We start from the raw sequence: 107,749 nt of genomic DNA on the forward strand, positions 1-107,749 counted from the left end.
GGGGGGGGACCGGCCCAGCGGCTGCGCCGGGTGGACGGTCCTCGACCTCACCCAGCACCTGCTCGACGACGCCCGCCGGGGCCTGGTCGCCCTGGCCACCCCGGCGGGCGGCCCGGTCACGTCCGACGCCGTCGCGTACTGGCGGTCCTGGCAGCCGACGCCGGACGAGGACGACGGCACCGCCTGGCGCACCCGCGTGCGGGCGAGCACGACCGGGGGCCTGGCGAACCTGGCGCCGCTGTACGCCGGGACGGCGGCTGCCGTGGGCGTGGCGGCGAGCCGGGTCGACGCCGGCGAACGGGTGGGCACCCAGGGCTGGGTGCTGACCGCCGCCGAGCTGTGCTCGACGCTCGCGGTCGAGGCCGCCGTCCACCACCTCGACCTGGTGGTGGACCTGGACCGCCCGGGTCCGGGACCCGCGGCCCTGGCCGAGGTCCGCCGCGTGCTCGAGGGGCTCCACGGCGGCCCGCTGCCCGCCGGCTGGGACGACGCGACGGCGGCCCGCCGCGGCACCGGCCGTGAACCGCTGACCGACGCCGACCGGGCGGAGCTGGGGACGGCGGCGGACCGGTTCCCGCTGTTCGGCTGAGCGCCTGCGCCGACCAGGGACACTGGGGGCGTGCCAGCAGCTGCCGCCGTCCCGTCCGCGACCGACGTCCTCGTGGTGGGCGCCGGCCCCGCGGGGTCGGCCGCGGCGGCCTGGGCGGCCCGCGCCGGGCACGACGTCGTGCTGGCCGACGCCGCCGTCTTCCCGCGCGACAAGACCTGCGGCGACGGGCTGACCCCTCGCGCGGTCGCCGAGCTGGACCACCTCGGCCTCGGCGACTGGGTGCGCGGGCACGCCCGCAACCAGGGCCTGCGCGCCGCCGGGTTCGGCCGCACCTGGGAGCTGCCCTGGCCCGGCGGGCAGTTCCCCGACCACGGCAGCGCCGTGCCGCGCACCGAGCTCGACGCGCGCATCCGGGAGGTGGCGGTCGGCTCGGGCGCGACGGCGTTCGACGGCGCGCGGGCGGTCGACGTCGAGCGCGACGGCGACCGGGTCGCCGCGGTGGTGTTCGGGCTCGCCGACGACAGCCGGGTGAGCGTCGCCTGCCGCCGGCTCGTCGTCGCCGACGGCGTGCGCTCGCCGCTGGGCCGGGTGCTCGGCCGCGAGTGGCACCGCGACACCGCCTACGGCGTCGCCGCGCGCAGCTACGTCCGCTCGGGCCGCAGCGAAGACGAGTGGATCTCCTCGCACCTCGAGTTGCGCGGCGAGGAGGGCGAGCTGCTGTCCGGCTACGGCTGGGTCTTCCCGCTGGGGGCGGCGGCCGGCGAGGTGAACCTCGGCGTCGGCACCCTGGCGACGGCGCGGCGCCCGGCCGGTGTGCAGCTCAAGGCGCTGCTGGAGTTCTACGCGGAGTCGCGGCGCGAGGAGTGGCAGCTCGACGGGCCGGTGCGCGACGTCGCGTCGGCGCTGCTGCCGATGGGCGGTGCCGTCTCCGGGGTCGCCGGGCGGAACTGGGCGCTGGTCGGCGACGCCGCCGGGTGCGTCAACCCGCTCAACGGCGAGGGCATCGACTACGGGCTGGAGACCGGGCGGGCCGTCGTCGACCTGTTCGGCGAGGACGACTGGTCCCGCGCCTGGCCGGCGACGCTGCGCCGCCACTACGGGGAGGCGTTCTCGATCGCCCGGCGGCTGGCCGGCCTGCTGACGGTGCCCCGCTTCCTGCCCACGGCGGGCCCGGTCGGCATGCGCTCGCGGTCCCTGATGACGGTGGCGCTGCGGGTGATGGGCAACCTGGTGGGCGAGGAGGACCGCGACGTCGTCGCCCGGGCCTGGCGCACCGCCGGCCGCGCCTCGACCCGCTGGGACGACCGCCCTCCGTTCAGCTGAGCGGGGCCCGGAGGGCCCCCGGAGCTGGACGGGACGCAGGACGGGGACGCTGGGACGCGACCCGCCCCGCGAGGCGCGGGCCCGGAGGGGGGCCGGAGGCTCCCCGACGGACCCGCGGCAGCGGCTCCACGCACCGGGGGAACGGCACCTGGCCGCGGTGCGGTCCGGAGGACCGCCATGTCACAGCTCAGACGAAAGGACTGTTGTACATCGCGAAGTACACGGCGATGTAGTGGCAGATCGCCGCCACGATGGTCATCGCGTGGAAGACCTCGTGGTAGCCGAAGGTGCCCGGCCAGGGGTTCGGCTTCTTGATCGCGTAGGCGATGCCGCCGACGGTGTAGAGCACGCCGCCGACCGCCAGCAGCACCAGCGACGTCACCCCGGCGATGTGCAGGATGTCGGTGAGGATGAAGACGGCGACCCAGCCCAGGCCGATGTAGAGCGGCACGCCGACCCAGCGCGGCGCCGTCGGCCAGGTGAGCTTGAGGCAGACGCCGGCCAGCGCGCCGGCCCAGACGCCGGCCAGCACCCACCAGCCCAGCGGCTGGTCGACGGCGAGCAGGGCGAACGGCGTGTAGGTGCCCGCGATGAACAGGAAGATCATCGAGTGGTCGAGCCGCTTCATGATCTTCCAGCCGCGCGGTGACCAGCGGCGGCGGTGGTAGAGCGCGCTGATGCCGAACAGCCCGCAGATCGTCAGGCAGTAGACGGCGACGGAGAACCCCGAGCGGGCGCCGAGGACGGACGCCAGCGGGATGAGCACGGCGCCGGCGACGATCGCGCCGAAGAACGCGAACAGGTGCAGCCAGCCGCGCATCCGCGGCCGGGTGTCGGGGTGGTCCCAGTCGTCGTCGTCGAAGTCGGCGGCGGTCCAGGTGTCCTCGACCCGCTGCCCCTCCTCGAGGACGGCGGCGACGGCGGGGCCGCGGGGCGCCTCGATCTCGGCCCCGTCGTCGGCCCGCACCCGGACTGGCTGGCGGTCCTCGGGAGCGGTCACGACTCCGAGGTTACGGAGGCGTAGGTCCGGCCGCACCGGGACGCGGCTGTGACGTCCCCGGCAACGCCGCAGGCCGGACGGGCCTGCGGAACGGCGGCGTCCCGGGGGCCTACTGTGTGCGCCGTGGGGGCGCGTCAGTGGGTCCGCGACGTCCTGACGCAGATGTACGAGCGTCGCCTGGCCCGGCAGCTGGTGGGTGCCGACGTCCCCCGCCACGTGGGCGCGATCATCGACGGCAACCGCCGCTGGGCGAAGGCCACCGGGCTCCTCGACCCGAACGCCGGGCACCGCCGCGGCGCCGACCGGATCGCCTCCTTCCTCGGCTGGTGCGACGAGGCCGGCGTCGAGGTGGTCACGCTGTTCCTGCTCTCCACGGACAACCTGTCGCGGCCGGAGCCGGAGCTGACGCCGCTGCTGCGGATCATCGAGGGCGTCGCCCAGGACCTGTCCGCGCCCGACCGCCGCTGGCAGCTGCGCCCGGTCGGCGCGCTGGGCCTGCTCCCGGCGGAGACCGTCGCCGTCCTCAAGGAGGCCGAGGAGACGACGCGCGGCCGCCCGGGCGCGCACGTGAACCTCGCCGTCGGGTACGGCGGACGGCGGGAGATCGCCGACGCCGTCCGCTCGCTGCTGGCCGAGCACGCGAGCCGGGGGACGTCGCTGGACGAGCTGGTCGAGGTGCTCGACGTCGAGCACATCGCCGAGCACCTCTACACCCGCGGGCAGCCCGACCCGGACCTGGTCATCCGCACCAGCGGCGAGCAGCGCCTGTCGGGGTTCCTGCTCTGGCAGACGGCGCACTCGGAGTTCTACTTCACCGACGTCTACTGGCCCGACTTCCGCCGGGTCGACCTCCTGCGCGCGCTGCGGGCCTACGCGGCGCGGCACCGCCGCTTCGGTGGGTGACAGACTCGGGCGCATGGCACCCGGCACGGTCGACGTCCCTCTCGAGTACGTGCGCCTGGGGCTGCGGTTCGACCGGCTGGAGGCCGGCTTCGTCGACGCCTACACCGGTGAGAAGCGGATCCGCGCGGAGGTGGAGAGCGAGCCGGCGCCCACGCCGCAGGGGCTGCGCGACCAGGCCCGGGGGCTGCTGCGCGAGCTCGACGCCGCCGGGCTGCCGGAGGACCGCGCCGCGTTCCTGCGCGGCCAGCTCACCGGGCTCGAGTGCACCGCCCGGAAGATGAGCGGCGAGCCGGTCGGCTTCCTCGACGAGGTGCGCAGCTACTTCCAGGTCGACCTGACCCTCGGCGACCCCGCCGCCTACGCCGCGGCGCACGCCGAGCTCGAGACCCTGCTGCCGGGCGACGGCACGCTCGCCGAGCGGTACGCCGCGCACCGCCGTCGCGAGGAGTGCCCGCCGCAGCGGCTCGACGCGGCGGTGCACGCCCTGTCCAGCGCGCTGCGCGACCGGGTGCGCGGCCGCTACGGGCTGCCCGAGGCCGAGACGGTGCGCTACGAGGTGGTCACCGACAAGCCGTGGTCGGGCTTCAACTACTACGAGGGCGACTACCGCTCGCGGGTGGCGATCAACGCCGACCTGCCGCACCGGCTCAGCCAGCTGGTGCACCTGGTGGCGCACGAGTCCTACCCCGGCCACCACACCGAGCACTGCCGCAAGGAGCGCGGGCTGGTCGAGCGCGCCGGGCACCTCGAGCACACGGTGTTCCTGGTCAACACCCCGGAGTGCCTGATGGCCGAGGGGCTGGCCGACCTCGGCGTCGACGCCGCCGTCGGCGACGGGTGGGGGACCTGGTCGGCGGAGGTGCTCGGCGACCTCGGGCTGCGCTTCGACGGGCACCTGGCCGAGCGGATCGCCGCCGCGAGCGCGCCGCTCAACCGGGTGCGCCAGGACGCCGCCGTCCTGCTGCACGACCGCGGCGCCGACGCCGACGAGGTCGCCGCCTACATCCAGCGGTGGTCGCTGGTCAGCCCCGACCGGGCCCGCCAGCAGCTGCGGTTCCTGACCCACCCGCTGTGGCGCGCCTACATCACCACCTACGTCGAGGGCTACGACCTGCTGCACCGCTGGCTGGCCGCCCGGCCGGAGGAGCAGGACGTCGCCGACCGCTTCGTGCGCCTGCTCGACGAGCCGCTGACCCCCGCCCTCGTCGCCGCCGAGCTGTCGGCCGCCTGAGCCGTGCCGCGCCGCGATCCCCGGGAGGCCCGCGCACTGGGGCTGTGGACCGCCGGCTGGCTGTTCGGGCTGCTGCTCGCCGGCCTGCTGTGGATCGGCGACCTGTCGGTGCAGTGGCCGGTGCTGCTCGTGCCGGCGCTGTGGGCGCTGGTGGCGCTGCGCCCCCGCCGTCGCCCTCCCCGGGCGCCGCAGCGCGAGGACGACCGCTGGGACGTGCCGTACGAGGGCGGCCCGCCGCCGACCTGGGAGCTGCCGGCGTCGCGGCCGCTGCCCCGCCCGCCGGACGCCCGGGACCGCGGTACCTGGTGACCCGCCGTCCGCCGTCGCCCGGCGCCGTCCCCGGGACGGCCGGACCCCTGGGACGGCTGGGACGGGAGGTACCCCTCCGGGTGAACAGTGCGTTTCCGGAGGGTGGGACACCGCGCTCCTGTCGGTGAGTGGCCTTAGCGTCCGCAGTGGACGACGGGCCCGCCCCGCCGTCCGCGGGAGGCCCGGTTGGTGCTGACGATCTCGTCGACCAGGGGGGCCGCGACCCGGCCCCTGTGCCGGGTCCCGGCCACCTCGGAGCCGGGGCGCGCCGTGCGCCCCAGGGGAGACGACTCGTGACTCTGCGCCGCACGTACGTCCTCGACACCTCGGTCCTGCTGTCCGACCCGCGCGCGCTGCTGCGCTTCGGCGACGCCGACGTGGTGCTGCCGCTGGTCGTCATCGGGGAGCTCGAGGACAAGCGGCACCACCCCGAGCTGGGCTGGTTCGCCCGGCAGGCGCTGCGGATGCTCGACGACCTGCGGGTCACCCACGGCCGGCTCGACGCGCCGGTCCCGGTGGGCGAGGCCGGCGGCACGCTGCACGTGGAGCTCAACCACAGCGACGCCTCGGTGCTCCCGGCGGGCTTCCGGAACGACAGCAACGACAGCCGGATCATGGTCGTCGCGCTGAACCTGCGCGCCGAGGGCCGCGACGTCTGCCTGATCACCAAGGACGTGCCGCTGCGCGTGAAGGCGGCCGCCGTCGGCCTGGACACCGACGAGTACCGCGCGCTGGACGCCGTCGACGCCGGCTGGACCGGGATGGCCGAGCTGTCGCTGGACGACGCCGAGCTGACCGCGCTGTACGACACCGGCGAGGCGTTCGTGCCCGCCGCGGCGGACCTGCCGGCGCACACCGGGCTGGTGCTGCTGAGTTCGCGCGGGTCGGCGCTGGGCCGGGTGACGCCGGACAAGCAGGTGCGGCTGGTGCGCGGCGACCGCGAGGCGTTCGGGCTGCACGGGCGCTCGGCGGAGCAGCGGGTGGCGCTGGACCTGCTGCTCGACCCCGACGTCGGGATCGTCTCCCTCGGCGGGCGCGCGGGCACCGGCAAGTCGGCGCTGGCGCTGTGCGCGGGCCTGGAGTCGGTGATGGAGCGGCGGGCGCACAAGAAGGTCGTGATCTTCCGGCCGCTCTACGCCGTCGGCGGCCAGGAGCTCGGGTACCTGCCGGGCGGCGAGGGCGAGAAGATGTCGCCCTGGGCGCAGGCCGTCTACGACACGCTCGGCGCGTTGGTGTCCAAGGAGGTCCTGGAGGAGATCGCCGCCCGCGACCTCATCGAGGTGCTGCCGCTGACGCACATCCGCGGGCGGTCGCTGCACGACTCGTTCGTGATCGTCGACGAGGCGCAGTCGCTGGAGCGCGGCGTGCTGCTGACCGTGCTGTCGCGGCTGGGCTCGGGCTCGCGGGTGGTGCTCACCCACGACGTGGCGCAGCGGGACAACCTGCGGGTCGGCCGGCACGACGGCATCGCCGCGGTGGTCGAGCAGCTCAAGGGGCACCCGCTGTTCGCGCACGTGACGCTGACCCGCTCGGAGCGCTCGGCGATCGCCGCCCTGGTCACCGAGATGCTGGAGGACCTCCCGCTCTGACGCTGGGGCTGCCCGCCGCGCCCCACTCCTGGGGCGTCTCCGGTTCTCCGGGGGTCCTGCAGGACCCCCGGAGAACGAGGAACGCCCAGGAGCGGTCACCGTCCGCCGCGCGCGAGGGCGCGCCGCACCCGCTCGCCCAGGCGCACCGGGTTGCCGAGCTCACCCCAGGTCCACCGGACCACGCCCCAGCCCTCGTCGCGGATGGCGTCCTCGCGCCGCTTCTCCTCGAAGACGGCGTCGCCAGGGTCCTGCCCGGGCCGCAGCAGCCGGCCGTACTTCACCCGTCCGTCGAACTCCCCGACGACGCGGCGGTGCTCCCACACGAAGTCCGTCCGCCCGATCCGGACGCCGTCCGTCGTGTGCACGGTGTGCTGGAGCCCGGTGGGCTGCAGCCCGAGGCGGTCGAGCAGGACGCGGCTGCGGCTCTCACCCACGCTCTCGCTGCGTCTGTCGGCGAAGGACACGGCGCGCGCCGCCGAGCGGACACCCGGCCGGCCGTGGGACCTGTCGAGCGCCTCGGCCAGCTCTCCGGCTGTGCACCTTCCGGCAGCCAGCGCGGCGTCGAGGAGCACGACGGCCTGCTCGAAGGAGAGGGCGCGCGCCAGGTCGACCGCCGTCCGCGCCGGCGAGGTCACCGCAAATCCCCGGACGTGGACCACCTCGTCCTCGTCGAGGCGGCCGGTGTGCACGGACAGCGACCGACTCGAGTCGTTCCACGCCGGTGGTGACCGGGTGAGGTGCACCCGGTCGAGCGGCACGCTCCAGAGCGGCATGCCCAGCAGCACCGCCGCCGACTGGTGGCTCACCACTGCTGGCCTGCGGAGCATCCCGAGGGTCGCGGTCACCAGCAGGCGGTGCCTCGCGGCCGCACCGTCCGGCGCTCCGCCGTCGAGGTAGGCGCCTCGGCGGAGGCGGGTCCACTCGCGGCGACCCGTGAGGCGCGCGATCTCGTCGTCGGAGTACCCCTCCTCGAGCGCGTCGCGACGGACGAGGAGACGAGGCGGCACGTCGGTCATCCCGCGACGGTCGCCCGTCCGACGCCGTGTCCGGGCCCGCCCGGACGTCCGGTGGACGGCGCCCGACCTGTGGACGGCCCACTCCTGGAGCGTTGCTCGCCCTACGGGGGCGCTGCAGGACCCCGGAGGACCGCACGGCACCCCAGCGGTGGCCGGCCGGCGGATGGTCAGGGGGTGGGGGCGTCCTCGGGGTCGGGGGCGCCCGCGCGGCGGCGGGCGGGCGCCGGGCGGGGCGGTGTCGCCGCCCAGCGCAGCAGCGCCACCGCACCCCACCCGGCCAGGAGGCACCAGGGCAGCCGGACGGCGACCTCGTCGGCCGAGAAGTCGCCGCGCATCCCCATCGCGAGCACCGGCAGGGCCAGCACGAGCCCCACCGCGAGCACGTCCCAGCGCAGCGGGCTCATGCCTCAGCGCTCTCCAGCCGCTCGCACAGCAGCGACGCCCAGCGGTGCGCGGTGGCGCGGACGCCGTCGAGCAGCGCGACCGGCGCGGTGGTGCGGCCCAGCACGGCGGCGGGGTCGGCGGTCAGGTCGGTGTCCTGGACGACGAGCGCGTCGACGCGGGGGAGACCGTCGAGCCACGGGCCGACGTCCTCCGGCTTGCGGGTCGCGTCGACGACGGCCCAGACGGCGGCCGGCGAGAAGATCGCCATGACCTGCTCGAGCCAGGTGCGTCCGGCGGCCCGCATCGGGGCGTCCACCGCGACGACGGTCGGCGTCCCGGCCCGGGCGGCGTCCTGCTTGCGCTCGAGCGCGGTGTCCACGGAGGTGATCCGGCTGCCCTCGGGCGCCAGCGCGGCGAGGTCGCCGCGGGTGGCCCACTGCAGGCGGTCGGGGTCCAGGCGCATCGAGACCGACAGCGACCGGGCCGCGGCGAGCGTCTCCACGCCGGGGCCGACCACCAGCAGCACCTCGCCGGCGCCTGCGGGGGCCGACGGCGCGGCCGGCAGGCCCCGCAGCGCCCGGGTCAGCGCCGCGTAGGTGCCGCCCGCGGCGACGTCGGCGGCGAAGGTGCCGGCGAGCAGGTCCTCGGGGACGCCGAGGGCGCGCAGCCGGGCGACGATCCCGGCGGCCTCGACCATCCGCGGGTCGACCAGCTCGCGGCCGGCGGTGCCGCGCTCGCGCACCGACGGGACGAGCACCCGGCCGGCGCGCGCGTCGACGGGCAGCCGCGTGACCGTGGCCAGCCCGGCGGGACGGCCCGGCGCCGCGACGCGGGCGACCGCCTGGCCGGGCACCGGCGGCAGACCGCGGCGCGCCGGCGGGACCGGCGGGCGGCCGAGCAGGCGCGGCACGGCGAGCTCCGTGCCCGGGGTGGGCGGCGGCAGCAGGGACAGCGGGGGCAGGACGGCGGTGGAGTCCAGCGGCAGGGGCGCCGGGTCGCTGGCGGTCGCGGCCAGCGCGAGCACCTCGGTGGCGGCCTCGATCGCGGGCTGCTCGACCGCCTCGACCTCCCACTCGTCGCTCTCGGCCGAGGCCTCGACCCACGCCGGCTCGCGGTCCATCCGCTGGGCGGTGGCCGGCACCGGCGGGCGGCCGCGGTGCACGCGGCCCTGGGTGGAGGCGCTCGCGAGCACGCCGCGCAGGATGTCGGTGAGCGCGTCGTCGGGGGTGTCGTGCGCCAGCGCGGCGCGCAGCACCTCGGCGATGGCCTCCTCGCGGCCGGTGACCGGGCCGGTGAGGTCCGCGTCGGACCAGGTCGCCACGGGCTGCGGCGCCGGGACCTCGATGGGCAGGGCGACGACGGCGGGGAGGACGTCGGTGGCGTAGTCGTCGGCCGGGGCGACCTCGAGGGCGGCCACCTCGGCCACGGGCTGCTCGACGGGGAACTCCTCGACGGGGTCCTCCTCGACCGGGTCCTGCTCGACGGCGGGCTCCTCGAGCGGGACCTCCGCGACCGGGAGCTCGTCGGCCGGGCGGTCACCGAGCAGCTCGGCGACGAGGGACTCGTCGTCGGACGCGTCCGCGACGATCGGCTCCTCGACCTCCGCGACCTCGACCTCTGCGACGGCGACCTCCGCGACGGCGGGTTCAGCGACCGGGGTGGCGGCGACCGGGACGACCGGGGTCGCGACGGCGGTTCGGGCGGGCGCGGGGTCGGCCCACATGTCCAGGTCGGCGACGGACCGCTCGACGTCGACGTCCTCGACCGCGACGTCCTCGACCGCGACGTCCTCGACGGCCGGGACCGCGGGCTCCTCGACGACCGGGGTGGGCGCCTCGGCCACGGGCTCCTCGACGGCGACCGCAGCCAGCTCCTCGACGACCGGAGCGACCGGGGCCTGCACGGGAGCGGCCACCGGGGCGACCGGCGCGGCAGCCCGAGCGGGAGCAGCGACCGGCGTGGGAGCAGCGACCGGGGCAGGGGCGGGGGCGGCGGCACGCGGGGCGGCCATCGCGGCGGCGAGGGCGGCGGCCAGCGGCATCGCCGGCGCCGGGGCGGGCGCGGACGCCGGCGTGCGCAGCACCGAGGCCGGGGCGGGGGCAGGCTCCGGCTCGACCACCGGGTCGGGCTCGGCGGCGAGCGCGGCGGCGGTGGCGTGCAGCGCGCGCAGCGCCTCGGCGGCGGACGCGGCGGCGGTGGCGGCCACGGCGTCGTCGACGGCCTCGCGGACCTCGCGGTCACCGGCGACCACCTGGGCGAGCGCGGCGGTGAACGGCGACGGGCCCGCGGGCTCGGCCGGCGTCGCCGGCGGGCGCACCGCGGTGCGGGCCGGGCGCCGGGCGGCGGCCGGGGCGGCGGCGGGTGCCGCCTGGAACGCGGCGGTGCCCGAGGAGGGGCGCGCAGCGGCAGGAGCGGCGGCGGTGCGGGGAGCGGTGCGGGCAGCCGGCCGGGCCGCGGGACGCCGGGCGGCGCCGACCGAGGACCGGGAGTACAGGTCGACGTCGGGACCGCCGGTCGCCGCGCCGAGCAGGCCGGCGACCTCGTCGACCGGGTCGGGCAGGGCGGCCGGGCGCGCGGTGGGCCGGGCCGCCGCGGGGCGGGACCGGTGCATCTCGGTGGCGCGCAGGAAGGCGCCGGTGTCGGCGAGCGGGCCGGGGTCGCGGCTCAGCGCGGCCTCGATCCGGCGGGCCGACTCCGACCGCGACGCGGGGGTGCGGCGCGGCGGCTCGACGTCCTCCACCTCGGCGACGAAGCGCTCGGTGGCGAAGAAGCCCAGGACCCCGCCGGACCGGATGCGGCGGACGCCGACGATCCGGACGGCGTTGCCGTAGCGCTCGCGCGCCGCGGCGACCGCGGCCTCGGGGGTCGCCGCCTCAACGGATGGCAACGGCACCGCTCACCACTCCCAGGGACTCGATCTGGGCCGTCCGGGAGACCTCCGTGTAGGAGATCACCGGCAGCCGGGGCAGGACCTGGCGGACCAGGCGGGACAGGGCGGCGCGGACCTGGGGCGAGCACACGAGGACCGGCGCGAGGCCGAGGCTCTCGGCCTGCTCCAGGAGCCCGGTGCACCCGGTGACCAGCGCGTCGACGGAGCCGGCGTCGAGGGCCAGCACCTGGCCGCCGTCGCTGTGCCGGACCGCCTCGAGCAGCCGCTGCTCGAACGCGGGCTCGAGGGTGAGCACGTGCAGCCGCTCGTCGGGGGTGACGTAGGGGTGGCTGATCGCGGGGCCGAGCGCGGAGCGCACGGCCTCGACGAGGCCGTCGAGGTCGGTCGACGTCTTCGCCCGCAGCGACAGCGCCTCGAAGATGCGCACCAGGTCGCGGATGGAGACGTTCTCGGTGAGCAGCGCGTGCAGCACCCGCTGCACCTCGCCGAGGGTGAGCAGCGCGGGGGTGAGCTCCTCGACGACGACCGGGTGGGTGCGGCGGACCATCTCCACGAGCACCCGGACGTCCTCGCGGCCGAGCAGGTCGGCGGAGTGCTGGCGGACGACCTCGGCCAGGTGGGTGGTGATGACCGAGGAGCGGTCGACGACGGTGGCGCCGGCCATCTCCGCCTGCCGCTGCAGCTCGACGGGCACCCACTTGGCGGGCAGGCCGAACACCGGCTCGCGGGTGGGACGGCCGGGCAGGCCGTCGAGCGCGTCGCCGATCGCCAGCACGGTGCCGGCGGGCGAGGTGCCCTTGGCCGCGGGGACGCCGTTGAGCCAGATGACGTACTGCGAGGCCGGCAGGTCGAGGTTGTCGCGGGTGCGCACGAGCGGGATGACCAGGCCGGTCTCCATCGCGACCTTCCGGCGCAGCGCCTTGACGCGGTCGAGCAGGTCGCCGCCGCGGGCGGTGTCGACCAGGTCGACGAGGTCGAAGGCCACCTCGAGCTCGAGCGGGTCGACCCGCATCCGCTCCGCGATCGCCTCGGGGGAGTCGGGCTTCGGCTCGTCGTCGGCCGCAGGGGCCTGCGCCTCGTCGTCCTCGACAGGAGCCTCCTGCATGCGGGCGGCCATCAGCAGGAAGGCGCCGCCGACCAGCAGGAACGGGAGCTTGGGCAGACCGGGGATCAGGCACAGGGCGAGCGCGGCGCCGCCGGCGATGCGCACCGGCTGCTTGAAGCGGCCGAGCTGGGCCAGCAGGTCGCTGCCCATGTCGCCCTCGGTCGCCGAGCGGGTGACGATGATGCCGGTGGCGGTCGACATGAGCAGGGCCGGGATCATCGACACCAGGCCGTCGCCCACGGTCAGCAGCGAGTAGGTCGAGACGGCCTCGCCGACCTCCAGGCCCCGCTGCATGACGCCGATGGCCATGCCGCCGATCAGGTTGACCAGCGTGACGATGATGCCGGCGATCGCGTCGCCCTTGACGAACTTCGAGGCACCGTCCATCGAGCCGTAGAAGTCCGCCTCGGCGGTGACCTCGCCGCGCCGCTTGCGGGCCTGCGTCTCGTTGATCAGCCCGGCGTTGAGGTCGGCGTCGATGGCCATCTGCTTGCCGGGCATCGCGTCGAGGGTGAAGCGGGCGCCGACCTCGGCGACGCGCCCGGCACCGTTCGTGATGACCACGAACTGGACGATCGTGAGGATCAGGAAGATGACCAGGCCGACGATCAGCGAGCCGCCGATGACGATGTGCCCGAACGCCTCGATCACCTTGCCGGCGTAGCCGTCGGTGAGCACCAGTCGGGTCGACGAGACGTTGAGGGCCAGCCGGAACAGCGTGGCGATCAGCAGCAGGGACGGGAAGACGGCGAAGTCCAGCGGCCGCTTGATCTGCATCGCCACCAGCAGGATGAGCAGCGAGATGGCGAGGTTGAGGCCGATCAGGAGGTCCATCAACGCGGCCGGCAGGGGCACGACCAGCATGAGGACGATGGCCACGACGCCGATCGGAACGGCGGCCTTCATCATCCCTCGCACGGACTCCCCATCGGCAGCCCTCGCGGGGAGACCGACCGCGGTCGGCCCACGAGTCACAGCCGCCCCACGGCCGGGCAGGCCTGAGGAGCGATCCGCACGTCAGGGGAGTGGACGCGTGCGGACCGCTTGCGGGTACCGGGAGGTCAGGAGGCGATCGGGGTCCTCCGACGGCCGGCGCGGGGCAGGTTGGTGACGTCGGGCGCCTGGAAACCGGGCCGGTGGAACCCGCCGCGCACGCCGCGCGAGCCCAGCTGCATGACGAAGGCGAGCACCCGGGCCACGGCCGTGAAGAGCTGCGGCGGGACCTCCTGGCCCACCTCGCACGAGCCGTGCAGGGCCCGGGCCAGCGGGATGTCCTGCACCATCGGCACCCGCGCCTCGGCGGCCCGCTCGCGCAGCTTCGCGGCGATCTCGTCGGCGCCCTTGGCCACCACCCGCGGGGCGCCCTTCGCCGGGTCGTACTTCAGTGCCACCGCCACGTGGGTGGGGTTGACCAGCAGGACGTCGGCCTCGGCGACCTCGGCCATCATCCGGTTGCGCGACATCGCCAGCGCCATCGAGCGGCGCTGGCCCTTCACGTGCGGGTCGCCCTCGGCGTTCTTGTGCTCCTGCTGGATCTCGTACCGGCTCATCTTGAGCTTCTTCATGATCTGGACGCGGACGACCACGTAGTCGGCGACGGCGATGACCAGCCCCGTGACGGCGACGACGCGGAACAGCAGCACGGCCGAGTCGGTGAACGTGGCGACGACTGCCGACAGCGGCAGCGCGCCGGCCGCGGACACCAGCGCCTTGGCGTCGGCGCTGGTCACGATGACGACGCTGGCGAGCGCCACGGTCTTGATGACGGCCTTGGCCGCCTCCCAGATGCCGTGGGTGCCGAACATCCGCTTCATGCCGGGGAAGGGGTTCAGCTTCTTGAGTGTGGGCTTCATGCCCTTGCCCGAGACGGTGATCCCGCCCTGGGCGGCCGATGCGATGAACCCGACCAGCATCAGGCACAGGGCCAGCGGCAGCACGGCCTCCAGGAAGGCCGTGAGCGCCTGGCCGAGCAGGGCCGACAGCGCGGCCTCCTCGGGTCGGCGCGCCACCACGCCGATCTGCACGAAGAGCGCGCCGACCGAGTCGAAGGCGTTGCCCACGAGCATCGGCAGCAGCGCGCTGGCCGTCGCCACCCCCGCCCAGGTGCCCAGCTCCTGGGTCCGGGGGATCTGCCCTTCCTTGCGCGCCTCCTTGAGGCGCTTCGGAGTCGGCTTCTCGGTCTTCTCACCACCCGGGCCGTCCTTGGCCATCAGCCGCTCCGGAGTCCGACCACCGCGCGGGTGGCCTGCTCGAGCAGCGCGTCGAGGGCGGACGGCAGCAGCGGGAAGGTGAGCCCCAGCAGAGCCAGTGTGAGCATGATCTTCACCGGGAAGCCGAAGGCGAAGATGTTGAGCGCCGGCGCCGCCCGCGACAGCAGGGCCAGCGCGACGTCGGCCAGCAGCAGCACCGCGACCATCGGCCCGGCGATCTGCAGTGCGGCGAGGAACATCGCGGAGAAGGCCGTCAGCACGACCTCGCCGATGGAGTCGGACGGGAAGCCGCCGCTCACCGGCAGTCCCTCGTAGGAGGTGGCGAACCCGCGCACCAGCAGCAGGTGGCCGCCGCTGGTGAAGAGCAGCGTGGTGGCCAGCAGGGAGTGCAGCTTGCCCATGACCGAGTTCGTCGTCATCGACAGCGGGTCGTAGGCCGGCGCCAGCGTGAAGCCGCCGGTGACGTCGATGAGCTCACCGGCGAACTGGACCGCGGTGAAGAAGAGCTGGACGACGAAGCCGAGGGCCGCGCCGATGGCGACCTCGCTGACGGCGGTGACGACGAGGAACCCGGTGGTGGGCTCGGGCAGCCCAGGCGCCACGCGGTCGAGCAGCGCAACGGAGAGCACTAGAGCGAGAGCGCCCTTCACCGGGGCCGGGATGATGCGGGTGTTGAACGGCGGGGCCAGCAGGACGAACCCGGCCGCCCGGGCGGTGGCCAGCAGCAGGGCCGCGAGGGTGACCGCCGGGACCTCGAGGTCCATGGCGCTCAGGTCCTGCCGAGGAGGTGGGGCAGCGAGTCGAAGAGGTGCTCGGTGAAGCTGACCATCTCGGCGAGCACCCAGTTGCCGGTGACCAGCAGCGCGATGGAGACCGCGATCATCTTCGGCACGAACGACAGGGTCGGTTCCTGGATCTGGGTCGCGGCCTGGAACAGCGAGATGAGGAACCCGACCAGCAGCGCGGTGAGCAGGACCGGGGCGGCGACCTTGGCGCCCACGGTCATCGTCTGCACCGCGATCTCGGTGACGTCCGCGTCGGTCACGAATAGCTCCCGACCAGCGCCGTGGTGATCAGCGCCCACCCGTCGACGACGACGAAGAGCAGCAGCTTGAACGGCAGCGACACGATCGACGGCGGCACCATCATCATGCCCATCGCCATCAGCGAGGCGCTGACCAGCATGTCGAGCACCAGGAACGGGATGAACACGACGATCCCGATGATGAAGGCGCTCTTGAGCTCGGAGAGGACGAACGCCGGCACGAGCGTGGTCATGCTGACCGACGCGGCGTCCTCGGGCTGCTCCTCGCCGGACAGGCCGACCATGAGCTCGAGCTCGTCGTCGCGGGTGTTGGCGAGCAGGAACTCCCGCAGCGGCACGACGCCGGCGTCGTAGGCCTGCGAGACGGTCATCGCCCCGTCCATGTAGGGCTGGATCGCGACCTCGTTGACGTCGGAGAACACCGGGCCCATCACGAACAGCGTGAGGAACAGGGCGATGCCGGTGAGCACCGAGTTCGGCGGCGACTGCTGCAGGCCCAGCGCGTTGCGGGTCAGCGACAGGACGATCACGATCTTGGTGAACGAGGTGCACAGCAGCAGCACCGACGGCGCCACCGACAGCACGGTGATCGCCAGGATCAGCGTGATCGAGGTGCTGGGGCTGCCGTTGCCGACGGAGATGTCCACGCCGCCGTCGACGGCGGGGACGACGGGGGCGGTGGGGGCCGTGGGCGCGGTCGGCGCCGCGGCGGCGGGACCGGCCAGCAGCACGCCGGCGACGGCGCAGCCGAACAGGGCGGCCAGCACGACGGCGACCCGGCGTGCCGGGCCCCGCGCGGGTGCGGTGCGGTCCATCAGCGACGGACCGTCCGCTCGCGGAGCTGCGAGACCAGGCCCGACCAGGCGCCGCGGTCGAGCACCGAGCCGGACAGCGCCCCGCCGGCGGCCGGCAGCGCGACCGCGGGCCGGCCCTCGGCGGGCGCCGCGGCGGCCCGCTCGGCCAGCGTCGCCTCGACGGCCTCGCCGTCGAGCTCGGCCAGCAGCGTCACCTGCTGCTCGGTCGCGCCGACCACCAGCACGCGGTCGCCGATGCGCAGCACGTTCACCGTGCTGGCCCGGCCCATCCGCTGGTGGGCGACGACCTCGACCAGGCCGCCGGAGGAGCCCAGTCCGCGCTTCTTGGCCAGGCGCGCGGCGAACCAGAGCACGCCGCCGACGAACGCCAGCGACAGCACCAGCCGGATGACCATCCACGTCACGGGTGGGCCTGCCCGAGCTCCGCGGCGGCGTCGGTGACGATCTCGCTGATCCGCAGGCCGAAGTCCTCGTCGACGACGACGACCTCGCCCCGGGCGATCAGCGTGCCGTTGACCAGCAGGTCGGCCGGGGCGCTGGCCGCGCGGTCGAGCTCGATCACCTCGCCGGGGTGCAGCGAGAGCAGCTCCCCGACGGTCATGCGGGTGCGGCCGATCTCCACCGTGACCTCCATGGCCACGTGACGCAGCAGGTCGAGGCTGCCGCGACGCGGGCGGGGCGCGGTCGGGAGCGTGACCTGCAGGGCCAGCGTCGCGACGTGCTCGGTGCCGGCGACCAGCGGGACCGCCACGAACATGCCCTTGTCGCGCAGGCCGTCCAGGGCGGTGACCGGGTCCTCGGTGCGCTCGGAGTCCACGCGCACCCGGCCGAGGGTGGCCGCGGCCGCCTCGAGCGCCGGGCGCAGCGCGGTGGCGACGTCCATCGGGCCGACGGGGGAGTTGTCCAGCGCCTCGACCACCTCGGCCGACAGCACCAGGACGACGTCGCCGGTGATCTCGCCGGAGAGCCGGGCGCTGACGGCCGCGGTGGCGGCCGGGGGCACCGGGACGGCGTCGGGGTCGGTGACCGCCGGGGCGGGCACCAGCTCGGTGCCGGCCGGGACGAGGGCGGCCGCGGCGGTGGCGGCCGCCACGACGACGGCGGTGATGGTCTCCGACGCCTGCTGGGCCTGGGAGTCGAGCGTGGCGGTCATGCGGGGTCCTTCCCTCCGGCCGGGGCGGGCACGATGGCGGCGGCCAGCCGGCGGCGGTGGTTGCTGGCGATGGCGTGGGCGAAGACGGCGTCGTTGGTGGTGACCTCCAGCGGCGCGTCGCGCGGGTGGCGCAGCAGCAGGACGTCGCCGACGGCGAGGGAGAGCAGGTCCTCCGAGGACACCTCGAGCGGGGAGAACCGGACGCTGACGTCGACCGGCACGAGCTCGAGGCGGGCGGAGAGCAGCTCGGCGGCGCGCTGGCGGGTGCGCTGTGCGGACTCCGACAGCTGCGGCGAGGCCGCGTCGTCGAGGACCTGGTGGAAGGAGCTGAACGGCAGCACCAGCGAGGCCGCGCCGTCGCGGGCGCCGATCGACAGGGTGTAGCGGGCCACCATCACGGTGTCGGAGCCCGCGGCGGCCTGGGCCAGGGCCGGGTTGTACTCGATGCCGTCGATGACCGGCTGCAGCTCGCTGACGTGGGTGAAGGACCCCGCGAACTCCTGCAGCAGCCTGCCGAGCAGCGAGTGGATGATCGTCGTCTCCATCGCCGTCATCGGCCGCTCGGGCTGGTGCGCCGCGCCCGACCCGCCGAGCATGTGGTCGACGGTGGCCATCGCGATGTCGAGCGGGTAGGCCAGCAGGCCCTTGCCGGCGAGCGGCTCGATGGTGAACGTCGTCAGGAACGACGGATCGGGCAGCGTGGCGACGTAGTCGTCGTAGGAGTGCTGCTCGATGCCCACGAGCTCCATGCGCGCACCGGTGCGCAGCATCGTCGTGAGCACCGTCGTCGCCTGGCGGGCGAACGCCTCCTGCGCGATCTGCAGCACGCGCACGTGCTCGCGGGAGAGCTTGGTCGGGCGGCGGAAGTCGTAGGTGCGGGGTGCACCGCGCCGGCTGCGGCCGCCCACGGCCGGCGACTGCGGCCCGTGCCCGGCGGGCACGGTCGCGTTCTCGGGGCGGGTCACGGTCCCCTCATCGGCGGGCCCGGAACGCGAACTGACCGGCGGCGCGGGGCGCCGCCGGTCAGCCGGGGAGGGTGTGGCGCGTGGGGCGCCGGGGGATCGCTGGGACGGGACGGGTGGGGTCAGCGCGTCACTGGGTGACGTACTCGGTCAGGTAGACGTGCATGACCATCGGGACGCCCTCCTCGGTGTAGGCCTCGATGATCTGGTGCTCCAGCGACTCCTTGAGCGCCTCGCGGGCGCCCACCACGTCGGCCGGCTGGGCCTGCGAGTAGGTGGAGATGATGAGGTCGAGGGCCTTCGAGCCGTCGACGCCGCCGCCGCCGTGCCCGCCGGCGGCCGCGTCCGCGGTGTACTCCAGCGTGATGCCGATCTTGAGGTAGCCGCCGCCGGCCAGGTTGACCGCGATGGGCTCCAGGGCGGTGTAGCCGCCGTGCACGGGCTCCGCCGCCTCGGCCTCGCCGCTGCCGGCGAAGAGGAAGAAGTAGGCGGCGGCGCCGAGGCCCACCAGCAGGACCGCGACGACGGCGAGCAGCTTCTTCTTGCCGCCGCCCTTCGCCTCCTCGCCGTCCTCGGCGGCCTTGTCCTTGGCGGCCTTGTCCTTGGTCTTGGTGCTCACTCGTGCGTGCCTTCCTGTGCGGCCGGGGCGGCCGGGGCGATCGGTGCGGGGGCGATCGGTGCGGGGGCGGTCGGTGCCGGGGCGTCGTCGAGGCCGGGGAGGAGCTCGGCGGCCTCCGCGGAGGCGTCGGACAGCACGACGATGTCGACGCGGCGGTTCAGGGACAGGGCGTCCGGGTCCGACGCCGGGACCATCGGCCGGGTGTCGGAGTAGCCGGTGCCCGACAGCCGGCCCTGCGGCACGCCCTCGGCGGCCAGGTACCGGACGACGGTCGTGGCGCGGTAGGCCGACAGCTCCCAGTTCGACGGCCACGGCCCGCCCGGGGTGACCGGGAGCGAGTTGGCGTGGCCCTCGACGGCGAGGGAGTTGGGCAGTGCCGCCAGGGTCGGGGCGATCGCGTCGAGGATCTCGCGGCCGGCGGGCTGCAGCGTCGCCTCCTCGGGGCCGAACAGCACCGGGTCGGAGACGATGTGCACGACCAGGCCGCGCTCGTCGATCTCGTACTGCGCGGTGCCGGCCCGCCCGGCGGCGGCCAGCGCCGCGTCGATGGCGTCACGGGCCGCGGCCAGCTCGTCGTACTCGGCCCGGGCCTCCGCGGCGACGCGGGCGGCCTCCTGCGCGGCGGCCTCCGCGGCCGCGGTGTCGACGTCGGACTCCGCGGCCGGGGCCGGCGGGATCTGCACGTCGACGGCGGCGTCGAGGGCGTCGAGGACCTGCGCGTCGGAGTTGGTGCCGGCGCTGCTGAGCGCGCTGACCGGGGCGCCGAACGCCTCGGACAGGCCGCTGGCCAGCGCGGCGAACTTGTCCTTGTCCACCTGGCTCATCGCGAAGAGGACGACGAAGAGGACCAGGAGCAGGGTCATCATGTCCGCGTAGGACACGAGCCACCGCTCGTGGTTCTCGTGCTCCTCGTGCTCGGGGTGCTTCTTGCGGCGCTTGCCGCCGTGGCCGTGGCCGCCGGCGCTCACGCCGACGCCCCGGGGGAGGTCACGCCGCCTCCTTGGCGGCCTCGCTCGGCGGGATGAGGGCGCTGAGCTTGAGCCGGACGGCGCGCGGGCTGGTGCCGGCCTGGATCTCGGCGATGCCCTCGACGAGCAGCTCCATCTGGGCGGCCTGCAGCTCGCTGACGCGGAGGATCTTCGCGCCCATCGGCAGGAACCAGAAGTTGGCGGCCATGACGCCCCAGAGGGTCGCGACGAACGCGGCAGCGATCATCGGGCCGAGGGCCTCGGGGTCGCTCAGGCTGCCCATGACGTTCATCAGGCCGACGATGCAGCCGACGATGCCGATGGTCGGGGCGTAGCCGCCCATGGTGGTCATGAACTTGGCGGCGACCTTGTCCTCCGCCTTCTTGGCGGCGATCTCGCTCTCCAGGACGGCGCGCAGCTCCTCGGGGTCGGTGCCGTCGATGCCCATCTGCAGGCCGCGCTTGAGGAACGGGTCCTCGATGTCCTTGACCTTGGCCTCCAGCGCGAGCAGGCCCTCCTTGCGGGCCTTCTCGGCGAGGCTGACCAGGGTCTGGATCTGCTCGGCGGCCGCCGGGACCTTGGCCGGCATGAGGGCGAGCTTGAACCAGCCGCCCATCTTCCCGAGGTCGGACATGGTCTGGCCGGACATGGCCGCGCCGAAGGTGGCGACGATGACCAGGATGATCGCCGGGAGGAAGATCAGGGAGGTCGGGTCGGCGCCCTCCATGACCATGAAGACCAGCAGCGCGACCATCGAGATGACGAAGCCGATCAGGGTGGACGGGTCCATGGGTCAGCGCTCCTCGCGGGCCGGGAAGGGGACGACGGAGGCACGCGGGGCGTCGTCGGCCGGGTGCGCGGGGGAGACCGGGGAGGGCCCGGAGGTCGTGCGGTAGGTGCCGCGGTCCATCGCGTAGGCGGTGGCGAGGATGCTGGCCCGGTACTCGCGGATCTCGTCGAGCACCTCGTCCACGCCCTCCCGGACGATGTACTTGGTGCCGTCCACGAGGAACACGACGGTGTCGGGGTGCCCCTCGACCCGCTCGACGAGGTCGGGGTTGAGCGCGAAGTGCTCCCCGTTCAGGCGCGTCACACGGATCACGGGTCGGTCCTTCTGCTCGTTCGGGGGAGGGGAGAGCAGCCGCGGCGGTGCGGACTGCCGGCTGCAGGGACCATCGGTCCCGCGCGGGGACTGCTTGAGCCGAACCCGGCCCGCCGCATCACCCCGGAGGGTGACCCGGCACCGCGTCCCCGCACGTCACAGGCGTCCCGCCGCCGTCCGGCGTCGGGGAGGGCCGACAGCGCGACGAGGGCCCTCAGGGCCGCCGTCCGCGCGCGGGAGGCGAGGCGGGTCAGGACGGGAGCGGCCCGGCACCCCGGGGAACGGGTGCCGGGCCGCGGGTCCCGTCGTCAGCGCTTGAGGTTGACCAGGTCCTGGAGGATCTCGTCGGAGCTGGTGATGACGCGGCTGTTCGCCTGGAAGCCGCGCTGGGCGACGATCAGGCCGGTGAACTCCTCGGCGAGGTCGACGTTCGACATCTCGAGCGCGCCCGCCGTCAGGGATCCACGGCTGCCCGTCCCGGCCTCGCCGACCACCGGCTGGCCGGAGTTGTCGCCCACCCGGTAGCTGGTGTTACCGGCCTTCGAGAGGCCGCTCGGGTTGGCGAAGGTCGCCAGGGCCAGCTTGCCGATCGGCTCGCGAAGACTGTTGGAGTAGACACCCATGATGGTGCCGTCGCCGCTGAGGGAGATCGACTGCAGCGTGCCCATGGCATTGCCGTCGACGCCGCCCGGCGTCAGTGAGGTCTTCCCGCCGAACTCCGTCATCCCCGACAGGTCGATGCGGGGCTGGATCAGCGCACCGCGCGCGTCGAGCCAGTTGGGGCCGGCCACCGCGAGCTCGAAGCCCGTGTCACCGGTCGCCAGGCCGGTGGAGGGACTGAAGGTCAGCGTCTGGGCAGTCCCGATCGGCGAGCCGTTCTCGCTGGCGACCACCGACCAGGTGTTGGCGTCCGTCTTGGTGAAGGTGAGCGCGATCGGGTGGGCGGTGCCGAGCGAGTCGTAGGCGGTGACCTGCGTCTGGACCGCGGTCGCCTCGACGGCCGGCGGACCATCGACGGCGACGACGGACGCCGTCGACAGGTTGCCCGTGATCGCGCCCGCACGGGTCGCCGTCGGGGGCATCACCTCACCGAAGGGGATCGTGAGCGGGACGAGGGGACCGTTGGCGCTCACCGTCCCGTCGGGACCGGCCATCCAGCCCTGCAGCTGTGCGCCGTCGGGGGTGACGAGATTGCCGGCGCCGTCGTAGTCGAATGAGCCGGCGCGGGTGTAGAGGTTCTCGTTGCCCGCCCGCGTGACGAAGAAGCCGTCGCCGCTGATCATGAAGTCGGTCGAGCGGCCGGTGTTCTGCGTGGAGCCCTGGCCGAAGTTCGTGGTGATGCCGGCGACCTTGACGCCGAGACCCACCTGGGCCGGGTTGGTTCCGCCGGTCTCCCCGGCGACGGGTGCCGACCCGTTGCGGATGACCTGGGACAGGGTGTCCTCGAAGACGGTCTGGGAGCTCTTGAAGCCGACCGTGTTGACGTTGGCGATGTTGTTGCCGGTCACGTCGAGCTTGGTCTGGTGGGCGCGGAGGCCGGAGATGGCCGAGAACATCGAGCGCAGCACGGGGGGTCCTCTCGGGAGGGGGGAGAGCGGGGAAGGGGCCGGTCAGGCCGGCACGGAGATCTCGGTGAGGCGGCCGAAGGGGACCTCCTGGTCCCCGACGACGGCGGTGGGCTCGTCGCCGCCGAAGCGGACCGAGGAGACCGTCCCGGTCTGCGTGGTGCCGTCCTCGGCGGTCCAGCTGACCGCGTGGCCGACCAGCGCGCCGGCCGACAGCGAGCGCTGCAGGGACAGCAGCGAGGCGTTCTGGCTCGCGATCTCCGAGAGCTTCTCGACCTGGGTGAACGTCGCCGTCTGCGACATGAACTCGGTCGTGCTCGTCGGGTTGCTCGGGTCCTGGTAGCGCATCTGCGCGACCAGCAGCTGGAGGAACGTGTCCTTGCCCATCTGGTCCTTGCGGTCCACGGACGTCGCCGCGGTGAACGTGGCGGGGGTCGAGCCCACGCCGCCCACGGGATCGGTCATCGTCGGCTCCTCTCAGGCCCGGACGTCGAGGGAGCTCGACGTGGGGGAGTCGGTGGCGGCAGCCGGTCGGCTCCCGTCGGGGTCGGTGCGCAGCCAGGGCCGGCCGGTGTCCTCGCCGGCCTCGCGGCCCTGCCGGGCCCCGCGCTCCTGCGCCTGCTGCTGGGCCTGCTGCCAGCCGGCCTGGGCCTGCGACTGGCCCGAGCCCGCCTGCTCGCGGTCGACCTGCACCTTCGAGCAGGTGAGCCCGGAGGCCTCGAGGTCGCGGCGCAGGTCGGGCAGGGCGTCGAGCAGCGCGGCGCGGCCGGCGTCGGAGGCCCCGCGCAGGCTGAGGTCGACCGTGCCGTTGTGCACGGTCACCCGGACCTCGACCGGCCCGAGCGTCTCGGGCGTGAGCACCAGCGTCATCGTGTGCGCGCCGTCGGGCCGGGCGGCCAGCGTGGCGACGGTCGGGGCGAGCTGGGCGGCGACCGGCGGGGCGGGCGCCTCGGCGCGGGCGACCGCGACCGGGGCGACGACGGCCGGCGCCGGCGCGGGTGCGGCCGCCGGGGCGGTGGCCGGCGCGGCGGAGGCCGTCTCGCCCGGGCGGGCCTGCGGATCGCCGGCACCCGGTCCGGTGCCGGCGTCCTGCCCGGCCGGCGCGACCGGGAGGGCCGTCGCGCCGGGGGCCGGGGACAGCGGGGTGGACGGCGCGGCGTCGGCCGGGGCGGGATCGGCCGCCACGACGACGACGCCCGCGGGCAGCGCGGCGGCGAGGGCGGCCGGCACGTGAGCGGCGACGGGCGCGGGCGCCGCGGCGGCGGGCGCGGCGGGCGCCGGCGCGGGCGGCAGGTCGGCGACCGGGCCGGCGGGGACCTCGGCCGGGACGGCTCCCGGCACGACGCCGGCGACCGCGTCACCGGGCAGGCCGGCACCGGCGAGCGCGGCACCGGGGACGCCGGCACCGGGGACGGCGCCGGGCAGCGCGGCGGCCGGGGTGCCGGCGGGGGTCTCGCCGGGGGCGGTCGCCGGCACGGGGGTGCCCAGCGCGAGCGCCAGCGCCCAGCCGGCCGGCAGGCCCGCCACCGGGGCGGGCGTCGCCGGGTCGCCGGTGGGGGCCGCGTCGGCGGCGTCGCCCGCAGCCTCCTCCGCGGGCGTGCCGTCGGCGGGCTCGCGGTCGGGCCGGCCCCGGTCGACGGGCCCGCGGCGCACCGGGCCGCGGTCCTCACCCCGGTCGACCGGCCCGCGGCCGCCGACCGCGCTGTCGAGCGCGGAGGCGAAGTCCGCGCCCGACGACGGGTCGGCGGAGGGGACGGAGGGCGAGGGCGCCGCCGCGGGCAGGGCGGCGCTCAGGGCGGGAGCGGTCATGAGTAGGCCTCCGCGGCGCTGGTGACCTTGCGGACGTAGGACTGGGTCTCCGCGTAGGGCGGGATGCCGCCGTACCGGCTCACCGTCCCGGGGCCGGCGTTGTAGGCGGCCAGCGCGAGGTCAGTGGAGCCGAAGCGGTCGGTGAGCTGGCGCAGGTAGCGGGCCGCGCCGTCGATCGAGGACGCCGGGTCCGTCGCGGTGACGCCGAGGCCCGCGGCGGTGGCCGGCATGAACTGCATGAGGCCGGTCGCGCCGGCGGGGGAGACGGCGGAGGAGTCGAAGCCGGACTCCACCTTCGCCACCCCGGCCAGCAGCGCCGGGTCGACGCCGTGGCGGGCGCCGGCGGCGGTGAACAGGTCGGCGTACGGGACGCCGCCGAGGCCGGCCCCCGAGGACGGAGCGGCGGGGGCGGCGGCCGACGCGGGCAGCACCCGGCGGATGACCGACGGCGAGCCGACGTCCTGCACCTGCACGACCTGGCCGGCCTGCGGCGCGGCGATCATCTTCCCGTTGCCGACGTAGATGCCGACGTGGTCGATGCCCGGCCGCGACGAGGAGTTGTCGAAGAAGACGAGGTCACCGGGCCGTGCCTCGGCGAGGCTCGCGACCGCGGTGCCCGCGGTCGCCTGCTGGGAGCTGGTGCGGGGCAGGTCGATGCCGAGGTCGGCGTAGACCCGCTGCACGAGGCCCGAGCAGTCCAGGCCCACAGACGGGTCGGTGCCGCCCCACGCGTAGGGGACGCCGAGGTAGCGCTGCGCGGCGGCGACGGCCCGCGACTCCAGGCCGCTGCCGGCGGTCGCCGCCGTCCCGGTCGCCGCGGCGGCGGAGGTGCCGGTGAGCCCGGCGGCCGACGCGGCCGAGGCCCACTGCGAGGACAGCGCGGCCGACGTCGACGTCGAGGACGCCGAGGCCATGGTGAGGATCCGGTTCTGGATCTCGGCGATGCGGCTGTGCACCGCGGTCAGGCCCTCCACGGCTCCTCCTCCCCGTCGTCGGTGGCGCGCACCGAGTGGCGGCGCGTCACCAGGTCGTCGACCGCGCGCTCCTCGGCGGCGGCCTCGGCGGCCCGCAGCGCCAGGAGGTGCCGCTCGCGCAGCTTCTCCAGCGCCCGGGTCTCCTGGGCGGCGGCGGTCCAGCGCTGCCGCAGCAGCTCCGCCTGCTCGGCCGAGGCCTGCGCCGTCGACCGTGCAGCAGCTACATCGGCAGCCGCGGCGGCCGATGCGACCATCGCGGCGAGGAAGACCTGGGCGGGCGCCGAGGCGGGCGGCACCCGGCCGGCGAGCGCGGCCGCCTGCTCCTCGGCGCGGCGGGCGGCCTCGTGGGCCGCGGCGCCGGCCTCGGCGGCCGCGCGGGAGGCCGCCTCCTCGGCAGCGGCGCGCACCCGCAGGACCGGCTCGAGGCGGAAGGTCGCGCGCTTGCCCACGTCAGGCCGCGGTCACGAGCCGGTGCAGCATCGCCCAGGCGTCGTCGGGGGAGGTGCTGTCCTCCAGCGCCTGGCGCAGGAAGGCGTCGATGGCGGGGGAGAGCAGCCGGGCGCGGTCGACCAGCGGGTCGCTGCCGGCCTGGTAGGCGCCGATCTCCACGAGCTCCTTGACGTCCCGCAGCGCGCCCATGAGGCGGCGCATCTCGCGGGCGTCGGCCATCCGCGCCGGCGCGGTGACCGCCCCGGCGACGCGGGAGATCGACTCGAGCACGTCGACGGCGGGGAAGTGGCCGGCGGTGGCGAGCCTGCGGGTGAGCACGACGTGCCCGTCGAGGATCGAGCGGGCTGTGTCGGCGATCGGCTCGTTGTGGTCGTCGCCCTCGACGAGCACGGTGTAGAGGCCGGTGATCGACCCGGTCGCGCCGGGGCCGGCCTTCTCCAGCAGCCGCGGCATCATCGCGAACACGCTCGGCGGGTAGCCGCGGGTGGCCGGGGGCTCGCCCGCCGACAGGCCGACCTCGCGCTGGGCCATGGCGGTGCGGGTGATCGAGTCCATGAGCAGCAGGACGTCGCGGCCCTGGTCGCGGAAGCCCTCGGCGATGCGGGTGGCCACGAAGGCGGCCTTGAGGCGCACCAGCGGCGGCTCGTCGGAGGTGGCCACGACGACGACGGTGCGCGCCATGCCCTCCTCGCCGAGGTTCTCCTCGAGGAACTCCTTCACCTCGCGGCCGCGCTCGCCGATCAGCCCGATGACCCGGACGTCGGCCTCGGTGCCGCGGGTGATCTGCGCGAGCAGCGTGGACTTCCCGACGCCGGAGCCGGCGAAGATGCCCAGGCGCTGGCCCTTGCCGACCGGCACGAGGGTGTCCAGCGCGCGGACGCCGACCGGCAGCGGCTCCTCGACCCGCCGGCGCGACAGCGCGTGCGGCGTCTCGCTGGCGAGGTCGACCCAGTCGATGCCCCCGCCGCTGCCGGCGCCGAGCGGGCCGTGCCCGTCGACCGGGCGGCCGAGGCCGTCGAGCACCCGGCCGAGCAGGGCCTGGCCGACGGGCACCTGCAGCGGCCGGCCGGTGTTGCGCACCGGGGCGCCGGCGTGCACGCCGGAGATCTCGCCGAGCGGCATGCAGGTCAGCCGGTCCCGGGAGACGGCGACGACCTCGGCGAGCAGGCCGGAGCCGACCTCCACCAGGTCTCCGACGGCCCCGATGACGCCCTCGACGGTGAGCGTGAGCCCCATGGCGCCGACGACGGAGCCGGTCAGCTGGGGGCGGGCGGCCAGGCGGGCCCTCTCGAACAGCGCGGCGGCGCTCACGCGGGACCGCCGCCGGAGAGGACCGCCCGCACCCGGGCCAGCGCCGTGGACAGCTGGGCGTCGACCCGGCGCGGCCCGCACTCGGCGACCGCGCCGGCGCGCTCGACGGCGTCGTCGCCGAGGACGGTGACCGACGGCGGCAGGGTGGCCAGCGCGTGCGGCGGGACGTCGGCGAGGTCGTCGGGGTGCAGCCGGACCACGGCGGGGGCGTCGGCGGGCACGAGGGTGAGGGCGCGGCGCAGGGCGTCGACGCCGGCGGTGGTGGTCGCCGAGAGCTCGCGGCCGAGCAGCTCCTCGACGAGGGTCAGCACGCCGTCGACGACCGTGTCGCGGACGTCGTCGGCGGTGGGCACCGCCGCGGCGTCGAGGGCGGCGACGGCGGCACCGAGCGCCGCCGTCGCCGAGGCCATCCGGCGCTCCCAGCGGGCCTGGACGTCGGCCAGCCGCGCGGCGGCCTCGGCCTCGGCCTGCGCGATGACGTCGGCGGCCGCGGCGACGCCGGCGGCGTGCCCGGCGCTGTAGCCCTCGTCGTGCGCGAAGGCGCGCAGCCGGGCGAGCTCCTCGGCGTAGACGTCGCCGAGCCGCAGGACGCCGCGGCCGTTGGGCACCGGGACGTCGGCGGCGCGGCGCGGCGCCTGCCGCCGCTCGACCACGACCTCGGGGGCCGTGGCGATGACGGGGGAGGGGCCGGCCGGCTGCGGGGGCGCGGGGCGGGGACGCGGGGGGACCGTCGTCCCCGCGACCGACCGGTAGGGGGCCGCCGCGCTGGCCGAGGCCCCGCGCAGCAGCACCGACTCCCGGCGGCCGTCAGGCGACGAACTCATCGTCCCCACCGCGCGAGATGGTCAGGACGCCCTGCTCCTCGAGCGTGCGGATGACCGCGACGATCTTGCCCTGCGACTCCTCGACCGTGCGGGCGCGGACCGGGCCGAGCAGCTCGATCTCCTCGGCGAGGTTCTCGGCGGCGCGCTCGGAGAGGTTCCGCACGACCTTGTCCCGCACGTCGGGGCGCACGCCCTTGAGCGCGGTGGCCAGGTCGTTGGCCTCGACCTCGCGCAGCACCAGCTGCATCGAGCGGTCGTCGATGGTGGTGATGTCCTCGAAGACGAACATCTGCGCGCGCACCTGCTCGGCCAGCTCCGGGTCGGAGCTGTCGAGCCACTCGAGGATCGAGCGCTCGGTGGGCCGCGGCGAGCGGTTGATGATCTCGACGAGGGTCTCGACGCCGCCGACGGTGGACATGTCCTGGTGGGCGAGCAGCGAGCCCATGCGCCGGCCCAGCTCCTCCTCGACCAGGCGCACCATCTCCGGGGAGGTGCGGTCCATCGTGGCGATGCGGTGGGCCACCTCGGCCTGCTGCTCGGGCGAGAAGCCCGAGAGCACCTCGGCCGACTGCGCGGCCGAGAGGTGGGCGAGCACCAGCGCGATGACCTGCGGGTGCTCGTCCTTGAGGAAGGTGACCAGCTGGCGGACGTCGGCGTTGCGCAGCGAGGCGAACGGGACCTCGGTGTAGACGACGTTGAGGCGGGCGAGGATGCCCTCGGCCTTGTCCTCGCCGAGGCCCGCCGCGAGGATCTCGCGGGCGAAGTCGACGCCGCCGCGGCCGACGAAGCGCTGGGCGTTCATCAGCTGGTGGAACTCGCCGAGGACGCCGTCGACGTCCTCGGGCTCCACCGAGCCGAGCTTCATGATCTCGCGGGTGAGTGCCTCGACCTCGCGCGGGCGCAGCTTCGACAGCAGCAGCCCGGCCTCCTCCTTGCTCATCTGGGCGAGGAAGACGGCGGCCTTGCGCAGGCCCGGCAGCTCCGGGCGCGGGGGCCTGGCCGGCAGGGCGGGCAGGTTGGTCCCGCCCGCGCCCACCAGCGGCTCGACACTGGCGAGCGTCACAGCTCCTCCTCGCTGGCGCTCGTCGGACCTGCTCCGCAGGTCGCGGTACCCATGAGTGACCTCGCGAGCTCGGTCACTTCACATCACTGAGCCAACCGCGCAGCATCTGCGCCACCTCGTCGGGTCGTTCGCTGACCATGGTCGAGATCTCCCCTCGCACGCGCTGGCGCTCGGCGGCCTCCAGCTCCAGGGCCCGGTTGTCCAGGACGGCGGTGTCGTCGCGGGAGCTGGCCACGCGCAGCCGCTCCAGCTCGGCCAGCAGGCCGTCGTCGAGGTCGAGCGGCTCGTCGTCCTCGTCTTCCTCGTCGTCGCGGCCGCGGCGGGACCGCAGCCAGACGACGAGCACCAGCAGGGCGATGCCGAGCGCGATGCCGCCGGTCTTGATGAGCGACCACATCTGCGCCTGCTGCTCGGCCTCGCGGGCCGCCGTCATCTCCGCGGCCGCGGCGTCGGCGGCGCTGGTGTCGAACTGCAGCGAGGCGACGCTGATCGCGTCCCCGCGGGCCTGGTCGAGGCCGACGGCGTTGCTGACGAGGTTCTGCACCTGCGCGGTGTTGAGGCCGCCGGCCACGGTGTCGTTCATGACGACCGCGACGGTGAGCCGGTTGACCTCGCCGGGCGCGGTCACGGTGTTCTCGACGGTCTGGCCGACGGCGTTGTTCGCCGTCGTGCTCTCGGTCGAGTAGGTGGAGTTGCCGCCGCCGGTGCCGTTCGCGGCGTCGGCGGTGTTCTCCGGGCCCAGGACGCCCCCGACCGCGGAACCGTCGCCGGTGTACTGCTCGGTGGAGGTCTGCTCGCTGATCGGCGGCGTGCCCTCGGTGTACTGGTAGCTGGTCGCGGTGCTGTCGCGCTGCGACATGTCCAGGTCGGCGCGCACGGAGACGCGCGCGTTGCCGGGGCCGAGGACGGTGTCGAGGATCGACTGGGCGTTGGCGGCCAGCCGGGTCTCGTAGTCGGTCTCCATCTGCGAGCGGGCGTCGCCCGAGGCTGCCGAGGCGGTCTGGCCGGCGGCGGACAGGAGCTGGCCGGTCGAGTCGCTGACGGTGACCTGCTCGGGCTCCATCCCCTCGATGCTCGAGGAGACCAGGTTGGTGATCGACTGGATCTGCTCGCCGGAGAGTTCGGTGCCCGGCGTCAGGTCCAGGAGCACCGAGGCGGTGGGCTCGCCCTCGTCGGAGGCGAAGACCTCGTCCTCGGGCAGCGCGACGTGCACGACCGCCTGCGAGACGCCGTCGAGCGCCTCGAGGGTGTTGGCGAGCTCGCCCTCGATGGCGCGCTGGTACTGCACCTGCTGCTGGAACTCGCTGGTGGTGATGCCCTGCTCGTCGAGCAGCGCGTACCCGGTGTCGGAGCCGGCGGGCAGGCCCTGGCCGCTCATCTGCAGGCGCAGGTCGTAGACCGCGTCGTTGGCGACCATGATCGTCCCGCCGCCGTCGGCGAGCTCGTAGGCGACGCCGGAGGCGTTGAGCTCGTCGACGATCGCCGAGGCGTCGGTCGAGGCCAGGTTGGAGAACAGCGGCGCCATGGTCGGCGTCGTGATCCAGCGGTAGAAGAAGAAGCCGCCGAGCGCCAGCCCGGCCACCAGCAGGCCGATGACGACCTTCTGGCCCAGGCTGATCGTGGCGAGGGTGCTGCGCACCTTCGCCAGCGGCCCAGCCAGTGCGGCGGGCATCAGACCGGCATCCTCATGATCTCGGTGAAGGCCTCGACGGCCTTGTTCTTGATCGTCACGACCATCTCGGTGGCCACGGAGGACTCCTGGGCGGCGATCATGTAGTCGTGCACGTCACGCAGGTCGCCGGTGGCCGCCTGGACGGCGAGGGCGTCCTTGCTGGACTGCAGGCTGCCGAGCTCGTCGAGCGCGCCGGTGAGGGCGGCGGCGAAACCGTCGGCCGAGGCCTGGGTCGCGGCCTGCGGGGCCTGCGCCGCCTGGGTGGCCCGCGCGGCGTCGATGCCGCCGAGCGCGCCGAACGCGGGGAACGTGGGCAGCGAGACGCCGCCGACGGGGGAGGTCATGCTGGTCAGCCCTTCCCGAGCTGGAGCGCGGCCTGGTAGGCGTTCGTCGCCCGCTCGAGGGCCGCGATGTTCGCCTGGTAGCCGCGCTGGGCCATGATCATCTGGGTCATCTGCTCGCCGAGGTCGATGTCCGGGTAGCGGACGTAGCCCTCGTCGTCGGCCAGCGGGTGGTCGGGCTCGTACACGAGCCGGCCCTCGGCGCTGCCGAACTCGGCGCGCGCGACGCGCACGCCGCCCTCGCCGGAGCCGTAGTCGACGGCCTGGGCGACGACCATGCGCTCGCGGAAGGCCTCGCCGTCGGTCGAGCTGACCGTGTTGATGTTCGCGATGTTGTCCGAGACGGCGTCCAGCCAGCGGCGGTGGACCGACAGGCCGGACCCGGAGATGTCGAGGCCGTCGAACACGTCAGGCCGTCCGGAGGGCCGTGCGCAGGCCGTTGTACTTGCCCTCGAGGGCGGTCAGCGCGAACTGGTAGCGCAGGCCGGTCTCGGTGGCGATGACGGTCTCGCTGTCGAGGTTCACGTTGTTGCCGTCCTCGCGGGTGGGCTCGAGCGAGCGGGCGATGGAGCCGCCGGAGACGGTCGGCGTCCGGCCCTGGCGCAGCTCGTTGCGCAGCGAGGACTCGAAGTCCGTGCGGCCGGCGAGGAAGCCGGGGGTCTGCACGTTCGCGATGTTGTCCGCGGTCACGCGCTGGCGCTGCGCCAGGCCGGTCAGCGCCGAGTGCAGCGTGGTCATGGTGACGTCGCTGATCATCGGGCGGACCGCCGGCGGGCAGGGCGGCAGGACACGAGGTGCCTCCGGGTACGTCGGGGGAGCCCGCGCGCGCGAGCGCGAGGGCGGGGCCGCCGATCCGTGGCGAGAGCAGTGCTGTCCGTGCAGGGGCGACATCGGCAGCGGACCCCTGCACCTTGACCGCCGTCCGTGGCGCGGGTGACGGGTGTGACGCGGGGAGCGGACGGGCCGGACGGGCCCCGTGTCGCCTCCGGGGTCGCCTCCCGCCCGCGGGAGGCACTCCTGCCCCGGGGACGACGACGGCCGGGCCCGCCGTGAGGCGGACCCGGCCGGGTCGTGTGCTGGAGGGTGTCGCTACAGGGCGCGGTCCACGAAGGCGGCCACCGGGCGGGGCCGGTAGGCCATCCGCGCGGCGACGTCGCGCTGGCGCTGGGACTGGGTGATTCGCTCGACGAGCTCCTCGGCGACGGCGAGCTGGTGCTGCAGCAGCCGGGCCGCGCGCTCGCGCAGGTCCAGGGGCAGCGGCCCGAGCATGGTGGGCGGCGTCCAGTCCTCCATGCGCCGGCCCCAGGCGGCGATCTCCTCGGCGCGGTTGCCGCGGATGGAGCGCTCGGCGTCGAGGACCTCGCCCTCCATCTCCTCGAGGACCTCGGCCCACTCGGCGCGCCGGGCCTCGTCCGAGGAGTGCGCGGCGGTCATGCGGTGCCCGCCAGGCTCGCGGCCGCCTGGCGCCAGGCGTCGCGCAGCGGCTCGACGACCTTCAGGCAGTTGCCGACGCGGTTCGCGTCGCGCTTGACGTTGGCGTTGACCATCTCGGTCAGCAGCCACGTGTAGAGGGCCGAGAGTCGCGGGCCGCCCTCCCACACGTCCACCCGGAGACTGGCGTGCAGCTCCGCGACGATGTCCTGGGCGTGCAGCAGCTGGCGGGAGGCCTCGCCGTGATCGCCGGCTCCCAACGCGTTCTGCGCGCGCTCGAGGTCGAGGGCGAGCCGGTCGTACAGCATGACGAGAAGCTGCTGAGGCGAAGCGGTGGCGACGGTGTCGCCCATGTAGCGGGCACGCAGGGCGGCAGCACTCATGGGGGAGGACTCCTCGGGGACGCGACGTCGGACGTCGACGGCGGTGTGCGGGTGGATCGGTCCGACGTCAGTCGGACGACGAGGACTTCGACCAGCTGGGCAGCGCCGACAGCTGGGAGGACAGCCAGGTCGACTGGTTCTTCAACTTGCCCAGGGCCGACTCCATGGCGGTGAACTGCGCGGTCAGTGTCTTCTCACGCAGCTGCAGGCGGAGGTCCCAGTCCTCGACGCGCTTCTGGATCTCCTGGGCCTGGCTGTCCTTGCCGTTGGCGAGGGTCACGAGCGTGCCGGTCGTGGTGTCCGTCGCGGACTTGGCCACGGCGAGCAGCCGCTGCGCGACGCCAGGGACAGCGGTGGTGTCGGTGCCCGACCCGTTGAGCAGCCGCTGGGCCTTCGCAGGATCGGCGGCGAGCGCGGCGGTGAATGCCGTGGAGTCGAACACCAGTTTGCCGTCGCGGGTGAGCTGGAGGCCGGCGACGGCAGCGGATCCGTCCTCCCCCACCGCGTAGGCGACCGCGTCGGCGATCTGACCGGCGAGCGCGCGCAGTGAACTGTCACCACGGAGGACCGCGGTGCTGCCGGCACTGTTGTCGGAGTACGTCGTGATGTTGGTGACGGCGTTGTTCGCGGCGGTGACCAGGGCCTGCACCGCCGAGGTCAATGCGGAGGGGTCGCTGCCGACGGTCACCGTGGCGTTCTCGCCCGCCTTGCTGACGGTGAACGTGGTGCCGGGCATCAGATCGGTGAAGGTGTTGCTCGTCGACGTGACGGCGTACTCGTACGGGCCACCGGCGCCCACCGTGAGCTTGGCGTCCGCCGCCTGCGTGAAGAGGGAGAACGCGGGGCCGCCGCTGAGGGTGAACTCGCCGTCGGCGCCGGAGGTCTTCGACGTCAGCTGCAGCCGGAACCCGTTGCCCGTGCTGACGGCGGTCGCGGTCACGCCGGCGTTGGCAGCGTTGATCGCGGTGACGGCTTGTTCCAACGTCGCATTCGCCGGGAGCTCGACGTCCTTGGCGACGGTGTCGTTGTCCTTGTCCCCGATGGTGAGGGTCATGGCGGTCGCGGACGGCGTCCAGGTGGTGCTGGAGACGAGGACGTGGCTGGCAGCGAGCGAGTCGACGCGGAAGCTGACCTGGCCGGTGGCGGCGCCGGCGGTCGCGCTCACGGTGACCGAGGCGATGGAGCTGCTCGCCTTGACCGGCGCCCAGGTGTTCGCCTTGGTCAGGGTCTCGGCAGCCGACTGGAGCGTGGTGAAGACGCTGTTGACCGTCCGGTAAGCGGACGCGTCTGCCTTCGTGTCGGTCAGCTTCGCCTTGAGGAGGGCCTGCGGCTGCGCCTCGAGCTGCATCAGCTGCGAGATGATCGTGGTGGTGTCCAGACCGGAGGAGAGGCCGCTGACGCTCATGCCTGCCATGGGGGTACCTCCGGGATCGGCCGCCGGGAGCCGGCGTGGTCGGGACGAGCAGTGAGGGGGGAGGCCGGGCCTCCCCCCTCACCGGGTGGTGCTCAGTCGTGCGGGGTCACCGTCAGCCGAGGAGCTTCAGGATGCCCTGCGACGCCTGGTTGGCCTGGGCCAGCATGGAGGTGCCGGCCTGGGTCAGGATCTGGGTCCGGGTGAAGTTGGTCATCTCCTGGGCCATGTCGGTGTCGCGGATCCGCGACTCCGAGGCAGTCGTGTTCTCGATCGCCACGTTCAGGTTGTTGATCGTGTGCTCGAACCGGTTCTGCTTGGCACCCAGGTCGGCGCGGATGCTCGACACCGTCTGGAGGGCGGTGTCGATGTCCTTGATGGCCTGGGTCGCCCCGGACCCCGCGGTGAACACCGGGGTCGCCTTCGCGAGGTCGGCGGCAGTGGCGCTGATTGCGCCGGCGTCGTCGGTGTAGCCCGCGATGTTGTTCGGCGTAGTGAAGGTCAGCGTCCCAGTGGCAGCCGAGGCGAACGGCGTGGCGTTGTCAGCGAGACCGAACGCAGCCGCGGCGGCCTTGTTCAGCTTCTCCAGGGCGCCGCCAGCACCGTCGGTGGCGGTGACGCCGGTGTAGTCGACGGTCGACAGGTCGAACGTCTTGCCACCGAAACTGATCGTCCCAGTGAGCTCCGTGTACGCCTTGACCGCGCCACTGGCCCCGCTGAACTGGTCGGTGCCGTCGGTGGTCTCCGCGGTGAAGGTCAGGACGGCTGCGGTGCCACTGGCGGCGGCGGTGCTCACATTGACCTTGCCGGCAGCCGCGGCGCCGGAGGCCGCGTACTTGCCCACGCCGGTGACGTCGACGCCGTTGACACCGAGGCCGGCCGCGTCCATGCCCTTGCCCGGCGCACCGATGGTCACCGAGATGGACTGGCCCGCGTCGGCGCCGACCTGGAACACACCGGAGTACGAGCCGTCGAGCAGCTTCGTGCCGTTGAAGTTCGTGGTCGTCGAGATGCGGGTCAGCTCCTCCTTGAGCTGGCTGACCTCCTTCTGGATGTTCGCCTTCGCGCTGTCGTTGAGGCTGCCCGCGTTGGAGGCCTGGACCGACAGGTCGCGCATGCGCTGCAGGATGGAGGTGGCGGTGGAGAGGGCGCCCTCGGCCGTCTGCACGACCGAGATGCCGTCCTGGGTGTTGCGGACGGCCTGCTTCATGCCGCCGATCTGCGAGCGGAGGCCCTCGGAGATGGCCAGGCCCGCAGCGTCGTCAGCAGCGCGGTTGATGCGGAAACCAGAGGACAGACGCTCGAGCGACTTGCCCATCTGGTCGTTGGTCACCGACAGGTTGCGGTACGAGTTCAGCGCACCGATGTTGGTGTTGACGCTCATGCCCATGGTGTTCCTCCGTGGAATCGGGCTGACAGATTCCCCGCTGCATCCGTGCTGCGGGCCTTGCAGGTGGATCTACGGCCGGAGGATCGGGGGACTTGAGTCGAACCGTGCGGGTTTTTCTGAGGGGCTCACTCGCACGGGACGGGTGAGCCCTCTCAGGCGCCCCTGCGCCGACTCCGCGCCCGGTTGTCGACCGCTCGCTCCCACGCGGCCACCCACTGAGCGGCGGTGTGCTCGGTGAGATGCCGGTCGAGGACCACCGCCCGGTCGCGTGCCGCTTGATCGCGGCGCAGGTCCGGATCCCGGATCGCCGTGGTCAGGGCCTTCGCCCAGTCCTTCGGGGCCTTCGCTCGCCGGCCCAGGCCTAGGCGCTCGTACTCGGCGCTGGGGGAGCGGACGCAGTAGACGCCGCGCGCGGCGTACTCCAGGCTCTTGAGCCAGCTCTTGCACGTGTTGAAGCGGTCGATGCGCAGCGGAGCCACCCCGATGTCGAAGACCTCGCCGACCGCGGTCGTGTACCCGTCTACGTCGTGAATCCAGGGCAGCTCGGCCGGTTCCTCCGGCAGTCGCAACCGCTCGCGAGCGTCTGACTTCTGCCCCAGGATCATAAAGCGGCTCCGGCCGCGGGTGTTGTCCAGCGCCTGCTGCAGGCCCGAGCCCATCTCCTGCAGGTCATACGGGTGGCCAGGCACGCTGCCAGCCCACCCGACGGTCACGGTGTCAGGCTCCCTCTCGTAAGCCGGCGGGAGCTCGGCGATCCTGCGCGGGACCGCGTTGGGGACCACGACGCCACGTCCGCGCGGCGCGTACTCGGTGACCAGGGCAGGCGTCGTCGTGGTGACCAGGTCGGCCTCGCGGGCGCACTGTAGCGCCAGACGTGCCATACCCCTCCGCACGAGGTTGTTGTGCGCCGGATTGCCGAACGGGACGGCGGAGAGCAGGTCGTCCATCTCCACGACGACCGCGATCCCTTGAGCCTGCAGGACGCGGATGCACTGGAGCATCTCCGCGGTCTTGGGTAGTTGCAGGACCACGACGTCGGCGCCCTGGGGGTCCACGTCGGTGACCACTGAGTCCCCACCGTCGAGCGGAGTGCGCATTGTCGTAGTCAGCCCTTGACTGATCGTGACCTCGACTCCCAGGTGCGCTTCGTGCACCGCGCGGGCGGGCTCGGTCACCCGGTAGTAGTCCGGGCCGATGTAGCCCGCGTTCATCATCAAGATCTTCATGGTCGGTCCTCCCGACGGTCGTGGTGCGGCTCGGAAGACCGCGGCTGTCGCGTGGCGGCGGCGCAGGTCAGCGGGAGAAGGCGAGAGCTCGCGCGACCTGGTTGGGACGGGCGGATGTCCGCTGCAGCGCCGTCCAGTCCTGGGAGGCGAGCGCGGCGGCCAGTGACCCGGCCGGCAGCTCTCCCTCCCGCTCCTGCACGAGGGTCTCCCACCAGCCGCAGTCAAGCAGTCGGCGAGGGTCGACCGCCTCCGTCCGGCTCAGCACCCGGTCCGGCACCGCTTGGGGGTCTCGTGCCTGCACGAAGCGCCGCTCGAGCTTGGCGTAGTTCTCCACGAGGACGGACGAGGTGGCGTCAGGCAGGAGGACGACTACGGTGCCGGTGGGCGCGGTGTCGACCTCGAGCACGACGAGGTCCGGGCGCAGCCGGCGCAGGGCGGTCGTGACCTTGAAGACGTCGCCCGTCCACTCGTGGGTGTGTCGTTCCCGAGCCGCCTCGGCGGTGTCGCGGGGCAGCATGTCGTCGATGACGATGACGCTGGTCGCGCGGGTGTAGGCCTCGACGTAGATGAGGTCCCGCAGGGCGAACTCGGCCCAGTGCATGCCATCGACGAACGCGAAGTCCAGCGGCGCGCCTCCGAATCGCTCGGTCGGGTTGTTGTCTCGGAAGAAGTCGTCACTCGTGGCACGCACCAGCTGGACATGGGTGTCCAGCTCCTCGGTGATCCGGAAGGCTGGATCGATCCCGATGCTCGGCACCCTGGAGAGCGACAGGCTCATGCCGGTGTCGATGCCTATCTCGAGGTAGTTGCGGGGCCTCAGGAGCCGGTGGAGTTCGGCGAGCATCTCGTGTCGGTTCATCAGGTGTGGTCCTCGCGGCTTCGTGGGCAGGGGATGTGACGGTCCGGATCGGGAGGGTCAGGCGGGTCGAGAGGCCCCGTAGGCCGACTGCCAGCCGGCCCGGACGGGCGCCCAGCGCGGCGCGGGGATGGTGGGCACGGCGCGGCCGGCCACGCGGTCCACGTACTGACGCTGCTGGTTCCGCGCGCGGACGCCCCCGTCCGCAGGGACGACCCGGCCCTCCCACACCTCGCTCATCGCCGCGTGGAGCAGCGTCAGCGCCCGCGCCCGCATCTGCGAGACGCGGGAGAGGGTGACGCCGAGGTCGGTGGCGATGTCGGTGAGGGACTCGCCACCGAAGAAGTTCCGGTCGACGACCTCGTCGAGCCGGTCGGGCAGGGCCCGGATGGCGTCCTGCAGGTAGCGGGCCCGCTCCCCACGCAACAGCGCGCGTTCGGGGGACTCGCCGGGATCCGGGAGGTCCAGCGTCCCGCCCTCGGTCCCGGTCTCCGCGTCGATGCTCACCATCACCGCACGGTGCACGTCGACCTGCAGCGCCTCGAGGTCCTCGCGCCGCACGCCCAGGCTCTCGGCGAGTTCCTCTCGCGTGGGTGGGCGACCGAGCTGGATGGTCAGCGCGTCGGCGGCGGCGTCGCTGCGCCGCGCGGCGGCACGCACGGACCGGCTGGCCCAGTCGCCCGAGCGCAGCTCGTCGAGGACGGCGCCCTGCAGCCGAGGGAGCGCGTAGGTGGCGAACGTGGCGCCGGCCGACGGGTCGAACCGTCGGGCCACCTCGACCAGCGCGACCTTGGCGCAGGAGAGGAGGTCCTCGCGGCTCACGTGTCCGGGGAGCGAGATGCGCGAGGCCACCGCGTTGACCGCGAACGAGCACAGCGGGAGGTGCTCGGTCACGAGCGACTCGACCTCGGCCGGGGACCGCACAGCGGTGCTCGGCGGCGGGGAAGCGGGGTGCGAGGTGACCGGGCGATCGGTGACCTGGGAGCGGGCAGCTGGCACGGTCCCCTACTCGGCAGACCCGGGACGTCGGCCGACGCACAACTACTGCCAATCCTGGGAACTCGGCTTGAGGGCCGGTTGCCCGCTGCCGAGCCTGGAACCGCGAGATCACAGACGGCGGGGACCACCGCCGGAGACGTGGGGAGGCGGTGACGAGGTGGACTTCCAGCACCTGTCGACGCTGCTGTGGCGCGAGCAGGAGCTGCTCGACCTGCTGCTGTTCAAGGCGGAGGAGAAGCAGTACCTGATCCTGTCGGGCAAGACGCGCTGGCTGGCGCGCATCGCCCACGAGATCGAGGTCGTGCTCGACCAGCTGCGCACCCTCGAGGTGGAGCGGGCCGCCGCCACCGAGGCGCTGGCCGTGCGGCTGGGCACCGGGGTCAACCCGTCGCTGCGCCAGCTCGCCGACGCCGCCCCGGCGCCGTGGAACGACCTGCTGGCCAAGCACCACGAGGCCCTGCTGGTCCTCGTCACCGACCTGCGCAGCCTCTCCGACGCCAACCGCGAGCTCATCGAGGGCGGCCTCGCTGCCATCGGCGACGCCCTGCTGTCGGGCCGCCAGGCCTCGGCGGGCACCTACGGCGCCACCGGCCGGGCGACCGGCGTCTCGAGCCGTGCAGTGACCCTGGACGGTGCGCTGTGAGCACCTTCGGTGGGATCAGCCGTGCGACCACGGCACTGTGGGCCGCCCAGCGCGGCCTCGACGTCTCCGGGCAGAACATCGCCAACGTCAACACCGCCGGGTACACCCGGCAGCGCGTCGAGCAGCAGTCCATGAACGGCGCCGTCACCCCCGCCGTCCACTCGGTCAGTGACGGGATCGGGTCGGGGGTCGACTCGGACGCGGTGATCCGCATCCGCGACGCGTTCCTCGAGGCACGTGCGCACACCGAGGGAGCGGCGACCGCCCGGTTGACGGCGCAGAGCGACGCGCTGTCGCAGATCGAGGCGGCGTACCGGGAGCCGGGGGACACCGGCATCCAGAACATGCTGGCGGAGATGTGGGCCGGCTGGAGCGACGTCTCCAACAACCCCACGGAACTCGCCGCCCGCAGTCAGGTCCTCGAGCGGCTCGAGACGCTCGCCTCCGGCATCCGGACCACGGCGGCCAGCCTCGACCAGCAGTGGACCGACACCCGGGCGTCGCTGAGGTCCCTGGTCGACGACGCGAACGCGACGATCACCTCGATCGCGAAGCTCAACGGACAGATCTCCCTCGCGACGCAGGCGGGCATGCCGGCCAACGAGCTCTCGGACCAGCGTGACGCGCTGGTACAGACCCTGGCCCGGCAGATCGGGGCGACGAGCATTTCCGCGCAGGACGGCTCGGTGACCGTGTCCGTCGGCGGCACGACGCTCGTCACCGGGACCAGTTCGACCGGTCTGCGGCTCTCGGGTGCCGACGGCCTCGCGGACGTGGGCACGCAGCCGCCTCGACTGCTGACCGTTCCCGGCGGCACCGCTCTCGCGGCGGACGGCACGGCCGGTGGCCAGCTCGAGGTCCTGTCCAGGACCCTGCCGCAGTCCCGTGCGGCGCTCGACGCGGTCGCCAGCGGCCTGGCGCGGACCCTCAACGACGCCCATGACGACGGTCTGGACCTCGACGGCAGGGTCGGCGGGGCGCTGCTCGGGAACGGGCCCGGAAGCGGGACGGTCGACGCCGACCTCGTGAACGCCGCCAACATCACCGTCCGCGTCACCGACCCCCGCAGGGTGGCCGCCTCCACGGCGGGGCCGGCCGGTGCCGCGACCGTGAACGGCGACAACGCCGACGCCCTGTTCGCACTCAGCCTGGACCCGAAGGGCGTCGACGCCGGCTACCGCGAGCTCATCGTCCGGCTCGGGGTCAGCTCGGCCGTGGCGACGCGGGACCTCGAGGTCCAGAGCGTGATCTCGGACCGCGTGGACGCCGCCCGTGAGGGGGTCTCCGGGGTGAGTCTCGACGAGGAGATGACCAACATGCTCTCGTACCAGCACGCCTACAGTGCAGCGGCCCGGCTGGTCACCGCGATCGACGAGGCGCTGAACACGCTCATCAACGGGACCGGTCTGGTGGGTCGCGGCTGATGCGGATCACCCAGCGCGCCATCGCCGAGACCAGCCTCGTCGGGCTCAACAAGAACCTGTCGGCCATCGGCAGGCTGCAGGAGCAGCTCACCTCCGGCCGGCAGCTCAACGCCCCGTCCGATTCGCCCACCGGTGTCAACCGCGCCATGCAGGTCCGGCAGGACCAGAGCGCGACCGCACAGCAGGCGCGGAACATCTCCGACGGCAGGTCATGGCTCGATGCCGCCGACAGCACCGTCGAGACGATGCTGCAGCAGGTGCGGCGCGTGCGGGACCTGACGGTGCAGGGACTCAACGGTGGGTCCATGTCCGAGTCGTCCAGGACCGCCATCGCCACCGAGGTGGAGTCCCTCCGCTCGAGCCTGCTCGGCCTCGCCAACCAGACGGTCAACGGCCGGCCGCTCTTCGGCGGCCCGACGCCGGGCGCGAAGGCGTACGACGACGCCGGGGCCTTCGTCGGGATCGGCGGCAGCTACGTGGACGCGAACGGCGACGAGCAGTCGCTGACCGTCCCGCAGAACCGGCGGGTGTCCGATCGCGAGGTGCTCCGCGTGGACATCACCGGACCCGAGGTCCTCGGTGACCCGCTCAAGGGCAAGGACCTCCTCGCGGTGGTCGCCGACATCGCCCTGCACGTCACGGGTGACCCCGACGGCCTCACCGGGGACCTGGAGGCGCTGGACGGCGCCATGGACCGGCTGCTCACCGCGGCGGCGGACATCGGCTCACGCGCGGCCCGGCTCGAGTCCATCGAGCAGGTCAACAGCGATCGCCAGCTGTCGCTCAAGGCGCAGCTCAGCGAGGTCGAGGAGATCGACCTACCGAGGACGATCATGGAGCTCAACTTGCAGGAGACCGGCTACCAGGCCGCCCTCTCGGCCACCGCCAAGGTCATCCAGCCCTCGCTCGTGGACTTCCTCCGGTGACGCTGGCTCCCGTCGTCACGATGCCGCTGCTCGGCATGGTGGCCCCCCTGCCCGGCTTCCCCGACTTCCGCGACTACGTGCTCGTCACGGCCGACGGGGACGGCCTGCTGTTCTGGCTGCAGTCGATGGACGCCGACGGTCCGCGGTTCCTGGCCATCCCCCCGGCCCGGTACTTCCCGGACTACGCGCCCGCCCTGCCCCGGCAGGTGCTGGCCGACCTCGACCTCGACGACGCCGCCGACGCCACGCTGCTGGCGCTGGTGACCGTCCCGGCGGAGGGCGTCGCGCACGCGACGGCGAACCTCCGCGCACCGGTCGTGCTCAACCCGGCGAACTGGCGGGCGGCCCAGGTGCTGCTGCCCGACAGCCGTCATCCGATCCGGCGTCCCCTGCGCCGATAGGAAGAGGGAGCGGCACCGCCGTTCCGATCCCCGCCCCCGGCGGGTATGCCACGGAGGCCAACACACACCCATGGAGGGGTACCCGTGCTCACTCTCACCCGCAGCGTCGGCGAGACCATCCGCATCGGCGACGACATCGAGGTCCACGTCGTCGAGGTCCGGGGCGGCACCGTCCGCCTCGGCTTCAAGGCCCCCCGCGAGGTGACCATCCACCGCGAGGAGGTCTACCGGCAGATCGCCGAGGCCAACCTGCTCGCCGCCCAGGTCACCGCCGACACGCTGGGCGCCCTCGCCGCCTTCGCGCCGGCCCCCGCGAGCGGCCCGGCGACCGGCGCCGGCGCCCCGGAGACCCCGGCCGCGGAGCCCGTCGCGCAGCCCGCCCCGCCGGAGGCGCGCGGGCGCTGAACGACTCGCACGGACGGCGGGTCCGCGTCTCGGCAACTCTCGCCGGTGCGCGGACCCGCCGGACCGTCCTCCCCGTCCGCGAGGGCAAGACCTGACGAAGGTCGCCCCGCACATTGCGCAGCACACGGCGAGTTGTGTGCCCGTCACCGTCCGCTCATGCGACAGAGTTGCCCTCGAGCACGACACAGGGGGCGATGGAGATGCAGCAGAGCGTGATGGCAGAGACCCAGCAGGCCGACGAGACCGTGGTGGTCCACGTCCAGCTGCGGCCGCGGCGCGGGTCCACCCGGCGCTGCCTGGCCGAGCTGTCGGCCCTGGCCGCCGCGCACCCGGCCGTCGCCTTCGCGATCACCGGCCTGGCCAAGGACGAGCGCGTCGTCCGCGTGACCGTCGGCGTCGAGCTGGGCCCGCGCGAGGCGATCGCGCGCTTCTCCCCGCAGGCGCAGGCCGCCTACGCCTTCGTCAGCGACGTCTTCACGGTCCTCTACGACCACATGCCGGTCTACGCCGCCGAGCCCGCTCCCGCCGAGCGCGCCGCGGCCGAGGCCCTGCTGCACGCCGGCGACCCCGGCCTCGCCCCGGCCCTGCCGGCGCACGCCGAGCGCGTCCCCGCGTAACGAAGGACCCTCCTGCTCCCCACCCCTCGCTCCGCTCGGGGCGGGCCCCTGCAGCAGAAGGACCCCGTCCTCCCCACCACTCGCACGCTCGTGGCGGGCCCCTGGACGGGGCCGCCAGCACCTCGCCATCGCCTTCCCCGCGATCGACTTGGAGTTCCCGGTGAGCACCCTCGCGACCGACCCGACCACCGCCGACCGGCCCGCCGACTCCGGCGCCGACGCCCCCGGCCGTGCGCCGCTCGTCTTCGGCGGTGTCCCCGAGGCCGAGGGCTTCGCGGCCGTCCCGATCACCGCCCGCGACCGCGTGCACTTCCGCGTGGACCGCGACCTGCCGCTCGCCGAGTTCCGCGCCGACCTGCCCGACGGCGTCACGGTCAGCCACGACGAGGGCGAGGGCCTGTACCGGGTCGACGGCCCGTGCGGGCAGGGCCAGGTGCTCGCCGACTGGATCCGCGCCTGGTGCGCCGGCCGCGACATCGGCACCGTGGGCCTGCGCGCCGAGGCGGCCGTCCGCCGCCGCGCGCCCCGCGACCTGCCGCCGGCCTTCCTCGAGGACCTGTGCCGGCACTACCAGCCGCTGAGCCTCAAGCGGCTGCAGCGCAACGCCAGCACCCTGCGCATGCACGTGCCCGACCCCGACGACCTCTACCAGCAGGTCGCCGAGTGGGTCCTCAAGGCGGTCGGCCAGTACGACGAGACCAAGGGCGTCCCGTTCGGCGCGTTCCTGGCCACCCAGCTGTCCAAGTGGGTGCACGACCTGGGCCGCAGCGCCCACGGCCGCACCGCCGCCGACACCGAGAACCGGCAGCAGAAGGCGCTGGCCGCCTTCCAGGCCGAGCACCAGCGCCGGCCCAGCGAGCGCGAGCTCGCCGAGTACATGGGGCAGAGCGTCGCCACGCTGCGCCGCAACTCGCAGACCGTCGCCACCCTCAACGGGCTGCGCAACCTGCAGTCGCTCGACGGCGGTCCCGACGGCGCGGCCGAGGTGCTCGTGCCCGACAGCGACGAGGCGCCCGACCAGATCATGGACGAGGCCGACCAGACGCTGCTGTCGCACGCGCTGACCGCCGCCTGCGCCCCCGACCCCACCGCAGCCCGCGGCCAGCGCGCCGCGCAGCCGAACGTGCTCGGCTGGGCCACCTGGTACCTGACGACCTGGGGCGGGCAGACGAAGACCCAGGTCTCGGCGGACCTCGGCACCTCGGTCCGCAACATGAACGTCCACGCCGACCGCGTCGAGCGCGCCCTCAAGGACCGGCTCACCGAGCTCTCCGAGTGACGCGCGCGTAAACGGCACGGAGGAGTCCGCTTCCACCGGGTCCATCCCGGCGCCGGACTGCCGATGTAGGAGACGCAAGACCACGGGGCCCCGCCGACGTGCCGCACGAGCCGGCCGGGCGGACCCGTGGGCACCGACGGGGAGGGGAAGCGGTGAGCGTGCTGCCTGCGGGTGACCCGGCCGTCGTCCTGCTCCCGCACTGGCTGTCGGGCGACGACCGCGAGGAGCTCGCCGGCGTCGTCCGCGCCGAGCTGGCCGCCGGCCTCCTGCACCCGGTCGCCGCGGTGCACCTCGCCGACGTGCTCACCGAGCTCCACGTGGCCGCCGCCCGCGACGCGGTCTGGCCCGCGCCCGCCGCCCGGGTCCGCCGGGTGACCGGCTGGGCCGACGACGTCCTGCCCGTGCGGCTGTCGGCCGCCGAGCACGCCAGCGTGCTGGCCCTCGGGTCGCTGTCCGCGCCGCTGCGCGCCACGCTCGCCGGGCGCCGCGCGTGAGGCCGGAGCGCCCCGCCCGCGTCTCCGCCGGGCTGCTCGCCCGGCTGCGGCCGGCCCCCGTCGCCGTCGACGACGTCCGGGCCGCCGCCGCCGCGGTGCTGCCCGGCCTCGCCACCGGCGGCCTGCGCGCCGCCGTGCTGAGCGACCCGGCCCGCGGCCCGGTGCTGGTCCTCGCCGAGGACGAGCGCCGCACCCGGCTGTCGCTGCGCGACCTCGCCGAGGACATGACCGACGCCGGCGTCGCCCCGACCCCCGACGGCGTCGGCGAGGCGCTGACCCGCGTGGTCGCCCGCCGCCCGGTGACCGACGGGGCCGCCCTGCGCGCCGGCGTCGCCGTCCTGGACTGGACCGACGACGGGCGGTCGGCCGTCGGCTGGCGGGTCGTCGTCCGCCGCGGTGAGCGCACCGTGGCGTGGACGCCGTCCGACCGCGCCGACGCCGCCGTCGTCACCCGCGCCCGCGCCGACGCCACGGCCCGCGCGGCCGACGCCGGGGGCGTGCTGCGGGTGGAGGGCCCGGTGGCGCTGTGGTCGCACCCCGGCGCCCCGATGCTGGCCACCGCCGCGCTGGCCGCGCCCGAGCGGCTGCTCGGGCGGATCGCCGACGCCGGCCTGCGGCTGCGCGAGCCCCAGGTGGTCGTGACGCCGATGCGCCCGGTGGCCTGCGCCGCCGAGGGCGTGGCCGACCGGCTCGCCGGGCTCACCGGGGAGGCCTGCGTGCGCCTCCCCTGGTCGGGCCTCGCCGCCCTCCGCTGGCTCTGAACGAGGCATGGGAAGCTCTACCCACGTCCCGCGCGCCAGGACGTGCGGACAGCTTCCTCTGCCTGGTCCTTCCTCAGTCGAGCAGGTCGCCGAACTCCCAGTGCCACGGCTCGGGCTTCTCGCCGCCGGGCCGGGCCCAGTCGGGGTTGACGAAGCCGAACCGGCCCGCGTTCTGCGTCATCCAGGTCCACTGCGCGGTGCCCGCGACGTGCACGCCGCCGCACAGGTCCACCGCCAGCGCCCAGCCGTGGTTCGAGGTGCCCGGCACCGCGGCCAGGGCCGGCTTGCGGCGGAACGCGTCCTGCTGCGCGGCCATCGACCGGTAGGAGTCGGTGATGCACAGCGGCGTGCCGAACTCCGCCTCGTAGGCCGACGCCAGGGCCGCGTACCCGGCCGCCGCGTCGCAGCGCAGCGCGTGACCGCGGGTGATCGAGCACAGCGCCTCGGCGGGGATGCGGCCGTTGGTCCAGCCGCCCCAGGCGGGGCTGACCGGCCCGGCCGGCGCCGGGGGAGCGCCGCAGGCACCGCGGCCCGACGCCGTCGCCGGCAGCGGCGCGTTCGGCTGCGCCGGGGCAGGCAGGGTCACCCGCACGGCACGGGCGTCCTCGGGCAGCGGGTGGACGCCGACCCGGTAGGTGGCGGCCGAGGCGCCCAGCACCTCGCCGGAACCCAGGTACAGCGCCACGTCCTGACCGCCGTCGGAGACCACCAGGTCGCCGACCTGCATCTGCGAGGCCGGGACCACGGTCGCCGCGGCCCACTGCCCGGCGGCGGTGGCCGGCAGGTCGTACCCGGCCAGCAGCCACGACGCCGCGGTCAGCCCGCCGCAGTCGTAGGCGTCCGGCCCGGCGGAACCCTCGGCGTAGGGCCGTCCGGCCTGCGCCAGCGCGCTGCTGACGGCCGCGACGGTCTCGGCGGGGAGCACGGTCACCGGGCGGTTGCCCGCCACGGCCCAGGCCAAACCTGGAACGGCCTGGCCGGCCGCGTCGAGGGCGGGGGAGAAGCCGGCGGGCAGCGCGGCCGGGTCGGCCAGCTCGGCGGCCGACGGCGGCTCGATCCCGGCGGACGCCAGCTCGGCGAGGTACCCCTGCCAGCGCTGCAGCGCGGCGGCGTTGCGCTGCTGCTGCGCGCCTGCCGACGGGACGGTGTCCAGCGCCGCGAGCTGCGCGGCGACGTCGAGGCCGAGGTCGTCGGCGGTCTCCCGGACGCCGGCCAGCAGCGTGCGGGCCTGCGCGGTGGCGGCGTCGACGGCGGCCTGCGCCCGGGCGACGCGGGCGGCCGCGGCCTCCGCGGCGGCCTCGGCCCGCTGCGCCCGGACGACGACGGCCTCGCGCTCGACGGCGGCCCGGTCGGCCAGCGCCTGCAGCTGCAGGACGCCCGAGGTCGTGCCGGGGGTGGTGGCCTCGAGGCCGAGCACCGGCATCCGGCGGGTCGCGCTCGCGCGGTAGAGGTCGGCCGCGACGTCGCCGACGGTGACCTGCTCGGCGGCGACGGCGGCGCGGGCGGCCAGCTCGGCGGCCTCCGCGGTGGCCAGCTCGGCGCGGCGGCCGTCGATCTCGGCCTGCAGCCGGCGGTAGGCGTCGGCGTCCTGCAGCAGGGTGCTGCGGGCGGCCAGCGCCAGCCCCGCGGGGTCGGGAGCGACGGTGGCCGAGCCGGGCGCGGAGGTGGCGGGGGCGAGGAGGACGCTCACCGCCGGCACGAGCAGGGTGGCCAGGCCGACGACGAGCAGCCGGGTGCGCCAGGGGCCGCGCTCGCGGGGAGCGGACGCCGGGCGGCGGGCGGGGGCCCGCCGGGCCTTCTTCCGGGCCGTCCTCTTCTTGCCCGCCGACGTCGTCCTGGCGGCGGGCCGGGCGGTCGCGGGCCGGGCGGTCGCGGTGCCGGGGGTGCCGGCGGCGCGGGCGGCGAGCAGGGCGCGCAGGGCCTCGGCCTCGCGGGGGGTGAGCTCGCGGCGGGGGGCGGAGGTGCGCGGGGAGGCGGTCGTGCGTGGAGCGGGCACGGTCTGGTCCCCCGGGCGGTCTCGGCTGGCTGGCCGCGCTCCGTGCTGGAGCGCTCGCCGTCAGATCGACCGTCCGGGGGACCCGGAGGAGGGACGGGGGAGCGGGTCTCACCCCATGGGGGGAGGGGTTCCGCCCGGTCGGGGGACCGGCCGGGGTGCCGGGCGGTCCCGCGGAGGTGCGCGGTGCGTCCCCGCGGGACCGCACGGGGAGGTCAGCGGTCGGGGGCCCACCAGGCGCCGTGCCGGGGGACCAGCGCGATGCGGTGCTGGGTGCCGTCGGCGGTGGAGACGACCACCTCGACGGCGGTCACCTCCAGCGTCCGGTCGTCCTCGCGCAGCACCCGGCCGGTCGCCAGGGGGATGGGTGGCAGGACCAGGACGTCCTCGGCCGGATCACTGCCCATGGCGCCCGCCCGTCAGCGCTCGCCGATGGGGACGAAGGCGCGCTCGGTCTCGCCGGTGTACACCTGGCGCGGCCGGCCGATCTTCGTCGTCGGGTCCTCGATCATCTCCCGCCACTGGGCGATCCAGCCGGGCAGCCGGCCGAGGGCGAACAGCACGGTGAACATCCGCGTCGGGAAGCCCATCGCCCGGTAGATGAGGCCGGTGTAGAAGTCGACGTTCGGGTAGAGCTTGCGCTGCACGAAGTAGTCGTCGGACAGCGCGATCTCCTCGAGCTGGCGCGCGAGGTCCAGCAGCTGGTTGTCACCGCCCAGCTTGTCCAGCACGGTGTCGGCGGTCTGCTTCACGATCGCCGCGCGCGGGTCGTAGTTCTTGTAGACCCGGTGGCCGAAGCCCATGAGCTTGACGCCGGGCTCCTTGTCCTTCACCCGCGCCACGAACCGGCCGATGTCGCCACCGTCGCGCTGGATGGCCTCCAGCATCTCCAGCACCGACTGGTTGGCCCCGCCGTGCAGCGGGCCGAACAACGCGTTGATGCCGGCCGAGACCGAGGCGAACAGGTTGGCGTGGGAGGAGCCGACCAGGCGCACGGTCGACGTCGAGCAGTTCTGCTCGTGGTCGGCGTGCAGCACGAACAGCATGTCGAGGGCGGCGGCGAGGTCGGGGTCGACCTCGTAGGGCTCGGCCGGGAAGCCGAAGGTCATCCGCAGGAAGTTCTCGACCAGGCCGAGGGAGTTGTCGGGGTAGAGGAACGGCTGCCCGACCGACTTCTTGTACGCGTAGGCGGCGATCGTGGGCAGCTTGGCCAGCAGCCGGACGGTGGAGATCTCCACGTGCCGCGGGTCGAAGGGGTCCAGCGAGTCCTGGTAGAAGGTCGACAGGGCGCTGACCGCCGAGGACAGCACCGGCATCGGGTGCGCGTCGCGCGGGAAGCCCTGGAAGAACTGCTTGAGGTCCTCGTGCAGGAGGGTGTGCCGGCGCAGGTTGTCGTCGAAGGCCGCCAGCTGGTCGGCGGTGGGCAGCTCGCCGTGGATCAGCAGGTAGGTGACCTCGAGGAAGCTGGCCTTCCCGGCGAGCTGGTCGATCGGGTAGCCCCGGTAGCGCAGGACGCCCGCGTCGCCGTCGATGTAGGTGATCGCCGACGTGCAGGAGGCGGTGTTCACGAAGCCGACGTCGAGCGCGACCTGTCCGGTCGTCGCCATCAGCTTGGAGACGTCGAGCCCGGAGGCGCCCTCCGTGGCCGGGACCGTGCGCAGCGGGAGCTCACCCCCCGGGTGCCGGAGGGATACCTCGGGGGTGCTGGCTGTCTCGGTCATGGTGGGCCGACGCTATCGCCGTCCGGCCACTCCGACGACAGCGACCGTCCTCCGGCGGGGTGGAGCGGGCTCCCGCCCACCCCGCCGGAGCGGACCGGCGGCCCGTCAGGGGTGGGTCATGGACAGGACGTCGAGGGCCTCGTCGAGCTGGGCCTCGGTGAGCTTGCCCTGCTCCACGTAGCCGCGCTCGAGCACCACCTGGCGGATCGTCTTCTGCTCGGCCAGCGACTGCTTGGCGACCTTCGCGGCCTCCTCGTAGCCGATGTACTTGTTCAGCGGCGTGACGATCGACGGCGAGGACTCCGCGTAGGTGCGGCACTGCTCGACGTTGGCCACGATCCCGTCGACGCAGCGGTCGGCCAGGATCCGGCTGACGTTGGCCAGCAGCCGGATCGACTCGAGCACGTTGCGCGCCATGAGCGGCAGCGTCACGTTGAGCTCGAAGACGCCGGTGGTGCCGGCGTAGGTGACGGCGGCGTCGTTGCCGATGACCTGGGCGGCCACCTGGATGACCGCCTCGGGGATCACCGGGTTCACCTTGCCCGGCATGATCGAGCTGCCCGGCTGCAGGTCGGGCAGCTGGATCTCGCCGAGGCCGGTGCGCGGGCCCGAGCCCATCCACCGCAGGTCGTTGGCGATCTTCACGAGGCCGACGGCGATCGTCTTCAGCTGGCCGGAGGCCTCCACCAGCCCGTCGCGCGAGCTCTGCGCCTCGAAGTGGTCGCGGGCCTCGGTCAGGGGCAGGTCCAGCTCGCCGGCGAGCCGCTCGATGATCGCTGCGGCGAAGCCGGGCGGGGTGTTGATGCCGGTGCCGACGGCGGTGCCGCCCAGCGGCAGCTCGCCGATGCGGGGGAGCGAGGCCTGCAGCCGCTCGACGCCGTAGCGGACCGCCGCGGCGTACCCGCCGAACTCCTGGCCGAGGGTGACCGGGGTGGCGTCCATGAGGTGGGTGCGGCCGCTCTTGACGACCTCGCGGAACTCCCCGGCCTTGCGCGTGAGCGAGGCCTCCAGGTGCTGCAGCGCGGGCACCAGGTCGCGCACGATCGCGCGGGTCGCGGCCACGTGGATCGCCGAGGGGAACACGTCGTTGGACGACTGCGAGGCGTTGACGTGGTCGTTCGGGTGCACCGGGGTGCCCGAGGCCTCGGTGGCGAGGGTGGCCAGGACCTCGTTGGTGTTCATGTTGCTCGACGTCCCCGAGCCGGTCTGGAAGACGTCGATGGGGAAGTGGTCGTCCCACGTGCCGGAGGCGACCTCCGCGGCCGCGGCGGCGATCGCGTCGGCGACGCCGCGGTCGAGGACGCCGAGGTCGGCGTTCACCCGCGCCGCGGCGCCCTTGATGGCGGCCAGCGCGGCGATGAGCTCGCGCTCGAGGGGGGTGCCGGAGATCGGGAAGTTCTCGACGGCGCGCTGGGTCTGGGCCCGCCACTTGGCCCAGGCGGGGACGCGGACCTCCCCCATGGAGTCGTGCTCGACGCGGAATTCCTGCTCGGTGGCCACGCTGGCTCCCGTGTGGTGTCGGTGGGTTCGCTGCTGCTGGCGTGACCCTAGAGAGGCCCGGTCCCGCTCCATGTGGGGAGGCTCCGGTCGGGATGCGGGACGGCGGCCCCGGGGGTGGCTAGCGTCGCCGGACCACCCCGCCCGAGGAGCCCCCGTGACACCTCCGCACGACTCCGCGTACGGCACCGCCCCCACCGGCGGCTGGACGCCGTGGGGCACCTGGGAGCCGGCCGCCGGCCGCCCCGTGCCGGCCGCGCCCGCGGTGCCCGCCGCGCCGGCCCCGCGCCCGCTCGGCCCCGGCGGGATCGCCGTCGTCGTCGCGGGTCTGGTCATCGGCATGGTGCTGGCCGCCGTCGTCGGCGCGCTGCTGCTGCGCGGGGCGGCCGACGACGCCGGCACCGCCGCCGGCGAGGCGATCGGCCAGGCGATGTCCGGCGGCGTCAGCGAGGACGCCGCCTGGTACGCCGACCCCTACGCCACCGGCGGCCTCGGGCCGGTCGAGCAGACCGACCCGGTGCCGCCCGGCGAGCTCGGCCCCGACCCGGTGCTCGACGCCTACGCGCAGGAGTGCTTCGACGGCGACCTGCAGTCCTGCGACGACCTCTACATGGAGTCGGCGCCGCTGTCGGACTACGAGGAGTACGGCAGCACCTGCGGCGGCCGGGTCAAGGCCTGGACCGTGCCGTACTGCACCGAGCTGGACTGAGGGAGGACCCCGTCCTCCCCACCGCTCGCATGCTCGCGGCGGTGCCCTGGACGGGGTCGGGCTTGCGGTCCCGCCCAAGTCGCGCACCAGTCCGTTCCAGCACGTCAGGGGATCGTTCGGGACGTCACCGGAGGGGGCCCCGCGGCTGGCGTGAGCCGTGGGGCGGGTGGCGTCCTCCGCCGCCTCCCCGTGACCGGGCGGTGCTCGCTCGTCCCGATCGCCCGACCTAGCCTGGCCCCGCCAGCGACCAGAACCGAGGAGTCCGCCGATGTCCCAGCCGCCGACGCCGCCGCAGGGCGGCAACGACCCCGCGGGCCAGCAGCCCGGGCAGCAGGGCTGGGGGCAGTCCGACGACCCGACCGCGCAGTTCGGTCAGCCGGCGCCGCCGACCTCGCAGTTCCAGGCCGGCCAGTACGGCCAGCCGGGCGACCCGCGCGAGCAGACGGCCCCCTTCGGCCAGCCCGACCCGAACGCCTACGGGCAGCAGCAGTACGGGCAGCAGGGCCAGGACCCGAACGCCCAGTACGGGCAGCAGTACGGGCAGCAGGGCTACGACCCGGGCGCCCAGTACGGCCAGCAGTACGGGCAGCAGTACGGCCAGCAGGGCTACGACCCGAACGCCCAGTACGGGCAGCAGTACGGGCAGCAGGGCTACGACCCGAACGCCCAGTACGGCCAGTACGGGCAGCAGCCCTACGGCCAGCAGCCCTACGGCCAGCCGGCGCCGAAGCCGAAGAAGAACCTCGCCGTCATCCTCACCGTGGTCGGCGTCGTCCTCATCGCCGGCCTCGGCGTGCTGCTGTTCTTCTTGCTGCGCGACGACGAGGGCTCCACGGTCGCCGACCCGACCACCACGACCACCGCCTCGACGACGACGTCCTCCTCGTCGAGTTCCAGCTCCTCGTCGAGTTCCTCGTCTTCGTCCTCGTCCTCCTCGACCACCCCCGGCGGGGGCGGCGGCGGGGCCCTCCCGGCGGGGCAGCCCCCGGTGGGCCTCGGCGAGGACACCGAGGGCGACTTCCAGCAGCAGGCCGACGCCTGCTACGCGGGCGACATGACCGCCTGCGACAGCCTGTGGGCCGACACCCCGATCGACTCGGCGTGGGAGGACTACGCCGGCACCTGCGGCGGGCGCGACGCCTACGAGAGCCTCGGCACCTGCGAGGAGCGCTTCGGCGCGGCCGGCAGCGGCGGGAGCACCGGCGGCGGCAGCGGCGGCCCGACGGCGGCCCCGGTGCCGCCCACCGGCCTCGGTGTCGACGAGGAGGGCGACTGGCAGCAGCAGGCCGACGCCTGCTTCGCCGGTGACCTGGCCGTCTGCGACGACCTCTGGTTCGACACCCCGGTCGGCTCCGACTGGGAGCAGTACGGCGGCACCTGCGCGGGCCGGGTCGAGTACCAGGCCGGCACCTGCGAGCTGCGGCTCGACTGAGCCACCGGTACGGACGAGGACGGCCCCGAGGCGATCGCCCCGGGGCCGTCCTCGCGTGCGGTGTGCGTCAGTCGTGGTGCGGGTCGAAGGCGACCGCCGAGTAGGCGCGCAGCTTCTCCAGCGAGTGCAGGCTGTCGATCGAGCGGATGGTGCCCGAGCGCGAGCGCATGACCAGCGACTGCGTGGTGCAGCCGCCGGCGCGGTACTGCACGCCGCGCAGCAGCTCGCCGTCGGTGATGCCGGTGGCCACGAAGAAGACGTCGCCGCGCACCAGGTCGTCGATCTGCAGCACCCGGTCGAGGTCGTGGCCGGCGTCGACCGCCTTCTGCCGCTCCTCGTCGTCCTTGGGCCACAGCCGGCCCTGCAGCGCACCGCCCATGCACTTGAGCGCGCAGGCGGCGATGATGCCCTCCGGCGTGCCGCCGATGCCCATGAGGATGTCGACGCCGGTGCCCTCCCGGGCGGCGGCGATCGCGCCGGCGACGTCGCCGTCGGAGATGAACCGGATGCGCGCGCCGGCCTCGCGGACCTCGTGCACCAGCTGGTCGTGCCGCGGGCGGTCGAGGATGCAGACGGTGACGTCGGCGACCGAGCTGTGCTTGGCCTTCGCCACCCGGCGGATGTTCTCCGCGACCGGGGCGGTGATGTCGACGGCGTCGGCGGCGGCCGGGCCGACGGCGATCTTCTCCATGTAGAAGACGGCCGAGGGGTCGTACATGGCGCCGCGGTCGGCCACCGCCATGACGGCGATGGCGTTGGGCATGCCCTTGGCCATCAGCGTGGTGCCGTCGATCGGGTCGACGGCGACGTCGCACTCGGGGCCGTAGCCGTCGCCCACCTGCTCGCCGTTGTAGAGCATCGGCGCCTGGTCCTTCTCGCCCTCGCCGATGACGACGACGCCGCGCATGCTCACCGTGCCGATCAGCGCGCGCATGGCGTCGACCGCGGCACCGTCGCCGCCGTTCTTGTCGCCGCGCCCCACCCAGCGGCCGGCGGCCATGGCGGCGGCCTCGGTGACGCGCACCAGCTCGAGGGCCAGGTTGCGGTCGGGGGCGGGGCGGTCGGTGCGGAAGGTGCTCACGCGCGGGGCCTGGGCCACGGGGCCGTCGGGTACGGGCAGTGTCACGGGGACCTCCATCGACCGGCACCGTTGCCGGTCGGACGCGCGGCGCCGCCCTGATGCGGGGCGGCGGGGTTCTGGATCGGTGCTGCGATCCTAGGGGCATGACCAGTTCCGGCCCGTCGGGCCAGCAGGCCCCCGAGCAGCAGCCCGCGCAGGAGCAGCCGCCCCCCGCGCCGACGGCGGTCGAGCGGGCCAACCGGATGAGCGCGGCCAACATGATCCGGTCGCTGGCGCCGCTGGTGCTCATCTGCCTGCTGGTCGTCGGCTGGATCGCCTTCCGGCAGAGCGGCACCGACCCGGTGCGCACGGTCGACCCGGGCAGCTCCGTGCAGTTCGCGGCGTCCCGCGCGGGCTACGAACTCGAGGCGCCCGCGGGGCTGCCGGACGGCTACCGGCCCACCAGCGCCCGCACCGACGCCGGCGAGGCCGCCGAGGGGGCGCCGGTGACGCTGGAGATCGGCTACCTGACGCCGTCGGACGAGTACGCGGGCTTCGTCACCACCGACGACCCGCGCGCCGAGGAGCTCACCGCCGTCCTCGACGACGCCACCGAGGACGGCACCGTCGACCTCGGCGGGCGCACCTGGACGCGGCTGACCAGCGAGCGCGGCGAGACGGTCCTCACCCTCGAGGACGGCGAGGTGACCACGGTCGTCACCGGCTCGGCCGACGACGACGAGCTCGAGACGGTGGCGGGCTCCGTCGCCCCCGTCGTGGTGCGCTGAGCCCCCGCTCAGCTCTCCTGCTGCTCGCCAGGGGCGGCGGCGGCCAGCCGCTCGCGGGCGCGGTCGAGCCAGTGCCGGCACAGCTCGGCCAGCTGCTCGCCGCGCTCCCACAGCCCCAGGGACTCCTCGAGCGTGAGGCCGCCGGCCTCCAGCCGGCGCACCACGTCGGCCAGCTCCTCGCGGGCCTGCTCGTAGCTCTGGGTCGGCTGCTCGGCTGCGCTCACGGCTGCCCATCCTCCCTGTCGACCCGCACGGGCAGCCGGCCGCCCGCGACCCGCACCGACAGCGCCTCGCCGCCGGACACCTCACCCGGGTCGCGGACCAGCGCCCCGTCGGCGCGCTGCACGAGGGCGTAGCCGCGCTGCAGCGTCGCCTGCGGCGAGAGGGCGGCGACCCGGGCGCGGGCGTGCTCGAGGTCGCGCTCGGCGGTCTCCACGCGGTGGGTGAGCGTGCGCCGGGCGCGGTCGCGCAGCGCGGCGACGTCGTCGGCCCGGCCGTGCAGCAGCCGCTGCGGGTCGGCCAGCACCGGCCGGCTGCGGACGTTCTCCAGCCACCGCTCCTGCTGCTCGAGGCGCACCGACACCAGGTGGCGGGCGCGGGCGCGCAGCCCGTCGACCAGCCGCCGCTGCTCGCCGATCTCGGGCACCACGCGGTGCGCGGCGTCGGTGGGGGTGGCCGCGCGGACGTCGGCGACGTGGTCGACCAGCGTCGTGTCGGTCTCGTGCCCCACGGCGGTGACCACCGGCGTGCGGCAGGCGGCGATGGCGCGCACCAGCCCCTCGTCGGAGAAGGGCAGCAGGTCCTCGACCGAGCCGCCGCCGCGGGCGACGACGATGACCTCGACCTCCGGGTCGCGGTCGAGCCGCTGCAGGCCCTCGATCACCGAGCCGGTGGCGTTCACGCCCTGCACCAGGCTGTGGTGGACGGCGAAGCGCACCGCCGGCCAGCGCCGCCTTGCGGTGACCAGCACGTCGCGCTCGGCGGCGGAGTCCTTGCCGGTGACCAGGCCGACGACGACCGGCGCGAACGGCAGCGGGCGCTTGCGGGCGGCGTCGAAGAGGCCCTCGGCGGCCAGCAGCCGGCGGATCCGCTCGATCCGGGCGAGCAGCTCGCCCAGGCCGACGGCGCGGATCTCCGTGGCGCGCAGCGAGAACGAGCCGCGGGCGATGTAGTAGTCGGGCCGGGCGCGCACGACCACCCGCGCGCCCTCGGTGAGCTCCAGGCCGGGCCGGTCGGCGACGTCGCGGGCGCAGGTGACCGGCACCGAGAGGTCGGCAGCCGGGTCGCGCAGGGTGAGGAAGACGGTGGCCGCGCCGCGGCGGGAGAGCTGGGCGACCTGCCCCTCGACCCACACCTCGCCGAGCCGGCCGATCCACTCGGCGACCTTGCGGGCCACCGTGCGCACGGGCCACGGGGCCTCGGGGGTCGACGGAGCGGTCACGGGGGTCGAGCCTGCCAGGCGGTACCGACACGGCGGCCCGGGACCCTCGAGGGGTCCCGGGCCGCCGGGAGGGGATGCGGTGCCCGCTAGCCGCGGGGCTGCAGGGGGCTCGCGTCGGCCGCCTGCTGCTCGAGCTTCTCCAGCCGGTTGCGCAGCATGGTGACGAACGGCGCCCGGTTGCGGGTGGCCTCCTCGTAGGCGAGCAGGTCGCCGACCGTGGCCAGCTGGTAGCCGCGCAGCCGCCCGCGCAGCTGGGCGACGGTGAAGGAGTCGTAGCCGTCGACCGGCGCGGCCCCGGCGGCCTGCGAGCCCGACAGCTCGCTGCCGCCCTCCGGGTCGTCGGTGGGGGCGTCGGACTCCCCGCCGACGGCGTCCACGGCCGCGCCCTCGGCGATCGCCGCGTCCTCCTCGGCGGTGTCGGCGTCCCCGACGTCGGTGCGCACGCCCGTCGCGGCGGCCACGGGCGTGCCGCCCTCGTCGGTGGCCGTGTCGGTCAGGGGCTCGGGCTCGACCGTGTCGGTGGCCGCGCCGGAGTCCTCGCCCGGGCCCGCCTCGGCGCCGAGCTCCTCGTCGACGCGGGCGTGCTCGCCGGTGACGACGTCGCTCGCCTCCCCGGTCGCGGTGCCCTGGCCGTCGGCGGCCTGCCCGTCGCCGTCCTCGGGGGCGACGACGCCCTCGTCGGTGACGGTGCCCTCGACGGTGGTCACCTGGCCGTCGGGGGTGATGACGTCGACCTCGGTGGCGGCGTCCTCGGCCGCGGCCGCGTCGGACTCCGCGTCCTCGCCCAGCACGCCGGCGTCGGGGGAGGCGGCGGTGTCGGTGCCCGAGGTGTCCGTGCCCGAGGTGTCCGTGCCGGCCGCGTCGTCGGCGGTGCCGATCTCGGTGTCGGGCGTGCCGGAGTCGGCGGCGTCGGGGGTCGCGGCGTCGTCGCTGCCCACGTCGGGCGCGCCGGCGAGCTCACCGACGGGGGAGCCGCCCGGGTCGCTGGCGGCGGGTGCGTCGTCCGGGACGGCCGGCACCGCGGGTGAGTCGCTGCCCTCGGCCTCGAGCAGCGCGCTCTCCAGCGCGTCCTCGGCGGTGAGCGCGGAGTCGGCGGCGTCGAGCGCGGCCTCGGCCTCCTCGGTGCCCAGCACCTGGTCGGTGACGTCCTCGACCGCGGCCACGACGGCGGCCGGCGGCGGGTCCTGGGGGAGGCCCGCCATCTCGTCGTCGACCAGGCCGGCGGAGTCGGTGTCGACGTCGATCTCCATGACGTCGACCTCGGTCAGCGTCTCGGTCTCGTCGAGCACGGCGGCGGTGTCCTCGACGGCGGCCACGACCGCGTCGGCGGCCGGGTCCTCGGGGAGTCCCGCGACCTCGGCGTCGGAGATGCCCGTGGTGTCGACGTCGGGGGCGCGGTCGAAGGCGGAGGTGCGCAGGACGTCGATCGGCTGGGCGACCAGGGCCTCGCCGGAGCGCGCGTCCTCGTCGTCGTCGTCGAAGGTGGCCATGCCCGGCTCGCGGTCGCCGCGCAGCCCGGTGAGCAGCTCGTCGCCGCGGGCCACCAGCCCTGACCAGTGCTGCTGGAGCTTCATCGCGGTCTGCAGTGCGATGCCGACCAGGCGCACGGGCAGGCCGGGCAGCGTCTCGGGGAGGCGGCGGGCCTCGTCGAGGACGGTGGCGGCCAGTCCGGCGGCGGCGCGGACCGGCTCGGGGATCTCACGGGACATGCGCCCAGCCTGCCGCAGCGCGTCGGCGTCGGCAGCACGGCCCGGACCGCGGACACCCGGTCGGGCGGCGTGCGTCGTGTCACGACTCCCCTCGGCAGCCCGGCCGGGGGTCGCGCGCGACCTACAGTGGGGGCATGGCTGATCAGCGCGGACGGGTCCTGCTGGCCGATCCCCGGGGCTACTGCGCCGGCGTCGACCGGGCGGTGGTGGCCGTCGAGCGGGCGCTGGAGATGCACGGCGCGCCCGTCTACGTCCGCAAGCAGATCGTCCACAACAAGCACGTGGTGGCCACCCTCGAGCGGCGCGGCGCGGTGTTCGTCGACGAGACCGACGAGGTGCCCGAGGGCTCGGTCGTCGTGTTCAGCGCCCACGGCGTCTCGCCGGCGGTGCACGAGGAGGCGGCGGCCCGGCAGCTGCGCACCATCGACGCGACCTGCCCGCTGGTGACGAAGGTGCACCAGGAGGCCAAGCGGTTCGCCCGCGACGACTACGACATCCTGCTCATCGGCCACCGCGGGCACGAGGAGGTCGAGGGCACCTCCGGCGAGGCGCCGTCGCACATCCAGCTCGTCGACGGGCCCGAGGACGTCGCGAACGTCCAGGTGCGCGACCCCGAGCGGGTGGTCTGGCTGTCCCAGACGACGCTGTCGGTCGACGAGACCCTGGCCACGGTCGACCAGCTGAAGACCCGGTTCCCCGGGCTGCAGTCCCCGCCCAGCGACGACATCTGCTACGCCACGCAGAACCGGCAGCAGGCGGTCAAGCAGATGGCGCCCGACTGCGACCTGGTGGTCGTCGTCGGCTCCACCAACTCGTCGAACTCGGTGCGGCTGGTCGAGGTGGCGCTGGAGGCCGGCGCCCGCGCGGCGCACCTGGTCGACTACGCCTCCGAGATCGACCCGGCCTGGCTGGAGGGCGTCTCCACCGTGGGCGTGACCAGCGGCGCATCGGTGCCCGAGGTGCTGGTCGGCGAGGTGCTCGACTGGCTGGCGGAGCGCGGCTACCCCGACGTCTCGTCGGTCAAGGCGGCCGAGGAGCGGCTGGTGTTCGCGCTGCCCCGCGAGCTGCGGCCCGAGCGCGGCGAGTCCGCCCGCCCCGCGCGCTGACCCCGTCACGCAGAAGGCCCCCTCCCGACCGGGAGGGGGCCTTCGTGCGTTCCGGGGCCGTCAGCGGCGGGCGGCCCAGCGGATGATGCCGAGGACGATCGCGACGCCGGTGGCGACGGCCATCGTGGGGAACCCGCGGATGAGGACGGTGGCGATCGTCGGCACGCTGAAGTCGGCCGACGGCGCCAGCCCGATGTTGACCGCGGCCACCGCGACGAACACCAGCGGCGGGGCGACGACGACGGTGAGCAGGTCGCGCTTGCGGACCAGCAGCGTGGCGACGGCGGAGGCCGCGACCAGCGTGACCAACGTCAGCGTGCCGAGGCCGACGTCGAGGAACGAGTCGACGGCGCCGCCGGCGAGCGTGATGACGAAGATGCCGAGGACGGCGAGGCTGCCGCGCAGGCCGGGCGCGGGCGCCGGCGCGGTCCGCGAGGAGCCCCGCGGGGTCTCGCGCGGCGTCTCCCGCGGGCGCTCGGCGGCGCGGCCGCGGCGCGGCGGCTCCGGGGCGTCCCGGTCGGCCAGCGGGTGCACGCCGGGGTAGGGGGTGCGCTGCTGCGGGCGGGCGGCCGGCGGGCGCGAGTCGGCGACCGGACGGCCGGAGCCCCAGCCGGGTGCCGGGCCCGCGGCGGGACCGGGCGTGCCGGGACGGCGGTCGGGGGCCGGGGCGCCGGAGCGGCGCGGCGGGGGCGGCGGCACCGGGGGCAGCGACATGCGCGCCGCGCGGGCGGGCGTCGCGTCGAGCCGCGGCAGGTCCGGGCGCGGGGCCTGCGGGCCGGCGTGGGGACGCTCGCCGCGGCCTCCGCCGTCCCGCCAGGTGTCGGCTGCACTCGCCGAGGCCATGGCGTACCTCCCCGTCCGGACCGGCCCGGGGCGGGCCGATGTCGGTGCTCACCGTAGCGACGGGGAGCCGCCCGCCGGGGCACATCGTGTCGTCGACGCGCGACACGTCGCCGGATCGATTTGGCAACTCTCGGTGAGGGGCGGGGTGGATGTGACGGAGGGGTCCAGCGCGACCGCCGGGGCCGGCCGACCCCGGGACGTCATCCGGCGCCGGAGGGGCGGCCCAGCCCGGGCAGCCGGCGCAGCGGCAGCTCGTCGGGTCGGGGGAGGGCGTCGGTGATCGGCACGGCGTCGGCGATGGGCACGGCGTCGGCGACCGGCTCGTCGTCGGCAGGCAGGACGTCGTCGTCCGGGGCCGGGCGCAGCTGCCGGACCACCGCCTCGACCTCCGGCGGGGACGGCACCGCGGTCTCGCCGACGCCGAGGTCGTCGAAGCGGCGGGCGGCGGCGAGCACGGAGCGCTCGTAGGAGCCGACCGTCTCGTTGTAGCGGGTGAGCGCGGTGCCCAGCGCCGAGCCGAGCCGGGTCAGGTGGCCCGAGAGCGTGGTGAGCCGGGCGTGCAGCCGGCGGCCGACCTCGATGACCTGGTCGGCGTCGCGGGCGAGGCGCTCCTGCCGCCAGGAGTGCGCGACGGTGCGCAGCAGCGCGAGCAGCGTGCTCGGGGTCGCGATGACGACGTCGCGGGCGAAGCCGTGCTCGAGCAGCGCGGGCTCGGCCTCCAGCGCGGTGGTGAGGAACCCGTCGGAGGGGACGAACAGCACGGTGAACGGCGCGGCCGGGCGGAACGCCGTGGGGTAGCGGCGGGCGGCCAGCTGGTCGACGTGGGTGCGCAGCTGCCGGGCGTGGGCGGCCACCCGCTGGTCGCGGACGGCCTGGTCGGTGGCCTGCACGGCCTCGATGTAGCCGGTGAAGGGCACCTTCGCGTCGACGACGACCTGCCGGCCGTCGGCGAGGGTGACCACCAGGTCGGGGCGGACGCCGGCGCCCTCGTCGTTGGTGGAGGACGGCTGCTCGACGAAGTCGCAGTGCTCGAGCAGGCCCGCCACCTCGACCACCCGGCGCAGCTGCACCTCGCCCCAGCGGCCGCGCACGTGCGGTGTGCGCAGCGCCGTGACGAGAGCCGCCGTCTCCTGGCGCAGCAGCGCGCTGGTCTGCCCGACGGTGCCCATCTGCTCGCGCAGCTCGCCGTGCGCGGTGGCGCGGTCGCGCTCGATGCCGGCCAACAGGCGGTGCAGGTGGTCGAGCGACTCGTGCACCGGCTCCAGCGCGTCGTCGGCCGGCCGGCGGCGGGACAGCACCGCGACCACGCCGAGGGCGACGGCCGCCCCGAGCAGCACGCCGAGGAGCAGGCCGAGCAGCAGGGAGGCGGCGTCCACCCCAGCAGGGTGCAGGACGCCACCGACAACCCCGGGGAGGTGAGGCCAATAGCGCTACAAAGGCCCACTCAGGCGGGGACGGGGGCGTGCTCCGCCTCGTGGTCGAGCAGCCAGCGCTTGACCGGGGTGCCCCAGCGGAACCCGCCGAGGCCGCCGTCGGAGCCGAGGACGCGGTGGCACGGGATGAACAGCGCGGCGGCGTTGCGGGCGCAGGCGTTGGCCGCCGCGCGGATCGCCGCGGGCCGACCGCAGCGGGCGGCGAACTCGGCGTAGGTGTCGGGCTGCCCGGCGGGCACCGTGCGCAGGACCTCCCACGCGTCCTCCAGGAACGGCCCGGAGCGCTGCCGCACGGGGACGGCGTCGATGGCCCCGACGTCGCCGGCCGCGTGCGCCTCCACGACGTCGAGGACCGGCAGGTGCTCCACCCGCTCGACCCAGGTGGGCCGCAGCGCGCGGTGCACGACGGGCAGCAGGTCGCTGACGTCGCCGGTCCACCCGGCGGCAAGGACGACGTCGCCGCCGTCGGGGCCCGGGGTGACGACGACGGTGAACGGCCCCGGCGGGGTCGCGACGGTGGCGAAGCGGGCGGACGGGGTCATGACGCACTCCGATCGGCGGGGGCGGGAGCCGGGTGGCGGGTGAACAGGTGCGGCGCGGCGAGCGCCCACAGGTGCAGGACGGCGTAGGAGCGCCAGGGCCGCCAGCGGCGCGCGGCGTCGGCGTCGGAGCTGCCGAGCCCGGCCAGGGACCGGCGCAGCGCGAGGTCGCCGGGCAGCCAGACGTCGGGGTCGCCGAGGCCGCGCATCGCCACGAGCGCGGCGGTCCACGGGCCGATGCCGGGCAGCGCCAGCAGGTCGCGGACGGCGGCGTCGCGGTCGCAGCCGGGGTCGAGGGCCACGCGGCCCTCGGCGAGCGCGGCGGCCAGCCCGGTGAGCGTGCGGCTGCGCGCGCCTGTCAGCCCGACGGTCGACAGGTCGGCCGCGGCCAGCGCCTCCGGCCGCGGGAAGGCGTGGGTGAGCGTGCCGACCGGCTCCGCGAGCGGCGTCCCGGCCAGCGCCACCACCCGCGCGGTGAGCGTGCGGGCGCCGGCCACCGACACCTGCTGGCCGAGGACCGCGCGGACCGCCGTCTCGGGGGCGTCGGGGGAGGCGGGCACCCGGCGGCCGGGCGCGGCGGCCACCAGCGGGGCGAGCGCGGGGTCGGCGCCGAGCACGTCGTCGACGGCGGCCGGGTCGGCGTCGAGGTCGAGCAGCCGGCGGCAGCGGGGGACGGCGGCGCGCAGGTCGCGCAGGTCGGTGAGCAGCAGCCGGGCGGTGACCGCGGCGCCGCCGTCGGGCGCGGGGGACAGCCGGACGACGCCGGGCCCGCCGGGCAGGTCGAGGACGCGGGAGAACGTCGTGCCGTCCCACTCCTCGAGGCCGGGGACGGCGTGCAGGCCGAGGAAGAGCAGCACCTCGGCGGCGTCGAACGGGGCGCGGGCGGCCAGCCGCAGCGTCAGCCAGCCCGGGGCGCCGGCCTCGCCGCCCGACCGGCGGCGGCGCAGCTCGCTGGGCGTGCAGGCGAACACCTCGCGGACGGTGTCGTTGAACTGCCGCACGCTGGCGAACCCGGCGGCGAAGGCGACGTCGGCCATCGGCAGGTCGGTGGTCTCGATCAGCACCCGGGCGGTCTGCGCGCGCTGGGCGCGGGCGACGGCGAGCGGGCCGACGCCGAGCTCGCCGACCAGCAGCCGGTGCACCTGGCGCTCGGAGTAGCCCAGCCGCGCGGCCAGCCCGGGGACGCCCGCCCGCTCCACCTCACCGTCGGCGATCAGCCGCATGGCGCGGGCGACGACGTCGGCGCGCACGTCCCACTCCGGCGAACCGGGGACGGCGTCGGGGCGGCAGCGCCGGCAGGCGCGGAACCCGGCGGCCTGGGCGCCCGCGGCGGTGCCGAAGAAGCTGACGTTGGCCGCGGCCGGCGTGCGGGCCGGGCAGGAGGGGCGGCAGTAGATGCCGGTGGTGCGCACGGCGGTGAAGAACCAGCCGTCGAAGCGGGCGTCCCGGCTGGCGACCGCGCGGTAGCAGCGCTCGGCGTCGAGGGAGGTGGGCACGCGTCGAGCATGGCACCGCCGGGAGCCCCTGACTGGCGGCTTTCGGACGGCGCCGCCGGACGTCGTCGGCGGGCGGCTGTCGGTGCCGCCCACCAGACTGCGCCCACCGGGGACGGCGGCGTGCCGGCCCCGCGTCGACAGGGGGAACCGTGATCGGACCGCGCCCGGGCATCCGTCCGCCGAACCGCCAGCCGGAACGCCCGGCGAGGCGCCTCGGGGCGCCCACGACCGGCCGGCAGGTCGTCGTCTTCGCCGATCCCGGCGACCCGCGGGTCGACTGGTCGGCGGCCGGGATCACCGACGTCGCCGACTCCCGCGACTTCCCCTCCGGCCGGGTGCCCGCGCAGGCGCTGCGCGAGGCCGGGGCCACGGTGTTCGCCCGGCTCGGCATCGCCGTCGTCGCCGCCCCGCCCGACCAGGTCGGCGCGCTGCGGTCGGCCGGGCCGCCGGTGCTGTCGGTGTCGCCGGAGCTGGTGCACCACGTGCTGCCCGCGGAGGAGTACGTGCGCGGCTACCGCGACGGCGTCACCGACCTGGCCGGCCGGCTCGCCGGCGCGGGCGGCGAGGAGGCGCCCGCGCCGCCGGCGTTCGCCGACACCGAGGCGGCCACCTGGGGCGTGCAGGCGGTCCGGGCGACGACGTCGCCGTACACGGGCGCGGGGGTGCGGGTGGCCGTCCTCGACACCGGGCTCGACCTCGCCCACCCCGACTTCACGGGCCGCGGCATCACCGCCGAGTCCTTCGTGGCCGGGGTGGACAGCGCGCAGGACGGGCACGGCCACGGCACGCACTGCGTCGGCACCGCGTGCGGGCCGCAGTCCCCGCCGCAGGGGCCGCGGTACGGCGTCGCGTCCGGCGCGGAGGTCTATGTCGGGAAGGTGCTCGGCGACGAGGGCAGCGGCGAGGACGGCGGCATCCTGGCCGGCATCGACTGGGCGGTGGCCAACGGCTGTGCGGTCATCTCGATGTCGCTGGGCGCCGACGTCGCCGAGGCACACCCGCCCTACTCGGCCGCCGGCCGGCGGGCGCTGCAGCAGGGCTCGCTCATCGTGGCGGCGGCCGGCAACAACGCCGACCGGGAGAACGGCGAGTACGGCTTCGTCGGGGCGCCGGCCAACAGCGTGGAGGTGCTGGCCGTCGGCGCGGTCGACGCCGCGTTGCGCACCGCCTGGTTCTCCGCCCGCAGCCTGGCCGCGCCCGGCGGGGAGGTCGACGTCGCCGGGCCCGGGGTCGACGTCTACTCGGCCTGGCCCCTGCCGCAGCGCTACAACACGATCAGCGGCACGAGCATGGCCACCCCGCACGTGGCCGGGCTGGCGGCGCTGTGGGCCGAGGCCACCGGGCGGCGCGGCTACGAGCTGTGGGCCACGCTCACCCAGGCCGCGAGCCGGCTGGGCGAGCCGTCGGTCGACGTCGGCAGCGGGCTGGTGCTCGCGCCCCAGGAGGGAGCCGGGTCGGCCTGAGGAGGACTAGCCTCCGCGGCGTGGGCTCCCCGCTGGCGCGGTTCAGCGTGACCGTCGACGACGGCCACCTGTCCGATCTGGACACCGTCGCCTCGGCGCTGCGCGAGTCCGGGATGCAGGTCGAGCGGGTGCTCGGCTCGCTCGGCCTGATCACCGGCTCGGCGCCGCCGGACGCCCGGCCCAGCCTGCTCGCCGTCGAGGGCGTCACCTCCGTCGACGAGCAGCTGCGGTACTCGCTGCCGCCGCCGGATGCGCCGGTGCAGTGAGCCCGCGGGGACGCCCGCCCGCCGTCGTCCGTTGACCGGGGTGTGCAGCCGACCCCCGTGCCCGACCGCGGCCGCCTGGTCGCCGTCGCCGCGGTCGTGCTGGCCGTCCTCGTGGTGCTCGGGACGCTGCTGGTGACCCGGCAGACCGGGGGCGAGGGGCCGCCGTCGGCGGAGTGCGCCTCGGCGGGTCCGGCGGTGCGGGTGGACCCGGCCGCGCTGCCCGCCGGGCCGGTGGCCGGCTGGGGGCCGGAGCAGCTGGCCAACGCCGCCGCGATCGTCAACGCCGGCGCCGACCTGGGGCTCGACACCTGCGCCCAGGTGATCGGCGTGATGACGGCGATGGGGGAGTCGTCGCTGCGGGTGCTCGACCGCGGCGACGCCGCGGGACCGGACTCCCGCGGGCTGTTCCAGCAGCGGGACAACGGCGCCTGGGGCAGCTACGCCGACCGGATGGACCCCACGACCAGCGCCACCAACTTCTTCCGCGCGCTGCGGGAGGTGCCCGGCTGGCGGTCGCTGGAGCCGACGATCGCCGCGCACCGCACCCAGCGCAACGCCGACCCGTACCACTACGAGCGCTGGTGGGACGACGCCGTCGAGGTGGTCTCCGCGCTCGCCGGGCGGCCGGTGCTGGGGCCCTAGCGCCCGGCGTCCGGCCGCCCCCGCACGGTGGTGGCGCGCCGGAGGGGACCGCCCGCCCGTCCTGCGCCCGCCCGGAGTGCTCCCGAGGAGCCGGCCGGCGTGCGTTCATGCCACGCGTGCGGGGGCGCCAGCCGTGCCCGCGCGGGCCGGAGGGACTCCGGCCGGGAGGTCGCACCCCGAGGGGCGAGCATGGCCGCTGCACCCAGCCGACGACCCGGATTGGCGCTCGCCGTCCTCACCGTCGCCCTCGCGCTCGTCCTCACGTCCCCGACCATCCCGGCCGGCGCCGCGCCCGCACCGCAGGACGCCGCCGGCGTCGCGGCCGGGCCGGAGGGCAGCCGGGCGGCGCTGGTGCGGATCCAGGTCACGGCGATCACCACGATCGTGCACCTCGACCACAGCACCGGCGACCTGCACGTGATCGACGGCCGCTACGAGATCCGGCAGGGCCAGGCCACGGGCGTCGTCGTGTCCGGGGACGGCGTCGTGGCCACGCTGTACCGGGAGCTGGCCGTCGACGTGGACCGCGTGGTCGTCCCGGCGGCCAACCGCCTGTTCGTCGACCGGTTCGGCGCGACGCTGGAGGCCGGCCAGCAGGCGACCGGGCGGACCCGGGCCACCGAGCCGCACCTCGACACGCACCTGCAGGACTGCTACGTCCAGCGGACCGACCACTGCTTCACCGTGCCGCAGATGCAGTACGACGTCGTGCTGCTCACCGACCCGCCGCGGCGCGTGCGCGCACTCCTGGTCAACGACCCGCAGGCGCCCACCGACGTCGCCCTGCTGCGGATCGGCGGGGCGTCGATGCCCACCGCGCCCCTGGCCGCGGCCGGTGACGTCCCGGCCGGCGGCGAGCTGGTCGGCTACGACGCCGACGTCCCCTCCGACCCCGCGGAGCAGGGCGGCTGGCGGCCGGTGTCCTTGCCCGTGACGGTCGACGGTGCGGCGCTGTCCGGCGAGGGCCTGCCCGAGGCGCTCGACCGCGGGCTCACCGGCGGGCCGGTGATCGACCCCTCCACGGGTGAGGTGCTCGCGCTGGCCGACCTCGACCGGGCCGGCGCGCAGGCCGGGGTGGTCGGCGCGGACGCCGTCCGCGCCGCCGTGGACGCCGCGGGCATCGAGGGCGGCAGCTCGCCGTTCGACGTCGCCTTCCGCAGCGGGCTGACGCTCCTCGAGGACGGTGACGCGGCCGCCGCGGTCCGCCAGCTCGAGCTGGCCGGCCGGTACTTCGACTCGGCGCTGGTCGCCGAGCACACGCGGGCGGCGGTGGCGGCGGCCGACGCCGCACCGGAGCAGCCGGTGGCTCCGGGAGACGGCGGCGTCGGGGTGTGGCCGTGGCTCGTCGGGGGCGCCGCCCTGCTGCTCGCCGCCGCGGCCTGGCTGTTCCGGGCGGGACGCCGGCGCCGCCGGGACCAGGCCCCGCCGCCGGGCTCGCCGCCCGTGCTCCCCGACCGCACCGGTCCGCCGACCTCGCCGCCGTCCGTGCCGGGCCCGCCCGGGCCCGCGGCGCCCGCGGGCCACTCCGCCCGCCACGCCGCCGGGGTGGTCCCGGCCGCCCCGGCGGCCACCGACACCCGCGTCCGGGCGTCCGCGCTCCTGCAGCGCCCGCCCGAACGGCCGTCGGTGTCCCCGGACGCCTACTGCGTGCACTGCGGGCACGCCCGGGTTCCCGACGGGCGGTTCTGCGGGCGCTGCGGCAGTCCGGTCGGGGCCTGATGCTGCCGCTGCAGCCGCACCTCCGGGAGGGCGCCGAGGTCTCGCGCTACCGCGTCGAGGGGATGCTGGCGCGCGGCGGGATGGGGCTGGTCTACCGCGCCCGTGACACCCGACTGGACCGGCCGGTCGCGCTCAAGGTGCTGTCACCGGACTTCTCCGGCGACGCCCGCTTCCGGGAGCGGTTCGTGCGGGAGTCCCGGCTGGCCGCCTCCGTGGACCACCCGCACGTCATCCCGATCTACGAGGCCGACGACTGGCACGGGCTGCTCTACATCGCGATGCGGCTCGTCCACGGCGCCGACCTCGCGGCGGTCCTGGATGCCGGGTACCGGATCGACGTCCCCACGGCGCTGCGCGTCCTCGGCCAGACCGCGGCGGCACTCGACGCCGCACACGACGCCGGGCTGGTCCACCGCGACGTGAAGCCGGGCAACCTGCTCATGGCGGGGGCGACGGAGGCCGCCGTGCCGGCGGACGTGCACGTCTACCTGACCGACTTCGGCCTGACCAAGAAGACGTCGTCCGTGTCCGGGATCACCGCGACCGGCCAGTTCCTCGGCACGCTGCACTACGTCTCGCCGGAGCAGATCCGCGGCGGGGACGTGGACCGGCGGGCCGACCTCTACGCGCTGGCCTGCGTCGCCTACGAGGTCCTCGCCGGCGACCCGCCCTTCGCGCGCGACGGCGACGCCGCGGTGCTCTGGGCGCAGGTGTACGCGCCACCGCCGCAGGTCACCGCGGTACGTCCCGACCTCCCCGTCGCCGTGGACACCGCCCTGGCCCGGGGGCTGGCCAAGGAGGCCGGGGCCCGTCCGGAGACGTGCGGGGAGTTCGTCGCCCTGCTCTGCGACGCCCTGGTCCGCGCCGCTGCGCCGGGCACCGTCGTCCCGCCCCCCGTTCCGGGCCCTGCGCCGGGCGCCGGTCCCGACCCACGGCCGCCACACCCGAGCCTGCCCGGCAGCGTCCTGCCGGGCGCGGGCCTGCCCGGCGTCGAGCCGGGCACCGTGCCACGGCGCCCCGACGAGCCGGTGCCGGATCCGTGGGGGAGGCCGGCCCGCGCGGAGCGGCCCGCGCGCCGCGGCCGCCGCGCGGTGCTGGCCGGGGCGGCGGTGCTGCTCGCCGTCGCCGTGGCGCTCGCCCTGTGGCGTCCGTGGTCGGCCGGTCCCGCGCTCGTCGAGCGCGCCCTGCTGCCGGGTTGGGCGGCCGCAGTCCCCGACGACTGGACGTCCGCGGAGGTCGGTGGGCGGGCCGGCTTCACCGTCCACGCCCCCCGGGACTGGACGGCGGTCTTCCGCTCCGATGCGGGGCGGGCGGCCGCTGCGCAGGCGGTCGCCGACGACCCCGACACGGTCGTGGGCGTCTACGCCGAGGTGGCGGAGGGGCTCGACGCCGCGTCCCCGGTGGCCCTGGTGGGGCTGGTCGAGCCCCACCTGGCGGCGCCGGTCACCCTGACGCCCGGGGAGTCGACCCGGCTGGGCGGACGGGACGCCGTCGCCTTCACCGGTGTCCTCGACCTCGGCGGCGGCGAGCAGCTCCTGCTCTCCGGAACCGTGACCACCACCGAGCCCCGGCTGCTGGTGGTCGGCTTCAGCCCGGCAGCGGTCGCCGACGACTGGCGGCCGGTGTTCGCCGACGTGGTCGGCTCGGTGACCCCCGACTGACCGCCCGGCGCCCGTCCGGCGGACCCGGGGCGTCCACCGGACGGTGGACGGCGGACCCACCGCGCGGCCGTCCCCGCGCCCGGCGCGCGGCGACAGGCTCGTGCCATGACAGCCACGAGCCCCGCCCCGGCCCCCGCGGCCGCGGCGTTCGACGACGGAGCGGCGGTCCGCGTGCGCGGGCTGGTCAAGCGGTACGGCGACCGGACGGTGGTCGACGGCGTCGACCTCGACGTCCGGCGCGGCGAGGTGTTCGCCCTGCTCGGGCCCAACGGCGCCGGCAAGACGACCACCGTCGAGGTCCTGGAGGGCGTGCGCCGGCGCGACGGCGGCGACGTCACCGTCCTCGGCGAGGACCCCGCCCGCGGCGGCCGGGCCTGGCGCGGGCGCCTCGGCGTCGTCGGCCAGAGCACCGGCAGCGGCAACGCGCTGACCGTGCGCGAGACCCTCGACCACTTCGCCCGCTACCACGCCGCACCCGTGCCGACCGCCGAGCTGCTGGCCGACGTCGGCCTGACCGACGCCGCCCGCACCCGCGTGGACAGGCTGTCGGGCGGGCAGCGGCGCCGGCTGGAGGTGGCGCTCGGCGTGCAGGGCCGGCCGGAGCTGCTGTTCCTCGACGAGCCGACCACCGGGATGGACCCGGTCGCCCGCCGCCAGTTCTGGACGCTGGTGGAGGGCCTGCGCGCCCGCGGCACCACCGTCCTGCTGACCACCCACTACCTCGACGAGGCCGCGCACCTGGCCGACCGGGTCGGCGTCATCAGCGCCGGCCGGCTGGTCGAGGTGGCCGCCCCGGCCGACCTCGGCGCCGAGCTGCGCCGGGTGGCCACCGTCCGCTGGCTGGAGCACGGCGAGTACCGGGAGGTCACCACGCCCGAGCCGGCCGCCGTCCTGCGCGACCTGGTCGCGGCCTCGCCGACCGGCGACGTGCCCGGCCTGACCGTCACCCGGCCCGACCTGGAGGACGTCTACCTCCAGCTCGTCGCCGCCGCCGAGGGGGAGACCCGATGACCACCGCCCGCACCGTCACCCGCACCGTCCCCGCCACCCGGCCCGCGCCGCCGTCGGCCGCCGCGATCGGGCTGGCCCGCGTGGGCCTGGAGCTGCGGCTGTTCGCCCGCGACCCCGGTCAGGTGGTCTTCTCGTTCGCCTACCCGGTGATCATGCTGGCGATCTTCGGGTCGGTCTTCGGCGACGAGGTCGTGCTGCCCGGCATCGGGTTCCGCGAGTACTTCCTCGCCGGCATCGCCGCCACCGGCGTGATGCTCACCAGCTTCCAGGCGGTCGGCACCGCCGTCGCCGAGGAGCGCGAGCGCGGCGACCTGGCCCGCCTGCAGACCCTGGGCACCCCCGCGCTGTCCTACGCGATCGGCAAGGCGGGGCAGGTCGTCGTCACCACCGCCGTCCAGCTGGCGCTGCTGCTCACCGTGGCCGCCACGGCCTTCGACGTCACCCTCCCGACCGACCCCGGGCGCTGGGTGACCTTCGCCTGGGTGGTCCTGCTCGGCATCCTCGCCGGCACCGTCCTCGGCCTCGCGGTGGCGACGGTCATCGGCAGCGCCCGCTCGGCCGGCACCGGCATCCCCGCCTTCGCCGTCGTCCTGCAGTTCATCTCCGGCGTGTTCTTCATCGGCTCGGACCTCCCGGACTGGATGGACCGGGTGGCCGCGGCCTTCCCGCTCAAGTGGCTGGTGCAGGGCATGCGGTCGGTGTTCCTGCCCGACTCGGCCGCCGTCGCCGAGCAGGCCGGCAACTGGGAGCACGGGCGGACCGCCCTGGTGCTGGCCGCATGGGTGATCATCGGCACCGTGGTGTGCGCCCGGACCTTCCGCTGGCGTCGGGCGGCGTGAGCCTGCCCCGCCGCCTGGCCGCCGCCGTCGTCCCCCCGCAGGACGACGGCGGCGAGCCGCTGCCCGAGCGCGGGTGGCGGGCCACGGTCACCGGCGTGCACGTCATCTCCGCCGTCGTGTGGGGGCTCGCGGTGCTCAGCGCGGCCGTCGGGGACGCCGTCGACGACGACCGGCGCGGAGCGGCCCTCGCCGTGCTCGGCGGGCTGGCCGTCGCGTACGCCCTGCTCGGCGTGCCCGCGATCGGCGCCGGCGCCCCGCGGCGGGCGGTGGCCTACCTGCTGGTGCTCGTCGTCGCCCTGGGCCTGCTCGGCTGGCTCGCGCCGGGCCTGCTGTTCCTGCTCTTCCTCGCCTACCCGCAGGTGTGGTTCGCCGTCCAGGGCACCCTCACCGGCATCACCTGGACGCTGCTGCTCGGGCTGGCCAGCGCGGCCGGCCCGGTGCTCGACCCGGGCGGCCGCGACGCCGCCGACGTGCTGCTGGAGACCGGCATCGGCATCGGGTTCAGCCTGGCGCTGGGCGTGTGGATCAGCCGGGTGCTGCACGAGAGCGCCGAGCGGGCGTCGCTGATCGCGCAGCTGGAGGCCACCCGCTCCGAGCTCGCCGCCGCCGAGCACGAGCGCGGGGTGCTGGCCGAGCGCGAGCGGCTGGCGCAGGAGGTGCACGACACGCTGGCGCAGGGCTACACGTCGATCGTCGTGCTGTCGCAGACCGCCGCCGCGCTGGTGCCCGCCGACCCCGACGCCGCCCGCGAGAAGCTGGCCGTGATCGAGGAGGTCGCGCGCGACAACCTGGCCGAGGCCCGCGCGGTGGTGGCCGCGTTCCGGCCGGTGGCGCTCGACGGGGCGACGCTGGTGGAGGCGCTGCGCCGGCTGGCGGAGCGGTTCGCCCGGGAGACCGGGCTGGAGGTGCGGGTGGACACGGCGGCCCTCGACGATCCGGCCCTGGACGGCGGGGCGGCGCTGCGCACCGACGAGGAGGTCGTGCTGCTGCGCGGGGCCCAGGAGGCGCTGACGAACGTGCGCCGGCACGCCGGGGCCTCGGCGGTGGTGCTGCGGCTGGCCCGGGTGGGCGGGCAGGTGTCGGTGCACGTGGAGGACGACGGCGTGGGCTTCGACCCGGCGGCGGTGACGGTCTCGGGTCTGGAGGGGCTGCGCGGGCGGGTGGCGCAGGTCGGGGGAGAGGTCGACGTCGCCTCGGCGCCGGGCTCGGGCACCCGCGTGACGGTGCGGGTGCCGGGCGCGTGACCATCCGGGTGCTGGTGGCCGACGACCACCCGGTGGTGCGCGGCGGCCTGGTCGGCTGGCTGGCGGCGCAGCCCGACCTCGACGTCGTCGGGGAGGCCGGCGACGGGCTGGAGGCGCTGGCGCAGGTGGCCGCGCTGTCGCCCGACGTCGTGCTCATGGACCTGCGGATGCCGCGGATGGACGGCGTGACCGCGATCGAGCGGCTGGCCGCCACGCACCCCGGCGTCCGCGTGCTGGTGCTCACCACCTACGACACCGACGCCGACATCGTGCGGGCGGTGGCGGCCGGGGCGACCGGCTACCTGCTCAAGGACGCGCCGCTGCCGCAGCTGGCCGACGCCGTCCGCGCGGCCGCCCGCGGGGAGACGGTGCTCGCGCCGCCGGTGGCCGCCCGGCTGGTGTCGCGGATGCGGGCGCCGGCCGTCGAGGCGCCGACCGCCCGGGAGCTCGAGGTGCTCGCCGGGGTGGCGCGCGGGCTGACCAACGCCGAGATCGGCCGGGAGCTGTTCATCGGCGAGGCCACGGTGAAGACGCACCTGCTGCGGGTGTTCGCCAAGCTCGGCGTCGACGACCGCACCCGCGCGGTGATGGTCGCCGTCGAGCGCGGCCTCCTCCCCGGGCCGGGGGCGCCTCGCTAGGACGAGGGCCTTCGTCGCGCTAATGGCCCTCGTCGGCGGCGGCCAGGAGGGTGCGGCCGGCGTCGCTGCGCCAGTAGAGGACCTCCCGACCCGACCGGCGCCGCTCCAGCAGCCCGGCGTCGAGCAGCACCCGCAGGTGCCCGCCGACGCTGCCGAGCGGCAGCCCGGTCCGGGCGGTGAGCGCGGTCGTGCTCTGCGGGGCGTCGAGCGCGGCGAGCAGCCGGGCGCGGGTGCGGCCCAGCAGCCGCACCAGCGCGTCCGGCAGCGGCGCCGGCCCGCCCGCGAGGACGCCGGTGACGGGGTAGACGACGGCGTAGGTGTCGGGCAGCCGCCAGCTCACCCAGCCGCCCGGCCCGGTGGCGGCGATCAACAGCAGGTCGCGGCCGCGGACGTCGCGCGGCGGGTACGGGGCGGCGTTGACCTGCAGCCGCCCGTTGGCCAGCCAGCGGACGCCGGGGGAGATGCCGTCGAGCGCGGCGGACCAGCCGCCGCCGCTGAGCCGGGCGGTGCGGGAGACGACGTCGGCGCGCAGCACCCGCAGCCGCCGCGGCCACTCGTCGCGCACGGTGTGTTCCCACGTCCACCGGAGCAGCGCGGCGGCGGTGGCGGCGAGGCCGGTCGCGGTGAGCGCGGGCGGCAGCGGGCCGGTGGCCACCTCGAGGTCGGCGCGCACGGCGCCGTCGTCCAGGGACTCGAGGAAGCCGAGCTCCTCGTCGATCGTGAGGTCGGGGGCCGACGGCGGCACGGTGAGGAAGTCGGCGGTCCAGGTGGGGCCGAAGGCGGCGTCGAGCAGGGCGGCGCCGACCGGGTCGCCGGCGAGCCGCTCGCGGAAGGCGGCCGCGTGTGTGTCGGCCCACGGGCGGTGCCACGGCGGCACCGCGGCCGCGCGCAACATCTTCAGCGCGGCGAGGGTCTCGGTGAGCTGGCTGGTGCCGAAGCGGGCGCGCGCCATGACGTCGGCGTCGACGATGAACTCACCCACCTTTCGACCGTAGGCGAAACGGTGGGTCCTCGACGCCCTCTGCCGGACGGTCGGCCCGTGCTCACCTACCGGGCGCTGTTCGCGTCCCCGGAGTTCCGCGCGCTGTGGACCGCGGGCGCGCTGACGACCGCCGCCTCGACGACGTCGTCGCTGGCCCTGGCCGTGCTCGTGCACCGGACCACCGGCTCGGCACTGCTCACCGCGGTGGCCATGTTCGGCCCGTCGGCGGCGCAGGCGCTGGGCGCGACGACGCTCATGTCCGCGGCCGACGCGAGCCCGCCGCGGCGCACGCTCCTGCTGGTCGCGGCGGCGTCCACGGCGGCGCTGGCCCTGCAGGCGCTGCCCGGCCTGCCGACGCCGGTGCGGCTGCTGCTCGTCGTCGGCGTCGCCTACGTGACCTCGGTCGGGTCGGGCGCGCGGTGGGGCCTGCTGGCCGACGTCGTCCCGGCGGCCGCCCACCCGCTGGCGCGCTCGACGATGAACGTCGCCGTCGGGGCGTTCCAGGTGGTCGGCTTCGCCGTCGGCGGGCTGCTGCTCACCGCGCTGACGACGGCGCAGGTGTTCGTGCTGGCCGCGCTCGTGTCGGCGGCCGCGCTGCCGGTGCTGCGGCTCGGGGTGGCCGAGCGGGCGCCGCGCCGGTCCGGGCGGGCGGGGCTCGCGGGGACCGTGCGCGGCAACCGGCTGCTGCTGGCGCACCGCGACACCCGCACGCTGCTGGTGGCGCTGTGCGTGCCGAACGGGCTGGTGGTCGGCTGCGAGGCGCTGTTCGTGCCGTACGCGGGGGAGCGGGCCGGCTGGCTCCTGGTGGCCGGCGCCGCCGGGATGATGGCCGGCGACCTGGTGGTCGGGCGCTTCCTCACGCCCGCGGCCCGGCGGCGCAGCAACACCGCGCTGCGGCTGCTGCTCGCCGTCCCGTTCCTCGCCTTCGCGGTCGCGCCGGGCATCCCGCTGGCCGCCGTGCTGGTGGGCGTGGCGACAGTGGGCTACGCGGCGGCCCTGGCGCAGCAGGAGTGGCTGGTGGCGCTCACGCCCGGGGAACTGCGCGGGCAGGTGCTCGGGGTGGAGTCGGCGCTGCGGATGACCGGCCAGGGCGTGTTCGCGGCGGCCGCGGGCGCGCTCGCCGACCTGTCCTCCCCGGGCGCGGTGATGGCCGGGCTGGCCGCGGCGTCCGTGCTGGTGTCCCTGGTGCTCGCGCCCGGGCTGCGCCGGGCCGCCCGCGCCGCCACGGCCGTGCCCGCGTGACCGGGTGGCGGAGCCCGGGTCTGGCTACGCTCGCGCTGCACCCGGGCCGCACCGCGAGGGGATCGTCATGGACGCCGGCGTCGACACCCTGCAGAAGGCGTTGCAGGTCAACCTGGACCCGCGCTGGTACGGGACCATCGCCGAGATCGGCGCCGGCCAGGAGGTCGCCCGCTGGTTCTTCCGGGCCGGTGGGGCGGCGGGCACCGTCGCGAAGACGATGTCGGCCTACGACATGTCGGTGAGCGACGCCGTCTACGGCAAGAGCGACCGCTACGTGTCCAAGGGCCGCCTGCAGGCGATGCTCGACCACGAGTTCCAGCTCAACGTCGACCGGCTCGCCGACCAGCGCGGCGACGACACGTCGTTCTTCGCCTTCGCCGACACCGTCGTGGCCCGCAGCTACCGCGGCGGCAACGAGTGCCACGGGTGGATGGGCGTGAAGTTCCAGTCCCACCCGCGCGACGAGCCCAGCCAGGTCGTGCTGCACGTGCGGATGCTCGACGACGAGGCCGCGCTGCAGCAGGAGGCCCTCGGCGTCGTCGGCGTCAACCTGCTGCACGCGGCGTTCTTCCAGCACCACCAGCCCGAGACGCTGGTGGAGAGCCTGCTCGACCGGCTCACCACCGGCCGCATCGAGGTCGACCTCATCGAGCTGTCGGGCATCGAGTTCCGCGCCGTCGACAACCGGGTCATGGCGCTCAAGCTGGTCCAACTGGGGCTCTCCGGCGCGGCGATGTTCGGCCCCGACCGGCACGTCCTGCAGCCGAGCGAGGTGCTGCGCAAGAAGGCGATCCTGGTCGAGCGCGGCAGCTTCCGGCCGCCCACGGTGGTCAACATCGCCATGCTGGAGGCCGCCCGCGCGCGGTTCGAGGCCGACCCCGCCGTCGCCGGCCGGGAGATCCTGCTGCTCGGCGAGCTGACGATGGCCAACCTGCGGGCCGGCGGGGACGTCGTCGACCGGCGGGACTTCCTCGCCCGCGCCGACCTGCTCGCCGCGTGCGGGCTGACGGTGCTCATCTCCGACTACGTCGCCTACCACCGGCTGGCCGCCTACCTGGCCTGGCGCACCGACGGCCGGATCGGGATGGTCATGGGCGTCCCGAGCCTCATCGACCTGTTCGACGAGGAGTCCCACGCCGCGCTGCCCGGCGGGATCCTGGAGAGCTTCGGCCGGCTGCTGAAGAACGACCTGCGGCTCTACGTGTACCCGATGCTGCAGGAGGGCCGGGTGGTCACGGTGGACACCGTCGAGGTCGCCCCGCAGCTGCGCCCGCTGTTCGACTACCTGAACCAGCGCGGCAGCTTCGTCGGCCTGGACCACGAGCCGGACCACCTGCCGATCCTCAGCCGCGACGTGCTCCGGCGGATCCCGACCGGGGACACCGGCTGGGAGGCGATGGTGCCGGCCGAGGTGGCCGCGCTGATCAAGAAGCGCGGCTTCTTCGGCCACGACCGCTCGCGCTGAGGCCGCCCGGGCAGTCCACCGCCGGTGACCCGGCCCCGTAGGCTGGACCCTCGTGAGTCTCACCATCGGGATCGTCGGTCTTCCCAACGTCGGCAAGTCGACGCTGTTCAACGCGCTGACCAAGAACGACGTCCTGGCGGCCAACTACCCGTTCGCCACGATCGAGCCGAACGTCGGTGTCGTCGGGGTGCCCGACGAGCGGCTGGGGAAGCTCGCCGAGCTGTTCAGCTCGCAGAAGGTCGTGCCGGCGACGGTGTCGTTCGTCGACATCGCCGGCATCGTGCGCGGCGCCAGCGAGGGCCAGGGGCTGGGCAACAAGTTCCTCGCCAACATCCGTGAGAGCGACGCGATCTGCCAGGTCATCCGCGTGTTCACCGACCCCGACGTCGTGCACGTCGAGGGCAAGGTGTCGCCGTCGGACGACATCGAGACGATCAACACCGAGCTCGTCCTGGCCGACCTGCAGACGCTGGAGAAGGCGATCCCGCGGCTGGAGAAGGAGTCGCGCAAGGACAAGGAGCGCGCCGCGCTGCTGGCCGCCGCGCAGTCCGCCGCCGAGATCCTGAACACGGGGCAGACGCTGTTCAGCGCCGGTGTGGACCCCGCGCCGCTGCGCGAGCTGACGCTGCTGACGACCAAGCCGTTCCTGTACGTCTTCAACGTCGACGCCGACGAGCTGGCCAACGAGTCGCTCATCGCCGAGCTGCGCGAGCTGGTGGCGCCGGCCGAGGCGATCCTGCTCGACGCGAAGACCGAGTCGGAGCTGGCCGAGCTGCCGGCCGAGGAGGCCGCGGAGCTGCTGGAGTCGATCGGGCAGAGCGAGCCGGGCCTCGACCAGCTGGCCAAGGTCGGGTTCCGCACGCTGGGGCTGCAGACCTACCTGACGGCGGGTCCGAAGGAGGCGCGCGCCTGGACCATCCCGGTCGGCGCCACCGCCCCGCAGGCCGCCGGGGTCATCCACACCGACTTCCAGCGCGGCTTCATCAAGGCCGAGGTCGTGTCCTACGACCAGCTGATGGAGGCCGGCTCGATGACCGAGGCGAAGTCCCGCGGCTGGGTGCGCATCGAGGGCAAGGACTACGTGATGGCCGACGGCGACGTCGTGGAGTTCCGCTTCAACGTCTGACCGTAGCCGTAGGCCCCTGCGACTTAGGCGGACTGCGGTCGTACCGACGGGCAAGGTGCTGCACGCTCTCGGGATGGTGGACCGGCGTGACCTCGCAGGGGCCCTCTCGCGAGCTAGTGACTGGGTGAGGGACGAGTTCGCCTACATCGAGGACATCGCTGCAGGCCTCGGATGTGAGCGACGCATCGAGGGTGGTCCCGGAGTCGTATTCCGTCTCGGCCAGCGGAAGGTCGGGCACGTCCACCCGAAGCGTGGTCACCTGGGGGTCGGCCTCCCCGAGACCATGCGGCCGGACGTGCAGGCGTTGACCGGTGCACTACGGGCCCAACGAGGGGCTGCATGGTTCAACTACTCGCCGGACGTGGCCGACCGCGAGACGGTCGAACTGCTTCTCACCGTCAGCGCGGAGGGCGTGAGCTTCGAGCCGGTCGAGGCGCACGTCGCCGATGTCCTCGGCGGTGAGCACTCACCAGCCACGCAGACCCGGATCAGGAGCACTGCCAGCGACGACGAAGATCTGCGGCTCGTACTGGCGGTCTTGCGTGCCTTCGAGCGACACGAGGCGGTGACGGGCGTCCCGAGCCCGGTCAAGCCGCTCCGCGAGACCTTGTTCTTCCGGTGGGAAGGTCCTCGATTGCCCACCGGTGGGAAGTACTCGCCCCTCATCCCGCACTCGCCGGGCGCGAGGGACAGTCGGGTACGACAGGGCACCAAGGACTTGGTGCACGAGCACGTGACGCCCGTCTCCGGCGTCATCCGGGGACTGCTCCGCGACTTGCCTTCCGACGAGGAGGCGTTGAGGCGTGTTCTTGAGGAGGTCTCGGACCGCGTCATCATCACGAGGACGGAGGACCGAGCCCTCACTGCAGCCGGCTATCGGGACAGCGCTCCGGATCCGCTCGACCCGTGGAGCCGCTACACGGCGCTGGGCCTGTCGCGAGCGGACTTCGCTCCCTTCTCGCGCTGACGGCCGAGGGGCCGAGACAGCGCTGCGTCGTGAGTCCTCGTCGAGGAGTGGAGACCTGGTTAGTCCTTCGTCGGCAGGTCCGCATGGATGTCGGTGGTTGGCGGATCAGCGGCGCAGGGCGACGGGCTCGTCGAGGCGGCGCAGCTTGTGCGGGTTGCGCGTCGCGTACATGCGGGAGATCCGGCCGTCCTCGACGACGAAGGTGATCGCCGTGTCGAAGGGACCGCCGCCGTCGATCCGCGCCGCCACCGTGCCGTTGACCAGCGGCGTCGTGATCGTCACGCCGGGCGCCAGCTCGGCGAAGCGCGCGAGCGCCCGGGCCACCCGCAGCCGGCCCGTCACCGGGCGCAGCGCCGCCGGCGCCAGCCCACCACTGTCGGCCACCACGACGACGTCCGGCGCCAGGACGTCGAGCAGCCCCTCGAGGTCGCCGGAGGTCACCGCGGCGAGGAAGCGGTCCACCACCCGCTGCTGCTCGGCCCGGCTCACCGCCGTCCGGGGACGCCGCGCGGCCACGTGCTCGCGCGCCCGGTGCGCCACCTGCCGCACCGCGGCGGCCGACTTCCCGACCGCCTCGCCGATCTCGTCGTAGGGCACGTCGAACACCTCGTGCAGCACGAGGACCGCCCGCTCGGTCGGCGACAGCGTCTCCAGCACGGTCAGCATCGCGATCGACACGCTCTCCGCCAGCTCGACGTCGTCGGCCACGTCGGGGCTGGTCAGCAGCGGCTCGGGCAGCCACTCGCCGACGTACTCCTCGCGCCGGCGGGCCACGGTGCGCAGCCGGTTGAGCGCCTGGCGGGTGAGGATCCGCACCAGGTAGGCCCGCGGGTCGCGCACCGCCGCCCGGTCCACCTCCGCCCACCGCAGCCAGGTCTCCTGCACCACGTCGTCGGCGTCGGCCGCGGAGCCGAGCATCTCGTAGGCGACGGTGAACAGCAGGCTGCGGTGGGCGGCGAAGGGGTCCTCGGTCATGCGGGCACGACGCCGTCCGCCGACCGCACCGCCAGCGGCGCCAGGCCGCACGACGTCGCGAACTCCTGCGAGCGGATGCCGAGGGCGACGTTGCCCCGAGCGCTCGCGTTCATGAAGCCGATCCTGGCGGTCAGCTCCACCAGCGCGGCCGGCCCGAGCTCGTCGAGCAGCGCGGCCGACAGCTCGTCGGTGACCGCCGGCGGCGTGGCGCTCATCGCCTCGGCGTACTCCATGACGCGGCGCTCCAGCGGAGTGAAGACGGCGGACTCCCGCCAGCGCGGCACCTCGCGCACCTTGGCCTCGTCGAGCCCGCGGTCGCGGCTGAGGAAGTGGTGGAGGTCCAGGCAGAAGCCGCAGCCGATGGTCGCGGCGGACGCCATGGCCGCGTAGGTCGCCAGCGCCGGGTCGAGCCGGTTCCACCCGTCGACCTTCCGGCCGAACGACATCGAGTCCTTGAGCACCGCCGGGTGGTGCCACATGACCGCGGCGCCCTCGGGCACCTGGCCGAGCATCCGGCGGCTGACCGCCTTCAGCAGGGCCCCGTGCAGGCCGGTGATGCGGGTCGCCGGGACGCGGGTGCTGCTCGCCATGTCTCCTCCTGGGTGTGCGGCGCTGTCGTCATGGAGACACCGCCGCGGCCCCGGGTGTGACAGCCCCAGTCGCACACGGCCCCCGCGGCGTTGCAGAGGGCCCCATCCGCGTTGCAGACGGCCTGCAACGCCCGGGGTCCACCGTCCTCGCATGGCAGGACACCTGTACGAGGCCGACACCATCGACACCCTGGAGGAGCCCGAGGACGACCGCGAGCAGCCGGCGGAGACCGGCGAGGCGGGACTCGGTCCCGGCCCCCGGCGCCTGCTGGCCGCGTTCGCGCTGTTCACCGCCCTGGCCGCGCACCAGCTGCTGCGGCTCGGCGGGCACACCGAGCACGCCTGGGCGTGGACGATCCAGGCCCGGCCGACCGTCGCCTTCCTCGGCGCCGCCTACGCCGCGGGCTTCGTCCTCTCGGTCGCCGCGCTGCGGCAGCGCTCCTGGGCGCACGTGCGGGTGGCGGTCGTGACGGTCACCGTCTTCACGGTCCTCACCCTGGCCGCGACGTACTGGCACGCGCACAAGCTGCACCTCACCGCCGCGGACCCGCTGGCGCGCTCGGCGGCCTGGGTCTGGACGGCGGTCTACCTCGCCGTCCCGGTGGCCGGGCTGGTCGTGCTCCTGCGGCAGCCGGCCCACCGGCACGGCGCCCGCCGCGCCCTGCCCCGGTGGGTCCGGGCGGTGCTCGCCGCGCAGGGCCTCGTGCTCGGCGCCGTCGGCGCCGTCCTGTTCGCCAGCGGGCTGAGCGCCCACCACGGCACGCACGTCACGGGCAGCGCCTGGCCGTGGGCCCTGACCCCGCTCAGCGCCCAGGTGGTGGGGGCGTGGCTGGTGGCCCTGGGGGTCGGCGCCGCCCTGGTGGTCCGGGAGACCGACGTCTGCCGGCTGCACGTCCCGGCGGTCACCTACACCGCGTTCGGCGTCTTCCAGTGGGCGGTGCTGCTCCGGTTCCGCGACGAGCTGGTCGCCGGCCCGGCGCTGTGGGCCTACGCGGCGGTGCTGACCGCCGTCGTCGCGACCGGCGGGTACGGCTGGTGGCTCGTCCGCCGGCAGGGGACGTCGTCCCCCGCCGGCGGACGGGGAGTGCGGTGACCGCTCAGCGGGTGGTGCCGCCGTTCGACTTCGCCGGCGGCACCAGCGGGTCCGGCACGCCGCCGGACCCGGCCGCGGCCTGGCCGGAGGCCGCCTCCGCGATCGTCTCGACGTCGGGCGTCCCGAGGGCGGCGGTCCCGCCACCCGAGGACGTGCCCGTGCCGGACGACGACGGCGCGCTCGAGGACGTGCCGGACGACGAGGTCCCCGACGACGACATGCCGCCGCCCGAGGCCGAGCTCGCCAGCTTGTCGATGCTGCTCTGCAGGGGAGCCGGCGCCGCCTCGCGCGCCTTGTCCAGCGTCTGCTGCACCTCCGGGCGGCCCAGGAGGCCCTGCGCCGACGAGACGATCCGCTCGTAGCTCTCCCGGCCGGCCCGCGCGCCCAGCACGTACCCGATGCCCAGCCCGATCCCCAGCGTCAGCTTGCCCATGGCTCCTCCGATCTCCGCCGGCCCGGCTCGGTCCGCCGGGCTCCGTCCCGACGCCGCTACCCAGCCCGTGCCGGGTCCACCCCCGCGGCGGCGGCCTGGCGCTCCGCGGAGCCTGTCCAGCGCCCCGCGCCGTCGCTAGGGTCGGCCGCGCCGGGAGCGGTCCGCGTGCGGGACGAGGCGGCGATGACAGGCGCAGCACACGTGCACTTCCGGGTCCTCGGACCGCTGTCGGTCGAGGGCCCGGGAGGAGCGCTCGCCGTCGGCGGGCACAAGCCGCGGACGCTGCTCGCCGCCCTGCTCGTCGCCCGCGGCGAGGTCGTGCCGGCCGAGCGGCTGGTCTCGGTCCTGTGGGGGGACGGCCCGCCCGACGGCGCGATGACCGCCCTGCGGGCCTACGTCTCGCGCCTGCGCGGCGTCCTCGGTGACGCCGCCCCGCTGCGGCACCGCCCGCCCGGCTACTGCCTGGCCCTGCACACGGCGACGCTGGACGCCGCCGACTTCGAGCAGCGGGTCCGCAGCGCCCGGGCGGCGGCCGCGACCGGCGACCACGCGCGGGCGCTGGCCGACCTCGACGCCGCGCTGGCGCTGTGGCGCGGCGACGCGCTCGCCGAGTTCGCCGACGAGGAGTTCGCCGCCCCCGAGGCCGCCCGGCTCACCGAGCTGCGCACCGGCGCCACCGCCGACCGCGCGGACGCGCTGGTGGCGCTGGGCCGGTCCGCGGAGGCGGTGCCCGAGCTGGAGGCGGTGGTGCGCGCCCACCCGTCCTGGGAGCGGCCCGCCGTGACGCTCATGCGGGCCCGCTACGCCACCGGGCGCCAGGCCGACGCGCTCGCCGCCTTCCACGAGCTGCGCGCCCGGCTCGACGACGAGCTCGGCGTGGAGCCCGCCGCCCCCGCGCAGGACCTCTACCGCCGGATCCTCGTCCACGACCCCGCCCTCACCGCGACGCCGCGGCCGGGCAACCTGCCGCGCCGCGCGAGCGGCTTCGTGGGCCGCGACCGCGAGTCGGCCGGCGTGCTGGCCGCGCTGCGCGAGGGCCCGCTGGTCACGCTGACCGGCGTCGGGGGAGCGGGGAAGTCGCGGCTCGCGGTGGAGGTCGCCGGCCGCGACCGGGCCCGCTTCGACGACGGGGCGTGGCTGTGCGAGCTCGCCGCCCTGCCCGAGGACAGCCCGGTGGGCGACGCGGTGTCGGCGGCACTCGGCATCCGCCAGCGGTCGGGCCTGTCGGTGGAGCAGACGGTGCTGGAGTACCTGCGCCCGCGGTCGCTGCTGCTCGTCGTCGACAACTGCGAGCACGTGCTGGCGCACGCGGCCGCCCTCGTCGGGGCGATCGTGCAGCACTGTCCCGGCGTCGTGGTCCTCGCGACCAGCCGCGAGCCGCTCGGCGTCGACGGCGAGCAGGTCTGGCCGGTGCCGCCGCTGCCGCTCGCGGACGCCACCGCGCTGTTCGTCCAGCGCGCCCGGGCGGCGACGCCGGACTTCCGGCTCGACCCCGCCGCGGCGGACGCCGTCGCCGCCATCTGCGCCCGCCTCGACGGCCTGCCGCTGGGCATCGAGCTCGCGGCCGCGCGGATGCGGGTGATGAGCCCGGCCGAGGTGGCCGCCCGGCTGGAGGACGGCCCGCTGCTCGGCGGCGGCCGCGGGCCGGTGCCCCGCCACCAGAGCCTGGCCGCCGCGATCGAGTGGTCCTACCGGCTGCTGTCCGGGCCCGAGCAGCGGCTGTTCCGCGGCATGTCGGTGTTCGCCGGCGGTGCTGACCTCCGGGCGGTGCACGGCGTCGCCGACCCCGGCGCCGGCGAGGACGACGTCCTGGACCGGCTCACCCGCCTCGTGGACCGGTCGATGGTGGTGGCCCGCAGCGGGGTGCACAGCCGCTACGGGCTGCTGGAGACCCTGCGCGCCTACGGCCGGTCGCGCGCCGCGGACGCCGGCGAGACCGCCGCGCTCACCCGGCGGCACGTGGAGTACCACGTCGACTACGCCGAGCGGGCCGGCGCGGGGCTGCAGAGCCCGGACGAGCGGGCGTGGGCCGACGAGGCCCTCGGCGTCTACGACGACCTGCGGGCGGCGTTCACCCGGGCGGCCGCCGACGCCGAGTGGGACCTCGCCGTGCGGCTGGTCGCGGCCGTGCCCGAGCTCGTGCACCTGCGCGTGGGCTACGAGGCCTACGCCTGGGCCGAGCAGCTGCTGCCGGTGGTCGACCCCGGCCACCCGAGCTTCGCCGCCGCCGTCGGCGCCGCGGCCCGCGGCGCGTGGAACCGGGGCGACTTCCCGCACGCCGTGGCGACGGCGCGCCTGGCGGGGGACCGCCGCCCGCCGCCGGGGACCCCGCGCATCGCCTACCCGCACGACGTGCTGGCCGACGTGGCGCTGTACGAGGGCGACGTGGCCCGCGCGCTGGCGCACTACACGGCCGAGGCGGAGCGGGCCCGCGGCGACGGCGACCGCATCCGGCTGGTCTGGACGCTGTACTACGTCGCGGTCTGCCACGCGGTGGGCCGGCACCCCGAGGAGGGTCTGGCCGCGGCGCGGGAGAGCCTCGACGTCGCGGAGGCCACCGCCAACCCGACCGCCCTGTCGATGGCCCGCTACGCCCTCGGGCTGGTGCTCAAGAAGTCCGACCCCGACTCCGCCCTCGCGCTGTTCGACGAGGCGGAGGAACTGGCGGCCGCCGTCCGCAACTTCTGGTGGCAGGGGATCGCGATGATGGAGGGCGCCGCGACCCGGGCCGTGCACGGCGACCCGGTGGAGGCCGCGCGGGCGCTGGTCGCCGTCCTCGCGCACTGGGACCGGGTGGGGGACGCCACCCAGCAGTGGCTCAACCTGCGCTACGTCGCCCGGCTGCTGCAGCGGGTCTCCGCCACGGCCGACGCCGCCACGCTGCACCGCCACCTCGTCGCCGCCGGCAAGCCCTCGCCGCTCGGCCCGCCGGCCGCCCCGGGGAACGGGCGGCGCGCCGACCCCCGGGCGGCCGAGGCCGCCGCCGTCGCCTCCGCCCGCGCCGCGCTCGGCCGGGTCCTGTCCGGGGAGCTCGCGACCGGCCGGGCGTGACCGTGCATCCCCGGTGCAGCCGATCTGCAACGCGCCGGGGCCACCGTCGTCGCGTGCCGGGACGACCCGGGAGACGACGGAGGAGACGACAGAGATGACCGACACCCTCGACGCGGTCGCCGCCGACCGCGCCCTCAAGGCGAGGCACCGGGCGATGTGGGGCCTGGGCGACTACCCGTCGGTGGCCCGCGACCTCATCCCGGAGCTGGGCCGCGTCCTGGTCGAGGCCGCCGGGGTCGGCCGCGGCGAGCGGGTCCTCGACGTGGCGGCCGGCACGGGCAACGCCGCCGTCCCGGCCGCGCTCACCGGCGCGCAGGTGGTGGCCTCCGACCTGACGCCGGAGCTGTTCGAGGCCGGCCGCGAGTCCGCCGCCCGCGCCGGCGCCGAGCTGACCTGGGAGGAGGGGGACGCCGAGGCGCTGCCGTACGGGGACGCGAGCTTCGACGTCGTCCTGTCCTGCGTCGGCGTGATGTTCGCGCCGCGCCACCAGCGGGCCGCCGACGAGCTGGTGCGGGTGTGCCGTCCCGGCGGGCGGATCGGCCTGGTCAGCTGGACGCCGGAGGGCTTCGTCGGCGAGATGTTCACGACGATGAAGCCGTACGCGCCGCCGCCCCCGCCCGGTGTGCAGCCGCCGCCGCTGTGGGGCGACGAGCAGCACGTCCGCGACCTGCTCGGCGACCGGGTCACCGACGTCGTCGCGCGCCGGCAGGTGGTGACCGCGAGCGGCTGGCCGTCGGCGGAGGCGTGGCGCGACTCCTGGAAGACCGTCTACGGGCCGACGATCGCCGTCTACCGGCACATCGCCGACGACCCCGACCGGGTCGCGGCCCTCGACCGCGACCTGGCCGCGCTCGCCGCGCGCTACGACCGCGGCACCGACGGCCTCGTCCTCGACTGGGAGTACCTGCTGCTCACCGCGCGCCGCGTCTGAGCACCCCACGCCCGGCCGCTCCGGCGGCCGGGCGGAGCGGGCCTAGCCCGACAGGGCGGCGACGACGGCGGAGACCCGGCGGGCGCGGGTCTCGGGCTTCTTGGCCTCGGTCACCGAGCGGGCGTGCTCCTTGCGGTGCGAGTAGGCGAGCGCGTCGAACGCCTCGCGCAGGCCGGCCGCCGCGAGCGCCTCGGCCAGGTCGTCCGGCACCTCGACGGTCCGCTCGACGGCGTCGTGGGCGAGGACGACGTCGACGGTGTCACCGGTGTCCACGCCGAGGGCGGCCCGGCGCTCCTTGCTCAGCCCGACGAGGTTCTCGCCGCCCATCCGCGCGAGCCGCGCCTCGACGGTCGCGGCGCCGATGGTGATCCGCACCGGGAAGGCCTTGGCGCCGCCACCGAGGGAGGCCGCCTGCTCGTCGGTGAGCACGATCGCCGCCGCCGGCCCGCGCCGCTCGAGGGTCGTCGTCAGCCGCAGTTCCGAGGTCACCCCGACACCCTGACGCCCGCGCGGCCGTCGCGGTAGCCCCCGCGCGGGTCAGGTCAGCGGCACGAGCCCGGACTCGTAGGCCGCGATGACGGCCTGGGTCCGGTCGCGGGCGCCCAGCTTGCGCAGCAGGGCGCTGACGTGGGTCTTCACCGTCTGCAGGCCGAGGTACAGCTCCGCGGCGATCTCGCCGTTGGACAGCCCGCGCGCCATGAGCACGAGCACGTCCCGCTCGCGGGGCGTCAGCTCCGGCGCCGGCCGGTCCGGGGCGGCGGGCAGCGACCGGGCGGCCAGCCCGCGGATCGCCGCCGGGAACAGCAGGCTCTCCCCGCGGGCCACGACCCGGACGGCGTCGACGATCTCGGCCGGCCGCGCCCGCTTGGGCAGGAAGCCGTCCGCGCCGGCCGACAGCGCCGCGTAGACGTTCTCGTCCTCGCCGAACGTCGTCACCACCAGCACGCGCGGGGGATCGGCCAGCCGCCGGCGCAGGTCCCGGGTCGCCTGGATGCCGTCCACCAGCGGCATGCGGATGTCCATCACCACCACGTCGGGACGCAGCCGCGCGACGAGCGGGACGACGACGGCGCCGTCGGCCGCCTCGCCGACCACCTCGATGTCGTCGCGGGCGTCGAGGATGGCGCGCAGGCCGCCGCGCACCAGCTCCTCGTCGTCGACCAGCAGGACCCGGATGGTCACGGCGCCCCGCCGACCGGCATCCGGACCTCCATGCGCCAGCCGTCGCCGGCGGGCCCCGCCTCCGCGGTGCCGCCGAGCACTGCCGCGCGCTCCCGCATCCCGCGCAGGCCGCTGCCCGCGCCGGTGCGCACCCCCGCCGACGCCGGGGCCGGCACGGGGTTGGAGACGGTCAGGCGCAGGGCCCCGCCCGCCACCTCGACGTCCATCCGGACCGGCACCGGGCCCGCGTGGCGCAGCGCGTTGGTCAGGCCCTCCTGCGCCATCCGGTAGGCCTCGCGCGAGAGCAGGGGCGGCAGCTCCGGCACCGGCCCGCTGACCCGCACGTCGACCTGCGCGCCCGCCGCACCCGCCGAGCGGACCAGCCCGTCGAGGTCGTCGAGCGTCGGCGCGTCCGGCGGCGGCCCGGCGTCCCGCAGCAGCGCCAGCACCCGCTCCAGGTCGGCGGCCGCCTGCCGGGCGCTGTCCTCGATCGCGGCGAGCGCCCGGGCGACGAACGCGGGGTCGGACCCGGCGACCTCGCGGGCCGCCCCCGCCTGCAGCAGCGTGACGGTGAGCGCGTGCCCGATCGAGTCGTGCAGCTCGCCGGCCAGCCGGGTGCGCTCCAGCAGGCGCTCGGTGCGCGCGGACGAGGCGGCCAGCCGCTCGGCCAGCGACGGTGACAGCAGCACGCGGGCGGCCCCCGCGGCGAGCGCCCCGAGGCCGGCGAGCACGCACGTCAGCCCCGCGGCCACGAGGACGCCGAGCGGCAGCGCCGCCCGTCCGCTGCCCACGACGACCGCCACGGCACCGGCCGTGGACTCCGCGGCCAGCAGCCCGAGCTGGACCCGGACGACCAGCCACAGCAGGAGCCGGCCGCGGTCCCGCCACGTCCGCGCCGGCTCGACGGTGACCTCGTCGTCGCCGGGCACGAGCAGGGCACGCGCCTGCAGCCCCTCGCTGCGGCGCACCGCCGGCACGCCGGCGAGGACCACCAGCAGCGGCAGGGGCGCCAGGTGCAGGCCCGCGAGCGTCGACGGCGACGCGTCCTCGAGGCCCGGCCAGACCAGCCCGCAGGCGACCGCGGCCCAGGCGCCGACGGCCAGGTGGACCGCCCGCGTCCAGGTCGGCCGGCCGGCCACCGACCACAGCACCGTGCGCACCCGCCGAGCATGGCGGGTCCGGCGGCCGGGGACCTCCCGCCGGGGAGGGAGGCGCCCGGACCGCGCGGGGGACGCCGGGCGGCCGCCGTCCGGCGACGGTGGAGCCGTGATCGAGGTACGCGGGCTGGGCAAGCGGTACGGGCCGGTGGTCGCCGTCGACGACCTGACCTTCGACGTCCCCGCGGGCAGCGTGACGGCGCTGCTCGGGCGCAACGGGGCAGGCAAGTCGACGACGCTGCGGATGCTGCTGGGGCTGGACCGGCCGTCGGCCGGCACCGCCCGGATCGCGGGCCGGGCGTTCGCCGACCTGCGGGCGCCGCTGCGCACGGCGGGCGCGCTGCTCGACAGCAGCGCCGCCCACCCCGGGCGCACCGCCCGGGACCACCTGCGCTGGCTGGCGGCCACGCACCGCATCCCGCGGGAGCGGGTGGACGCCGTCCTCGAGCTCACCGGCCTCCGCGAGGCCGCCGACCGCCGGGTGCGCGCCTTCTCCCTGGGCATGCGGCAGCGGCTCGGCATCGCCGCCGCGCTGCTCGGCGACCCCGCGGTGCTGCTGCTCGACGAGCCGGTCAACGGCCTGGACGCGGACGGCATCCGGTGGCTGCGCTCGTTCCTGCGCGACCTGGCGGGGGAGGGGCGCACCGTCCTGCTGTCCAGCCACCTCCTCGGGGAGGTGGAGCGCACCGCCGACCACCTGCTGGTGATCGGGCGGGGACGCCTGCTGGCCGACGCGCCGCTGCCGGCGTTCCTGGCCGAGCACGCCGGCCGCCGGCTGCGGGTCCGGACGACGCAGCCCCGCCGCCTCCGGGAGCTGCTCGCCGCGGCCGGGGCGACCGTCCTCCCCGACGGCGACGCCCTGCGGGTGGACGGGCTCGACCAGGACGCCGTCGGCGCGCTCGCCGCCCGGCACGGCGTGCCGCTGCTCGAGCTGGCCGCCGACGGCCGCTCGCTGGAGGACGCCTTCCTCGCCCTGACCGACGGGAGCGCCGCGTGACCGCCGCGCTGCACGCCGAGTGGATCAAGGCGGTGACGGTCCGGTCGACCTGGCTGTGCCTGGCCCTCTTCGCCGTCGCGGTGGCCGGCATCGGCGTCGCCGTCGTCGCCTCCGTGGGTGCCGCGGAGGTGGCCTCGCCCGACTACGACGCCGGGACCATCGCCTTCTACGGCCTGAACTTCGGGCACGTCGCGGTCGTCGTCCTCGCCGTGCTGCTCAGCGCCGGCGAGTACGCCCGCCGGACCGTGCACGCGTCCCTGGTGGCGGTGCCCCGCCGCGGGGTCTTCCTCGGCGCGAAGGTCGCCGTCTGCGCGGCACTGGTGCTCGCCGCCTGCGCGGTCACCGTGCCGGTCACGCTGCTGAGCACCCAGGCGTTCCTCGGCCCCGACGCCGTGTCCCTCGGGACGCCGGGGATGCTGCGCTCCGCGGTCGCGGCGGCGCTGTACCCCACGCTGCTCGCGGTGTTCTGCGTCGGCGTGGCCCTGGTGATCCGCGACCAAGCCGCCGCCCTCGGGCTGCTCGTGCCGTTCTTCTTCCTGCTCTCGCCGCTGCTGGAACTGGTGCCGGGGCTGCAGCGGGCCGCGGTCTTCCTGCTCGACCGGGCCGGCGCCGTCGCCGTCCGCCTGCGCCCCCGGCCGATCGACGTCTTCGGCCCCGGGACGGGCCTGGCGGTCCTCGCCCTGTGGGCGGCCGCGGCGGTGCTCGCCGCCTGGTGGTCGCTGCGCCGGCGGGACGCGTGACGACCTCGCCGTTTCGTCCGGAGTGGTGCCGGTCACATCCCTCCCGAGACGTCCGACGACGGAGGGATGGCGATGACCACCAAGGTGGAGAAGTCGATCCAGGTGGACGTGCCGCTGCGCACGGCCTACGACCAGTGGACCCAGTTCGAGGACTTCCCGCACTTCATGGGCGGGGTGAAGGAGGTCCGGCAGCTGACCGACCAGCGGCTGCACTGGGTCGCCGAGATCGCCGGCGTGCGCCGCGAGTGGGAGGCCGCCGTCCTCGAGCAGGACCCCGACCGGAAGGTCGCCTGGGCCGCCACCAGCGGCGCGACCAACGCCGGCGCCGTCCGCTTCGAGGCCGCCGGGCCCGACTCGACCATCGTGTACCTGGAGCTCGAGTACGAGCCGGAGGGCCTGGTCGAGCAGGTGGGCGACAAGCTCGGCATCGTCGAGCGGCAGGTGCGCTCGGACCTCGAGCGGTTCAAGTCGCTGGTCGAGAGCCAGGGCTACGCGTCGGGCTCCTGGCGCGGGTCGGTCAACGAGCACATCGACGTCGGCACCCCGGGCGTGAACGACGCCTACGGCTCCGCGGGCGACAAGGGCAAGGCGGGGATCTCGCCGACGGCGGTCGCGGCCGGCGTCGCGGCGGTGGCCGGTGCCGCGGTGGCCGGGGTGGCCGCGGCGACGTCCGGCAAGCAGGAGACGACGACGCCGGCCCCGGCCCCGGCCCCGACGCCCACGCCCACGCAGACGCCCACGGCCGGGACGACCACGGCGGAGGGCGTCGTCCAGCCGCAGGAGGTCACCGTCGTCGAGCAGCCGCCGCCGGACGCGGTCGTGCGCGACGACGTCCTGGTGCCCGAGGCCGACGACCAGGGCTACACGGCGGGCCCGTCCACCGAGGGCGTCGAGCACGGCACGCGCCGGGACGGCGACGACCCGATGCTCGGCGGCGGCAGCCGCTGACCTCCCGCAGCACCGAGTAGGCCCACACCGGGGGGTCACCGCGTCTTCCTGACGTGGGACGTCCGCGGCGGGGCCTCGACGACCGCCCGCTCCTCCGGTGGGAGCGGGCGGTCGTCGTGCTGCTCGCGGCCGTCTGCCTCGCGGGTGTCCTCGCCACCGCGGGGGTGGCCCCGTGGTGAGGTCGTCTCCGATGCGCGACACCGGGGACGACGGCTTCACCGACTTCGTCCTCGAGCACCGTGCCGCGCTGCTGCGCACCGCCTGCCTGCTCACCGCCGACCGCGGGCTGGGCGAGGACCTCGTGCAGGTGGCGCTGCTGCGGAGCTACGCCCGCTGGGCCCGGGTGCGGGCCGCCGACGACCCGCTCGCCTACGTGCACCGGGTGATGGTCCATGCGCACCTGAGCTGGCGCCGCCGGCTGTCGAGCACCGAGCGGCCGGTCGACACGGTGCCCGACGCCGGGGGAGGGGACCCGCAGGCCGGGCACGCGGTCACCGAGGACGTGCGCTGCGCGCTGCGGCGGCTGTCCCCGCGGGTGCGCACCGCGCTGGTACTGCGCTACTTCGCCGACCACAGCGAGGTCGAGACCGCCCGGCTGATGGGCTGCTCGGTGAGCACCGTCGGCAACCACGTCCGCAAGGGGCTGGCCGTCCTGCGGACCGTGCTGGCCGCCGGCGAGGAGACCGCGCCGCCGAGGAGGACCCGATGACCGACGACGACCGCGTGCGCGCCTCCCTCGCCGCGCTCGCCGACGACCTCGCCGGCGACCCGGGGGCGGTCACCCCGGAGCGCGTCCGCGTCGCGCACCGTCGTGGCCGGCAGGTGCGGGCGACCGTCGCCGCGGTGGCGCTCGCCGTCGTCGTGCTGGTCGGCGGGCTGCCGCTGCTGGCGGGCCGGCTGGCCGCCCCGGACGGCGAGGGCGCCGGCCCCGCGGGCACCAGCGCGCCGGCGACGACGGCGTCGGGCACCCCCGCGCCGACCGCGCAGCCCTCGGTCACCCCCACGGCGACGCCGCCGGACCACGCCGACCTGCTCGCGGTGCGGGACTGCCTCGTCGACGCCGGCTTCGCCCCCGACCCGCCGGTGACCCGGGAGGAGTTCCTCGCCGGCGCGGAATGGTCGCCCTACGACGGGCTGACCGAGCAGGAGGCGGCCGACGGCGCGGCCGCCTGCCCCGTGCCCGGCTGAGGTCAGCCGACCGTCAGCGCGCCGGGGACGCCGTCGCCCAGGAAGGCGGCCAGCCGGGTGCCCTCCTCCGCGACCTCCGTGCGCTCGGCCGGGGTGAGCGCGCGCAGAGGGGAGACGGCGACGTCGACGCCGCCGTCGTCGCGCCCGGCGCTGGTCCAGGTGGCCGAGACCATGCCGTCGACCAGCACGAGGCGGGCCCCCGCCACGCTGAGCCCGCGGTGCTCGTCGGCGACCACCCGGGACCGGTCGTCGTAGCCGAGCACGGCGTTGTCGAAGGCGGGCAGGAAGCGCACCGGGGCGGGCTCGCCGGGCTCGGGCAGCGGTCCGTCGTCGACGTCGAGCAGTTCGCGGCCGCGCTCGTCGCGGAACGACCGCAGCCGCGGTCGTAGCCGGGTGACGACGGCGGGCAGGCCGGACAGCCCGCACCACGCGCGCAGGTCGGCGCTCGCGGCCGGGCCGTAGGCGCGCAGGTAGCGCAGCACCAGCGCCTCGAGGACGTCGTCGTGCGGCCCGTCGGCCACGTCGCGCCCCAGCCAGGCGCGCACCGTGGTGGTGCGGGCCGGCGCCTGCGTCCGCCACAGCCCGCGCGGCGTCGTCTGCACGAGCGGCACGAGGCTCGACAGCGCGTCGCCGAGGTCGCGGGCCGCCGCGTCGGGCCAGCGCCCGGCGAGCAGGCGACCGACCTCGGGCAGCAACCGCGGTTCCTCGGCGAACAGCGGCTCACCCGCGGCGGCGAGCTCGGCGAGGTCGACCCCGGGCAGGCGGCGGCCGAGCGTGCCGGTCATCCGCGCGAGCAGCATCGGCTGGTGCACCGGCCGCAGCGCCAGGCAGTCCTCGGCGGTGACCAGGTGCAGCGTGCGGCGCATCAGCTGCGTCCGGACGACCCGGCGCGACTCGAGCAGCCCGTCGAGCTCGGCCGGTCGGAACCCGGCCAGCCGCGACCACAGGCCGACGTGCGGCTCCTGCGGCTCCTGCGCCTGCAGGCCGGCCAGGTGGTCGACGGCGGCGAAGGCGTCCCGCTCGTCGCGGCGCAGCAGCAACTGCCGGGCCAGCATGGCCCGGTTGAGCGCGCGGCGGCCGAGCACCTCGGCTCCCCGGCGCGTGCCCACCCCCGCTGTCTACCGCGGGGGACCGACAGCTGTCAGGCGGCCAGCGGGTGGTGGTGGCAGCGGCCGCTGCTGGTGGCGCGCGCGGCGCAGGGCGCGCCGGCCTTCGTCACGCCACCGGTGTCGCCGCAGCGGGCCGGGGCGGCGGGCGCCTCGACGACCTGCTCGACCGGCTGCGCCGGACGGGGGAAGGGCAGGACGACGGCGTCCTGCTCGACGACGGTCGTCAGCTCCGCGACGGCGGGAGCGGCCGGGACGGCGGCCGGCGTGGCGACCGGGCGGGCGGCCCGGCGGTGCAGGGCCGAGGCGGCGGTCAGGCCGGCGGCGAAGGCGGCGAGGGCGGTGGCGACGTGGCTGGCGCGCATGTGCGTTCCATCGGCGGACGGCGCTCCCGCGCAGAACGCGGTCGTCACACCCGCCACTCGTGTCGCAGCTCGCCCGGTCAGGTGTGTCGGAGCTGCTCAGCGGCCCGCTCGGCGCCCGGCCACCTTACCGTCGGCAGGCGTGACGGACGACGCGAGCGGTACCGCCCGCCGGGCCCGCGCGGCCTGGCCGGTGTGGGCGGTCAGTGTCCTCGCCCTGGTCGCGCTCGCGGTGTGGGCCGACGGCGCGGACGTCGCGTACCTCGTGATCGGCGGGGTGGCCGGGGGCCTGGGCGCGCTCGTCGCCGTCCGGTTCGTCGGCCGCCGGCGCCGCCGCCACGCCACCGCGGTCCGGTGACGTCCGACGCCCGGCGGGCGCGGCGGTTCCTGGCCGCGCACCCGCCGGACCTCGAGGCGGTCAGCTCCGGCCGGTGACCCGGCCCGCGAGCTGCTGGATCTGCCCGTAGTCGCCGTAGCCGGCGCCCACGACGTACCCGGCACCCAGGCCCGCGCCGAGCGCGGTCATCCGCACGAGGCGCTTGCCCTTCTTCTTCAGCCGGTGACCGGCCTCGGCGACCTCCTCGGGCACCTGCCCGACGGCGCGCTCGGCGCGCATCGCCGCCCGCAGCCCGGTCTGCCCGATCTCGGCGCCGGCCTCGGCCGCCTTGGTCACGGCCGCGGCGGCGAGTCCCGCACCCGCGCCCAGCGCCTGCCGGGCCACCTCGGCGCCCGCGTTCGCGCCGGTCTGCAGCGCGTGGCCGGTGGTGGCGAGCAGGGGAGCGGCCGCGGCGGCGCCGGAGCGGGTGGCCCCGAGGACCTGCGCGGCCGCGTTGCTGACGGCGGGCCCGGCGGCGGCCGCACCCGAGCGGGTGGCCTCCCGCACCTGCTGCACGGCACCGCTCACGGCGGGGCCGGCGGCGGCTGCGCCGGAGCGGGTCGCCTCGCGCACCTGGTGCACGGCGCCGGTCACCACGGGCGCGGCCGCGGCCGTCACCTGCTCGAGGCGCGCGCGGCCGGTGGCCGGCACGGAGGCGGCGGACCGCCGAGCCTTCGCCGCCTTCCGCCCGGCCTTCGCCGCCTTCCGCCTGGTCTCTCGGCCGGCCCGCGAGGCCGAGCGGGACGCCGAGCGCTGCGCCTTCCGCGCCGTCCGCCGCGCGCCCCGGGAGACCCGGGCCGTCGGCTGCTGCCGGCGGCGCAGCAGGGCGAAGACGACGGCGCCGACGGCCAGCGCGGCGGCCACGGCCGCCCCGATCCGGCCGACCGCACCGCCCGCCGGCTGCTCCGTGCGGCCGAAGTCACGGTCACCGGGCTGCGCCACCGGCGGCGGGGCCGGCAGCTCCTCGGCGACGGGCGCGGCGTCGGCCGGCGCGTCGGGCAGCGGCACCGGGTCCGTGCTCGGGCCGCCGACGACCGTCGCCGCCTCGGGCTCCGCGCCCTCCGCGGGCAGCAGGCTGTCGGACTCCGACGTCGTCGCCTGGATGCCGTAGTGCCGGTAGAGCGCGGCCTCCTGATCGGTGCTGAGCTCCCGGCTCTCGCCGTAGCGCGGCGCGCCGTCGACCAGTCCCCGCTCCACGGCCACCTGCACGTGCTCCCCGGAGCCGGCGGCGCCGACCAGCGGGACGACGACGGTCGACCCGGAGTGCTCGGCGTAGAGCCACTCGGGCTGCCCGGTGTCCTCGTCGGCCAGCAGCGCCGTCACCGTGCCGATCTCGTTGCCGTCGCGGTCGACGACGGTCTTGCCGATCCAGTCCGTGACCTGGTCCCTGTCGGGCAGTGTCATCGCGTCTCCCCACCTGAGGGCCGGGCCCTCCTGGCCCGGCCGCACCGCGTATCCGACGGCCCCTACCCCGCGACCCCCGGGCCAACCGGCCCGGAAATGCAGCGGCGGGACGGGGACGACCGTGGCACGCTCCTGCGGCCCGTGGTCAGCAGCCGGGCGGCATCGCCGCCGCAGGTCCTGCGCGTCGGCCACGGGCACCTGTAGGGGTACTGCGCTGTGGACGCACGGGTTCGACTCCCGACGCCGTCCGGCGCCCGGCCATCCCGGCCCCCGGCGGTCTGCGGCGCTGCGCGCGTCCCTCGCCGCGGGCCCGGCCGGGCGCCGGGCGGTCCGCGTCCGGGCGCGGCCGGTCAGCGAGCGGGAGGAGGCGGGGACGTGCGGGTCGTCGTGCAGGAGTGGGAGCGGGTCCTGGTCTACCGGGACGGCCGCTTCGCCGAGGAGCTGGGCGCCGGGCGGCACCGCCGGGCGCGCCGCAGGCGGCGGTTCGTGCGGGTCGCCGTCCGCCCGCGGCTGCTCGTCGTCCCCGGCCAGGAGGTGCTCACCGCCGACGGGCTGTCGGTGCGGGTCAGCCTGACCGTGACCGCCCGGACGGCGGACCCGCGGCGCCGGCACGAGGCCGTCGACGACGCCGACGCGCTGGTCTACGCCACGGTCCAGGTGGCGCTGCGCGAGGGGGTCGCCGGCCGCACCCTCGACGAGCTGCTCGCCGCCCGCGCGACGCTGGCCGACGAGGTCCGCGAGCGCGTGGGCACCGCGCCGGAGACCGTCGGCGTCGTGCTCGAGCGGGTCTGGCTGCGCGACGTCATGGTCCCGGCGGAGCTGCGGCACGCCGCGGCGGAGGCCGCGACGGCGCGGGCGCAGGGCCAGGCGGCGCTGGAGCGGGCGCGGGCCGAGGTCGCCGCCACCCGGGCGATGGCCAACGCCGCGCGGATGGTGGCCGAGCAGCCGGCGCTGCTCTCGCTGCGGACGCTGCAGGCGGTCGAGGCCGGCCGGGCGACCGTCGTCCTCACCACCGGCGCGGCGGGCCCGGGCGTACCCGGCGTCGTGCCCGGCGGGATCCCCGGAGTGGTCGAGCCGGGCTGACCGCGGGCCGGTGGCCGGGACTCACCCGGCCACCGGCTCCCGGCGGGCGGCGGTCTCGTCGGCGCGCAGCCCACCGGCGGTGACCGCCACCAGCGCCAGCAGCGGCGGCACCGTGCCGGCCAGCAGGAACACCCACCCGGTGCCGAGCAGCGACCCCAGCGGCGCGGCCAGCGCCATCGACACCGGCAGGAACGCCAGTGACACGAAGAAGTCCAGGCTCGACACCCGGCCCAGGTACTCCGGCGCCACGCGCACCTGCAGCAGCGTCCCCCAGACGACCGCGCCGGCCGAGTACGTCGCCCCGACGACGGCCGTGCACAGGGCCACCAGCCAGACCTCGTCCGCGACGCCGACCAGGGCCATCGGCGCGGTGCCCAGGCCCCACACCAGCGCGAGGAACGACAGGTCCCGCCGGGGCAGCGGCCGCGAGGCCACCAGCACCGCGCCGACCACCCCGCCGGCGCCGAACGCGGCCAGCACCGCCGCGAACGCCCCGGGCCCGCCGCCGGCGCCGGTGACCACGAACGGCAGCAGCACCTCGATCGGACCCTGCACCAGCACGAGGATCGCGCTCGCCAGCAGCAGCGTCGTCCGGATCCAGCGGGTGCCCAGGCCGTAGCGGACGCCGTCGCGCACGTCGCGCAGGCTCCCGCCGGAGTGCCCGTGCGCGGGTGCCGCCGGGCCCGGGGCCGGCCGCGGCAGGCGGGCGGCGGCCAGCGCCGCCGCCACCTGGGTGGTCGCGACGACCGCGAACGACCAGCCCGGCGAGGTCTCGCGCACCACCAGCCCGGCCAGCGCGGGCCCGGCCACCAGCATCGCGACCGGCCGCAGTACGCCCTCCAGCCCGTTGACGGCGAGCACCTGGGCGACGGGCACGGTGCGCGGGACCAGCGCGGAGTAGGCGGGGAAGAAGAAGCCGTCGGCCAGGCCCAGCAGCAGCGCCAGCCCGGCGAGCACCGGCGTCGTCAGCGCCTCCCCGAGGGACAGGGCGGCGAGCAGCGCCGTCCCGCCCGCCTTGACCGCCGCCACCCCGGCGAGGACCGCGCGCTGGCTGCCCCGGTCGGCGACCGCGCCGCCCGCCAGCACGGCGAGCAGCACGCCGACCGACGCCGCGGTGGACACGGCGGAGACGTCGCCGGCGTCGCCGCCGGTGGCCACCAGCTGGAAGACGTAGGTGACCGTCCACGTGCCGGTGCCGACCAGCGACAGCGCCAGCACCGCCGCCAGCCACCGATAGGGCCCGCCGCGCAGCGGGGCGAGGATCCCGGCGGTGCGTGTCGGACCCGAGTGCACGGCGCCGCTCAGGCCTGGCCGACCGGCGCGGGCGCCCCCACGCCGGAGCGGCTCAGGAAGTCGAGCACCGTGCCGGCCACGTCCGCCCAGCCCGAGTCCGCGCCGAGGGAGTGCCCGCGGTCGGGGAAGGACACGAACTCGGTGACGCCGGTGCCCTGCCGCCGCTGGATGCGGTACGCCGCGCGGGAGGCCGCCTCGGGCACCGTGCGGTCGCGCCCGGCGGCCACGACGAGCACCGGCCCGCGCTCCCGCCGGGTCGCGACGGCGGCCTCGCTGCGCGGCGTGAACGCGGCGAAGCCCGCCTGGAACAGCGGCCGCGCGGGGGAGGGGATGGCGTAGTCGGTCCAGAGCCGGTCGGCCTCCTCGCGCGGCACGGCGCTGGCGAACCCGCGCGCCCAGGTGTCCGGGGTGTGGGCCCAGGTGCGCGTGCGCAGGCCGGGGCGCGACAGCACCGGCCAGGCCGTGCGCAGCTGCGCCGGCGGCAGCACCAGGTTGCCGCGGAACTGCGCCGGCGAGAGCGCCACGCACGCCCGGGTCAGGCCCATCCCGTGCAGCTTCTGCGCCACCAGGCCGCCGAAGGAGTGCCCGACGACGACCGGCGGGGACGACAGCCCGGCGATGACCTCGGCATGGTGCCGGGTCACGTCCTCGATGCCGACGCCGGCCACCGCGTCGGGGTGCGCCCGCGCCTCCTCGGTGGTCGGCGGCTCGCCCGGCCAACCCGGCGCGACGGGGTCGTAGCCGCGGGCGGCGAACAGCTCTCCCCACGGCGTCCAGCTGCTGGCGTGCAGCCAGAGGCCGTGCACGAAGACGACGGGGACGGGCGCGGCAGCGGTCACGGCAGGCCTCCGGGGTGGGGTCGCGGCTCCCGGTCGGGCCGCGGGTGCCGCGGACGCTAGGGGCGCCCGGCCCGCCGTGCTGTGCCCTGACTGACCGGGACCGGACCCTGGGTGCCCGGTCCGGTGGCCGCGCGCGGCGGGCTTCCGTCGTCCGCCGGGCCTCGCCAGGATGACCGACGACCCGCGACGACGACGTCCGCCGACCCATCCCTCCCGGAGCCGCCGTGGCCACCCTGGTCGACACCGACGGGCTCGACCCCGCCGACCGCCGTCCCGGCCGGGTGGCCGAGCTGCTCGAGGGCACCATGTCCTCGCGCATCCGCTTCCCCGACCCGTCGGTGCCCGCCCGCGCGCGGCTCGACGGCTGGGACCTGGGCGGCGTCTCGGTGATGCGCCTGGACCTCACCGGCGAGGTGACCCTGCTGCGCACCGCCCGGCACGCCCGCGCCGACCCCGAGCCCGTGCTCTCGCTGGCCGTGCAGGAGGCCGGCACCGCGCGGCAGGAGCAGTTCGGTGCCCAGCGGGAGGTGGCCGGCGGCGAGCTGTCGTTCACCGAGGTCTCCTCGCCCTACGAGTACCGCTGGTCGGGGCGCGGGGTGTGCCGGGCGCTGCGCATCCCGGCCGCGCGCCTCGGGCTGCCGGTCGACACCGTCCGGCGGGCGCTGCCGGTGGCCGGGACCAGCCCCCTGTACGACCTGGTGCGGGCGCACGTCACCCAGCTCACCCGCGACGTCTCCCAGCTGGCCGCCGAGCCGCTCGTGCACTCGCTGGCCTCGGCGACGGTCGACCTGACCCGGGCGCTGCTGGCCTCCGCCGTCGACGGCGCGCGGGGCACCCAGGACGTGCTCGGCGAGACGCTGCTGACCCGGGTGCGTGCCTACGTGCGGCGTCACCTCACCGAGCCCGACCTCGACGCCGAGCGGATCGCCCGCGCGCACGCGGTCTCGGTGCGCCACCTCTACCGGACCTGCGCCGCGGCGGGTCTCAGCCTCGAGCAGGAGGTGATCTCGCAGCGGCTGGAGGGCGCCCGCGCGGAGCTGGCCGGGCCGGGCGCGCGCTCGATCGCCGTCGTCGCCCGCCGGTGGGGGTTCACCGACCCGTCCTACTTCGCCCGCCGCTTCCGCGCCGAGTTCGGGGTCAGCCCGCGCGAGTGGCGCGACCTCGCGCGGGGCGAGGTGCTGGCCGGTGCTCCGGCCGGACCCGGTGCCCCGGCCGCGCGCTGACGGTCAGTCGCGGCCGACCACCGCGGTGACCAGCAGCAGCTTGAGCAGCCAGTCGCCGGCGTGGATCGCCGCCTGCTGCCACGGCACCTTCTCGTGGAAGACGGAGCCGGTGAGCAGCACCGCGGGGAAGGCGGCCCACAGGCCGGTGGCCAGCGCGACGGTGTCTCGCGGGCCCCGCGCCGGCAGCCGGTCGGCGAGCACCGACACGGCGGCGGCAACCGTCGCGCTGCGGGCCAGCTCGACCGGGGCGACGACGGCCGGCGACGGCTGCGGCCCCGCGTAGGCCTCGTCGAGCTGCGCCAGCCGCGAGCCGAACGCGGCGTACCAGGCCGAGCTGGCGACGAAGGACGCCCCGGCCGCGGCCGCGACCCGCGCGGCCCTCCTCGTCCCACCGTCCACGTCTTCCTCCTCGTTTGCCTGTGCGGGGACAGACCGGCACCGGCCGCGGGACTCATCGGTCCACGTCGCCGGGGCGCCGCGGCGAGCGTGTGCGCCCACGCCGCACCCCCGGGCGCGGGATGCGGCGCGGGCGCACGCGGTCAGCCGTAGCGGGTGGCCAGCAGGGAGACCTCGGCGACGTTCGTGGTCGGCGGCATCGTCGTGGTGAACACGACCGTGCGCGCCACGTCGGCCGGGGTGAGCGCGGCGCCGTCGGCGGTGCTCTGCGTGGCCACCCACCCGACGGCGACGTGCCGCACCCGCACCAGCGTGCCGCCGAGTTCCACCCGCAGCGTGCGGGCGAGCTGGGCGGCCCCGGCGGCGGTGGCCGCGTGCACCGCGAACGCGGGCACCAGCTCCGACGCCGCCGCCGACCCGACGAGCACCAGGTCGGCCGGGCGGTCGTTGGCCGCCGCGGTGAGCAGGTCGTCGAGGAACGCCCGCGCGGCGAGCACCGCGTCGCCGGCGCCCTGCTCGACCATCGCCGCCCACTTCTCGGCCGGCGTCAGCCCGAACGGGCCGCCGCCGATGCCGCCGAGCGCCGCGACCACCAGGTCGACGCCGCCGAGCCGCTCGCGCACGCCGTCGGCGTCGGCCACCACCTCCCGCGCGGTGGCCACCTGCTCCACCTGCGCGCCGCCCGCCCGGAGCTCGGCGGCCACGGCGTCGGCGATGAGCGGCAGGCCGATCACCACCGCCCGCCGACCCGCGACCGGGGCGCTCACGCCGGCTCCCCGACGGGCGGGCGCACCGGCAGCGCGTCGTCGAGGTCGTTCTCGTCCTCGGGCTCGGGCGCCGCCGCCCTGACGCGCGTACGTCCGGCGGTCATCTCCAGCGCGGTGCGCATCGGGGCGACGTCGAGCGGGCCGTCGTAGAGCTGCCCGTTGACGAAGAAGCGCGGCGGCTCCTCCAGGCCCATCTCGCGGCCCTCGTCGTCGTCCTCCCGCACCCGCGCGGCGAAGGACCCCTCGGCCACCGCGGCGTCGACCCGGGCCAGGTTCAGCCCGGCGTCGACGGCGCAGCGCCGCACGGCGCGGTCGTCGAGCCGGCCGGCGCGGGCGGCCAGCGCGTCGTGCATCGGCCAGAAGCGCGACTGCGCGGCGGCGGCCTCCGCGGCCTCCGCGGCGCGCAGCGACACCGGGTCGTCGGTCAGCAGGTGCCGGTACACGAAGACAAGGTCGTCGCCCAGCGAGCGCCGCAGCTCGTCGACCACCTCCGCGGTGCGCCCCGCGTTGGTGAAGACGAACGACGCGTAGACGACCAGCTCCATCGGCGCCCCGACCCGGCCGCGCACGTGGTCGCGGGTGGCGCTCACCGGCCGGCCCAGCCGCTGCCGCCCGGGCAGGCGGGTGCGGTCGATCGCCCGCACCACCGCGACGGACCCGAGCGCCACGACAGCGGCGGTCACCGACGCGGCGAGCACGCCGATGCGGGCCTGCGACGCCAGCGCCGGGTCGTCGAGCGCCAGGTCGATGATGAACAGCGAGATCGTGAAGCCGACGCCGCTGAACAGGCCGGCCGCGACCACGTGCCGGGTGAACAGGCCCGACGGCAGCCGCCCGACACCCAGGCGCACCGCCGCCATCGACGCGCTGGCCACGCCGAGCACCTTGCCGAGCACCAGCCCGGCGACGATCGCCCACGTCAGCCCGGAGGTCGCGGCGTCGGCCAGCGTCTCGCCGGTGAGTACGACCCCGGCGTTGGCCAGCGCGAACACCGGCACGACGACGAGGTTGACCCACGGCCGGAACAGCCGCTGGCCGCGCTCGTTCACCGACACCGACCGGGTCAGGCTGAGCACCGCCCGGTGGGCGCCCCCGGAGGTCGGGGTGCGGCCGTAGTCGCGCGCCGCGGCCTCCGCGGCGTCGACCTCGTCGGGGCTCGGCGGGTGGATCGGCAGCAGCAGCCCGATGGCGACGCCGGCCACCGTCGGGTGCACGCCCGAGGCGAGCACGCCGAGCCACACCGGCACGGCGAGCAGGAGGTAGGCCCCGCCGCGCCAGACCCGCATCCGGCTGAGCCCGACGACGGCGACCAGCCCGACGGCGGCGACCGCCAGCGGCAGCAGCGTGAGGTCCTCGGTGTAGGCGACGGCGATGACCGCGAGCGCGCCGACGTCGTCGACCACGGCCAGCGCCAGCAGGAACGCCCGCAGGTTGACCGGCACCGAGCGGCCGACGATCGCCAGCAGTCCCAGCACGAACGCGGTGTCGGTGGAGATGACCACGCCCCAGGCGGCGCGCGCCTCGCCGGGCTGGTCGGTGGCCCCGGCGATCGCGAGGAACACCAGCGCGGGCACGACCAGCCCGGCCACCGCGGCGACCACCGGGATGCGGATGCGCCGGGTGTCGCGGAACTCCCCGAGCACCAGGTCGCGCTTGACCTCCAGGCTGATCAGGCAGAAGAACAGCGCCATCGCGGCGTCGTTGACCCAGTGCCGCAGGTCCATCTCCAGCACCGCGTCGCCCAGGCTGATGGCGAACGGGGTGTGCCAGACGTCCTCGTAGGCCGAGCCCGGCACGTTGGCCCACAGCAGCGCGAGCAGCGTGGCGACCAGCAGCACCCCGGCGGCCGCGGCGTCGGAGTCGGCCACCCGCATGGCCCGTCCGAGGAACGAGGGCCGGTCCTCTTCGGCGCGCAGGACTCCCCTCACCGCAGCCGCTCCGCGCGCCGGCCGGGCAGGAACTGGTCCTGCCGGGTGGGCAGCACCAGCAGCTCGGCGAGGTTGACCTGCGCCGGCAGCCCGGCGCCGAAGAGCACCGTGGCGGCGACGTCGGCGGGGTCCATCGGCACGATCACCTCGCGGTGCTCGGCCCAGCCGCGGGCGGTGCCGTCGTGGGTGATGTCGGAGCCGAAGTCGGTGTCGGTGAGCCCGGGGGCGACGACGTGCACGCGCACGCCCCGGCGGCCGTACTCGGCGCGCAGCGTCCGGGCCAGCTGGGCCACGGCCGCCTCGACGGCCGAGTAGACGGCGTAGCCCGGGAAGCGCACCTGCCCGGCGAGCGCGCCGATGAGGAACAGGTCGGCGGCGCGGCCCTCCTCGGCGGTGGCGAGCAGGTCGCGGGCGAAGGTCTGCGCGGTGCGCAGGATGCCGCCGAGGTTGACGTCGATCATCTCGATCCACTCGGCCGGCACGCCGTCCTCGAACGGGGCGCCGGTGAGCACGCCGGCGCCGGCGACCACGAGGTCGGCCGGGCCGAAGCGGTCGTGCAGGGCGTCGAGGGCGTCGGCGAGGTCGAGCCCGTCGGAGACGTCGGTGGCGACGACGAGCGTGCGGGCGGGGTCGGAGGTGCTGCTGGCGACGGCGGCCATCCGGTCGCCGCGGCGGCCGAGCAGCGCGACGCGGCAGCCGGCGTCGACCAGGGCGCGCGCGGTCGCGGCGCCGATGCCGCTGCTCGCGCCGGTGACGACGGCGACCCGGCCGTCGAGCGAGCCGGCGAGCGAGCTCTCGAGCGGGCCGGTGAGCGGGCCGGGGGCCGGTGCGGCCGCGGACGCGGTCGCGGAGGACGGGGGAGGAGGTGGGGGCACGGTCTCCCTCTCGGAGGACAGCAGGGGGACGCGACGATCATGCCGTCCCGGGGGCACCCCAGTCGATCCGCTCGGCGAGAACCCGCAGGCGGGCGCCGAGCACCGGGTCCACCGAGGAGGCCCAGGCCACCCGGCCGAGGACGTGCTCGCGGAACGTCGCCGGGTCGCGGTCGCGCACCTGCGACGCCCAGCCGGAGACGGCGCAGTTGTGCAGCAGCGCCCGCAGCGCGTCCCGCTCGGCCCGCGGCAGCGTGGGCCGGACGTTGACGACGGCGCCGAGCACCGTCTGCCGCCGCCCGCGCCCGGCGCTGCGGGTCTTGCCGGGGTGCACGCGGAAGCCCTCGTCGGCGGCGATCGCGGCGACCCGCGCGGCGAACGCCGGCCGGCGCAGGGCGGGCGGGCCGCTGAGGAACAGGTCGTCGACGTAGCGGGTGTAGACCGCGCCGGCCGACGCCGCGAGGCCGGCCAGTCGCCGGTCCAGCCGGGCGCACACCAGGTTGGCCAGCGCGGGGGAGGTGGGCGCGCCCTGCGGCAGGTGCGGGACGGCGAGCCGGCGGCCGAGGCGGGAGTGCCGGTCGCGGGCGGCGCCGTCCTCCGGCACCGGCACCCGCCGCCACACCGCGAGCGGGACCACCGTCGTCACCAGGCCGGTCACCGCGTGCGCCACCGGCTCCGTCAGCCCGGCCACTCCCTGCAGCACGCCCCACACGCGGCCGGCGGGGACCGAGGCGAAGAAGGACTCGAGGTCGAGGGCCAGCACGATGTCGGCGCCGGCGTGCGGGGCGGCCGCGGTGCGCACCGAGTGCCCCGGCACGCAGCCGTGCGCGGCCGGGTGCGGCGGCACGGGGGCTACCAGGTGCCGCAGCAGCCGGCGCTGGATCTCGCGCAGCCGCGGCTTCGGGGCCGCGAGCAGCCGGACGCCGCCGGGCCGCTCCACCACCCGCCACCGGTAGTGCCGCAGCGCCTCCTCCGGTGCGGTGCGCTCCAGCCCGCGGACGTCGGCGAACCAGGCCAGCTCGCCCTGGTCGACGTCGAGCAGGCGGGCGAGCGCGGCCAGGTCGGGCACCTCGGTCAGGCCGGGGCGGGGGCGCACCACGCGGGTGGGCACCGGCTCGCGGCGCGCCACCCGCGGGGCGACGTCGCCGGCCTGCCCCTGCGCCCAGCCGCGGGTCGACGTCAGGAAGGCGGCCAGCTCGCGGGGCCGGTCGGCCGGGACGTCGCGGTACGCGTCGAGGACCTCGCCGACCAGCGTGCCCACCCACCGCGGCGCGCGGGCGTGCCCGAGCGACACCGCGACCCGGCGCACCGCCTCGCGCCGCCGCCAGGGGCCGGCGAGCAGCGCGGTGGCGATCCCGGAGGCGGTGGCGGCGGCCTGGCGCGGCGTCGTCACCGGTGTGCGCGGTGGGGCGGGCAGCCGCTCCCGATGGGAGGCGCCGTCAGGTGCGCGGAGCGCGCCGTCCGGCGGGCGGTGCTGGTGCTGGCCTGGACCTGCTGCCCCGGGGTCGCCCCGGGAGACCGGTCGCTGCCGGTCGTCCTGCCCGCCCCACCGCGCACGGCGCGCACGCTAGCGGGCCACCCCGCTCACCAGGTGCCCTCCGGTGGGGTGAACTGGCTGACGGTGAACTCCGCGCCCTGCGGGTCGCGCACCAGCGCGGTGCGGGTCCAGGCGTCCTCCCCGGAGCGCAGCACGGTGGCGCCGAGCCGCTCGGCGGTGGCCGCGGCGTCGTCGCGGTCGGCGACGGTGAACGTCACGTGCCAGGACGCGGGCCCCGCGTCGGTGGGGAGCAGGCCGCCGATGACGTCGGCGAAGCCGGGCGGGGCGGAGGCCTGCCGCTCGTGGATGCCGGGGTCGACGGTGGCGGCCAGGTGGTCTCCGTAGCCCGGGACCTGCAGCATCGTGCCGGAGTCCTGCGCCATGTCGACGTCGCGCCAGCCGAACAGCGGTCCGTAGAAGGCCATCGCGCCGCCGCGGTCGGGGGTGTGCAGGTCGGAGAAGTTCCAGGCGCCCGGGGCGTTGGTGAGCTGGGCGCCGGGACCGCCGCGGCCGTGGCGTCGGCGTCGTCGACCGCCACGTAGGTGTTCCAGGTGGGCGGCCCGTCGCCGGGCCCGATCGCGGCCACGTCCTGCCCGTCGAGCGTGGCGACGAGGTAGGAGCCGGGGGCGCCCGGCGGGACGGCGTCGGTGAGCGTCCAGCCGAAGAGGCCGGAGTAGAAGGCGGCCGCGGCGGCGGGGTCGGGCTGCTCGGTGTCGATCCAGCAGGTCACGCCGTGCGGGTAGGTCCGGACCGCGGTCATGGCACCTCCAGGTCGGCCGTCCGGACCGTAGGGCCGGCCGGTGACAGGACGGCGTCCCCGCGGTGGGGGCCGGGGCCGCCCGACCGGTCGCCTCCTCCGGCACCGATGAGTCCCGGACGCCGGGACGGTCGGTAGCGGCATGGCAGCCCAGGAGCTCGACGCCTCGTTCACCGCGCCTCTCGAGAAGGACGGCGCGTTCCCCACCTTCGTCACCGTGCCCGACTCGGCCGCGCTGTTCGGCACCCGCCGGGCGGTGAAGGTGGAGGGGACCGTCGACGGGCACCCGTTCGCCGCCACCTGCATGCCGTCGGGCGACGGGCCGCACTGGCTGCCGCTGCGGAAGGCGATCTGCGCGGCGATCGGCAAGGACGCCGCGGGCCAGGAGGTCGCCGTCCACCTGCGGCAGCGGCTGTCCTGACGCGCGCCGCCGCGCCCGCCGGGGCAGGCTGACCGGGTGAGCTGGCTGGTCACCGGGGGCGCCGGGTACGTCGGGGCGCACGTCGTGCACGCCATGGCGGCGGCGGGGGAGGACGTCGTCGTCCTCGACGACCTGTCCACCGGCGACGCCGGCCGGCTGGCGTCGCTGCCGCAGGTGCCGCTGGAGGTCGGCTCGGTGCGCGACCGCGGCATGGTCCGGCGGGTGCTGCGCGAGAACGGCGTGACCGGCGTGGTGCACCTGGCGGGCAAGAAGCAGGTGGCCGAGTCGGTGGCCGACCCGCTGCTCTACTGGGCGGAGAACGTCGAGGGCCTGGTCGCGCTGCTCGAGGGGTGCCGCGCCAAGGGCGTGACCCGCTTCGTCTTCTCCTCCAGCGCGTCGGTCTACGGCATGCCCGACGCCGACCGGGTCGACGAGGACACCGCCTGCCGCCCGCTGTCGCCCTACGGCCGCACCAAGCTCGCGGGCGAGGACCTGCTGCGCGACTGCGCCGCCTGGGGCCTGGCCGCCACCAGCCTGCGCTACTTCAACGTGGCGGGGGCCGCGGCGCCCGAGCTCGGCGACCGGGGGACGGCCAACCTCGTGCCGCTGGTGTTCGAGGCCCTCGACGCCGACCGGCCGCCGCTGCTCTTCGGCGACGACCACCCCACCCCCGACGGCAGCCCGGTGCGCGACTTCGTGCACGTCTCCGACGTCGCCGACGCGCACGTGGCCGCCGCCCGCGCCCTGGCGGCGGGTCGTCCCGGGGGCACCTACAACGTGGGGCGCGGCGAGGGCAGCAGCGTGCTCGAGGTGCTGCGGGTGGTCGCGGAGGTCACCGGCGGGGACACGACGCCGGAGGTGACCGGCCGGCGCCCCGGCGACCCTGCGCGGGTGGTCGCCGCCGTCGACCGGATCGCCCGCGACCTCGGCTTCCGGGCGACCCGCGACCTGCGGGACATGATCGCCAGCGCCTGGACCGCCTGGCGGGCGCTGCAGCCCCTCTGACCCGTTCTCCCAGGAAGGGAGTCGTGCTCTGCCCACGGGGGCGGGGCAGAGCACGAAGGGGAGGTCGGGTGTTGTCCGGCGGGCGGTCGTGCTCTGCCCACGGGGGCGGGGCAGAGCACGAAGGGGAGGTCGGGTGTTGTCCGGCGGGCGGTCGTGCTCTGCCCACGGGGGCGGGGCAGAGCACGAAGGGGAGGTCGGGTGTTGTCCGGCGGGCGGTCGTGCTCTGCCCACGGGGGCGGGGCAGAGCACGAAGGA

At 75.9% G+C, this 107,749-nt stretch carries 111 protein-coding genes; 46 read left to right on the forward strand and 65 right to left on the reverse strand.

Annotated elements, in window-relative coordinates; genetic code table 11:
- Together ACI78R_RS15790 and ACI78R_RS15795 are read left to right on the forward strand one after the other, a co-directional pair.
- On the forward strand, window positions 1-589 hold a 589-nt coding region (locus tag ACI78R_RS15790; RefSeq protein WP_457041394.1), incomplete at its 5' end, for a maleylpyruvate isomerase N-terminal domain-containing protein.
- A gap of 30 nt (window positions 590-619) precedes the next feature.
- The gene (locus ACI78R_RS15795; RefSeq protein ID WP_457041395.1) at window positions 620-1,873 is read left to right on the forward strand and encodes a geranylgeranyl reductase family protein; all 1,254 of its coding nucleotides are present in this window, start codon (window positions 620-622) and stop codon (window positions 1,871-1,873) included.
- Window positions 1,874-2,060: 187 nt separating this feature from the next.
- Here the strand turns inward: ACI78R_RS15795 and trhA are convergent, their stop codons facing one another.
- A complete protein-coding gene (trhA, locus tag ACI78R_RS15800; protein WP_175562781.1) occupies window positions 2,061-2,873 on the reverse strand; it encodes a PAQR family membrane homeostasis protein TrhA in 813 nt (270 codons plus the stop codon).
- Window positions 2,874-2,996: 123 nt separating this feature from the next.
- Here trhA and ACI78R_RS15805 point away from each other — a divergent pair, with 123 nt between their 5' ends.
- The 4 genes from ACI78R_RS15805 (at window position 2,997) to ACI78R_RS15820 (ending at window position 6,905) form a co-directional block, all read left to right on the forward strand.
- Complete coding sequence (locus tag ACI78R_RS15805; RefSeq protein ID WP_073418629.1) at window positions 2,997-3,776, forward strand: isoprenyl transferase; 780 nt, start codon at window positions 2,997-2,999, stop codon at window positions 3,774-3,776.
- A gap of 13 nt (window positions 3,777-3,789) precedes the next feature.
- Window positions 3,790-5,007 carry a DUF885 domain-containing protein gene (locus ACI78R_RS15810; protein ID WP_457041396.1) on the forward strand — a complete coding sequence of 406 codons (1,218 nt, stop codon included), beginning with the start codon at window positions 3,790-3,792 and terminating at the stop codon, window positions 5,005-5,007.
- Window positions 5,008-5,010: 3 nt separating this feature from the next.
- Window positions 5,011-5,316 (forward strand): hypothetical protein, encoded by a 306-nt coding sequence (locus ACI78R_RS15815; RefSeq protein ID WP_457041397.1) that lies wholly within the window; start codon window positions 5,011-5,013, stop codon window positions 5,314-5,316.
- A gap of 293 nt (window positions 5,317-5,609) precedes the next feature.
- Window positions 5,610-6,905 carry a PhoH family protein gene (locus ACI78R_RS15820; protein WP_217651107.1) on the forward strand — a complete coding sequence of 432 codons (1,296 nt, stop codon included), beginning with the start codon at window positions 5,610-5,612 and terminating at the stop codon, window positions 6,903-6,905.
- A 95-nt stretch (window positions 6,906-7,000) separates the two neighbouring features.
- Here the strand turns inward: ACI78R_RS15820 and ACI78R_RS15825 are convergent, their stop codons facing one another.
- The 34 genes from ACI78R_RS15825 to ACI78R_RS15990 all read right to left on the reverse strand — a co-directional run bounded on the left by ACI78R_RS15825 (window position 7,001) and on the right by ACI78R_RS15990 (window position 38,774).
- Window positions 7,001-7,921 carry a type IV toxin-antitoxin system AbiEi family antitoxin domain-containing protein gene (locus ACI78R_RS15825; protein WP_457041398.1) on the reverse strand — a complete coding sequence of 307 codons (921 nt, stop codon included), beginning with the start codon at window positions 7,919-7,921 and terminating at the stop codon, window positions 7,001-7,003.
- A gap of 167 nt (window positions 7,922-8,088) precedes the next feature.
- Window positions 8,089-8,325, reverse strand: coding sequence for a hypothetical protein (locus tag ACI78R_RS15830; protein WP_457041399.1), 237 nt, complete (start codon window positions 8,323-8,325; stop codon window positions 8,089-8,091).
- A complete protein-coding gene (locus ACI78R_RS15835) occupies window positions 8,322-11,198 on the reverse strand; it encodes a hypothetical protein (RefSeq protein WP_457041400.1) in 2,877 nt (958 codons plus the stop codon). Before ACI78R_RS15835 ends, ACI78R_RS15830 begins: the two co-directional genes overlap by 4 nt.
- On the reverse strand, window positions 11,179-13,209 hold the full coding sequence (gene flhA / locus ACI78R_RS15840; protein WP_457041478.1) for a flagellar biosynthesis protein FlhA: 2,031 nt from the start codon (window positions 13,207-13,209) through the stop codon (window positions 11,179-11,181). Before flhA ends, ACI78R_RS15835 begins: the two co-directional genes overlap by 20 nt.
- Window positions 13,210-13,361: 152 nt before the next feature.
- Window positions 13,362-14,510: an EscU/YscU/HrcU family type III secretion system export apparatus switch protein gene (locus ACI78R_RS15845; RefSeq protein ID WP_457041401.1), complete on the reverse strand. Its 1,149-nt coding sequence runs from the start codon at window positions 14,508-14,510 to the stop codon at window positions 13,362-13,364.
- Window positions 14,510-15,274 carry a flagellar biosynthetic protein FliR gene (gene fliR, locus ACI78R_RS15850; RefSeq protein WP_457041402.1) on the reverse strand — a complete coding sequence of 255 codons (765 nt, stop codon included), beginning with the start codon at window positions 15,272-15,274 and terminating at the stop codon, window positions 14,510-14,512. Before fliR ends, ACI78R_RS15845 begins: the two co-directional genes overlap by 1 nt.
- Window positions 15,275-15,279: 5 nt before the next feature.
- Window positions 15,280-15,555 carry a flagellar biosynthesis protein FliQ gene (fliQ, locus tag ACI78R_RS15855; RefSeq protein ID WP_073418636.1) on the reverse strand — a complete coding sequence of 92 codons (276 nt, stop codon included), beginning with the start codon at window positions 15,553-15,555 and terminating at the stop codon, window positions 15,280-15,282.
- A complete protein-coding gene (gene fliP / locus ACI78R_RS15860) occupies window positions 15,552-16,370 on the reverse strand; it encodes a flagellar type III secretion system pore protein FliP (protein WP_457041403.1) in 819 nt (272 codons plus the stop codon). Before fliP ends, fliQ begins: the two co-directional genes overlap by 4 nt.
- Window positions 16,370-16,765, reverse strand: coding sequence for a FliO/MopB family protein (locus ACI78R_RS15865; protein WP_245794377.1), 396 nt, complete (start codon window positions 16,763-16,765; stop codon window positions 16,370-16,372). Before ACI78R_RS15865 ends, fliP begins: the two co-directional genes overlap by 1 nt.
- A 5-nt stretch (window positions 16,766-16,770) precedes the next feature.
- Window positions 16,771-17,523 carry a flagellar motor switch protein FliN gene (gene fliN / locus ACI78R_RS15870; RefSeq protein WP_073418639.1) on the reverse strand — a complete coding sequence of 251 codons (753 nt, stop codon included), beginning with the start codon at window positions 17,521-17,523 and terminating at the stop codon, window positions 16,771-16,773.
- The gene (locus tag ACI78R_RS15875) at window positions 17,520-18,488 is read right to left on the reverse strand and encodes a flagellar motor switch protein FliM (protein ID WP_457041404.1); all 969 of its coding nucleotides are present in this window, start codon (window positions 18,486-18,488) and stop codon (window positions 17,520-17,522) included. Before ACI78R_RS15875 ends, fliN begins: the two co-directional genes overlap by 4 nt.
- Before the next feature lie 127 nt (window positions 18,489-18,615).
- Window positions 18,616-19,104 (reverse strand): flagellar basal body-associated FliL family protein, encoded by a 489-nt coding sequence (locus ACI78R_RS15880; RefSeq protein WP_457041405.1) that lies wholly within the window; start codon window positions 19,102-19,104, stop codon window positions 18,616-18,618.
- On the reverse strand, window positions 19,101-20,072 hold the full coding sequence (locus tag ACI78R_RS15885) for a flagellar motor protein MotB (protein ID WP_457041406.1): 972 nt from the start codon (window positions 20,070-20,072) through the stop codon (window positions 19,101-19,103). Before ACI78R_RS15885 ends, ACI78R_RS15880 begins: the two co-directional genes overlap by 4 nt.
- A gap of 19 nt (window positions 20,073-20,091) precedes the next feature.
- Window positions 20,092-20,862, reverse strand: coding sequence for a motility protein A (locus tag ACI78R_RS15890; protein WP_457041407.1), 771 nt, complete (start codon window positions 20,860-20,862; stop codon window positions 20,092-20,094).
- 3 nt (window positions 20,863-20,865) lie between these two features.
- Window positions 20,866-21,174 (reverse strand): flagellar FlbD family protein, encoded by a 309-nt coding sequence (locus ACI78R_RS15895; RefSeq protein WP_457041408.1) that lies wholly within the window; start codon window positions 21,172-21,174, stop codon window positions 20,866-20,868.
- Between the two features lie 308 nt (window positions 21,175-21,482).
- Window positions 21,483-22,742 carry a flagellar hook protein FlgE gene (locus ACI78R_RS15900; RefSeq protein ID WP_457041409.1) on the reverse strand — a complete coding sequence of 420 codons (1,260 nt, stop codon included), beginning with the start codon at window positions 22,740-22,742 and terminating at the stop codon, window positions 21,483-21,485.
- A 42-nt stretch (window positions 22,743-22,784) separates the two neighbouring features.
- Window positions 22,785-23,204, reverse strand: a complete 420-nt coding sequence (locus ACI78R_RS15905; RefSeq protein ID WP_073418645.1) for a flagellar hook capping FlgD N-terminal domain-containing protein — start codon at window positions 23,202-23,204, stop codon at window positions 22,785-22,787.
- 12 nt (window positions 23,205-23,216) lie between these two features.
- Entirely contained in the window at window positions 23,217-24,548 is a 1,332-nt protein-coding gene (locus ACI78R_RS15910; protein WP_457041410.1) for a flagellar hook-length control protein FliK, read from the reverse strand.
- On the reverse strand, window positions 24,545-25,522 hold the full coding sequence (locus ACI78R_RS15915; protein WP_457041411.1) for an NlpC/P60 family protein: 978 nt from the start codon (window positions 25,520-25,522) through the stop codon (window positions 24,545-24,547). The genes ACI78R_RS15910 and ACI78R_RS15915 overlap by 4 nt, the downstream gene beginning before the upstream one ends.
- Entirely contained in the window at window positions 25,510-25,971 is a 462-nt protein-coding gene (locus ACI78R_RS15920; protein WP_457041412.1) for a flagellar export protein FliJ, read from the reverse strand. The genes ACI78R_RS15915 and ACI78R_RS15920 overlap by 13 nt, the downstream gene beginning before the upstream one ends.
- 1 nt (window position 25,972) lies before the next feature.
- Window positions 25,973-27,283 (reverse strand): FliI/YscN family ATPase, encoded by a 1,311-nt coding sequence (locus tag ACI78R_RS15925; RefSeq protein ID WP_457041413.1) that lies wholly within the window; start codon window positions 27,281-27,283, stop codon window positions 25,973-25,975.
- A complete protein-coding gene (locus tag ACI78R_RS15930) occupies window positions 27,280-28,107 on the reverse strand; it encodes a FliH/SctL family protein (protein ID WP_457041414.1) in 828 nt (275 codons plus the stop codon). The genes ACI78R_RS15925 and ACI78R_RS15930 overlap by 4 nt, the downstream gene beginning before the upstream one ends.
- A complete protein-coding gene (fliG, locus tag ACI78R_RS15935) occupies window positions 28,091-29,170 on the reverse strand; it encodes a flagellar motor switch protein FliG (protein ID WP_073418650.1) in 1,080 nt (359 codons plus the stop codon). Before fliG ends, ACI78R_RS15930 begins: the two co-directional genes overlap by 17 nt.
- Before the next feature lie 73 nt (window positions 29,171-29,243).
- On the reverse strand, window positions 29,244-30,842 hold the full coding sequence (gene fliF, locus ACI78R_RS15940) for a flagellar basal-body MS-ring/collar protein FliF (RefSeq protein ID WP_073418651.1): 1,599 nt from the start codon (window positions 30,840-30,842) through the stop codon (window positions 29,244-29,246).
- Entirely contained in the window at window positions 30,842-31,186 is a 345-nt protein-coding gene (gene fliE, locus ACI78R_RS15945) for a flagellar hook-basal body complex protein FliE (RefSeq protein ID WP_457041415.1), read from the reverse strand. The genes fliF and fliE overlap by 1 nt, the downstream gene beginning before the upstream one ends.
- 5 nt (window positions 31,187-31,191) lie before the next feature.
- On the reverse strand, window positions 31,192-31,590 hold the full coding sequence (gene flgC / locus ACI78R_RS15950) for a flagellar basal body rod protein FlgC (RefSeq protein WP_073418652.1): 399 nt from the start codon (window positions 31,588-31,590) through the stop codon (window positions 31,192-31,194).
- Between the two features lies 1 nt (window position 31,591).
- On the reverse strand, window positions 31,592-31,921 hold the full coding sequence (flgB, locus tag ACI78R_RS15955; RefSeq protein WP_336032810.1) for a flagellar basal body rod protein FlgB: 330 nt from the start codon (window positions 31,919-31,921) through the stop codon (window positions 31,592-31,594).
- Window positions 31,922-32,272: 351 nt separating this feature from the next.
- Window positions 32,273-32,617: a hypothetical protein gene (locus ACI78R_RS15960; protein WP_073418654.1), complete on the reverse strand. Its 345-nt coding sequence runs from the start codon at window positions 32,615-32,617 to the stop codon at window positions 32,273-32,275.
- On the reverse strand, window positions 32,614-32,997 hold the full coding sequence (gene fliS / locus ACI78R_RS15965; protein ID WP_457041416.1) for a flagellar export chaperone FliS: 384 nt from the start codon (window positions 32,995-32,997) through the stop codon (window positions 32,614-32,616). Before fliS ends, ACI78R_RS15960 begins: the two co-directional genes overlap by 4 nt.
- Before the next feature lie 67 nt (window positions 32,998-33,064).
- Window positions 33,065-34,411 carry a flagellar filament capping protein FliD gene (gene fliD, locus ACI78R_RS15970; protein WP_457041417.1) on the reverse strand — a complete coding sequence of 449 codons (1,347 nt, stop codon included), beginning with the start codon at window positions 34,409-34,411 and terminating at the stop codon, window positions 33,065-33,067.
- A gap of 112 nt (window positions 34,412-34,523) precedes the next feature.
- A complete protein-coding gene (locus ACI78R_RS15975) occupies window positions 34,524-35,792 on the reverse strand; it encodes a flagellin N-terminal helical domain-containing protein (protein ID WP_457041418.1) in 1,269 nt (422 codons plus the stop codon).
- Window positions 35,793-35,950: 158 nt separating this feature from the next.
- Window positions 35,951-37,024 carry a glycosyltransferase family protein gene (locus ACI78R_RS15980; RefSeq protein WP_457041419.1) on the reverse strand — a complete coding sequence of 358 codons (1,074 nt, stop codon included), beginning with the start codon at window positions 37,022-37,024 and terminating at the stop codon, window positions 35,951-35,953.
- A gap of 67 nt (window positions 37,025-37,091) precedes the next feature.
- Window positions 37,092-37,883, reverse strand: a complete 792-nt coding sequence (locus ACI78R_RS15985; RefSeq protein ID WP_457041420.1) for a class I SAM-dependent methyltransferase — start codon at window positions 37,881-37,883, stop codon at window positions 37,092-37,094.
- A 57-nt stretch (window positions 37,884-37,940) separates the two neighbouring features.
- Window positions 37,941-38,774, reverse strand: coding sequence for a sigma-70 family RNA polymerase sigma factor (locus tag ACI78R_RS15990; RefSeq protein ID WP_457041421.1), 834 nt, complete (start codon window positions 38,772-38,774; stop codon window positions 37,941-37,943).
- Between the two features lie 262 nt (window positions 38,775-39,036).
- On the opposite strand from ACI78R_RS15990, the gene ACI78R_RS15995 reads away from it, so the two are divergent.
- The 9 genes from ACI78R_RS15995 (at window position 39,037) to ACI78R_RS16035 (ending at window position 45,829) form a co-directional block, all read left to right on the forward strand.
- Window positions 39,037-39,522, forward strand: coding sequence for a flagellar protein FlgN (locus tag ACI78R_RS15995; RefSeq protein WP_457041422.1), 486 nt, complete (start codon window positions 39,037-39,039; stop codon window positions 39,520-39,522).
- Complete coding sequence (gene flgK / locus ACI78R_RS16000; RefSeq protein WP_457041423.1) at window positions 39,519-40,946, forward strand: flagellar hook-associated protein FlgK; 1,428 nt, start codon at window positions 39,519-39,521, stop codon at window positions 40,944-40,946. The genes ACI78R_RS15995 and flgK overlap by 4 nt, the downstream gene beginning before the upstream one ends.
- Complete coding sequence (locus ACI78R_RS16005) at window positions 40,946-41,872, forward strand: flagellin N-terminal helical domain-containing protein (protein WP_457041424.1); 927 nt, start codon at window positions 40,946-40,948, stop codon at window positions 41,870-41,872. Before flgK ends, ACI78R_RS16005 begins: the two co-directional genes overlap by 1 nt.
- Window positions 41,869-42,273, forward strand: coding sequence for a flagellar assembly protein FliW (gene fliW, locus ACI78R_RS16010; protein ID WP_457041425.1), 405 nt, complete (start codon window positions 41,869-41,871; stop codon window positions 42,271-42,273). Before ACI78R_RS16005 ends, fliW begins: the two co-directional genes overlap by 4 nt.
- Before the next feature lie 84 nt (window positions 42,274-42,357).
- Entirely contained in the window at window positions 42,358-42,678 is a 321-nt protein-coding gene (gene csrA / locus ACI78R_RS16015; RefSeq protein ID WP_457041426.1) for a carbon storage regulator CsrA, read from the forward strand.
- A gap of 215 nt (window positions 42,679-42,893) precedes the next feature.
- Window positions 42,894-43,295 (forward strand): hypothetical protein, encoded by a 402-nt coding sequence (locus tag ACI78R_RS16020; RefSeq protein WP_245794268.1) that lies wholly within the window; start codon window positions 42,894-42,896, stop codon window positions 43,293-43,295.
- Between the two features lie 160 nt (window positions 43,296-43,455).
- Window positions 43,456-44,574 (forward strand): sigma-70 family RNA polymerase sigma factor, encoded by a 1,119-nt coding sequence (locus tag ACI78R_RS16025; protein ID WP_073418667.1) that lies wholly within the window; start codon window positions 43,456-43,458, stop codon window positions 44,572-44,574.
- Between the two features lie 152 nt (window positions 44,575-44,726).
- A complete protein-coding gene (locus tag ACI78R_RS16030; RefSeq protein ID WP_073418668.1) occupies window positions 44,727-45,068 on the forward strand; it encodes a hypothetical protein in 342 nt (113 codons plus the stop codon).
- On the forward strand, window positions 45,065-45,829 hold the full coding sequence (locus ACI78R_RS16035) for a hypothetical protein (protein WP_457041427.1): 765 nt from the start codon (window positions 45,065-45,067) through the stop codon (window positions 45,827-45,829). Before ACI78R_RS16030 ends, ACI78R_RS16035 begins: the two co-directional genes overlap by 4 nt.
- Window positions 45,830-45,902: 73 nt before the next feature.
- Here the strand turns inward: ACI78R_RS16035 and ACI78R_RS16040 are convergent, their stop codons facing one another.
- From ACI78R_RS16040 to ACI78R_RS16055, 4 genes are all read right to left on the reverse strand, one after another.
- Entirely contained in the window at window positions 45,903-47,825 is a 1,923-nt protein-coding gene (locus tag ACI78R_RS16040; protein WP_457041428.1) for an NlpC/P60 family protein, read from the reverse strand.
- Between the two features lie 212 nt (window positions 47,826-48,037).
- On the reverse strand, window positions 48,038-48,229 hold the full coding sequence (locus ACI78R_RS16045; protein ID WP_336032794.1) for a hypothetical protein: 192 nt from the start codon (window positions 48,227-48,229) through the stop codon (window positions 48,038-48,040).
- Window positions 48,230-48,241: 12 nt separating this feature from the next.
- Window positions 48,242-49,543: a citrate synthase gene (locus tag ACI78R_RS16050; protein WP_073418671.1), complete on the reverse strand. Its 1,302-nt coding sequence runs from the start codon at window positions 49,541-49,543 to the stop codon at window positions 48,242-48,244.
- 105 nt (window positions 49,544-49,648) lie between these two features.
- Complete coding sequence (locus ACI78R_RS16055; protein WP_457041429.1) at window positions 49,649-51,043, reverse strand: class II fumarate hydratase; 1,395 nt, start codon at window positions 51,041-51,043, stop codon at window positions 49,649-49,651.
- Window positions 51,044-51,197: 154 nt separating this feature from the next.
- On the opposite strand from ACI78R_RS16055, the gene ACI78R_RS16060 reads away from it, so the two are divergent.
- Together ACI78R_RS16060 and ACI78R_RS16065 are read left to right on the forward strand one after the other, a co-directional pair.
- Window positions 51,198-51,749: a hypothetical protein gene (locus ACI78R_RS16060; protein WP_457041430.1), complete on the forward strand. Its 552-nt coding sequence runs from the start codon at window positions 51,198-51,200 to the stop codon at window positions 51,747-51,749.
- A gap of 268 nt (window positions 51,750-52,017) precedes the next feature.
- Entirely contained in the window at window positions 52,018-53,181 is a 1,164-nt protein-coding gene (locus tag ACI78R_RS16065; RefSeq protein WP_457041431.1) for a hypothetical protein, read from the forward strand.
- Window positions 53,182-53,248: 67 nt separating this feature from the next.
- Here ACI78R_RS16065 and glpX read toward each other — a convergent pair whose 3' ends face one another.
- Complete coding sequence (glpX, locus tag ACI78R_RS16070; protein ID WP_217651111.1) at window positions 53,249-54,307, reverse strand: class II fructose-bisphosphatase; 1,059 nt, start codon at window positions 54,305-54,307, stop codon at window positions 53,249-53,251.
- Between the two features lie 98 nt (window positions 54,308-54,405).
- On the opposite strand from glpX, the gene ACI78R_RS16075 reads away from it, so the two are divergent.
- Window positions 54,406-55,029 (forward strand): DUF4245 domain-containing protein, encoded by a 624-nt coding sequence (locus ACI78R_RS16075; protein ID WP_457041432.1) that lies wholly within the window; start codon window positions 54,406-54,408, stop codon window positions 55,027-55,029.
- 8 nt (window positions 55,030-55,037) lie between these two features.
- On the opposite strand, the gene ACI78R_RS16080 is transcribed toward ACI78R_RS16075, so the two are convergent.
- From ACI78R_RS16080 to ACI78R_RS16090, 3 genes are all read right to left on the reverse strand, one after another.
- The gene (locus tag ACI78R_RS16080; protein ID WP_457041433.1) at window positions 55,038-55,253 is read right to left on the reverse strand and encodes an exodeoxyribonuclease VII small subunit; all 216 of its coding nucleotides are present in this window, start codon (window positions 55,251-55,253) and stop codon (window positions 55,038-55,040) included.
- Window positions 55,250-56,470 (reverse strand): exodeoxyribonuclease VII large subunit, encoded by a 1,221-nt coding sequence (xseA, locus tag ACI78R_RS16085; RefSeq protein WP_457041434.1) that lies wholly within the window; start codon window positions 56,468-56,470, stop codon window positions 55,250-55,252. The genes ACI78R_RS16080 and xseA overlap by 4 nt, the downstream gene beginning before the upstream one ends.
- Before the next feature lie 86 nt (window positions 56,471-56,556).
- Window positions 56,557-58,179 carry a hypothetical protein gene (locus ACI78R_RS16090; protein ID WP_457041435.1) on the reverse strand — a complete coding sequence of 541 codons (1,623 nt, stop codon included), beginning with the start codon at window positions 58,177-58,179 and terminating at the stop codon, window positions 56,557-56,559.
- A 134-nt stretch (window positions 58,180-58,313) separates the two neighbouring features.
- Between ACI78R_RS16090 and ACI78R_RS16095 the strand changes: the two genes are divergently transcribed.
- Window positions 58,314-59,285: a 4-hydroxy-3-methylbut-2-enyl diphosphate reductase gene (locus tag ACI78R_RS16095; protein ID WP_073418679.1), complete on the forward strand. Its 972-nt coding sequence runs from the start codon at window positions 58,314-58,316 to the stop codon at window positions 59,283-59,285.
- 60 nt (window positions 59,286-59,345) lie between these two features.
- Here the strand turns inward: ACI78R_RS16095 and ACI78R_RS16100 are convergent, their stop codons facing one another.
- The 4 genes from ACI78R_RS16100 to ACI78R_RS16115 all read right to left on the reverse strand — a co-directional run bounded on the left by ACI78R_RS16100 (window position 59,346) and on the right by ACI78R_RS16115 (window position 63,596).
- On the reverse strand, window positions 59,346-60,128 hold the full coding sequence (locus tag ACI78R_RS16100; RefSeq protein ID WP_073418680.1) for a DUF6542 domain-containing protein: 783 nt from the start codon (window positions 60,126-60,128) through the stop codon (window positions 59,346-59,348).
- A gap of 200 nt (window positions 60,129-60,328) precedes the next feature.
- A complete protein-coding gene (locus ACI78R_RS16105; RefSeq protein WP_083628251.1) occupies window positions 60,329-61,504 on the reverse strand; it encodes a DNA recombination protein RmuC in 1,176 nt (391 codons plus the stop codon).
- 68 nt (window positions 61,505-61,572) lie between these two features.
- Window positions 61,573-62,103, reverse strand: a complete 531-nt coding sequence (locus ACI78R_RS16110; RefSeq protein WP_073418681.1) for a methylated-DNA--[protein]-cysteine S-methyltransferase — start codon at window positions 62,101-62,103, stop codon at window positions 61,573-61,575.
- On the reverse strand, window positions 62,100-63,596 hold the full coding sequence (locus tag ACI78R_RS16115; RefSeq protein WP_457041436.1) for an AlkA N-terminal domain-containing protein: 1,497 nt from the start codon (window positions 63,594-63,596) through the stop codon (window positions 62,100-62,102). The genes ACI78R_RS16110 and ACI78R_RS16115 overlap by 4 nt, the downstream gene beginning before the upstream one ends.
- Window positions 63,597-63,745: 149 nt before the next feature.
- On the opposite strand from ACI78R_RS16115, the gene ACI78R_RS16120 reads away from it, so the two are divergent.
- The 9 genes from ACI78R_RS16120 (at window position 63,746) to ACI78R_RS16160 (ending at window position 73,079) form a co-directional block, all read left to right on the forward strand.
- Window positions 63,746-65,059: a S8 family serine peptidase gene (locus ACI78R_RS16120; RefSeq protein ID WP_457041437.1), complete on the forward strand. Its 1,314-nt coding sequence runs from the start codon at window positions 63,746-63,748 to the stop codon at window positions 65,057-65,059.
- A gap of 20 nt (window positions 65,060-65,079) precedes the next feature.
- Window positions 65,080-65,325 carry a hypothetical protein gene (locus ACI78R_RS16125; protein WP_457041438.1) on the forward strand — a complete coding sequence of 82 codons (246 nt, stop codon included), beginning with the start codon at window positions 65,080-65,082 and terminating at the stop codon, window positions 65,323-65,325.
- Window positions 65,326-65,382: 57 nt separating this feature from the next.
- A complete protein-coding gene (locus ACI78R_RS16130) occupies window positions 65,383-65,967 on the forward strand; it encodes a hypothetical protein (protein ID WP_457041439.1) in 585 nt (194 codons plus the stop codon).
- Window positions 65,968-66,156: 189 nt separating this feature from the next.
- A complete protein-coding gene (locus ACI78R_RS16135) occupies window positions 66,157-67,686 on the forward strand; it encodes a zinc ribbon domain-containing protein (protein WP_457041440.1) in 1,530 nt (509 codons plus the stop codon).
- Window positions 67,686-69,347: a protein kinase domain-containing protein gene (locus ACI78R_RS16140; RefSeq protein ID WP_457041441.1), complete on the forward strand. Its 1,662-nt coding sequence runs from the start codon at window positions 67,686-67,688 to the stop codon at window positions 69,345-69,347. The genes ACI78R_RS16135 and ACI78R_RS16140 overlap by 1 nt, the downstream gene beginning before the upstream one ends.
- A 105-nt stretch (window positions 69,348-69,452) precedes the next feature.
- On the forward strand, window positions 69,453-70,358 hold the full coding sequence (locus tag ACI78R_RS16145; protein WP_073418684.1) for an ABC transporter ATP-binding protein: 906 nt from the start codon (window positions 69,453-69,455) through the stop codon (window positions 70,356-70,358).
- A complete protein-coding gene (locus tag ACI78R_RS16150) occupies window positions 70,355-71,197 on the forward strand; it encodes an ABC transporter permease (protein WP_457041442.1) in 843 nt (280 codons plus the stop codon). The genes ACI78R_RS16145 and ACI78R_RS16150 overlap by 4 nt, the downstream gene beginning before the upstream one ends.
- The gene (locus ACI78R_RS16155; protein ID WP_457041443.1) at window positions 71,194-72,441 is read left to right on the forward strand and encodes a sensor histidine kinase; all 1,248 of its coding nucleotides are present in this window, start codon (window positions 71,194-71,196) and stop codon (window positions 72,439-72,441) included. Before ACI78R_RS16150 ends, ACI78R_RS16155 begins: the two co-directional genes overlap by 4 nt.
- On the forward strand, window positions 72,438-73,079 hold the full coding sequence (locus ACI78R_RS16160) for a response regulator (RefSeq protein WP_073418686.1): 642 nt from the start codon (window positions 72,438-72,440) through the stop codon (window positions 73,077-73,079). The genes ACI78R_RS16155 and ACI78R_RS16160 overlap by 4 nt, the downstream gene beginning before the upstream one ends.
- A 19-nt stretch (window positions 73,080-73,098) precedes the next feature.
- On the opposite strand, the gene ACI78R_RS16165 is transcribed toward ACI78R_RS16160, so the two are convergent.
- On the reverse strand, window positions 73,099-74,061 hold the full coding sequence (locus tag ACI78R_RS16165) for a helix-turn-helix domain-containing protein (protein ID WP_457041444.1): 963 nt from the start codon (window positions 74,059-74,061) through the stop codon (window positions 73,099-73,101).
- Window positions 74,062-74,118: 57 nt separating this feature from the next.
- On the opposite strand from ACI78R_RS16165, the gene ACI78R_RS16170 reads away from it, so the two are divergent.
- From ACI78R_RS16170 to ACI78R_RS16185, 4 genes are all read left to right on the forward strand, one after another.
- On the forward strand, window positions 74,119-75,303 hold the full coding sequence (locus ACI78R_RS16170) for an MFS transporter (protein WP_457041445.1): 1,185 nt from the start codon (window positions 74,119-74,121) through the stop codon (window positions 75,301-75,303).
- A gap of 67 nt (window positions 75,304-75,370) precedes the next feature.
- On the forward strand, window positions 75,371-76,768 hold the full coding sequence (locus ACI78R_RS16175) for a TonB-dependent receptor (protein ID WP_457041446.1): 1,398 nt from the start codon (window positions 75,371-75,373) through the stop codon (window positions 76,766-76,768).
- Window positions 76,769-76,820: 52 nt separating this feature from the next.
- On the forward strand, window positions 76,821-77,894 hold the full coding sequence (ychF, locus tag ACI78R_RS16180) for a redox-regulated ATPase YchF (RefSeq protein ID WP_457041447.1): 1,074 nt from the start codon (window positions 76,821-76,823) through the stop codon (window positions 77,892-77,894).
- A gap of 55 nt (window positions 77,895-77,949) precedes the next feature.
- Entirely contained in the window at window positions 77,950-78,861 is a 912-nt protein-coding gene (locus tag ACI78R_RS16185) for a hypothetical protein (protein ID WP_457041448.1), read from the forward strand.
- A 105-nt stretch (window positions 78,862-78,966) separates the two neighbouring features.
- Here ACI78R_RS16185 and ACI78R_RS16190 read toward each other — a convergent pair whose 3' ends face one another.
- Window positions 78,967-79,836, reverse strand: a complete 870-nt coding sequence (locus ACI78R_RS16190; RefSeq protein WP_457041449.1) for an RNA polymerase sigma-70 factor — start codon at window positions 79,834-79,836, stop codon at window positions 78,967-78,969.
- Entirely contained in the window at window positions 79,833-80,426 is a 594-nt protein-coding gene (locus ACI78R_RS16195; RefSeq protein WP_457041450.1) for a carboxymuconolactone decarboxylase family protein, read from the reverse strand. Before ACI78R_RS16195 ends, ACI78R_RS16190 begins: the two co-directional genes overlap by 4 nt.
- A 151-nt stretch (window positions 80,427-80,577) precedes the next feature.
- Here ACI78R_RS16195 and ACI78R_RS16200 point away from each other — a divergent pair, with 151 nt between their 5' ends.
- A complete protein-coding gene (locus tag ACI78R_RS16200) occupies window positions 80,578-81,519 on the forward strand; it encodes a hypothetical protein (RefSeq protein ID WP_457041451.1) in 942 nt (313 codons plus the stop codon).
- A 4-nt stretch (window positions 81,520-81,523) separates the two neighbouring features.
- Here ACI78R_RS16200 and ACI78R_RS16205 read toward each other — a convergent pair whose 3' ends face one another.
- Complete coding sequence (locus ACI78R_RS16205) at window positions 81,524-81,952, reverse strand: hypothetical protein (protein WP_457041452.1); 429 nt, start codon at window positions 81,950-81,952, stop codon at window positions 81,524-81,526.
- A gap of 183 nt (window positions 81,953-82,135) precedes the next feature.
- On the opposite strand from ACI78R_RS16205, the gene ACI78R_RS16210 reads away from it, so the two are divergent.
- Complete coding sequence (locus ACI78R_RS16210; RefSeq protein ID WP_457041453.1) at window positions 82,136-85,003, forward strand: BTAD domain-containing putative transcriptional regulator; 2,868 nt, start codon at window positions 82,136-82,138, stop codon at window positions 85,001-85,003.
- A gap of 94 nt (window positions 85,004-85,097) precedes the next feature.
- Window positions 85,098-85,934 carry a class I SAM-dependent methyltransferase gene (locus ACI78R_RS16215; protein ID WP_457041454.1) on the forward strand — a complete coding sequence of 279 codons (837 nt, stop codon included), beginning with the start codon at window positions 85,098-85,100 and terminating at the stop codon, window positions 85,932-85,934.
- A gap of 42 nt (window positions 85,935-85,976) precedes the next feature.
- On the opposite strand, the gene ACI78R_RS16220 is transcribed toward ACI78R_RS16215, so the two are convergent.
- Genes ACI78R_RS16220 through ACI78R_RS16230 form a run of 3 tightly spaced genes read right to left on the reverse strand, consistent with a single transcriptional unit; the run spans window position 85,977 to window position 88,255 of the window.
- Window positions 85,977-86,423 carry a YdeI/OmpD-associated family protein gene (locus ACI78R_RS16220; protein WP_457041455.1) on the reverse strand — a complete coding sequence of 149 codons (447 nt, stop codon included), beginning with the start codon at window positions 86,421-86,423 and terminating at the stop codon, window positions 85,977-85,979.
- A 48-nt stretch (window positions 86,424-86,471) separates the two neighbouring features.
- Window positions 86,472-87,116 carry a response regulator gene (locus tag ACI78R_RS16225; protein ID WP_457041456.1) on the reverse strand — a complete coding sequence of 215 codons (645 nt, stop codon included), beginning with the start codon at window positions 87,114-87,116 and terminating at the stop codon, window positions 86,472-86,474.
- Complete coding sequence (locus ACI78R_RS16230) at window positions 87,113-88,255, reverse strand: histidine kinase (protein WP_457041457.1); 1,143 nt, start codon at window positions 88,253-88,255, stop codon at window positions 87,113-87,115. Before ACI78R_RS16230 ends, ACI78R_RS16225 begins: the two co-directional genes overlap by 4 nt.
- Window positions 88,256-88,361: 106 nt before the next feature.
- Here ACI78R_RS16230 and ACI78R_RS16235 point away from each other — a divergent pair, with 106 nt between their 5' ends.
- The 6 genes from ACI78R_RS16235 (at window position 88,362) to ACI78R_RS16260 (ending at window position 92,125) form a co-directional block, all read left to right on the forward strand.
- Window positions 88,362-89,249: an ATP-binding cassette domain-containing protein gene (locus tag ACI78R_RS16235; RefSeq protein WP_457041458.1), complete on the forward strand. Its 888-nt coding sequence runs from the start codon at window positions 88,362-88,364 to the stop codon at window positions 89,247-89,249.
- The gene (locus tag ACI78R_RS16240) at window positions 89,246-89,989 is read left to right on the forward strand and encodes a hypothetical protein (RefSeq protein WP_457041459.1); all 744 of its coding nucleotides are present in this window, start codon (window positions 89,246-89,248) and stop codon (window positions 89,987-89,989) included. The genes ACI78R_RS16235 and ACI78R_RS16240 overlap by 4 nt, the downstream gene beginning before the upstream one ends.
- Window positions 89,990-90,061: 72 nt before the next feature.
- Window positions 90,062-90,937, forward strand: a complete 876-nt coding sequence (locus ACI78R_RS16245; protein WP_457041460.1) for an SRPBCC family protein — start codon at window positions 90,062-90,064, stop codon at window positions 90,935-90,937.
- A gap of 53 nt (window positions 90,938-90,990) precedes the next feature.
- Window positions 90,991-91,116: a hypothetical protein gene (locus tag ACI78R_RS16250; protein ID WP_457041461.1), complete on the forward strand. Its 126-nt coding sequence runs from the start codon at window positions 90,991-90,993 to the stop codon at window positions 91,114-91,116.
- 11 nt (window positions 91,117-91,127) lie between these two features.
- Window positions 91,128-91,646 carry a SigE family RNA polymerase sigma factor gene (locus ACI78R_RS16255; RefSeq protein ID WP_457041462.1) on the forward strand — a complete coding sequence of 173 codons (519 nt, stop codon included), beginning with the start codon at window positions 91,128-91,130 and terminating at the stop codon, window positions 91,644-91,646.
- Window positions 91,643-92,125 (forward strand): hypothetical protein, encoded by a 483-nt coding sequence (locus ACI78R_RS16260; RefSeq protein ID WP_457041463.1) that lies wholly within the window; start codon window positions 91,643-91,645, stop codon window positions 92,123-92,125. The genes ACI78R_RS16255 and ACI78R_RS16260 overlap by 4 nt, the downstream gene beginning before the upstream one ends.
- Before the next feature lie 2 nt (window positions 92,126-92,127).
- Here ACI78R_RS16260 and ACI78R_RS16265 read toward each other — a convergent pair whose 3' ends face one another.
- Together ACI78R_RS16265 and ACI78R_RS16270 are read right to left on the reverse strand one after the other, a co-directional pair.
- Window positions 92,128-93,234 (reverse strand): winged helix DNA-binding domain-containing protein, encoded by a 1,107-nt coding sequence (locus ACI78R_RS16265; protein ID WP_457041464.1) that lies wholly within the window; start codon window positions 93,232-93,234, stop codon window positions 92,128-92,130.
- 32 nt (window positions 93,235-93,266) lie between these two features.
- Complete coding sequence (locus ACI78R_RS16270) at window positions 93,267-93,596, reverse strand: hypothetical protein (RefSeq protein ID WP_457041465.1); 330 nt, start codon at window positions 93,594-93,596, stop codon at window positions 93,267-93,269.
- Between the two features lie 139 nt (window positions 93,597-93,735).
- Between ACI78R_RS16270 and ACI78R_RS16275 the strand changes: the two genes are divergently transcribed.
- Window positions 93,736-93,951, forward strand: a complete 216-nt coding sequence (locus ACI78R_RS16275; protein WP_457041466.1) for a hypothetical protein — start codon at window positions 93,736-93,738, stop codon at window positions 93,949-93,951.
- A gap of 60 nt (window positions 93,952-94,011) precedes the next feature.
- On the opposite strand, the gene ACI78R_RS16280 is transcribed toward ACI78R_RS16275, so the two are convergent.
- Window positions 94,012-95,373 carry a PRC-barrel domain-containing protein gene (locus tag ACI78R_RS16280; RefSeq protein WP_457041467.1) on the reverse strand — a complete coding sequence of 454 codons (1,362 nt, stop codon included), beginning with the start codon at window positions 95,371-95,373 and terminating at the stop codon, window positions 94,012-94,014.
- Between the two features lie 375 nt (window positions 95,374-95,748).
- On the opposite strand from ACI78R_RS16280, the gene ACI78R_RS16285 reads away from it, so the two are divergent.
- Window positions 95,749-96,456, forward strand: a complete 708-nt coding sequence (locus ACI78R_RS16285) for an SPFH domain-containing protein (protein WP_457041468.1) — start codon at window positions 95,749-95,751, stop codon at window positions 96,454-96,456.
- Window positions 96,457-96,477: 21 nt separating this feature from the next.
- Here ACI78R_RS16285 and ACI78R_RS16290 read toward each other — a convergent pair whose 3' ends face one another.
- Window positions 96,478-97,749 (reverse strand): MFS transporter, encoded by a 1,272-nt coding sequence (locus tag ACI78R_RS16290; protein ID WP_457041469.1) that lies wholly within the window; start codon window positions 97,747-97,749, stop codon window positions 96,478-96,480.
- An 8-nt stretch (window positions 97,750-97,757) separates the two neighbouring features.
- Window positions 97,758-98,588: an alpha/beta hydrolase gene (locus tag ACI78R_RS16295; RefSeq protein WP_457041470.1), complete on the reverse strand. Its 831-nt coding sequence runs from the start codon at window positions 98,586-98,588 to the stop codon at window positions 97,758-97,760.
- 224 nt (window positions 98,589-98,812) lie between these two features.
- Between ACI78R_RS16295 and ACI78R_RS16300 the strand changes: the two genes are divergently transcribed.
- Window positions 98,813-99,811, forward strand: a complete 999-nt coding sequence (locus ACI78R_RS16300) for a helix-turn-helix domain-containing protein (RefSeq protein WP_457041471.1) — start codon at window positions 98,813-98,815, stop codon at window positions 99,809-99,811.
- Window positions 99,812-99,814: 3 nt separating this feature from the next.
- Here ACI78R_RS16300 and ACI78R_RS16305 read toward each other — a convergent pair whose 3' ends face one another.
- The 6 genes from ACI78R_RS16305 to ACI78R_RS16330 all read right to left on the reverse strand — a co-directional run bounded on the left by ACI78R_RS16305 (window position 99,815) and on the right by ACI78R_RS16330 (window position 105,736).
- Entirely contained in the window at window positions 99,815-100,210 is a 396-nt protein-coding gene (locus tag ACI78R_RS16305) for a DUF1761 domain-containing protein (RefSeq protein WP_457041472.1), read from the reverse strand.
- Window positions 100,211-100,350: 140 nt separating this feature from the next.
- Window positions 100,351-100,974 carry an SDR family NAD(P)-dependent oxidoreductase gene (locus ACI78R_RS16310; RefSeq protein WP_454554985.1) on the reverse strand — a complete coding sequence of 208 codons (624 nt, stop codon included), beginning with the start codon at window positions 100,972-100,974 and terminating at the stop codon, window positions 100,351-100,353.
- Window positions 100,971-102,902: a Na+/H+ antiporter NhaA gene (nhaA, locus tag ACI78R_RS16315; protein WP_457041473.1), complete on the reverse strand. Its 1,932-nt coding sequence runs from the start codon at window positions 102,900-102,902 to the stop codon at window positions 100,971-100,973. Before nhaA ends, ACI78R_RS16310 begins: the two co-directional genes overlap by 4 nt.
- Window positions 102,899-103,777 (reverse strand): SDR family oxidoreductase, encoded by an 879-nt coding sequence (locus ACI78R_RS16320; protein ID WP_457041474.1) that lies wholly within the window; start codon window positions 103,775-103,777, stop codon window positions 102,899-102,901. The genes nhaA and ACI78R_RS16320 overlap by 4 nt, the downstream gene beginning before the upstream one ends.
- 37 nt (window positions 103,778-103,814) lie before the next feature.
- Window positions 103,815-105,167 (reverse strand): reverse transcriptase family protein, encoded by a 1,353-nt coding sequence (locus tag ACI78R_RS16325; RefSeq protein ID WP_457041475.1) that lies wholly within the window; start codon window positions 105,165-105,167, stop codon window positions 103,815-103,817.
- Between the two features lie 191 nt (window positions 105,168-105,358).
- Window positions 105,359-105,736, reverse strand: a complete 378-nt coding sequence (locus ACI78R_RS16330) for a VOC family protein (RefSeq protein ID WP_457041476.1) — start codon at window positions 105,734-105,736, stop codon at window positions 105,359-105,361.
- Between the two features lie 474 nt (window positions 105,737-106,210).
- Here ACI78R_RS16330 and ACI78R_RS16335 point away from each other — a divergent pair, with 474 nt between their 5' ends.
- The gene (locus tag ACI78R_RS16335; RefSeq protein ID WP_073418721.1) at window positions 106,211-106,489 is read left to right on the forward strand and encodes a DUF1905 domain-containing protein; all 279 of its coding nucleotides are present in this window, start codon (window positions 106,211-106,213) and stop codon (window positions 106,487-106,489) included.
- A gap of 36 nt (window positions 106,490-106,525) precedes the next feature.
- Window positions 106,526-107,494, forward strand: coding sequence for a UDP-glucose 4-epimerase GalE (gene galE, locus ACI78R_RS16340; protein ID WP_457041477.1), 969 nt, complete (start codon window positions 106,526-106,528; stop codon window positions 107,492-107,494).
- Window positions 107,495-107,749: the final 255 nt, after the last annotated feature.

This window comes from Geodermatophilus sp. SYSU D01106 (assembly GCF_054049995.1).

What these genes read in the sequence shown, in the direction of transcription:
- ACI78R_RS15810 (WP_457041396.1), top strand. Translation starts at nt 3,790, where the DNA reads ATGGCACCCGGCACGGTCGACGTCCCTCTCGAGTACGTGCGCCTGGGG.
- ACI78R_RS15825 (WP_457041398.1), bottom strand. Translation starts at nt 7,921, where the DNA reads ATGACCGACGTGCCGCCTCGTCTCCTCGTCCGTCGCGACGCGCTCGAG.
- ACI78R_RS15830 (WP_457041399.1), bottom strand. Translation starts at nt 8,325, where the DNA reads ATGAGCCCGCTGCGCTGGGACGTGCTCGCGGTGGGGCTCGTGCTGGCC.
- flhA (WP_457041478.1), bottom strand. Translation starts at nt 13,209, where the DNA reads ATGATGAAGGCCGCCGTTCCGATCGGCGTCGTGGCCATCGTCCTCATG.
- ACI78R_RS15845 (WP_457041401.1), bottom strand. Translation starts at nt 14,510, where the DNA reads ATGGCCAAGGACGGCCCGGGTGGTGAGAAGACCGAGAAGCCGACTCCG.
- fliR (WP_457041402.1), bottom strand. Translation starts at nt 15,274, where the DNA reads ATGGACCTCGAGGTCCCGGCGGTCACCCTCGCGGCCCTGCTGCTGGCC.
- fliP (WP_457041403.1), bottom strand. Translation starts at nt 16,370, where the DNA reads ATGGACCGCACCGCACCCGCGCGGGGCCCGGCACGCCGGGTCGCCGTC.
- ACI78R_RS15865 (WP_245794377.1), bottom strand. Translation starts at nt 16,765, where the DNA reads ATGGTCATCCGGCTGGTGCTGTCGCTGGCGTTCGTCGGCGGCGTGCTC.
- fliN (WP_073418639.1), bottom strand. Translation starts at nt 17,523, where the DNA reads ATGACCGCCACGCTCGACTCCCAGGCCCAGCAGGCGTCGGAGACCATC.
- ACI78R_RS15890 (WP_457041407.1), bottom strand. Translation starts at nt 20,862, where the DNA reads ATGGACCCGTCCACCCTGATCGGCTTCGTCATCTCGATGGTCGCGCTG.
- ACI78R_RS15905 (WP_073418645.1), bottom strand. Translation starts at nt 23,204, where the DNA reads ATGACCGATCCCGTGGGCGGCGTGGGCTCGACCCCCGCCACGTTCACC.
- ACI78R_RS15910 (WP_457041410.1), bottom strand. Translation starts at nt 24,548, where the DNA reads ATGACCGCTCCCGCCCTGAGCGCCGCCCTGCCCGCGGCGGCGCCCTCG.
- ACI78R_RS15930 (WP_457041414.1), bottom strand. Translation starts at nt 28,107, where the DNA reads ATGAGTTCGTCGCCTGACGGCCGCCGGGAGTCGGTGCTGCTGCGCGGG.
- fliF (WP_073418651.1), bottom strand. Translation starts at nt 30,842, where the DNA reads ATGCCCGCCGCACTGGCTGGGCCGCTGGCGAAGGTGCGCAGCACCCTC.
- fliE (WP_457041415.1), bottom strand. Translation starts at nt 31,186, where the DNA reads ATGACCTCCCCCGTCGGCGGCGTCTCGCTGCCCACGTTCCCCGCGTTC.
- flgB (WP_336032810.1), bottom strand. Translation starts at nt 31,921, where the DNA reads ATGACCACGCTGCACTCGGCGCTGACCGGCCTGGCGCAGCGCCAGCGC.
- ACI78R_RS15960 (WP_073418654.1), bottom strand. Translation starts at nt 32,617, where the DNA reads ATGACCGCCGCGCACTCCTCGGACGAGGCCCGGCGCGCCGAGTGGGCC.
- fliS (WP_457041416.1), bottom strand. Translation starts at nt 32,997, where the DNA reads ATGAGTGCTGCCGCCCTGCGTGCCCGCTACATGGGCGACACCGTCGCC.
- fliD (WP_457041417.1), bottom strand. Translation starts at nt 34,411, where the DNA reads ATGGCAGGCATGAGCGTCAGCGGCCTCTCCTCCGGTCTGGACACCACC.
- ACI78R_RS15975 (WP_457041418.1), bottom strand. Translation starts at nt 35,792, where the DNA reads ATGAGCGTCAACACCAACATCGGTGCGCTGAACTCGTACCGCAACCTG.
- ACI78R_RS15980 (WP_457041419.1), bottom strand. Translation starts at nt 37,024, where the DNA reads ATGAAGATCTTGATGATGAACGCGGGCTACATCGGCCCGGACTACTAC.
- ACI78R_RS15985 (WP_457041420.1), bottom strand. Translation starts at nt 37,883, where the DNA reads ATGAACCGACACGAGATGCTCGCCGAACTCCACCGGCTCCTGAGGCCC.
- ACI78R_RS16005 (WP_457041424.1), top strand. Translation starts at nt 40,946, where the DNA reads ATGCGGATCACCCAGCGCGCCATCGCCGAGACCAGCCTCGTCGGGCTC.
- ACI78R_RS16020 (WP_245794268.1), top strand. Translation starts at nt 42,894, where the DNA reads ATGGCAGAGACCCAGCAGGCCGACGAGACCGTGGTGGTCCACGTCCAG.
- ACI78R_RS16045 (WP_336032794.1), bottom strand. Translation starts at nt 48,229, where the DNA reads ATGGGCAGTGATCCGGCCGAGGACGTCCTGGTCCTGCCACCCATCCCC.
- ACI78R_RS16050 (WP_073418671.1), bottom strand. Translation starts at nt 49,543, where the DNA reads ATGACCGAGACAGCCAGCACCCCCGAGGTATCCCTCCGGCACCCGGGG.
- ACI78R_RS16065 (WP_457041431.1), top strand. Translation starts at nt 52,018, where the DNA reads ATGTCCCAGCCGCCGACGCCGCCGCAGGGCGGCAACGACCCCGCGGGC.
- ACI78R_RS16075 (WP_457041432.1), top strand. Translation starts at nt 54,406, where the DNA reads ATGACCAGTTCCGGCCCGTCGGGCCAGCAGGCCCCCGAGCAGCAGCCC.
- ACI78R_RS16090 (WP_457041435.1), bottom strand. Translation starts at nt 58,179, where the DNA reads ATGTCCCGTGAGATCCCCGAGCCGGTCCGCGCCGCCGCCGGACTGGCC.
- ACI78R_RS16095 (WP_073418679.1), top strand. Translation starts at nt 58,314, where the DNA reads ATGGCTGATCAGCGCGGACGGGTCCTGCTGGCCGATCCCCGGGGCTAC.
- ACI78R_RS16100 (WP_073418680.1), bottom strand. Translation starts at nt 60,128, where the DNA reads ATGGCCTCGGCGAGTGCAGCCGACACCTGGCGGGACGGCGGAGGCCGC.
- ACI78R_RS16110 (WP_073418681.1), bottom strand. Translation starts at nt 62,103, where the DNA reads ATGACCCCGTCCGCCCGCTTCGCCACCGTCGCGACCCCGCCGGGGCCG.
- ACI78R_RS16135 (WP_457041440.1), top strand. Translation starts at nt 66,157, where the DNA reads ATGGCCGCTGCACCCAGCCGACGACCCGGATTGGCGCTCGCCGTCCTC.
- ACI78R_RS16140 (WP_457041441.1), top strand. Translation starts at nt 67,686, where the DNA reads ATGCTGCCGCTGCAGCCGCACCTCCGGGAGGGCGCCGAGGTCTCGCGC.
- ACI78R_RS16145 (WP_073418684.1), top strand. Translation starts at nt 69,453, where the DNA reads ATGACAGCCACGAGCCCCGCCCCGGCCCCCGCGGCCGCGGCGTTCGAC.
- ACI78R_RS16150 (WP_457041442.1), top strand. Translation starts at nt 70,355, where the DNA reads ATGACCACCGCCCGCACCGTCACCCGCACCGTCCCCGCCACCCGGCCC.
- ACI78R_RS16175 (WP_457041446.1), top strand. Translation starts at nt 75,371, where the DNA reads ATGGACGCCGGCGTCGACACCCTGCAGAAGGCGTTGCAGGTCAACCTG.
- ACI78R_RS16190 (WP_457041449.1), bottom strand. Translation starts at nt 79,836, where the DNA reads ATGACCGAGGACCCCTTCGCCGCCCACCGCAGCCTGCTGTTCACCGTC.
- ACI78R_RS16195 (WP_457041450.1), bottom strand. Translation starts at nt 80,426, where the DNA reads ATGGCGAGCAGCACCCGCGTCCCGGCGACCCGCATCACCGGCCTGCAC.
- ACI78R_RS16200 (WP_457041451.1), top strand. Translation starts at nt 80,578, where the DNA reads ATGGCAGGACACCTGTACGAGGCCGACACCATCGACACCCTGGAGGAG.
- ACI78R_RS16205 (WP_457041452.1), bottom strand. Translation starts at nt 81,952, where the DNA reads ATGGGCAAGCTGACGCTGGGGATCGGGCTGGGCATCGGGTACGTGCTG.
- ACI78R_RS16210 (WP_457041453.1), top strand. Translation starts at nt 82,136, where the DNA reads ATGACAGGCGCAGCACACGTGCACTTCCGGGTCCTCGGACCGCTGTCG.
- ACI78R_RS16215 (WP_457041454.1), top strand. Translation starts at nt 85,098, where the DNA reads ATGACCGACACCCTCGACGCGGTCGCCGCCGACCGCGCCCTCAAGGCG.
- ACI78R_RS16245 (WP_457041460.1), top strand. Translation starts at nt 90,062, where the DNA reads ATGACCACCAAGGTGGAGAAGTCGATCCAGGTGGACGTGCCGCTGCGC.
- ACI78R_RS16255 (WP_457041462.1), top strand. Translation starts at nt 91,128, where the DNA reads ATGCGCGACACCGGGGACGACGGCTTCACCGACTTCGTCCTCGAGCAC.
- ACI78R_RS16260 (WP_457041463.1), top strand. Translation starts at nt 91,643, where the DNA reads ATGACCGACGACGACCGCGTGCGCGCCTCCCTCGCCGCGCTCGCCGAC.
- ACI78R_RS16270 (WP_457041465.1), bottom strand. Translation starts at nt 93,596, where the DNA reads ATGCGCGCCAGCCACGTCGCCACCGCCCTCGCCGCCTTCGCCGCCGGC.
- ACI78R_RS16280 (WP_457041467.1), bottom strand. Translation starts at nt 95,373, where the DNA reads ATGACACTGCCCGACAGGGACCAGGTCACGGACTGGATCGGCAAGACC.
- ACI78R_RS16330 (WP_457041476.1), bottom strand. Translation starts at nt 105,736, where the DNA reads ATGGCCTTCTACGGACCGCTGTTCGGCTGGCGCGACGTCGACATGGCG.
- ACI78R_RS16335 (WP_073418721.1), top strand. Translation starts at nt 106,211, where the DNA reads ATGGCAGCCCAGGAGCTCGACGCCTCGTTCACCGCGCCTCTCGAGAAG.